The organism is Gluconobacter sp. (genome assembly GCF_047722525.1).
Lineage (GTDB): Bacteria > Pseudomonadota > Alphaproteobacteria > Acetobacterales > Acetobacteraceae > Gluconobacter.
The window spans coordinates 115344-230686 of sequence record NZ_JBDNYY010000005.1 but is presented as its reverse complement, the minus strand read 5'-3'; the positions used below and the strand labels follow the sequence as shown (position 1 = coordinate 230686).

95 protein-coding genes, 1 tRNA gene, 1 other RNA gene and 1 pseudogene (2 of these 98 cut by a window edge) are annotated in these 115343 nt (G+C 62.4%); 65 read left to right on the top strand and 33 right to left on the bottom strand.

What is annotated here, in order from left to right; all coding sequences use genetic code 11:
- Window positions 1-249: the 3' portion of a heavy metal translocating P-type ATPase gene (locus tag ABF859_RS07105; protein ID WP_415527074.1), read on the top strand. 2127 nt of this gene lie to the left of the window's left edge; the window shows 249 of its 2376 coding nt (coding positions 2128-2376); its start codon lies off the left edge, out of view; the stop codon is at window positions 247-249.
- Between the two features lie 21 nt (window positions 250-270).
- Here the strand turns inward: ABF859_RS07105 and ABF859_RS07100 are convergent, their stop codons facing one another.
- Window positions 271-939 (bottom strand): RBBP9/YdeN family alpha/beta hydrolase, encoded by a 669-nt coding sequence (locus ABF859_RS07100; protein ID WP_415527073.1) that lies wholly within the window; start codon window positions 937-939, stop codon window positions 271-273.
- 122 nt (window positions 940-1061) lie between these two features.
- Window positions 1062-2057, bottom strand: a complete 996-nt coding sequence (gene cysK, locus ABF859_RS07095; protein ID WP_415527072.1) for a cysteine synthase A — start codon at window positions 2055-2057, stop codon at window positions 1062-1064.
- Window positions 2058-2379: 322 nt separating this feature from the next.
- On the opposite strand from cysK, the gene ABF859_RS07090 reads away from it, so the two are divergent.
- The 10 genes from ABF859_RS07090 to ABF859_RS07045 all read left to right on the top strand — a co-directional run bounded on the left by ABF859_RS07090 (window position 2380) and on the right by ABF859_RS07045 (window position 13221).
- On the top strand, window positions 2380-2589 hold the full coding sequence (locus tag ABF859_RS07090) for a hypothetical protein (RefSeq protein ID WP_415527071.1): 210 nt from the start codon (window positions 2380-2382) through the stop codon (window positions 2587-2589).
- Between the two features lie 71 nt (window positions 2590-2660).
- Window positions 2661-3641, top strand: coding sequence for an ABC transporter permease (locus tag ABF859_RS07085; RefSeq protein WP_415527070.1), 981 nt, complete (start codon window positions 2661-2663; stop codon window positions 3639-3641).
- Entirely contained in the window at window positions 3641-4624 is a 984-nt protein-coding gene (locus tag ABF859_RS07080; RefSeq protein ID WP_415527069.1) for an ABC transporter permease, read from the top strand. The genes ABF859_RS07085 and ABF859_RS07080 overlap by 1 nt, the downstream gene beginning before the upstream one ends.
- On the top strand, window positions 4614-5567 hold the full coding sequence (locus ABF859_RS07075) for an ABC transporter ATP-binding protein (protein WP_415527068.1): 954 nt from the start codon (window positions 4614-4616) through the stop codon (window positions 5565-5567). The genes ABF859_RS07080 and ABF859_RS07075 overlap by 11 nt, the downstream gene beginning before the upstream one ends.
- Window positions 5564-6496, top strand: a complete 933-nt coding sequence (locus tag ABF859_RS07070; RefSeq protein ID WP_415527067.1) for an ABC transporter ATP-binding protein — start codon at window positions 5564-5566, stop codon at window positions 6494-6496. Before ABF859_RS07075 ends, ABF859_RS07070 begins: the two co-directional genes overlap by 4 nt.
- A gap of 103 nt (window positions 6497-6599) precedes the next feature.
- Window positions 6600-8060, top strand: a complete 1461-nt coding sequence (gene xdhA / locus ABF859_RS07065) for a xanthine dehydrogenase small subunit (RefSeq protein WP_415527066.1) — start codon at window positions 6600-6602, stop codon at window positions 8058-8060.
- Window positions 8053-10368, top strand: coding sequence for a xanthine dehydrogenase molybdopterin binding subunit (gene xdhB, locus ABF859_RS07060; RefSeq protein ID WP_415527065.1), 2316 nt, complete (start codon window positions 8053-8055; stop codon window positions 10366-10368). Before xdhA ends, xdhB begins: the two co-directional genes overlap by 8 nt.
- 2 nt (window positions 10369-10370) lie before the next feature.
- The gene (gene xdhC / locus ABF859_RS07055; RefSeq protein ID WP_415527064.1) at window positions 10371-11171 is read left to right on the top strand and encodes a xanthine dehydrogenase accessory protein XdhC; all 801 of its coding nucleotides are present in this window, start codon (window positions 10371-10373) and stop codon (window positions 11169-11171) included.
- Window positions 11172-11348: 177 nt separating this feature from the next.
- Entirely contained in the window at window positions 11349-12896 is a 1548-nt protein-coding gene (locus ABF859_RS07050; protein WP_415527095.1) for a glucoamylase family protein, read from the top strand.
- 142 nt (window positions 12897-13038) lie between these two features.
- A complete protein-coding gene (locus ABF859_RS07045) occupies window positions 13039-13221 on the top strand; it encodes a YqaE/Pmp3 family membrane protein (RefSeq protein WP_415527063.1) in 183 nt (60 codons plus the stop codon).
- Between the two features lie 69 nt (window positions 13222-13290).
- Here the strand turns inward: ABF859_RS07045 and ABF859_RS07040 are convergent, their stop codons facing one another.
- Window positions 13291-14721 (bottom strand): sugar porter family MFS transporter, encoded by a 1431-nt coding sequence (locus tag ABF859_RS07040; protein WP_415527062.1) that lies wholly within the window; start codon window positions 14719-14721, stop codon window positions 13291-13293.
- A gap of 323 nt (window positions 14722-15044) precedes the next feature.
- Between ABF859_RS07040 and ABF859_RS07035 the strand changes: the two genes are divergently transcribed.
- Together ABF859_RS07035 and ABF859_RS07030 are read left to right on the top strand one after the other, a co-directional pair.
- Window positions 15045-15950 carry a LysR substrate-binding domain-containing protein gene (locus ABF859_RS07035; protein ID WP_415527061.1) on the top strand — a complete coding sequence of 302 codons (906 nt, stop codon included), beginning with the start codon at window positions 15045-15047 and terminating at the stop codon, window positions 15948-15950.
- A gap of 95 nt (window positions 15951-16045) precedes the next feature.
- A complete protein-coding gene (locus tag ABF859_RS07030; protein WP_415527060.1) occupies window positions 16046-17887 on the top strand; it encodes an FUSC family protein in 1842 nt (613 codons plus the stop codon).
- A gap of 12 nt (window positions 17888-17899) precedes the next feature.
- On the opposite strand, the gene ABF859_RS07025 is transcribed toward ABF859_RS07030, so the two are convergent.
- Window positions 17900-18694, bottom strand: a complete 795-nt coding sequence (locus ABF859_RS07025) for an SDR family NAD(P)-dependent oxidoreductase (RefSeq protein ID WP_415527059.1) — start codon at window positions 18692-18694, stop codon at window positions 17900-17902.
- Window positions 18695-18851: 157 nt separating this feature from the next.
- Here ABF859_RS07025 and ABF859_RS07020 point away from each other — a divergent pair, with 157 nt between their 5' ends.
- From ABF859_RS07020 to ABF859_RS07000, 5 genes are all read left to right on the top strand, one after another.
- Entirely contained in the window at window positions 18852-22499 is a 3648-nt protein-coding gene (locus ABF859_RS07020; protein WP_415527058.1) for a PAS domain-containing protein, read from the top strand.
- An 82-nt stretch (window positions 22500-22581) separates the two neighbouring features.
- Window positions 22582-23421, top strand: coding sequence for an aldo/keto reductase (locus tag ABF859_RS07015; protein ID WP_415527057.1), 840 nt, complete (start codon window positions 22582-22584; stop codon window positions 23419-23421).
- A gap of 82 nt (window positions 23422-23503) precedes the next feature.
- Entirely contained in the window at window positions 23504-24790 is a 1287-nt protein-coding gene (locus ABF859_RS07010; protein ID WP_415527056.1) for an outer membrane beta-barrel protein, read from the top strand.
- 108 nt (window positions 24791-24898) lie between these two features.
- Window positions 24899-25375, top strand: coding sequence for a flavin reductase family protein (locus ABF859_RS07005; protein ID WP_415527055.1), 477 nt, complete (start codon window positions 24899-24901; stop codon window positions 25373-25375).
- 202 nt (window positions 25376-25577) lie between these two features.
- Window positions 25578-27932, top strand: coding sequence for a TonB-dependent receptor (locus ABF859_RS07000; RefSeq protein WP_415527054.1), 2355 nt, complete (start codon window positions 25578-25580; stop codon window positions 27930-27932).
- Window positions 27933-27987: 55 nt separating this feature from the next.
- Here the strand turns inward: ABF859_RS07000 and ABF859_RS06995 are convergent, their stop codons facing one another.
- Window positions 27988-28794 carry an aminoglycoside N(3)-acetyltransferase gene (locus ABF859_RS06995; protein ID WP_415527053.1) on the bottom strand — a complete coding sequence of 269 codons (807 nt, stop codon included), beginning with the start codon at window positions 28792-28794 and terminating at the stop codon, window positions 27988-27990.
- 8 nt (window positions 28795-28802) lie between these two features.
- A complete protein-coding gene (queF, locus tag ABF859_RS06990; RefSeq protein ID WP_011252213.1) occupies window positions 28803-29291 on the bottom strand; it encodes a preQ(1) synthase in 489 nt (162 codons plus the stop codon).
- Window positions 29292-29461: 170 nt separating this feature from the next.
- Here queF and typA point away from each other — a divergent pair, with 170 nt between their 5' ends.
- From typA to ABF859_RS06975, 3 genes are all read left to right on the top strand, one after another.
- On the top strand, window positions 29462-31282 hold the full coding sequence (typA, locus tag ABF859_RS06985) for a translational GTPase TypA (protein WP_415527052.1): 1821 nt from the start codon (window positions 29462-29464) through the stop codon (window positions 31280-31282).
- 209 nt (window positions 31283-31491) lie between these two features.
- Window positions 31492-31842 carry a hypothetical protein gene (locus ABF859_RS06980; protein WP_415527051.1) on the top strand — a complete coding sequence of 117 codons (351 nt, stop codon included), beginning with the start codon at window positions 31492-31494 and terminating at the stop codon, window positions 31840-31842.
- A gap of 119 nt (window positions 31843-31961) precedes the next feature.
- Complete coding sequence (locus ABF859_RS06975; RefSeq protein ID WP_415527050.1) at window positions 31962-34121, top strand: hypothetical protein; 2160 nt, start codon at window positions 31962-31964, stop codon at window positions 34119-34121.
- A 23-nt stretch (window positions 34122-34144) separates the two neighbouring features.
- Here the strand turns inward: ABF859_RS06975 and ABF859_RS06970 are convergent, their stop codons facing one another.
- Both ABF859_RS06970 and ABF859_RS06965 read right to left on the bottom strand, forming a co-directional pair.
- Window positions 34145-35401, bottom strand: coding sequence for a D-amino acid dehydrogenase (locus tag ABF859_RS06970; protein ID WP_415527049.1), 1257 nt, complete (start codon window positions 35399-35401; stop codon window positions 34145-34147).
- Window positions 35402-35491: 90 nt separating this feature from the next.
- Complete coding sequence (locus ABF859_RS06965; RefSeq protein ID WP_415527048.1) at window positions 35492-36514, bottom strand: NAD(P)/FAD-dependent oxidoreductase; 1023 nt, start codon at window positions 36512-36514, stop codon at window positions 35492-35494.
- A 41-nt stretch (window positions 36515-36555) separates the two neighbouring features.
- On the opposite strand from ABF859_RS06965, the gene ABF859_RS06960 reads away from it, so the two are divergent.
- The 7 genes from ABF859_RS06960 to ABF859_RS06930 all read left to right on the top strand — a co-directional run bounded on the left by ABF859_RS06960 (window position 36556) and on the right by ABF859_RS06930 (window position 47272).
- On the top strand, window positions 36556-37635 hold the full coding sequence (locus ABF859_RS06960) for a glycosyltransferase family 4 protein (protein WP_415527047.1): 1080 nt from the start codon (window positions 36556-36558) through the stop codon (window positions 37633-37635).
- A 63-nt stretch (window positions 37636-37698) separates the two neighbouring features.
- Complete coding sequence (gene tsaE / locus ABF859_RS06955; RefSeq protein WP_415527046.1) at window positions 37699-38148, top strand: tRNA (adenosine(37)-N6)-threonylcarbamoyltransferase complex ATPase subunit type 1 TsaE; 450 nt, start codon at window positions 37699-37701, stop codon at window positions 38146-38148.
- Window positions 38145-41195: a double-strand break repair protein AddB gene (addB, locus tag ABF859_RS06950; protein ID WP_415527045.1), complete on the top strand. Its 3051-nt coding sequence runs from the start codon at window positions 38145-38147 to the stop codon at window positions 41193-41195. The genes tsaE and addB overlap by 4 nt, the downstream gene beginning before the upstream one ends.
- Window positions 41192-44767, top strand: a complete 3576-nt coding sequence (gene addA, locus ABF859_RS06945) for a double-strand break repair helicase AddA (protein ID WP_415527044.1) — start codon at window positions 41192-41194, stop codon at window positions 44765-44767. The genes addB and addA overlap by 4 nt, the downstream gene beginning before the upstream one ends.
- A gap of 84 nt (window positions 44768-44851) precedes the next feature.
- On the top strand, window positions 44852-45178 hold the full coding sequence (gene trxA / locus ABF859_RS06940) for a thioredoxin TrxA (protein ID WP_062029874.1): 327 nt from the start codon (window positions 44852-44854) through the stop codon (window positions 45176-45178).
- A 76-nt stretch (window positions 45179-45254) separates the two neighbouring features.
- Window positions 45255-46445, top strand: a complete 1191-nt coding sequence (gene rnd / locus ABF859_RS06935) for a ribonuclease D (protein WP_415527043.1) — start codon at window positions 45255-45257, stop codon at window positions 46443-46445.
- A 134-nt stretch (window positions 46446-46579) separates the two neighbouring features.
- A complete protein-coding gene (locus ABF859_RS06930) occupies window positions 46580-47272 on the top strand; it encodes a GcrA family cell cycle regulator (RefSeq protein WP_415527042.1) in 693 nt (230 codons plus the stop codon).
- Between the two features lie 141 nt (window positions 47273-47413).
- Here the strand turns inward: ABF859_RS06930 and ABF859_RS06925 are convergent.
- From ABF859_RS06925 to dksA, 3 genes and pseudogenes are all read right to left on the bottom strand, one after another.
- Window positions 47414-47938, bottom strand: a pseudogene (locus ABF859_RS06925) (glycoside hydrolase family 68 protein).
- Window positions 47939-47973: 35 nt separating this feature from the next.
- Window positions 47974-48048, bottom strand: a tRNA-Thr gene (locus tag ABF859_RS06920).
- Window positions 48049-48100: 52 nt separating this feature from the next.
- Window positions 48101-48514 carry an RNA polymerase-binding protein DksA gene (gene dksA, locus ABF859_RS06915; protein WP_041112617.1) on the bottom strand — a complete coding sequence of 138 codons (414 nt, stop codon included), beginning with the start codon at window positions 48512-48514 and terminating at the stop codon, window positions 48101-48103.
- A 276-nt stretch (window positions 48515-48790) separates the two neighbouring features.
- Here dksA and ABF859_RS06910 point away from each other — a divergent pair, with 276 nt between their 5' ends.
- The 3 genes from ABF859_RS06910 to ABF859_RS06900 are packed head-to-tail and all read left to right on the top strand — an operon-like array spanning window position 48791 to window position 50624.
- A complete protein-coding gene (locus ABF859_RS06910; protein WP_415527094.1) occupies window positions 48791-49891 on the top strand; it encodes a flagellar basal body P-ring protein FlgI in 1101 nt (366 codons plus the stop codon).
- On the top strand, window positions 49891-50193 hold the full coding sequence (locus tag ABF859_RS06905) for a rod-binding protein (RefSeq protein ID WP_415527093.1): 303 nt from the start codon (window positions 49891-49893) through the stop codon (window positions 50191-50193). Before ABF859_RS06910 ends, ABF859_RS06905 begins: the two co-directional genes overlap by 1 nt.
- Window positions 50190-50624 (top strand): flagellar protein FlgN, encoded by a 435-nt coding sequence (locus ABF859_RS06900; RefSeq protein WP_415527041.1) that lies wholly within the window; start codon window positions 50190-50192, stop codon window positions 50622-50624. Before ABF859_RS06905 ends, ABF859_RS06900 begins: the two co-directional genes overlap by 4 nt.
- A 10-nt stretch (window positions 50625-50634) precedes the next feature.
- On the opposite strand, the gene ABF859_RS06895 is transcribed toward ABF859_RS06900, so the two are convergent.
- Window positions 50635-51927: a hemolysin family protein gene (locus ABF859_RS06895; protein WP_415527040.1), complete on the bottom strand. Its 1293-nt coding sequence runs from the start codon at window positions 51925-51927 to the stop codon at window positions 50635-50637.
- Window positions 51928-52086: 159 nt separating this feature from the next.
- Window positions 52087-53283: an adenosyl-hopene transferase HpnH gene (hpnH, locus tag ABF859_RS06890; RefSeq protein WP_415527039.1), complete on the bottom strand. Its 1197-nt coding sequence runs from the start codon at window positions 53281-53283 to the stop codon at window positions 52087-52089.
- A gap of 323 nt (window positions 53284-53606) precedes the next feature.
- On the opposite strand from hpnH, the gene ABF859_RS06885 reads away from it, so the two are divergent.
- From ABF859_RS06885 to hpnK, 4 genes are all read left to right on the top strand, one after another.
- Window positions 53607-54263, top strand: a complete 657-nt coding sequence (locus ABF859_RS06885; RefSeq protein WP_415527038.1) for an ABC transporter substrate-binding protein — start codon at window positions 53607-53609, stop codon at window positions 54261-54263.
- Between the two features lie 58 nt (window positions 54264-54321).
- Window positions 54322-55533: a bacteriohopanetetrol glucosamine biosynthesis glycosyltransferase HpnI gene (hpnI, locus tag ABF859_RS06880; protein ID WP_415527037.1), complete on the top strand. Its 1212-nt coding sequence runs from the start codon at window positions 54322-54324 to the stop codon at window positions 55531-55533.
- On the top strand, window positions 55530-56954 hold the full coding sequence (gene hpnJ, locus ABF859_RS06875) for a hopanoid biosynthesis associated radical SAM protein HpnJ (RefSeq protein ID WP_415527036.1): 1425 nt from the start codon (window positions 55530-55532) through the stop codon (window positions 56952-56954). The genes hpnI and hpnJ overlap by 4 nt, the downstream gene beginning before the upstream one ends.
- A 73-nt stretch (window positions 56955-57027) precedes the next feature.
- Entirely contained in the window at window positions 57028-57864 is an 837-nt protein-coding gene (gene hpnK, locus ABF859_RS06870) for a hopanoid biosynthesis-associated protein HpnK (RefSeq protein ID WP_415527035.1), read from the top strand.
- 46 nt (window positions 57865-57910) lie between these two features.
- Here the strand turns inward: hpnK and ABF859_RS06865 are convergent, their stop codons facing one another.
- Window positions 57911-58891: an adenosine kinase gene (locus tag ABF859_RS06865; RefSeq protein ID WP_415527034.1), complete on the bottom strand. Its 981-nt coding sequence runs from the start codon at window positions 58889-58891 to the stop codon at window positions 57911-57913.
- A 473-nt stretch (window positions 58892-59364) separates the two neighbouring features.
- Between ABF859_RS06865 and ABF859_RS06860 the strand changes: the two genes are divergently transcribed.
- Window positions 59365-59883, top strand: coding sequence for a bactofilin family protein (locus ABF859_RS06860; RefSeq protein ID WP_415527033.1), 519 nt, complete (start codon window positions 59365-59367; stop codon window positions 59881-59883).
- A gap of 121 nt (window positions 59884-60004) precedes the next feature.
- On the top strand, window positions 60005-60499 hold the full coding sequence (locus ABF859_RS06855; protein ID WP_415527032.1) for a hypothetical protein: 495 nt from the start codon (window positions 60005-60007) through the stop codon (window positions 60497-60499).
- Between the two features lie 54 nt (window positions 60500-60553).
- Here ABF859_RS06855 and clpA read toward each other — a convergent pair whose 3' ends face one another.
- Together clpA and clpS are read right to left on the bottom strand one after the other, a co-directional pair.
- Entirely contained in the window at window positions 60554-62869 is a 2316-nt protein-coding gene (gene clpA / locus ABF859_RS06850) for an ATP-dependent Clp protease ATP-binding subunit ClpA (RefSeq protein ID WP_415527031.1), read from the bottom strand.
- A 129-nt stretch (window positions 62870-62998) separates the two neighbouring features.
- Window positions 62999-63430, bottom strand: a complete 432-nt coding sequence (gene clpS, locus ABF859_RS06845; protein ID WP_415527030.1) for an ATP-dependent Clp protease adapter ClpS — start codon at window positions 63428-63430, stop codon at window positions 62999-63001.
- A gap of 242 nt (window positions 63431-63672) precedes the next feature.
- On the opposite strand from clpS, the gene ABF859_RS06840 reads away from it, so the two are divergent.
- The 8 genes from ABF859_RS06840 to ABF859_RS06805 all read left to right on the top strand — a co-directional run bounded on the left by ABF859_RS06840 (window position 63673) and on the right by ABF859_RS06805 (window position 71378).
- A complete protein-coding gene (locus tag ABF859_RS06840) occupies window positions 63673-64719 on the top strand; it encodes a D-alanyl-D-alanine carboxypeptidase family protein (protein ID WP_415527029.1) in 1047 nt (348 codons plus the stop codon).
- 91 nt (window positions 64720-64810) lie between these two features.
- On the top strand, window positions 64811-65611 hold the full coding sequence (gene map, locus ABF859_RS06835; protein WP_415527028.1) for a type I methionyl aminopeptidase: 801 nt from the start codon (window positions 64811-64813) through the stop codon (window positions 65609-65611).
- A complete protein-coding gene (gene ggt, locus ABF859_RS06830) occupies window positions 65608-67407 on the top strand; it encodes a gamma-glutamyltransferase (RefSeq protein WP_415527027.1) in 1800 nt (599 codons plus the stop codon). Before map ends, ggt begins: the two co-directional genes overlap by 4 nt.
- 74 nt (window positions 67408-67481) lie before the next feature.
- Window positions 67482-67578: signal recognition particle sRNA small type (gene ffs, locus ABF859_RS06825), an RNA gene on the top strand.
- Between the two features lie 95 nt (window positions 67579-67673).
- Window positions 67674-69629 (top strand): DNA polymerase III subunit gamma/tau, encoded by a 1956-nt coding sequence (locus ABF859_RS06820; protein WP_415527026.1) that lies wholly within the window; start codon window positions 67674-67676, stop codon window positions 69627-69629.
- A gap of 13 nt (window positions 69630-69642) precedes the next feature.
- Window positions 69643-69966 carry a YbaB/EbfC family nucleoid-associated protein gene (locus ABF859_RS06815; RefSeq protein ID WP_415527025.1) on the top strand — a complete coding sequence of 108 codons (324 nt, stop codon included), beginning with the start codon at window positions 69643-69645 and terminating at the stop codon, window positions 69964-69966.
- A 54-nt stretch (window positions 69967-70020) separates the two neighbouring features.
- On the top strand, window positions 70021-70617 hold the full coding sequence (gene recR, locus ABF859_RS06810; RefSeq protein ID WP_415527024.1) for a recombination mediator RecR: 597 nt from the start codon (window positions 70021-70023) through the stop codon (window positions 70615-70617).
- Between the two features lie 2 nt (window positions 70618-70619).
- Entirely contained in the window at window positions 70620-71378 is a 759-nt protein-coding gene (locus ABF859_RS06805; protein WP_415527023.1) for an SDR family oxidoreductase, read from the top strand.
- Window positions 71379-71382: 4 nt separating this feature from the next.
- Here the strand turns inward: ABF859_RS06805 and ABF859_RS06800 are convergent, their stop codons facing one another.
- Window positions 71383-71886 carry a chorismate--pyruvate lyase family protein gene (locus ABF859_RS06800; RefSeq protein WP_415527022.1) on the bottom strand — a complete coding sequence of 168 codons (504 nt, stop codon included), beginning with the start codon at window positions 71884-71886 and terminating at the stop codon, window positions 71383-71385.
- A gap of 31 nt (window positions 71887-71917) precedes the next feature.
- On the bottom strand, window positions 71918-72244 hold the full coding sequence (locus tag ABF859_RS06795; RefSeq protein ID WP_415527021.1) for a TIGR02300 family protein: 327 nt from the start codon (window positions 72242-72244) through the stop codon (window positions 71918-71920).
- A gap of 172 nt (window positions 72245-72416) precedes the next feature.
- Here ABF859_RS06795 and aroA point away from each other — a divergent pair, with 172 nt between their 5' ends.
- From aroA to ABF859_RS06765, 6 genes are all read left to right on the top strand, one after another.
- Window positions 72417-73745, top strand: coding sequence for a 3-phosphoshikimate 1-carboxyvinyltransferase (gene aroA, locus ABF859_RS06790; RefSeq protein WP_415527020.1), 1329 nt, complete (start codon window positions 72417-72419; stop codon window positions 73743-73745).
- The gene (gene cmk, locus ABF859_RS06785; RefSeq protein WP_415527092.1) at window positions 73745-74383 is read left to right on the top strand and encodes a (d)CMP kinase; all 639 of its coding nucleotides are present in this window, start codon (window positions 73745-73747) and stop codon (window positions 74381-74383) included. The genes aroA and cmk overlap by 1 nt, the downstream gene beginning before the upstream one ends.
- 255 nt (window positions 74384-74638) lie before the next feature.
- Window positions 74639-76351, top strand: a complete 1713-nt coding sequence (rpsA, locus tag ABF859_RS06780; RefSeq protein WP_415527019.1) for a 30S ribosomal protein S1 — start codon at window positions 74639-74641, stop codon at window positions 76349-76351.
- A 244-nt stretch (window positions 76352-76595) separates the two neighbouring features.
- Window positions 76596-79943, top strand: coding sequence for a glycosyltransferase (locus tag ABF859_RS06775; RefSeq protein WP_415527018.1), 3348 nt, complete (start codon window positions 76596-76598; stop codon window positions 79941-79943).
- Window positions 79944-79967: 24 nt separating this feature from the next.
- The gene (locus ABF859_RS06770) at window positions 79968-82958 is read left to right on the top strand and encodes a glycosyltransferase (RefSeq protein WP_415527017.1); all 2991 of its coding nucleotides are present in this window, start codon (window positions 79968-79970) and stop codon (window positions 82956-82958) included.
- 107 nt (window positions 82959-83065) lie between these two features.
- Window positions 83066-84046, top strand: coding sequence for a CgeB family protein (locus tag ABF859_RS06765; RefSeq protein ID WP_415527091.1), 981 nt, complete (start codon window positions 83066-83068; stop codon window positions 84044-84046).
- A 153-nt stretch (window positions 84047-84199) separates the two neighbouring features.
- Here the strand turns inward: ABF859_RS06765 and ABF859_RS06760 are convergent, their stop codons facing one another.
- Complete coding sequence (locus ABF859_RS06760) at window positions 84200-86899, bottom strand: M16 family metallopeptidase (protein WP_415527016.1); 2700 nt, start codon at window positions 86897-86899, stop codon at window positions 84200-84202.
- Between the two features lie 165 nt (window positions 86900-87064).
- Here ABF859_RS06760 and ABF859_RS06755 point away from each other — a divergent pair, with 165 nt between their 5' ends.
- Together ABF859_RS06755 and ABF859_RS06750 are read left to right on the top strand one after the other, a co-directional pair.
- Window positions 87065-87601, top strand: a complete 537-nt coding sequence (locus tag ABF859_RS06755) for a hypothetical protein (RefSeq protein WP_415527015.1) — start codon at window positions 87065-87067, stop codon at window positions 87599-87601.
- A gap of 39 nt (window positions 87602-87640) precedes the next feature.
- Window positions 87641-88681 carry a glycosyltransferase gene (locus ABF859_RS06750; protein WP_415527014.1) on the top strand — a complete coding sequence of 347 codons (1041 nt, stop codon included), beginning with the start codon at window positions 87641-87643 and terminating at the stop codon, window positions 88679-88681.
- A 4-nt stretch (window positions 88682-88685) separates the two neighbouring features.
- Here ABF859_RS06750 and ABF859_RS06745 read toward each other — a convergent pair whose 3' ends face one another.
- From ABF859_RS06745 to ABF859_RS06730, 4 genes are all read right to left on the bottom strand, one after another.
- Window positions 88686-89279: a DUF4339 domain-containing protein gene (locus ABF859_RS06745; RefSeq protein ID WP_415527013.1), complete on the bottom strand. Its 594-nt coding sequence runs from the start codon at window positions 89277-89279 to the stop codon at window positions 88686-88688.
- A 195-nt stretch (window positions 89280-89474) separates the two neighbouring features.
- On the bottom strand, window positions 89475-91790 hold the full coding sequence (locus ABF859_RS06740) for a molybdopterin cofactor-binding domain-containing protein (RefSeq protein WP_415527012.1): 2316 nt from the start codon (window positions 91788-91790) through the stop codon (window positions 89475-89477).
- Complete coding sequence (locus ABF859_RS06735; protein ID WP_415527011.1) at window positions 91783-92259, bottom strand: (2Fe-2S)-binding protein; 477 nt, start codon at window positions 92257-92259, stop codon at window positions 91783-91785. Before ABF859_RS06735 ends, ABF859_RS06740 begins: the two co-directional genes overlap by 8 nt.
- Window positions 92260-92285: 26 nt before the next feature.
- Window positions 92286-93620, bottom strand: a complete 1335-nt coding sequence (locus ABF859_RS06730; RefSeq protein WP_415527010.1) for a c-type cytochrome — start codon at window positions 93618-93620, stop codon at window positions 92286-92288.
- 422 nt (window positions 93621-94042) lie between these two features.
- Between ABF859_RS06730 and ABF859_RS06725 the strand changes: the two genes are divergently transcribed.
- The 5 genes from ABF859_RS06725 to ABF859_RS06705 all read left to right on the top strand — a co-directional run bounded on the left by ABF859_RS06725 (window position 94043) and on the right by ABF859_RS06705 (window position 99782).
- Window positions 94043-95107 (top strand): FecCD family ABC transporter permease, encoded by a 1065-nt coding sequence (locus tag ABF859_RS06725; RefSeq protein ID WP_415527009.1) that lies wholly within the window; start codon window positions 94043-94045, stop codon window positions 95105-95107.
- A complete protein-coding gene (locus ABF859_RS06720) occupies window positions 95104-95886 on the top strand; it encodes an ABC transporter ATP-binding protein (RefSeq protein WP_415527008.1) in 783 nt (260 codons plus the stop codon). The genes ABF859_RS06725 and ABF859_RS06720 overlap by 4 nt, the downstream gene beginning before the upstream one ends.
- Entirely contained in the window at window positions 95883-96884 is a 1002-nt protein-coding gene (locus ABF859_RS06715) for an ABC transporter substrate-binding protein (RefSeq protein ID WP_415527007.1), read from the top strand. Before ABF859_RS06720 ends, ABF859_RS06715 begins: the two co-directional genes overlap by 4 nt.
- A 26-nt stretch (window positions 96885-96910) precedes the next feature.
- Entirely contained in the window at window positions 96911-99058 is a 2148-nt protein-coding gene (locus tag ABF859_RS06710; protein WP_415527006.1) for a family 20 glycosylhydrolase, read from the top strand.
- 61 nt (window positions 99059-99119) lie between these two features.
- A complete protein-coding gene (locus tag ABF859_RS06705; protein ID WP_415527005.1) occupies window positions 99120-99782 on the top strand; it encodes an HAD family hydrolase in 663 nt (220 codons plus the stop codon).
- Between the two features lie 15 nt (window positions 99783-99797).
- On the opposite strand, the gene ABF859_RS06700 is transcribed toward ABF859_RS06705, so the two are convergent.
- The 5 genes from ABF859_RS06700 to ABF859_RS06680 all read right to left on the bottom strand — a co-directional run bounded on the left by ABF859_RS06700 (window position 99798) and on the right by ABF859_RS06680 (window position 104074).
- Window positions 99798-101246, bottom strand: a complete 1449-nt coding sequence (locus ABF859_RS06700) for a glycosyltransferase (RefSeq protein ID WP_415527004.1) — start codon at window positions 101244-101246, stop codon at window positions 99798-99800.
- 113 nt (window positions 101247-101359) lie between these two features.
- Window positions 101360-102439 (bottom strand): LacI family DNA-binding transcriptional regulator, encoded by a 1080-nt coding sequence (locus ABF859_RS06695; protein WP_415527003.1) that lies wholly within the window; start codon window positions 102437-102439, stop codon window positions 101360-101362.
- A gap of 216 nt (window positions 102440-102655) precedes the next feature.
- A complete protein-coding gene (locus tag ABF859_RS06690; RefSeq protein ID WP_415527002.1) occupies window positions 102656-102913 on the bottom strand; it encodes a hypothetical protein in 258 nt (85 codons plus the stop codon).
- A 127-nt stretch (window positions 102914-103040) separates the two neighbouring features.
- Window positions 103041-103430: an ArsR/SmtB family transcription factor gene (locus tag ABF859_RS06685; protein ID WP_415527001.1), complete on the bottom strand. Its 390-nt coding sequence runs from the start codon at window positions 103428-103430 to the stop codon at window positions 103041-103043.
- A complete protein-coding gene (locus ABF859_RS06680; protein WP_415527000.1) occupies window positions 103427-104074 on the bottom strand; it encodes a peroxiredoxin in 648 nt (215 codons plus the stop codon). Before ABF859_RS06680 ends, ABF859_RS06685 begins: the two co-directional genes overlap by 4 nt.
- Before the next feature lie 109 nt (window positions 104075-104183).
- Here ABF859_RS06680 and ABF859_RS06675 point away from each other — a divergent pair, with 109 nt between their 5' ends.
- The 3 genes from ABF859_RS06675 to ABF859_RS06665 all read left to right on the top strand — a co-directional run bounded on the left by ABF859_RS06675 (window position 104184) and on the right by ABF859_RS06665 (window position 107638).
- Window positions 104184-105110, top strand: a complete 927-nt coding sequence (locus ABF859_RS06675; RefSeq protein ID WP_415526999.1) for an MBL fold metallo-hydrolase — start codon at window positions 104184-104186, stop codon at window positions 105108-105110.
- Window positions 105111-105174: 64 nt separating this feature from the next.
- Complete coding sequence (locus ABF859_RS06670) at window positions 105175-106863, top strand: TIGR01244 family sulfur transferase (RefSeq protein ID WP_415526998.1); 1689 nt, start codon at window positions 105175-105177, stop codon at window positions 106861-106863.
- Between the two features lie 7 nt (window positions 106864-106870).
- Complete coding sequence (locus tag ABF859_RS06665) at window positions 106871-107638, top strand: sulfite exporter TauE/SafE family protein (RefSeq protein ID WP_415526997.1); 768 nt, start codon at window positions 106871-106873, stop codon at window positions 107636-107638.
- 7 nt (window positions 107639-107645) lie between these two features.
- Here ABF859_RS06665 and ABF859_RS06660 read toward each other — a convergent pair whose 3' ends face one another.
- Window positions 107646-107996 (bottom strand): hypothetical protein, encoded by a 351-nt coding sequence (locus ABF859_RS06660; RefSeq protein ID WP_415526996.1) that lies wholly within the window; start codon window positions 107994-107996, stop codon window positions 107646-107648.
- A 292-nt stretch (window positions 107997-108288) separates the two neighbouring features.
- On the opposite strand from ABF859_RS06660, the gene ABF859_RS06655 reads away from it, so the two are divergent.
- Both ABF859_RS06655 and ABF859_RS06650 read left to right on the top strand, forming a co-directional pair.
- Window positions 108289-108831 carry a cupin domain-containing protein gene (locus ABF859_RS06655; RefSeq protein ID WP_415526995.1) on the top strand — a complete coding sequence of 181 codons (543 nt, stop codon included), beginning with the start codon at window positions 108289-108291 and terminating at the stop codon, window positions 108829-108831.
- Window positions 108832-109086: 255 nt separating this feature from the next.
- Window positions 109087-109440 carry an STN domain-containing protein gene (locus tag ABF859_RS06650; protein WP_415526994.1) on the top strand — a complete coding sequence of 118 codons (354 nt, stop codon included), beginning with the start codon at window positions 109087-109089 and terminating at the stop codon, window positions 109438-109440.
- A 1-nt stretch (window position 109441) separates the two neighbouring features.
- Here ABF859_RS06650 and ABF859_RS06645 read toward each other — a convergent pair whose 3' ends face one another.
- The 3 genes from ABF859_RS06645 to petA are packed head-to-tail and all read right to left on the bottom strand — an operon-like array spanning window position 109442 to window position 111942.
- The gene (locus ABF859_RS06645) at window positions 109442-110137 is read right to left on the bottom strand and encodes a cytochrome c1 (protein WP_415526993.1); all 696 of its coding nucleotides are present in this window, start codon (window positions 110135-110137) and stop codon (window positions 109442-109444) included.
- Window positions 110134-111297, bottom strand: a complete 1164-nt coding sequence (locus ABF859_RS06640) for a cytochrome b (RefSeq protein WP_415526992.1) — start codon at window positions 111295-111297, stop codon at window positions 110134-110136. Before ABF859_RS06640 ends, ABF859_RS06645 begins: the two co-directional genes overlap by 4 nt.
- A gap of 12 nt (window positions 111298-111309) precedes the next feature.
- Window positions 111310-111942: a ubiquinol-cytochrome c reductase iron-sulfur subunit gene (petA, locus tag ABF859_RS06635; RefSeq protein WP_415526991.1), complete on the bottom strand. Its 633-nt coding sequence runs from the start codon at window positions 111940-111942 to the stop codon at window positions 111310-111312.
- Window positions 111943-112105: 163 nt separating this feature from the next.
- Here petA and ABF859_RS06630 point away from each other — a divergent pair, with 163 nt between their 5' ends.
- Both ABF859_RS06630 and ABF859_RS06625 read left to right on the top strand, forming a co-directional pair.
- The gene (locus ABF859_RS06630; protein WP_415526990.1) at window positions 112106-112582 is read left to right on the top strand and encodes a c-type cytochrome; all 477 of its coding nucleotides are present in this window, start codon (window positions 112106-112108) and stop codon (window positions 112580-112582) included.
- A 128-nt stretch (window positions 112583-112710) separates the two neighbouring features.
- Window positions 112711-113364 (top strand): TetR/AcrR family transcriptional regulator, encoded by a 654-nt coding sequence (locus tag ABF859_RS06625; protein ID WP_415526989.1) that lies wholly within the window; start codon window positions 112711-112713, stop codon window positions 113362-113364.
- Between the two features lie 15 nt (window positions 113365-113379).
- Here ABF859_RS06625 and ABF859_RS06620 read toward each other — a convergent pair whose 3' ends face one another.
- Window positions 113380-115343: the 3' portion of a TonB-dependent receptor gene (locus tag ABF859_RS06620; protein ID WP_415526988.1), read on the bottom strand. 361 nt of this gene lie beyond the right edge of the window; 1964 of the gene's 2325 nt are visible here — the last part of the coding sequence; its start codon lies beyond the right edge, outside the window; its stop codon occupies window positions 113380-113382.

Genomic DNA, 115343 nt, shown 5'->3' with positions numbered 1-115343 from the left:
GATGTCGTGCTGATGAAGAGCGAGATGACAGGGGTTCTGGACGCGATTTCCCTGTCTCATGCCACGCTGTCCAAGATCCGGCAGAACCTGTTCTTCGCTTTCATCTACAACATCCTTGGTCTGCCGCTGGCGGCTTTCGGGATGCTGAACCCGATCGTGGCGGGCGCTGCCATGGCCATGAGTTCTGTCTCGGTGGTCAGCAATTCCCTGCTGCTCACCCGCTGGAAACCGCTCGCCAGCAAATCCTGAGGCAGACTGCTCCGGGTGCCTTTACTGCACCCGGAACGGGAGTTTCCTGCGGGCGAAATCGAGCATGGCTGTTGCGCCATGCTCCCACAGGCCCAGCGGTTCGCTGCTTCCGATATGGCCAACCGCGCCCGCTTCCAGAAAATCCGTCTGCCACTGACTGGCCAGATCCCGCGCGCGGGGCAGGGACAGCCAGGGGTCGTTGCTGCTCGCCATGATGGCTGTGGGGACTGGCAGGGGCATGTGGGGAAGCGGCCCGAAAGCGCGGATGCGTTCGACTTCCGGATGTGCTGTCTGGTCGATATCCGCAGGCGCCACCAGAAAAGCCCCGGCAACTTTCTGGCCACCATGACGGCTCAGCCACTTCGCACTCAGCACAGCGCCGAGACTATGAGCGATCAGAAACACCGGGCGTGATGAGGTCTCGACTGCCGCGGTGAGCGTTGCCTCCCAGTCGGCTGGGACAGGGTTTTCCCAGTCCGTCTGCTGAAGGCGCCTCAGGCCATAAGCCTGTTCCCAGTGCGACTGCCAGTGATCCGGGCCGGAGCCGAATAGCCCCGGCACCAGCAGGAGTTCGACCTGCTGGCCGAGACGTTGGAACCTGCCGGCGATCTGCTGTCGCGTTGTATCGGACAGGCCATGCGTTGCCCAGGCGGGATCGAAAGAGGTCGGACGGCCGGAAAACAGGTTCATGACGTTATCTCCTCTCAGCCGTGCCGACTCTTATGCAGAGGCCGGAACAGGACTTTGAATTAATAACGAACACATATGGATATTAAATAAAACAACTTTAATAAATAGTTATTACACGGTGGTCAGGCCAGCCCATCAAAAAGCTGTGTGGAGAGATAGCGTTCCGCAAAAGAAGGGACGATGGCCACGATCGTCTTGCCGCGACTGGAGGGCTTGCGGGCCAGCTCCATCCCGGCAAACAGCGCAGCGCCCGAAGAAATGCCGATGGGAATCCCTTCGACCGCCGCACACAGACGCGCAGTTGCCACGGCCTCCTGCTCGGAGACCTCGAACACGCCGTCGAGAGCCTTGAGATCCAGCGTGTCGGGCTCAAAGCCCGGTCCGATGCCCTGAATGCCATGCGGGCCCGGTTCATCGCCATGCAGGACCGCGCTTTCCCGTGGTTCCACGCCATAGATCTTGATGGATTTGCGATGTTTCTTCAGGCCGTGCGCAATGCCCGAAGCCGTACCGCCTGTTCCCAGACCGGCCACGACCATATCGACCTTGCCTGCCGTATCTTCCCAGATTTCCTGGGCCGTCGTGGCTTCATGCACCGCTGGATTCGCATCGTTTTCGAACTGGCTCGGCATCCAGGCGTCGGGCAGGGTGCGGTTGAGCTGTTCGGCGCGCTCGATGGCGCCGGCCATGCCACGGGAGGCGGGGGTCAGTTCGGTGTCCGCGCCCATCAGGCGCAGCATCTTGCGGCGCTCGGTCGAAGCGTTCTCCGGCATGGTGACGATCAGCCGATACCCCAGCGCCACGGCCGCGAAAGCCAGCGAAATACCGGTATTGCCGGAAGTCGGCTCGATCAGAACCGTCCGCCCCGGCGTGATGAGGCCGCGCGCTTCGGCGTCCAGCAGCATGGCCACGCCGATCCGGTCCTTGACGGAGCCGAGGGGATTGAAGAACTCAAGTTTGAGCAGAAGACGGCCGTGGAGGCGCTCACGCTGGGTCAGGTGGGGGAGTGCTACCAGCGGCGTGCCTCCCACCGTTTCCAGAAAGGAGTTGAAAACGCGGCCCCGGGGGGCGGCATAACCCTCGAACGGGGCAGGGGACAGCGAAACCTTCTTGCTCATGGCCTCACTTAACACGGGAAATGGGGAAAAGGGCAGACGGTAAATGACGACTTTCTTTATAACCAATAAAAAAAGTTATTACGTTAAGTCTGTCGCTATCACATCATGTTCATGCGTTATATGTTGACGTCGTGTCCCGTTTCATCGTATCTGACCCCTTCCAGTGGCATCCACAACAACAGGACCAGCCGGTCAATGATGTGTCGAATGTGTAGCTCGCAGCGCAAACGCTGCCCCGCTTCAGGTCCGGAGGCCGTGGCCTCCGGCGTGTCATAACGCCCGACAACTGGACTGTCGGGCTCTTTCTTCAGGGTCCGGCATCATGCTTGGTTCAACCATTATCGAAATCAACGGCGTCTTTCTCGGCGCGGCCATTCTGGTCAGCGAGAGTGGCACGAGACGCTTCTACGCCGCGCATGACAGCGTGCGCGCCCTTCACAATGAAATGCTTCCCGATCTGGGTGCGCTTCAGCAGCGTATCCGTCTGCATGTCCGCCGACCGGCCCTGACGACCCACCAATATCCGGTCTGATCGACGAAGAGCCCCCTTCTGTCCGGACGCCTCCGTGCTGTAGAACAGGACAGGATCGCGGACCGTAACGGATGGGAGCAGGCGTGGAGGGAAGTTACCGGCAGATAATCCGTGCTGTTCTGACACGCCGTGATGGCGCTTTCGCGGCCCTGCTTCTGCTTTCCATCATCCTCGCCTGCCTGTCTGCCCCGCTTTACGCGACGCTTAACCGGATTGATCCGTTCTCCTCCGATATCGCAGGAACGACGATCCGCGATGGTCGTTCCGTTGACCTCATGCAGCCGAATGACAATCCGCTGCATCTGGGGCTGAGCCCGATCGGGCCGGACTGGCGGCCGGGACCCTATGCGCTGGGAGCAGATTCGCAGGGACGCGATGTCGCAGCGCGCGTTCTGTATGGCGGGCGCAATTCTCTCCTGATTGCGGCGGCTTCGGCCAGCCTCTGCCTGTGTCTCGCGGCCTGTATCGGGATCTGTGCCGGGTATTTCGGCGGCTGGATTGACCTGATCCTGTCGCGCATTCTGGATATGCTCTGGGCGATCCCGGTCTATCTGTTCGCCATTTCGCTGTCTGTCGTCACGGTGGGGCACGGTATCCGGCTTGGACCTGTGACGATCGGGGCGGATAATCTGCTGATTCCGATTGGGATTATTGCGCTGGTCTATGTGCCGTATGCGGCCCGGCCGTTGCGGGCGCGGGCGCTGAGCCTGTCGCAGGCGGGGTTCGTGATGGCAGCGCGGGGGATGGGGGCGTCAGATTGGCGTATCCTGTGGCGGGAAATCCTGCCGGGACTGACGCCGACCATGGCCGTGCTCGCGCCGCTGGTGATGGCGCTGTGCATGCTGGCGGAATCCGCATTATCCTTTCTCTCTCTCGGTGTGCAGGCTCCGGCAGCGTCCTGGGGGACGATCATTCAGGATGGCGAAGGGCTGCTCTATACGCGGCCCGTCGTGGCCATTGCGCCGGGCGTTGCGATTGTGCTGACCGTTCTGGCGCTGAATGTTCTGGGCAATGCGCTGCGGGATCAGCTTGATCCGAAAGGCGGGGCCTGATGATCCGCAGTTTTGCGTCCAGAACCGGGCAGATGCTGCTGGTTATTTTCGGGATTTCCGTCCTCGTTTTCGGGATTTTTTTCGCCACCCCGGGGGCGGACCCTACGGCGCGCATTGCAGGCCGTGGGGCCAGTCCGCAGGTCGTGGAACGGATCCGCGCGGAATACGGATTCGATCAGCCACTGCCCGTTCAGTACGTGAAGATGATGGAAAAGCTGTTCATCAGCCGGGACCTGACGTCTTTCGTCAATCACGGGCAGCGCGTCGTGCCGGAAGTGTTGCAGGCGGCGCCTGTGACGCTCTCGCTCGTGTTGTGGGCGGCGTTTTTCTGGGGCAGCGGGTCGCTGGTGTTCGGGATTGCTGCGGCCGTGTTGCGCGATAGCTGGGTGGACAGGCTGCTGATGGTTCTGGGGCTGATCGGCCTGTCCATGCCGGTGTTCTGGCTCGGTGAGGTCGTCAATCTCGTCACGCAGAGCCGCTGGCATGACACGTTTCTGTTCCGCTGGGTGCCGCCGCTGGGATATGTGCCGTTTTCGCAGAGCCCGTGGGGCTGGGCAAAGGCGTTGTTCCTGCCGTCCCTGACCCTCGCTGTCTCGTTCATTGGTCTGTATGCGCGGGTTCTACGCTCCGAACTTCTGACCGCCATGGGCGAAGATTCCATCCGCACGGCGCGCGCCAAGGGGGCGGGACCGGTGCGCGTCTGGCTGTGGCACGGTCTGCGGCTGTCCTGGCTGAGCTATATTTCGCTGTTCGGGCTGGATTTCGCGCAGCTTCTGGGTGGGGGCGCGCTTCTGACGGAAGTCGTGTTCGCCATGCCGGGCGTGGGGCGGCTGACCTATCAGGCGCTGGCGACGCTCGATCTGCCGCTCATCATGGCGACGGTCATGTATGCCGCTGTGTTCGTCGTCATCGCCAATGCGCTTGTGGACGGGCTCTATGCCCTGCTGGACCCACGGATCATGGAGGGACGGCATGGGCGCTGACGCACTTTTAAAGCTGCATCACCTGCATCTGGAACTGCCGAACGGAACAGCACTGCTGGAAGACGTGTCCCTGAGCGTGCGGCGCGGGGATGCGCTGGGCGTGGTGGGGGAATCCGGGTCGGGGAAGAGCCTGACGGCCATGAGCGTGATGGGACTGCTGCCGGGGCTGAAGGCTTCGGGCTCCATCCGCTTTGAGGGGCGCGAACTGCTGGGGATGAAGGATCGGGACTGGCGGCGTTTGCGTGGTGCGGGCATGGCCATGATCTTTCAGGACCCGATGACGGCGTTTCTGCCCGTCCGCTCCATCGGGGCGCAGATTGATGAACAGATCCGCCTGCATGAGCCCGTCAGTCGCCGTGAAGCGCGAGCGCGGACCGTGGCTTTGCTCGGGCGGATGGGTGTCCCCGATCCGGAAGCTGCGGCGAAGCGCTATCCGCACCAGCTTTCCGGTGGCCTGCGTCAGCGCGCCATGATTGCGATGGCGCTGTCCTGTGGTCCTGCACTTCTGATCGCGGATGAGCCGACCACGGCGCTCGATGTCACGGTGCAGGCGCAGATCCTGACGCTGCTGTGCGAAATCCGCGACAGTGGGGCGGGGGTTATGCTGATTACGCATGACATGGGCGTCGTGGCGCAGACCTGCACGCATGTGGCGGTTGTCTATTCGGGACTTGTCGTGGAACAGGGGCCGGTTGCGGTGGTTATGGCGCGGCCGTTGCATCCTTATACGCAGGCTTTGCTGGAGGCGATCCCGCCGCTGGATGGGCCGAGGCCAGATGCGCTGCCGACCATTCCGGGGCGTCCGCCGGCCCCGGATGCGCGGCCGGAGGGCTGTGTTTTCGCGCCGCGCTGCCGGTACGTGCGACCAGATTGTGCCGTGCGTCCTGCGTTGCGGGAACCGGAAGAAGGGCGGCGCGTGGCCTGCGTGCTGTACGACGCATGACCATCCTGCTTGAAGCGAAAAACCTCAGCAAACACTACCGCCTGTCGCACGGGCAGACACTGCGGGCCGTGAGCGATGTGTCACTGCTCGTGCATCGCGGGGAGGCTCTGGCGCTGGTCGGGGAGTCCGGCTGTGGCAAGTCCACGCTGGGCCGGACACTGATCGGGCTGGGGGCGCCGAGTTCGGGCGAGGTGTTTTTTGAGGGGGAGCGGATTTCCGGCCTGTCGGACCAGGCGCTTCGGCGCTGGCGGCCGCGGATGCAGATGGTGTTTCAGGACTCGTCCTCGACGTTCAATCCGCGCCGGACCATTGGCGACACGCTGGCGGAGCCAATGCGGATCCATGGACGGACCGGCATTGCGGAGCGGATCGGGACGCTGCTGGAGCAGGTTGGCCTGTCGTCGTCCGTTCTGTCCCGATATCCCCATGAGTTCTCTGGCGGTCAGCGGCAGCGTCTGAACATTGCGCGGGCCCTGATGCTGGGGCCGGATCTTCTGGTCGGGGATGAGCCGACATCCGCGCTCGATGTGTCGGTGCAGGCGCAGATCGTGAATCTGCTGCGGGATCTGCGCAATTCGCTGGATGTGGCGTGCGTGTTCATCTCCCATGACCTGGCGGTCGTGCGCCAGATGGCAGACCGGATTGCCGTCATGTATCTGGGGCGGATCGTGGAGGAAGGGGACGTTCTGGCGGTTCTGCAAGCCCCGGCCCATCCCTATACGCGGGCGTTGCTGAATGCGGTGCCCCGTCCGGATCGGCCGTTGCCGCCGCCGCTTAAAGGGGATGTGCCGAGCCCGGTCCATCCGCCGCAGGGCTGTGCGTTTCACACGCGCTGTCCGCTGGCCCAGCCGCGATGCGCGCAGGAACGGCCGGAACTCCACAGGATCGCGGAAGGGCGTACGGTCGCCTGTCACTATCCGATGCTCTAAAAAAGGCAACGGTTTGTTCCGTTCTTGGATATAGACGGCAACGCCTGCGATGGGGCACAGAGGTCTATACCTGTGCCGAAGCCCTTGCCGGAGATCCCGCCCGATGCGCCAGACCATCCGCTTTTATATGGGAGAAGACCTCTGCACGCTCAGGGATCTGTCTCCGACGCTGACCCTGTTGGACTGGCTGCGTGACCGTGGCCGGACCGGCACCAAGGAAGGCTGCAATGAAGGCGATTGCGGGGCCTGTACGGTGCTGGTCGTCCGGCTTGAGGACGGGCGGCTGAACTGGCGGGCGGTCAATGCCTGCATCCAGTTCGTCAGCATGCTGGATGGCGCACAGGTCTTTACGATCGAAGACTTGGGAACGGCTGATGCACCGCATCCCGTGCAGAGTGCCATGGTCGAGCAGCAGGGCTCGCAATGCGGGTTCTGCACGCCGGGTTTTGTCATGTCGATGGCCGCCTATCGCAAGACCGAAGGGGCCTCGGCGGATGATCAGGCCATTGATGACGCGCTGGCCGGCAATCTGTGCCGCTGCACCGGCTATGCGCCGATCGTGCGGGCCATGAAACAGGCGATGGCGGCGGGGCCGGACCGTTTCGATGCGCAGGTGGAGGCTATTGTCGGGCGTCTGACGGCGTTGCAGGACGGCGAGAGCGTGCGGCTTGGAGGGCCTGAGGGCACGCTCAGTATTCCGGCGTCTGCGGACGATCTGGCGGAGATTCTGCTGGCCGATCCGGAGGCGATCATTGTTGCGGGCGCTACGGACGTGGGGCTATGGGTGACGAAGGGGATGCGTCGCCTGAAGCATGTTGTTCCCATTGGGCGCGTTCCGGAACTGCGGGTTTTGAGCAGAACGGCCGAGGGGCTTCGGATCGGGGCAGCGGTGACGTATCAGGACGCGCGCCTAGCCATTGCGGAACTGCTGCCGGATGCGGGGGAAATGATCCGCCGCCTGGGTTCCACGCAGGTGCGGAACAGCGCGACGGTCTGCGGGAATATTGCCAATGGCTCCCCGATCGGGGACGGGCCGCCGATGTTCATTGCGGCCAATGCGACGCTGCATCTGCGGCGCGGGGCAGAGCGTCGGTCCATTGCGCTGGAAGACTATTTCATCGCTTACGGAAAGCAGGACCGGCAGCCTGGCGAGTTCGTGGAGGCGCTAACCATTCCAGCACCGGCACAGAACGCGCAGTTCCGCGCCTACAAGATTTCCAAGCGCTTCGATCAGGATATTTCCGCCGTTCTTGGGGCTTTCATGATCGAGACGGACGATCAGGGGCGGATCACTGCGGTCCGGCTGGCCTATGGTGGTATGGCAGCCACGCCGAAGCGGGCGGCGGGAGCGGAAGCGGCGCTGATTGGGCGCGTCTGGGATGAGGATGCGCTGGAGGCTGCACGGTCAGCCGTCATGAAGGATTTCACGCCGCTGACCGATATGCGGGCGAGTGCCTGGTACCGGCAGACCGTGGCCGCCAATCTGCTGACGCGGTTTTTTGAGGAAACGACGGGATCGGGGCAGGCGCGTCTCGTCCGGACGGGAGGGCTTGCGCATGTCTGATCTCGTTCCGGGGGCCGCTTCGACCAGCATGAAGCATGAAAGCGCGCTGCTGCATGTGACAGGGCGGGCGGCGTATATTGATGATCTGCCTGAACCGCGTGGCACGCTGCATCTCGTTCCGGGATTGAGCACGAAGGCCCATGCGCGGATCATGTCGATGGATCTGGACGCCGTCCGCGCCGCGCCGGGTGTCGTGTGTGTGCTGACGGCGGATGATGTGCCGGGCGAGAACCAGATCAGCCCGGTTCATCGGGAAGATGAGCCGCTTCTGGCGATGGATCATGTCCATTTCTGGGGGCAGACGATGTTCGCCGTAGTGGCGACCTCGCGTCAGGCCGCGCGTCAGGCCGTGCGTCTGGCGAAGATCGAATACGAGGAAAAGCCCGCGATCCTGAACATCGCGCAGGCACGGGAAAATGGCAGCCCGATGGTCTGGCGGTCCCTCACCATGCAACGCGGGGATGTCGAACGTGGTCTGAAGGCCGCTCCGCGTCGTCTGTCGGGGCAGATCGAGATTGGCGGGCAGGAGCATTTCTATCTGGAAGGGCAGGCCGCGCTCGCCCAGCCCGGAGAGGCCGGGGAAATGCGCGTCTGGTCGTCCACGCAGCACCCGTCCGAGACGCAGCATCTGGTCGCTTCCGTGCTCGGGCGGCCGCATCATCTGGTCACGACGGAAGTGCGGCGGATGGGCGGCGCGTTCGGCGGCAAGGAGACGCAGGCCAATGCCTGGGCCTGTCTGGCCGCCATCGCCGCTGACCGGACCGGGCAGGCCGTCAAGGCGCGTCTGGACCGCGATGATGACATGATGGCGACCGGAAAGCGGCATGACTTCCTGATCGACTATGACGTCGGCTTCACGGATGAGGGCGATATTCTCGCCGTGGATATGGTTCTGGCCGCGCGGTGCGGCTGGGCGGCGGATCTGTCCGGGCCGGTCACGGACCGTGCGCTGTTTCATGCCGATAATGCCTATTTTTATCCCGATGTACGGCTGAAATCCGAGCCTTTGCGGACCAATACCCAGTCCAACACGGCCTATCGCGGATTTGGCGGCCCGCAGGGGATTGTCGCGGCCGAGCGGGTAATCGAGGAAGTCGCGTTTGCGACGGGTCTTGATCCCGTGGCGGTCCGGCTGCGCAATGTCTACGGCACCGGGACGCGCAATCTCACGCCATATCACATGACGGTCGAGGACTCGATTACGGCCGAGATCCTGACAAAGCTGGTCGAGCGCTGTGATTATCAGGCGCGCAAGGCCGAGATCCGGGCGTTCAACCGCACCAGTCGAATCATCCGTCGCGGGATTGCGCTGACGCCGGTGAAGTTCGGGATTTCCTTCACGGCCACGCATTACAATCAGGCCGGCGCGCTGGTGCATGTCTACACAGACGGCTCGGTTCAGGTGAACCATGGCGGGACGGAAATGGGGCAGGGGCTGCACACCAAGATGGTGCAGATCGTCCTGCGCGAGTTTGGCCTGACAGCGGATCGCGTTCGCATCACGGCCACCACGACCGGGAAGGTGCCGAATACGTCCGCCACGGCGGCGTCCTCGGGGGCGGATCTGAACGGCATGGCGGTGCTGGACGCGGTGCGGAAGATCAAGGGCCGGATGATCGCTTTTGCAGCCGAAAAATGGGCTGCGTCTGCGGAAGAGATCCATTTCCGGCCTGATGGCGTGCATGTCGGTGCGGAGATCATGACCTTCCAGCAGCTCGCCTGGCAGGCCTATTTCGCGCGGGTGTCGCTGTCCTCGAACGGCTTTTACAAAACGCCAAAAATCTCCTGGAATCCCGAGACCGGGCGCGGGCGGCCGTTCTTTTACTTCGCTTACGGCGCGGCCTGTGCCGAAGTGTCGGTTGATCTGCTGACGGGTGAGCACAGCATCGATCGTGTGGATATCCTGCATGACGCCGGGCAGTCCCTGAATCCGGACATCGATATCGGGCAGATCGAAGGCGGGTTCGTGCAGGGTGCGGGCTGGCTGACGACGGAGGAACTGGTCTGGGATCCGGCCGGGCGTCTGCGGACTCATGCGCCCAGCACTTACAAGATCCCGGCCTGTTCCGACCGGCCACGGATATTCAATGTGGAACTGCTGGAAAACGCGCCGAACCGGGAGGAAACGATTTTCCGCTCCAAGGCCGTGGGAGAGCCGCCCTTTGTGCATGGGGTCGCGGTTCTGCAGGCCATTTCGGATGCGATCGCCAGTCTGGACGACTATCGCACCTGTCCGAAACTGGATGCGCCGGCCACGCCTGAGCGGGTTTTGAAAACCCTCATGGCACTGCGGCAACAGGCGGACTGACCATGCTCGCGGATGTTCTGCGGTGGCGGCAGGAGGGGCAGGAGATCGTGCGCCTGACTGTCATCCGCGCCAGGGGCTCGACGCCCCGGGAAGAGGGTGCGTTCATGCTCCTGACCCGCACTGAGCAGACCGGCACGATCGGCGGGGGGCGTCTGGAATGGGACTGCATGGCGGAGGGGCGTGCGCTTCTGGCTTCGGGAGACGCTCCCATTGAGCGCCATATCCCGCTCGGGCCTGCCATCAACCAGTGCTGCGGCGGGGCAGTGACAATTCGCATCGAGCGGGTGGACAGTCCTGACGCTCTTGAAGCTGAAATCCGGGCCGAATGGGAGCGGCTGCCGCAACTGCTGCTGTTCGGAGCGGGGCATGTGGGGCGCGCTCTGGCGCGGTCTCTGGCGCTCCTGCCGCTCCGGCTGGTCTGGGTCGATGCGCGTGAGGAGGAATTCGGGGTCGTTCCGCTGGGGGTCGAGACGCATGTTACGGAGCGATGGGAAGGTCTTCTGAACGCGGCTCCGGCCGGATCAGGCGTGCTGGTCCTGACCCAGAGTCACACGCTGGATGCGCTCATTACGGGCGCAGCGCTGGAGCGGGGGGACCTGCGGTATGTCGGGATGATCGGGTCGCGTACGAAACGCAAACGGTTCGAGAGTGCGTTCCGTCAGATCGACATTCCGCAGGAGAAGATCGACCGTCTGGTCTGCCCGATCGGGGATTTTGGAGTGCGGGACAAGCGCCCTGAAATGATCGCTGCTTTCGTGACGGCGGAAGTGGCGGCTCGGTTGCTGTCCGGGACGGACTCGTAAGGCTGCGTTCTGATTGTGGAACGCCCCGTTTCAGATATCTGGGTTGTTACATTCGCCACGCTCCTGTCACAAAGTTTTCCGTGACAAGGGCAGAGTTCCTTCACTTTTCAGGCGTCACGGAAAGTTGATGTAACGGTGGGTGCGTCGCGCGCAGTCCTTCTGCTTATCCTGTCTTCTATGAGCATGCAGCACCGGACGCAGCGGACTTCCGAAGTCCCGTTTTTCTCTCCAGGGATTGGTACAGGGCAGAGGTGGAAAACCCGGATTTCCCGTTTCTGTCAGGCTGGCCTTGCACTGACGACGCTGGCTCTGGTGCAGCCCTCTGCAAAGGCCGCACCGACGAACAGCACGGCGCTCACGCCAGCCCTTCAGCCCGCGAGCCTGCCTGCGGCTGATGCGGCTTTCGTTGACGATCTTGAAAAGCGCACGTTCAACTGGTTCTGGGAGACGTCCAATCCGAAAAACGGTCTGGTGCCGGATCGTGCGCCGCTGCCCAATGGGGCCGCCAGCATTGCCAGCGTCGGCTTCGGGCTGACAGCTTACGGGATTGGCGTGGAGCGGCATTACATTACCCGTCAGCAGGCCGTGGACCGGACGCTGACGACGCTGCGTTTCCTCGCCAGCCTGCCGCAGAACGATCATGTTTCGGGTTCGGCAGGTTATAAGGGTTTCTTCTACCATTTCCTTGATCCCAATACCGGGCTGCGCGTTGCCGACTGGTCCGAGCTGTCCAGCATCGACACGGCGCTCCTGATGGGGGGCGTGCTGTTCTCACAGTCCTATTTCGATCACGACACGCCGCAGGAGAAGGAAATCCGCGACATTGCGGATCATCTGTATCGCCGGATCGACTGGACGTGGATGAAAGCCCACGGCCCTTGGCTCAGCATGGGGTGGATGCCGCCCCATACGTTCCTGCCAAGCGACTGGAAGGGCTATAACGAGGGTCTGATCATCTATCTTCAGGCCCTGGGTTCACCGACACATCCCCTTCCAGCCGAGACCTGGAAGACATGGACCGCGACCTATGAAGGGCAGTGGGGCGATTTCCAGGGCCACAAGCTGCTGAACTTCGCGCCGATGTTCGGGCATCAGTACAGTGAATCCTGGATTGATTTCCGTGGTGTGCAGGATGCGTGGGACCGGGCCCATAACGTCGATTATTTCCAGAATGGCCGTGAAGCCGCCTATGCCCAGCAGGCCTATGCACGGGCCAATCCGGGCGACTGGAAGGATTATGGCCCCAATATCTGGGGACTGACGGCCTGTGACGGACCCGGGGATGCACAGCAGGTCTATCACGGCAAGCAGCGCCATTATCTGGCCTATAGTGCGCGTGGGGCAGGGCGGGACTACATTCTGGATGACGGCACCATCGCGCCGACGGCCGTGGGTGGTTCCATCGCTTTTGCACCGGAAATCGCTCTGCCGGCCCTCAAGGAAATGCGCGCGCGCTACGGCGACCGGATCTACAACAAATACGGCTTTCTCGACGCTTTCAATCCGACCTTTGCCGATCAGAAATCCTACTGGGTCGATGGTCAGCAACTGGGCATCGATCAGGGGCCGATCCTGCTGATGCTGGAAAACTGGCGCAGTGGTCTGGTCTGGAACACGATGAAGAAGAACCCCTATCTGCGCACCGGGCTGGAGCGGGCAGGGTTCGAAGGCGGATGGCTGCGGACCAAGACAGCCGCGTCTGCGGGGAATGGAAAGTCTCTCTGAAATTCTGAAGGGTGCGCTTTTCTTCTGCGGAACCGGATCGGGTGTGACCCGCTTTCACGGGTGATCCCGGGATGCGGAGTTGCATCCGGGGCGTTTCTCACCGATCACTGACGACAGAGCATCTTTGTGAAAGGAGAGCACCATGCGTCTCATTCTTGCCCTGCTTCTGCCCTGGCTGCAGTTCTTCACCATCGGCCGTCCGTTTGCCGGTCTGGTGTGCCTGTTCCTTCAGGTCACGGTCATCGGCTGGATCCCGGCCGCCATCTGGTCGGTCTACGCGCTGAGCCAGTACAATACCGATCGCAAGATCGCCGGTCGCGGCTGAGACTGCGGATATCAAAAAGCCCCCGTTCCAGTCGGAACGGGGGCTTTTTTCATGCCGGAAGCGCGGGGCTCAGCGGCCGATATTGCGTAGCGTCACGCCCTGGTTGAGCCTGGTCTCGATGGATTCGAGGGACACGCCCTTCGTCTCAGGGACGAAGAACAGCACCACGAAGATGAACAGCGCATTCAGCCCGGCATAGAGCCAGAAGGTGTGCGAGGCGCCCAGTGTGGTGAGCAGGCCGAGGAACGTGGCGCCCACCACCATGTTCGTGATCCAGTTGGTGACGGTCGAGCAGGTGATGCCGAAATCGCGTCCCTGCAGCGGCATGACTTCCGAGCACAGCACCCAGACCAGCGGACCTGCCGAGAAGGCGAAACCTGCGATGAAGCACAGCAGGACCGAGATCGCGAGGTAATGCGACAGGTCCGTATTGCCCACAGCGCCAGACATGATGGCTGCCAGAACGGCAAGACCCGTCGCCATGATCGCAAATCCCGTCACCAGCATCGGACGACGGCCCCAGCTATCCGCAAAGGCGATGGCGATGAAGGTGGCGAGCCAGTTGACCACGCCGACGATTGCCGTGCCCCACATCTGCCCGCTGGACCCGAAGCCGACTTCCTGAAAGATGCGCGGCGCGTAGTACATGACGACATTAATGCCGGTGAGCTGCTGCATGACCTGAAGCACGATGCCGAGCATGACGGCGCGGCGGAAGTTCCGGTTTTCAAGGAACATCGCCAGACCGCGCTGACGGTCGTGGATCTGCCCCTGAATGTCACGGATTTCCTGATGGGCATGTTCGGGGTCGTGACGCAGTTCCTTCATGATGGACAGGGCTTCCTCATGACGGCCGCGGAGCATCAGCCAGCGCGGACTGTCGGGCAGGAAGAATGAGCCGATCAGGAAGAAGGTGCCGGGAATGGCCATGATCCCCAGCATCCAGCGCCATGATCCGCTGTAGGACAGGATGGCGTTGGACACGAAGGCCAGCAGGATGCCCAGTGTGATCATCAACTGGTACATCGAGACCAGACTGCCGCGCCGCGAGATGTCCGAGACTTCGGAAATGTAGAGCGGTGCCACGAAGCTGCCGATCCCGATCGCCAGACCCAGCATGGTCCGTCCGATGATCAGTTCCGAAACAGAGGAGGCCAGCGCGCAGACGAGCCCTCCCGCTACGAACAGGAACGCACTGAAGATCAGGGAACGCCGACGTCCAAAGGCGTAGGACATTCGACCCGCACCGACGGCACCGACGGCGGCGCCGAACATCATGGACGACACGATCCAGGACTGCTCGAAATCGGAGGCGTGGAACTCGTCGCGGATGAAGCCGAGCGCCCCAGAGATAACGCCCACGTCTAGCCCGAACATCAGACCGGCAATCGCGGCCAGAACGACGGCGAACATCATGCGCCCGACCATGGGCGTTCTGACTGCGGCGCCAGAGGGAGCGTCAGAGGGGACGGGGGAGGGGTTGAGCACTGTGTCGCTCATGACGGGAAAACTCCGGCGACCCGCAGGGCAGACCTGTCAGGGAAAGGCAGAAAGGAAAACCGGGCAGGCAGCCTGCGCCGGGGACCGAGGGAGAGGGCTATTCTGTGACAGGCACGATGATTCGCCATCTTGAGCCCTAAAGTATAACGCACAATTGGGAAAATATTCAAAATCATATGTGATAATGAGCTGGATTTTCTCTCCTGATGCAATCGGGATACAGATGTGCCGGCCCCGCGGCCAGCCCTGACCCCCGGATGGATTGCCAGTGACGGGTCACGGCGACACACTTCCTGCCCTTTCGGTGTTCATGGACAAGTCCGGTGTTCCTGCGTCAACTGACCTATCTTATCGCTCTGGACCAGTATCGGCACTTTTCCCGTGCGGCCGAGCATTGCGGCGTGTCGCAGCCCGCGCTGTCGATGGCGATCCGCCAGCTCGAGCATGAACTCGGTGTGCCGATCGTCCGGCGCAACCGGCGCGTTCTGGGCCTGACACCCGAAGGTGAGCGCGTTCTGGCTTGGGCGCGGCAGTCGGTCGCGGCGCTCGACGGTCTGCGTCAGGAAGCCGACTTCGCCCATGAAATCGCAGGGGGCACGCTTTCGATCGGCACAATCCCGCCCGCCATTCAGGTCATGCCGCTCCTGATGGAAAGCCTGCGGGCGGCGGTACCGGCCTTGCAGATCGAACTGACCGTCTCTCCCAACAAGGACATCCTGCACGACCTGACCGAGCAGCGGATCCAGATGGGGCTGATCTATCTGGATCAGGTTCCGCAAGACGGCAGTTTCGAGACGCATCCGCTTTACTCGGAGCAGTATGTTTTCGTGGCTGGCTCCAGAATGGAGCTTCCGTCCCGCAGAACTGTCAGTTGGGCGGATGCGGCCGGTTATCCCCTTGGCCTGCTGGGGCCCGCCATGCGGACCCGGCAGATCGTGGATGAGTGTTTCGCCAGAGCCGGGGTCAAGCCCGGCGTCCTGCTCCAGACCAATGCGCTCGAACTGCTCTATGCGGAACTGTTTTCCGGGCGTCTGGCTACGATCCTTCCGGTTGCGGCCCTGCCGGACCGGCACGATCCTGCCAATCCGCTCCAGATCCGCCGTCTTGCTGCGTGCCCTTCTCCCCGGGTCGGTCTGGTCCGGCTCCGGCAGCCGGTCCAGACGGCCCTGATGTCCCGAAGCTGGGAAGTGGCGACGCAGCTTGTTCTGGAGGACACCCTGACGGTCTGAGGCAATTTCATAAGCGTAACTTATGATGCGATCATGACAATGTCTTGGACAGAACACCATTGCGTCCGGAGAATTGCGGTTTTTCGGACGGAAGAGTGTCAGGTTTGGGCGGCAGGGCAGCCGGTCTCGCGGTGTCGGGATCAACATTCGGATCGGACCTGCGGGACATTCTGATCCAGCGCTGGGGCTGGCTGTTTGCACCGTCCGCGAAGGATCTGGGCTTTGCGGTCCGCACCTCGGCTGCGGCGATCCTCTCCCTGCTGATCGCCATGTGGATGGAGCTGGACAGCCCGCAATGGGCGCCGCTGACCGTCTGGGTCGTGGCGACGGCCTCGCGCGGGGAAAGCCTGTCCAAGGCGCGGTGGCGGTTCGCGGGCACGATCATCGGGGGCTGCATGGGGGTGGCCCTGATCGCGGCCTTTCCCCAGCAGGCGGGACTGTTCTTCATCGCGCTCGCGGTCTGGATCGGGCTGTGTTGTGGCTGGGCGACGTTTCTGGACGGGTATCGCCGGTACGGTTTTCTGGTCATCAGCTTCACGTCCGCCATCGTGGCGACGGGCGCGATCAGCCAGCCCGATGACGTGTTCAACGTGGCTATGGCGCGCGGCACCTACATCATGCTCGGCACCGTCTGCGAAGCCGGACTGGCGGTCCTGTTCCTGCCGAATGTGCAGAAAGAAGCCCGCGCACGGCTGCTTGGAAAGCTTCAGCAGATCACGGCAAAGGTGGCGTCCCATGCGGATGTCCTGCGGGCAGGGCGGTTCGATCCGGAAACCGAAGGCCGCCTGCTGACCGAACTGGTGGACGCCAATACCCGCATCGAGTTCGACGTTCTCGAAATGGGGTCCGGCAGCCGGCGCAGCGCGGATCATGCGCGGGCGGTTCTGGCGCGTCTGCTCGCTGTTCTGGCCCGGGCGCAGGGCGGGGCGACCGGCAGTGACGTGGACCGCGACCTCGAGGCCGCAGGAAATCATATCCAGGCCATCATCGTGCCTCCGCGCCATGACCGCTTCACGTTCCGCACGCGCTCCCCGCGCCATAGGCTCGAAGCGGTTCTTAACGGGCTGCGGGCCGCGACCGGCATCATGGGGGCGTGGCTTTTATGGGAAGTGACGGCCTGGCCGTCCGGTCCGGCTTTCGTGTCCTTCGTGGCGCTGGTTTACGGGCTGCTGGCGACCCGCGAGATCCCCGCGCTGGCGTCGTCCGGCTTCTACCGCGGGGCGGTCTGGTGTGCGGGTGTCGCCGGGCTCTATGCATTTTTCGTCGTGCCAGCGGTCACAGCGCCCGAATATCTGGCGCTGCTTCTGCTGATCCCGATGGTGATCGGGGGGTTGGCTGCGCGCGCGCCGAAGCTCGTGAACCATGCGTTTTCGTTCAACATGTTCCTGCCCGTCCTGATCGGCCCGTCCAATCTCATGCGTTATGACGAGGTGTCATTCCTCAACGGTGCCAGTGCTTTTCTGGGGGCGGTGATCTTCACGCGTGTTACGTTTGGCGTGGTGTTTCCGTTCCGCGCTGACAGCCATCTCCGGCGCACTTCGGCCTGGGTCGAGCAGCAGCTTCGTTTTATTGCGCGCGGTGGCGGCCAGACGGTTCACCAGTGGCTGGCGATCAACGCCGCCAGCATGGTGCGCGCCGTGCGCAACTGTCAGGGCGTTCCACGTGACGTGATGCTCGCTTATATGGCGCGGCACCTGAACGCGATGGCGATGGGAGTGTGGGTGATCGAGCTGCGCGATGTCGCTGCGGTGGAGACCACGCCCGTGCCGGTCCGCAGACGGTTGCAGGTTTTTCTGCGGGCGTGGTTCCGCAAGGGCGATGGCGCGGGCCCCCTTGCGCGGACGGTTGCCCGCTCCCTGCAGAACGACCCGGCTGTCGAACCCGACGTCCGGACCGCCTTGCAGCGACTGGCGGGGAATGTGCCCCCGCCTGCCTGATCGACTTTACGATCAGATGGTATCGACGGTGCCCCCATCCACGCGCAGGGCCGCACCGGTCGTGGCGGAAGCCAGCGGCGAAGCGGCATAGACGACGAGATTGGCGACTTCATCGACCGTGGCCATACGGCGCAGAATGTTGCTTGGGCGGTGCTTCTGCACGAATTCCGCTGCCAGCTCCGTGACCGGACGGGTGCTGTCGGGGTTCTGGGCCTTGAGCATGTCCTCGACGCCTTCGGACAGGGTGGGGCCGGGCAGGACCGAATTGACCGTTACGTTCGTGCCGGCCATCAGCTTCGCCAGTCCGCGGGCCAGACCCAGCATGGCGGTTTTGCTGACACCGTAATCCACCATTTCGACCGGGATGTTCAGCGCGGATTCCGATGCGATGAACAGCACGCGCCCCCAGTTGCGTTCCTTCATGCCCGGCAGATAGGCACGGGACAGACGGACGCCGGAGAACAGGTTGACCTCGAACAGGTGCTCCCAGCTCTCGTCCGTCGTCTGGAAGAAATCGTTCGGTGCGAAGATCCCGGCGTTGTTGATGAGAACATCCACGCTGTTTTCGGCCTCGAAGAGCGTCTTGCAGCCTTCGGCCGTTCCGACGTCCGCGACGACACTGCGGAAGGCGCCGCCCGGGACGGCCTTGGCCAGTTTTTCAAGGGCGCTGTCGACGCCTTCCTGTTTGCGGCCGTTGATGATGACGGTGGCGCCCGCCTCTCCCAGTTTCCGGGCGATGGCAAGACCGATCCCGCCGGTCGAACCGGTGACGAGGGCGGTGCGGCCGCTCAGATCGAGGTTCAGCATGGCAAACTCCTGAAAATGTGATCGCGTTCAGACACAAACGTAAGGAACGCGAAAAAGTGGCACATCCTATTGTAGGGCTTTCGTGACAGGATGCGAGAAACGCCGGATCTGTTATGAGTGATGCCCTCCCGGGGTGCGATCTCCCGGGAGGGCATATTTGGATGACCAGACGGAAGGAGACGTGATGGATCGCGGGGAGGGCACTGAAAGCGGCTCCGGAGCGGTGATGCTGCATCCGGCTTCATCCGGTGGCCGTGCATCCGTTCTCTGTGTCCATCTTCTGGCTCTGGCGGCCGCCGAAGGCGGGGGGGAAGCGGCCCTTCTGGTGCGCGACACGGAGGGCGTCCGCATTCTGGGCGGCGAGGGGAGCACGATCGCCTATGAAGGCGCGGCGTGCCTCATGGATGGACAGTCCGTCGATGCCTGCACCGTGCGGCTCCTGCCCGTGCGTTCCGGTGCTGTGGAGGTCTGGCTGTGTGTCCGGCATGATGCGCCGGCGCTCGATCACGTCCGTGCCCTGTGTGCCTTGCAGGTGGATGATCTCCTGCGCGAACACGCGGCATCCCCGCCATCCGGGGAGCACGAGATCGTCGAGCGTATGCAGCTCCGGATGCAGCGTGTGGCCGACACGGCGGATGTTGCCTTCTATCGCTGTGATTTCGCGACGCGGATGGTGACGGGAGATGCGCGGTTCGCCCGTATCTGGGGTCTGCCGCCCGAGCGGCTGGCCGTGGGTGTTCCCGTTGATGAACTGATGCTGTTCCTCCATCCCGAGGACCGCCGCATCTATGATGGAAGCGTCGAGAGCGAACTGCGCGAAGAGGGATGCTACGAGCTGCGGTTCCGCATCCTTGTTCACGCCCCTTCCGCGCTTTCGCGCGCGGAGGCTTCCCGTCGTCGGCCGATGCTGCGGCATGTGCTGCTTCGCGGGTGGCGGGAGGATGAAAGCCGCCCGGACGGACGCCGCAGTGTCGGGCTGGCGATGGACGTCTCCTCCGCGTCCATGACGGCGGAAGCCCTGCGCTCCAGCGAATCCTTCACGCGGCTGCTTCTGTCGAGCCTGCCGGACTGCATTCATATCCTCGACTGTGACGGCTGTATCCGCTTCGTCAACGAGGGCGGGATCCAGTCCATGGAGATGGACAGTCCGATCATCATGCATGGGCTGCCCTGGGTTGATCTGTGGCGCGGACAGCCGCGGCGCCGGGCCGCTCTGGCCGTGCAGACGGCTCTGGAAGGCGAGACGGCCCGCTTCCAGGGCTATGCCATGACCATGCGGGGGCAGCGCCGCTTCTGGGACGTGGCCGTTACCCCGGTTTTCGGCGAGGATGGAGACGTCCAGCGCCTGCTGGCGATCGGGCGCGACCTGACGGAAGCCAACCAGTCCGCCGAAAGGCTTCAGCTCGCGCTCGATGCCGGTGCGATCGCCGGAACATGGATGTGGGACGACAGCGCTACCCGCATAACGGGCGATGCCAGGATGGCGATGACCCTCGGCCTGGAGCCGGCCCGGCTGCGTGAAGGCGTCATGCCGAACGTCATCTATGACGCCGTGGACCCACGGGATCGTTTTGCGGTGGTGCAGGCCGTCACGGCGGCGACCCGACAGGGCGGAAAATGCCGTTTCGAGTTCCGGGTGGAGACGCCGGAGGGGCAGCGCTGGTTCGAGGGCAACGGGCGCTGCGATCTGGGAGACGAGGGACGTGTGGCGCGTTTTCCCGGTATCGTCTTCGATATCGACCGGAGCAAGCGTCAGGCCCTGCGACAGGCGGCGCTCGTCGAACTGGGAGACCAGCTTCGGGCCCTTGATGACACGGCCATGATGGAAGAGGTCGCCGCCCGGATCATCTGCCGTGAACTGGATGCCAGTGGCGCGGGCTATGGCGTCGTCAACGATGACTGGACCGGCATGACCGTGGGCGGGGAGGCCGAAGAGGGACGTCCCCTGCTGGGGGTGCGGATGTTCGGGGATTACGGTGACTTCAGGCCGGTTCTGGGGCGCGGAGAGGCCGTGGCCATTGCGGATGTCCGCACCGATCCTCTGACGGTGGGATATGATGCGCGCTACGAAGCCGAGAATATCGTGGCGTTCCTCAGTATTCCGATCTTCAAGTTCGGGCGCTTCGTGGGGCTGATGTTCGTCTGCCATGATGCGCCGCATGTCTGGACGGAGGAGGAAATCGTCTTCACCCGCGCCGTTGCGGACCGCACCCATGCCTCCATGCGTCAGGCCCGCACCCAGCAGCAGATCCGCGACCTCAACGTCATGTTGGAAGAACGGATCCTGCAGCGGACCCGTGAGCGCGACCGGCTGTGGAACATTGCGCGGGATCTGTTTCTCATCATCGATCGTCGTGGTTATTACGTCGCGGTCAGTCCGAGCTGGGAAGAGACACAGGGCTACCGGATGGATGAGCTTGCCGGACTGCGGCTGGATGCGCTGTGCCATCCTGACGACAAGCAGATGGTGTGGGACGCCTTTGACCGTATGCTGGCTGGCATGCCGTGGCCGACGGCGGGGCTGGATGTGCGGATGCGGCGCTCGGACGGAACGTGGCGGACCTACAACTGGAGCTGCAACGACGAAGGCGATGCGATTTATGCGGTCGGGCGTGATCTGACCGAACGCAACGAACTGGAAGAACAGCTCCGTCAGGCGCAGAAAATGGAGGCTGTCGGCCAGCTCACGGGTGGTCTGGCCCATGATTTCAACAATCTGCTTGCCGGGATCGGGGGCGGACTGGAACTGCTGGGCCTGCGTCTGGCGCAGGGGCGGACGGACGGACTGGAGCGTTATATCGCAGCCTCGCAGGATGCGGTCCGCCGGGCCGCGTCCCTGACCCATCGGCTTCTGGCCTTCTCGCGCCGGCAGACCCTCGATCCCACGCCCACGGACATGAACGTGCTGGTCCGTGGTCTGGAAAGCCTGCTGCGGGGGACGGTCGGGCCGGGAATAGATCTGGTCTTTGACCTCGCGGCGGGTCTGTGGCTGACCCGTGTGGATGCCAACCAGCTCGAGAATGCGGTCCTGAACCTGTGCATCAATGCGCGGGATGCCATGCACGATCATGGAACGACGCTGCGGCTGATGAGTGCAAACCGTGTCCTGATGGCTGAAGAAGCCTCCGACATGTCCATCCAGTCGGGCGATTATGTCGTCCTGACGGTGGAGGACGAAGGCTGCGGCATGGCGCCTGAAATCGTCAAACGCGCTTTCGATCCGTTCTTTACAACCAAACCGCTGGGTGAAGGCACCGGGCTGGGTCTGAGCATGATCTACGGGTTTGCCCGGCAGTCGGGCGGACAGGTGGAGATCCGGTCTGTCCCCGGGCAGGGAACGGTCGTGTCCCTCTGGCTGCCGCGTTATCAGGGAGAGGAGGCAATACGCCCCGAGCCGCATCCGTTGCCCATGGCGCTGCGCTCACGCCTTCTGGAAGGGCAGCGTGTTCTCGTCGTGGATGACGAGGAGGCCGTGCGGATGATCGTGACGGACATGGTGACGGATCTGGGGGCAACCGTGCTGACCGCATCCGACGGCCCGTCGGCGCAGGCGCTGGTTGCGGAGGGCGAACCGCCGGAGGTTCTCATCAGCGACATCGGCATGCCGGGGGGCATGAACGGCCGGGAACTCGGTGAGCAGATGCTGAAACGCTGGCCCGCGCTGAAGGTGCTGTTCATTACGGGCTATGCCGAGCAGAGTATTCTGGGCGATCAGCCTCTGGCGCCCGGCTGTGCGCTGCTGGTGAAGCCGTTCACGGTCGAGACGTTCAGCCGAAAGCTGTCCGTTCTGCTGAACGGGAACTGAACCCCCCGTTCGGGCCATGCGTTGGGCAGTCAGCAGGCCCTGCGCCCGTGGTTCATCCTTTTACCCCTTCAGGGAGACAGACATGTCGTCACAGGTTCCTTCCGCCGATGCCCAGACGGTGATTTCCTTTCATGATGGTCACACCATGCCCCAGATCGGACTGGGGGTGTGGCAGACGCCACCGGATGAGACGGCCGAGGTCGTGAAGGAAGCCGTGAAACTCGGTTACCGGTCTGTTGATACAGCCCGTCTGTACAAGAATGAGGAAGGTGTCGGCAAAGGTCTGGAAGATCATCCGGACGTCTTTCTGACAACCAAGCTGTGGAATGACGAGCAGGGCTATGACAGCACCCTGCGCGCTTATGAGGAAAGTGCCCGCCTGCTGCGTCGTCCGGTTCTGGACCTGTATCTGATCCACTGGCCAATGCCGGATCAGGGTCAGTATGTCGAGACATGGAAGGCGCTGGTCGAACTGAAGAAGTCCGGGCGCGTGAAGTCCATTGGCGTGTCCAATTTCGAGCCCGAACATCTGGAGCGGATCATGGATGCGACAGGCGTCGTGCCGGTCGTCAACCAGATCGAACTGCATCCGGACTTCCAGCAGTGTGCGCTGCGGGCGTTTCACGAAAAGCACAATATCCGGACCGAGTCCTGGCGTCCGCTGGGCAAGGGGCGCGTCCTGAGCGATGAGCGGATCGGAAAGATCGCTGAAAAGCACAGCCGCACGCCCGCACAGGTGGTGATCCGGTGGCATCTGCAGAACGGTCTGGTCGTCATCCCCAAATCCGTCAATCCGAAGCGCCTGGCCGAAAATCTGGACGTGTTCGGCTTCGTGCTGGACGCGGACGACATGCAGGCCATCGGGGGGATGGACCGTAAGGATGGCCGGATGGGGGCGGACCCGAATACCGCCAGGTTCTGAGAAATATTCCTTCTTAGCAACATTCTGTAAAAAATCTGGCCTGTGCTATGGCAATGCCTCATGCAACCGGAAGGTGGATGGCATGAGGCAGCGTTTTCTCGCGATACTGGCGGCCCTGACAGGGTTCATTGCCGGATCGGGAGCCGGGATTTCCAGCGCGGAAGCGCAGGCGGCGGAGGGGCAGGCCCCCTCCGCGCAGGTTACGTCCGGACAGGAAAAAGCCTGGACGGATCAGTGGTTCTCCGACGTGTCTTTCGGAGCGCAGATCGAAGGCGGCGTGATGGGGAGTTCCAGCCATCCCGCCAGCAACCTTAATTTTGGTCAGCTTCTCTCCCCCTATGCCGATCAGGCGACGCTGAATCAGTTGACCTTTACGTTCACCAAACCCGTTGATCCGATTGGTGGAGGGTATGGGCTGGGGATGAACCTGCGGATGCTCTATGGCTCCGATGCCCGCAGTTACACGATTGCCGGTGTCTCGGATCGCTGGATCAATGGCCGCTATCAGGCCATGCCGGTCTTCGCCAATGTCGCGATCCATATGCCCTGGTTCACGAACAAAGGACTGGACGGGCAGATCGGTATCCTCACATCCCCCATGGGGGTGGAGACGCTCGATCCTTCGACACGCGCTTTCTACACGCTGGCCTACACGACCGAATATTCCACACCGTTCGAGCATGTAGGCGGCATGTTCCAGCTTCATCTGGACGACCATTTCGATCTTCAGTTCGGCGCGGATACCGGCAACCAGACGTCTTTCGGACGCGGGGATAACAATGGCCGTCCCGCCGGCTATATCGGCGTCACGGGAAATAATCTGGCGGACGGGCATCTGTCCTTCACCTATCTGCTGCGGGTCGGGCCGGAAAATGCCGTACGGTCCCTGGGGCCGCGGGCCAATGGGGCCATGCGGTACTGGAACGATCTGAACGGGACGTGGACCTTCTCGAAGAAATGGAGCGTCACGGCGGAGCTGAACCAGCTTCACGACGAGGGGCTGCGCGCGGATACGTGGAGCGCGGTCGTGTGGGGCGGATGGCACATCCAGCCGAACCTGACGGTCAATGCGCGGGCGGAGCTGTATCGGGACAACACCGGCAGTTTCGTGGCGAGTTTTGCGGAGAACGAGGGCTATGCGCAGGCCATGCTCGGCAATCCGACGCGCTCGGAATCCGCTCCCGCCACGACCTATGGTGCGCTGACGCTCAACACGGTCTGGCGGCCGGATGTGGGGCATCATGTCAAGCTGCTCCAGTTCCGGCCGGAACTGCGCTTTGACCGCTCGCTCAACAGTACGCGCCCGTTCGATGACCAGCATCATATGGGGCGGATCCTGTTCGGGGCGGACATGACTCTGGGGTTCTGACGAAGCGATCCGGGCACTGCCCGGACGCGGCAGGGATCTCCATCCCCGCACCCTGTTCGTTTTTGAGGGGAGGTGCGCTGGCCGTCGAATTATGGCAAGGACGTTGTCATGACGACTCCGAACGAAACCGATTTCCGCAAAGCCATGTCCCATTTCGCCACGGGTGTTGCCGTGGTGACGGCCAAAGGCAGCGAAGGCGAGCAGGGCGCGACCATCAGCGCCCTGACGTCCGTGTCCCTCGATCCGCTTCTGCTGCTGATCTGTCTCAACCGGGCCAGCGCGACCTATCGCGCGATTGCGGAAGCTGGCGTTTTCGGCCTCAGCATCCTGGGCAACGACCACAAGGATGTGGCGATGCTGTTCGCCAGCCGCACGGGCGACAAGTTCGGGTCGGACGTGATCGAGCGTGCGGCGGATGGCACGGCCTTCGTTCGCGACTCACTGGTGAAGATGCGTTGCGAACTGGTCGAGACGTTCCAGGGCGGCACGCATGCCCTGTTCATGGCGCGTCCCGTTGCGCTGGAACTCGATGAAAGCCGTGCGCCTCTGCTGTATTTCCAGGGACAGCTCGGCATTACACTTTAAGGCCCGGTAGCCTTACGAAAGATCAGGATATGAACCCGCTCCGCAGGGAGCGGAAGACGCTGACGGATCTCTGAGGCGCTGACAGGCGCCTCGTGGTCTTCGGGTGCGCGACTATCTTCAGAAACTTGTTGCGAATGATTCTTATTTCTACTATTCGGATCTGCAACCCAGACGGGTTGATCCGTAAGTATAGAGGCATTCGATGACCGGTTCGCTGCGTGCGCACATCACTTCGCTTTCAGTTGCGGGAACGCTCCTGATGTCTTCCCAGGGCCATGCGGCAGATCTCCCCAAAGAGGACAGCAAACCGGACCCCAAGGCCAATCATGCCCGCAAGCCTGTGGATGAGGCCAGAAGCGTCGAGGGAGCCGATACCGAATACCTGACGGTGCAGGGACATGGCTTCAACACCATGCACCAGTCCATCGGCCTGTCGCGCATGCCCCAGGATGTGATGCATACGCCGCAGAACATCAACGTGGTGCCACAGGCGCTGATGCAGCAGCAGAATGTGAAATCTCTGGATGAAGCCCTGCGGAACGTTCCGGGTGTGACTACCTCCATCGGAGAGGGGGCTGGCGGCATGAATGGCGATCAGTTTCTGATCCGCGGTTTTCAGGCCCAGAACGACATTTACGAAGATGGTCTGCGCGATTTCGGCGTCTATTCGCGCGATGCCTTCAATTTCGAGACCGTTTCGGTCATCAAGGGGCCGTCTTCCGAAGTGTTCGGAAACGGCACGACGGGCGGCGCCATCAACATGGTGACCAAGACACCCGGCCTCAAAAACCATTATAATGCCGAGTTTTCCGGCGGTTCCGGCAGCTATTATCGCGGAACGCTGGACGTTAACCAGAAGATTAATGACTCAACCGCTTTCCGTATTACGGGCATGGGCGACGAGCACAATATCGTTGGGCGCGACAACCTCTACTCCCATCGCTGGGGCATTGCGCCGTCGCTGGCTTTCGGTATCGGCAAGAGAACCACGCTGGTTCTGCAATATATGCATCAGCAGGAAAATTCCGTTCCGGATTTCGGTGTGCCGGTCGTCACGAAGCCTGGCGCGAAATACGGTCAGCCCATCACCGAATACGGCATTCGTCGCACGAACTGGTACGGGACCGACAATGACCAGAACGCAACGAACGCCAACATGGAAACAGCCCGTTTCAGCTTCAAGCTGAACCGGCACATCACGTTCTATGATGATCTGCGGGGCGGTGAATATTACCGGACCTTCGCGGCATCCAAGGCGACCTGCGACACGACCTGCGTGAACAACTATTTCAATGGCGATCCGTCAAAGGCGCTTGTGGCCCGTTCCGGGCCGGTCGGCGCAGGTGCGGGCACGGGAGCTGGCACCTATATGGCACCGCTGCCTTACCAGCAGACGAGCTGGTCCGTGCAGAACGTGGGCTCGATGGTCGCGGATTTCCATACGGGTTTCCTGCGACATCAGGTGGTTGCAGGCTTTGATGTCGAACGCGTCAATGACGTCCGCTCGCAGTCGACCTATCTCAAGCCAAAGCCTTATGCCAATCTGGTCAATCCGAACCCGCATGTCGGAAATCTCGATCTGGTTCCGGGGGACATGAATCCGGGAGGGCTCGTCACGCTGGGCACTCTGGGGGCCAAGCCACACAGCAACGGATACGGGTTTGATACGGGCCTGTTCCTGTTCGACCAGATCTGGTTCACGAAGTGGTTGTCCCTCAAGGGCGGTTTCCGCTGGGACCGCTGGCAGACGAGCTACAACCTGACGGGCGGAGATGTCGCGAAGAACCCGGACAAGCATTTCCACGATGTCAGCGGGGTGTTCAATCCCAATGCCAGCCTCGTGGTTACGCCGGACTCCCATCAGACCTATTACTTCACATGGGCGAATTCCACGACGCCGATGGGCATGTACGTGACCAATGGCTCCGTTCCCATCCGTCCCGGAACCAATTCCTTTGCCAGCCCTGAAAAGGCCCAGCTCTATGAACTGGGAGCCAAGTACAGCATTCTGCATGACCGGCTCGGTCTTACGGCGTCCCTGTTCCGTCTGGACAAGGGAAATGCCCTGAATGCGGACCCGGTGACCGGAGAAATGCTCGGATCTACCGATCGGCAGCGCAATCAGGGGCTGGAACTCTCCGTGGGCGGGATCATCCTTCCCGGATGGAATGTCTCCGCCACCTATGCCCTGTATGACAGCAGCACCACGTCTTCTGCGACGAAGGCCAATCGCGGCAAGAACGTGCAGTATGTCCCCCATAATCAGGCGACGCTGTGGTCAGCGTATAACGCCTTCGCCAGCAGGCCTTACAATGTGACCTTCGGTGGTGGACTGACCTGGCGCGAGCATGTCTGGCTGAATGCGGCCAATACGCTCCGGGCTCCGGCGAATCTGGATTTCAGCGCCATGATCTCCCATCGCTTCAACCAGCACTGGAAGGTTTCCATGAATGGCTACAATCTTGCGAACCGCCTGAACTACCAGAGCCTGTTCTCCAACCGCGCCACCCCTTCTGCGGGACGCATGTTCCTCGGGGAAATCAGCGCGTCTTACTAGGAAACTGGCGCTTCCTGACGGGACAGGCTGCCATGTGGCCGTCTGTCCCGTCAGGTCATGACGGCCGGGCCCACGCCTCAGTCGCCATGTGAACGGCTGGCGCGAGTGGAAAGAGGCGTGACGGGGCCGAGCCCACATGCCCGTGCCGCAGCAGGGCATTGCCATCCAGCCGGGCGCCAAACGGCGGAAAGCGGCTGTTATCCGTGACGGGAAGCCGCAGGCGGACCCAGCGGCGTTCCCCTTCCACGGTAATGCAGGTTCCGTCCTGAAAGGTCGGTCCGTCAGGATCGGCCAGTCGTTCGGCCAGATGCAGCCCCGTGCAGGTCTCCCATCCCGTTCCGACCATCAGGACCTGCGCCTCCCTGTCCGACAGAACAGCGAGCGGAGACTGTCTCCCGAACGGATCTTCCAGAGGCTGATGAGCCAGAATATCCGCCGCCAGCGGCCCGAGCGCTGTAAACGAGACCTGTGGATGGGCAGTGCGCTGCACGCCGGGCCAGGTCCTGAAGATTTCCGCGATCTGTCCCATGCCGCGTGTCGGTGTCAGGCGCGGGTCATAGGGCGGCATGGTGGCGCGGATCGTCTCCCACCAGCTTTCCGGCACCGGCGGATCGCACCAGCCTGACGGATCGCTCAGTTCGGAGGACTGGGCGGGCATGACGATCGTACCCTCCGGTCCGACGACCTGAAGCAGGGCCGAAATCACCGCCCGTGCGCCTCCACACACCCAGCCGATCCGGCTCAGGGACGTATGGACCAGCAGCGTCATGCCGGGCGTAATCCCGAGACGCTGGAAGTCCACCACAAGCCGTGCCTGCGTGACCGGCCCGCTGGAACGGGCGATGGCGGCTGCTTCGGTCATGGGCTGGCTCAGCCGCGACCCCGATAGCCCGGCACATCCTGCGCGGGAATCCACACGCCTTTCGGCGGCTCCCCCGTCTGCCAGAATACGTCAATCGGAATGCCGCCGCGCGGATACCAGTAAGCGCCGATGCGCAGCCACTGCGGGTCGAGGAGGGCCACCAGACGCTCGGCAATGGCGATGGAGCAGTCCTCGTGGAAGGCGCCATGATTGCGGAAGCTGGTCAGGAAGAGCTTGAGGGACTTGCTCTCCACGATCCATTCGCCGGGGATGTAGTCAATGACGATATGCGCGAAATCCGGCTGTCCCGTGACCGGGCAGAGCGACGTGAACTCCGGGGCCGTGAAGCGCACGACATACTGCCGCCCCTGATGCGGGGAAGGAACGCGCTCCAGAACGGCTTCTTCGGGACTCTGCGGCGTGGTGGTGGCGCGGCCGAGCTGGCTGAGGGCGTCGGTTCCGGGCGCGGAGGGACCGGTCGGGTGGTGGTCGGACATGGGGCTGAACTCCTCAAAGGGGCCGTGTTTTGTGAGATGTGGCCCAGCTTTCCCGCAGGCTCAAGGCATCTTCAGGACGAAAAGACAGTCACAGAGTTTGCATATTGGCGGGATTCGGTGCAGAAGACGGCGCAAATCCTCTCTTCGATGCCTCCCGTCTGGAAGACCACATGGAACTCCGTAATATCGCCATCATCGCGCACGTCGATCATGGCAAAACCACGCTGGTTGACGCGCTTCTCAAACAGTCCGGCTCTTTCCGTGACAATCAGCATGTTGCTGATCGCGCCATGGACAGCAACGACCTCGAGCGCGAGCGTGGCATCACCATTCTCGCCAAGTGCACGTCCGTTGTGTGGAAAGAAACCCGCATCAACATCATTGATACCCCGGGCCACGCCGATTTCGGTGGTGAGGTCGAGCGTATCCTGAGCATGGTGGATGGCGCGATCATCCTCGTCGATGCCGCTGAAGGCGCGCTGCCGCAGACCAAGTTCGTTCTTGGCAAGGCGCTGGCCCGTGGCATCCGCCCGATCGTCGTCGTCAACAAGATCGACCGTTCCGACGCCCGCCCGGACGAAGTGCACGAAGAGATCTTCGATCTGTTCGCCTCCCTCGGCGCAGACGAGCACCAGCTCGACTTCCCGATGCTCTACGCTTCGGGCCGTCAGGGCTGGGCCGACCTCGAGCTGGACGGACCGAAGAAGGATCTGGCCCCGCTGTTCGATCTGGTGCTGCGCCATGTGCCGACGCCGAACGTGGACAAGGACGCACCTTTCGGAATGGTTGCCACCATTCTTGAGAGCGACAACTTCCTGGGCCGCATCCTGACGGGTCGTATCGACCAGGGCCGTGCGAAGGTGAACATGCCGGTGCGCGTGCTGCGTCCGGACGGCACCATCGTCGAGACCGGCCGTCTGACGAAGCTGCTGTCGTTCCGTGGCCTCGATCGCGTGCCTGTGGAAGAAGCCGAAGCCGGTGACATCGTGGCCGTGGCCGGTCTGTCCGACGCGACGATTCCCGACACGATCGCCGATCCGTCCATTGACGTGCCGCTGCCGTCGCGCCCGGTCGATCCGCCGACCCTGTCCATGACCTTCCGCATCAACGATGGCCCGCTCGGCGGTCGTGAAGGCAAGAAGGTGACGTCGCGCCAGATCCGTGACCGTCTCTTCAAGGAAACCGAAGGCAACGTGGCCATCAAGGTCACCGAAAGCCCGGAGAGCGAAGCCTTCGAAGTCGCCGGTCGTGGTGAACTTCAGCTTGGCGTTCTCATCGAGACGATGCGTCGCGAAGGCTTCGAACTGACGATCGGTCGTCCGCGCGTTCTCTTCCGTGAAAACGAAGAGACCGGTGAGCGCGAAGAGCCCTTCGAAGAAGTTCTGGTGGACGTGGACGAGCCGTATTCGGGCGTTGTCGTCGAGAAGATGTCCCTGCGTAAGGGCGTGATGCAGGATATGCGTCCGTCCGGTGGCGGAAAGGTCCGTCTGACGTTCCTGATCCCGTCGCGCGGCCTGATCGGCTATCACGGCGAGTTCCTGACCGACACGCGCGGCACAGGCCTCATGAACCGTCTGTTCCATGGCTATCTGCCGTATGTCGGCCAGATCGAAGGCCGTCGTAACGGCTCGCTGATCTCGTCCGAAGACGGCCAGACGACGCAGTACGCGCTGTTCGCCCTTCAGGATCGTGGCACGATGTTCGTCGATGCCGGCGAGAAGATCTACACGGGCATGATCCTGGGTGAGCATTCCCGCGAGAACGACCTCGACATCAATGCGGTCCGTGAAAAGAAGCTGACCAACATGCGTGCTTCCGGCAAGGATGAAGCCCTGCTTCTGACGCCACCGCGCCGCATGAGCCTTGAGCAGGCCATCGCCTACATCGAAGACGATGAGCTGGTCGAAGTGACGCCGTCTGCCATCCGGATCCGCAAGCTGCATCTGGATCCGCATGACCGCAAGCGCGCCACCAAGTCCCGCACAAGCTGAACCGTTCTTTTCAGGACAGGTTTCAAGGAAAAGGCGTGTTCCGGATCTCCGGAACACGCCTTTTTTCATGGCGGTACAATAGAGTTTGTCTGAATTGAGGCGCATTTGCGTAAGACACGGGCATGCGACTGAAATTTCATAAAGTTAATGCGCGACCCCGCAAAGCAGGGGTGATATCTTCAGTAGCAAGGTCACTTCAGGATAACTGAATGTTGGCTCGTCTTTATTCTGTTGTGGAGCTTCGTTTCCAGATGCGTCTTTTCAACCGTTCCCTGATCGCTGCCGTTTCCGCCCTGGCCCTGACGGCTGCTCCGGCATTCGCCGATCCCGCCACCACGGCTGCTCCCGCTGCGCCGGCCGCTGAAGCTCCCGCCGCTCCTGCGCCCGCAGCAACGGCTCCTGCCGAAGCTGCCCCGGCTGCTCCTTCTGCCGAGTCCGACGCTACGGCCACGAGCAAGAAGAAGCACCACAGCAAGAAGCACCACCACAAGCACAAGCACCACAAGAAGACGTCCGCTCCGACGGATGCCACGACGTCCGACGCCGCTCCTTCCAACTGAGGAATGGCCCGCGGCTCTCCTGAAGGGCTACGGAATACAGAAACGGGGTCTGCTCACGCAGGCCCCGTTTTTTTTGTGCAACATGCGCAGTTTGCGGGTTCTGCCCGGTTTCTGATGTCATGCTGCAATCATTTGCATGCATCGGCGACGCTCACTACGCTGCCCGGATGACCTCCTGCCTTCTGAGCTGGCACGGCTCCATTGTCGCACGGCGCGGATTGGCGCTGTATCTGGCGTCCCTGTCCGATGTGATCGCAGGGATGGCGGATCCTGTCTCGGCGTCCGCGGCTGATGGTCTGTTCGATATCGTGCCGGTCGGGTCTTTGCCTGACCTGGCCGTCTGTGCGTTGCGTGCTGGCGCTCTTTTTCTGACTGCATCGCCGAGCGGCGAACTTGGAACGGCATCCCGGATTCAGGGGTGGGAGCAGTTTGTTGCCTGGCCGATTGGCCGCCTGCCTGAACTGCAACGGCTGATATCGCGTCGGTGGCATATCGCCGGACAGGCTTCTGAAGTCGTGCGACCCACGATACAGGATCTTCAGTGCCGGGTCGGGGATCGGGCGATCCCTCTCGAAATCCTCAGTCTTCAGCTGCAGGAAGACGGCTCTGTTCGTCTATCAGACGGGCAGGAGTTTTCTCTGAAACTTGAACCGTGCCCGTCCCGGGAGTTGCAGGCCCTTCTGGAAGATGTGCGGAGTACGGTGCGGCGCGGAGACCCCGAGCCTGCACTCCGCATCCGGGATTCCTATGCCGGGCTTCAGTCCGAAGCCTTCAAGGTTGCGCTCTATCCGGAAGATCTGTCCCGCCTTCGTTATCTGGCGCTGATCTGCGTGGATTGCGGTGAACTCGTGCTTGCAGAGCGTGCGCTGGATCTGGCGCGGATGGCGGATGATGGCGCGGAGATACTGTATTTTTCCGCCATTCTGGCAATGCGCTGCGGTCATCACCTGCGTGCGGCCGATCTGCTGCGGGATGCCCTGCTCAGGCGTTTCCCCGACAGCACCGTCCTGCAAGGGATACAGGCTCTCGACGCCCGGCTGAGGTATGGTGAGAACGCCCTTTTCCTGCTGCCGGACCGCCTGCGCCAACTCCATCTTGCCCCTTTCGACGCGCTGTTCGACCGGGTGCTGATGCCCATGCCGCTTTCGGAACGGGACGGTCAGGATATCCGGCAGGTTTACGGTCATCGCTTCGAGGATACGTCCCTGCGTCTGGCGATGGATGCCAGAGAAGCTCTGCTGCTGCTGGACCAGCGTTTCAATGGTGACTGCTACTGGAATGCGTTGTGCAGGGGGCATCAGTTCTGGCTCGCAGGCGATGCCGAGAGCGCCGATATTCACTATGCGGCAGCCAGAACGCTCGCCATCCGGACCGGTCTGATGCCGATCCACTACAACTGCGGCGTGCTGTCATGGCTCGGCGGTGCTGCGCGTCATGGCGTGCCGGCCCCCGTTTCGGACCGTCTGGGAATGGGAGCGTGGCAGTGGGAGGCCAGTACCGCTCCAGACAGTCGGCCTCCTGCGCTCTGTCTCGTTTTGGGCTGCGACGCCAGATATTTCCGTTTCCTGCCAAAGCTGCTGCTGTCGCTGCTGAAACTTTGTGCCGCCCGTCCGGACCCGTCCTTTCGGATCCGGCTGTGTCTGGGGATTGACAGTCCCACAGAGGTGCAGCTTGCGTTCATGCGGGATCTGATTGGCGCGGTCTCGGAAAAGGATTTTGGTCTCGATATCACGCTGGCCTATGGCCGCCTCACATGGCGTGATGCTGCAACCTATACGGCGATCCGATATCTGATGCTGCCCGAAGTGGTGCGGCGACATGCCTGTCCGGTCATCACCGCCGACTGTGACGGCTATTTTCCGGAAGATTTCCTGGCGCTGTTCGATGACCTCAGGAACACTGCCGATTATGGCTTCCGGCTGTATGCCTACGATCATGAAGGGTGCCAGACCTTTGGCGAACCCTGGGGCTTTGGTGCCGGGATTTCATGGTTCGGTGAAACGGACAGGCTGCCGGAGATCGCGGCGTTCCTGCATGATTATCTTCAGGTCGCGTATGACCCGGCCAATCCAACGAACTGGTGCATTGACCAGTGCGCGCTCGTCCAGTCTTTCCGGCGGTTCGTGGCGCCGCGCTGGAACGATCTGCGGATCCGCTTCATGGACGAGGGCACGCCGCTGATGGTCATGCCACATCATGTAGGCGGCAAGGACGAACTCCTGCGCCGGGACGGAACCGTCTCAATGCAGGATGTCCGGGCGTTCGTCTCCCGTCCGTAAGAGCGGACGGACGGGAGCGGACTTCAGACGCCGTAGCGGTCGAGCGACAGGTCGAGCGACGGAATGGCGGTCTGGCGGTCCGAGATCTGGTCCGCGACGATCTGGCCGGAGCCCGCCGCCATCGTCCAGCCCAGCGTGCCGTGACCGGTGTTGAGCCACAGATTGCCATAGCGCGGGGAGGGGCCGACGATCGGCGTGCCATCCGGCGTGCAGGGACGCAGACCCGTCCAGTATTTCGCAGACGACAGATCGCCGCCGCCATACATTTCGCTGAAGGACAGCTCCAGCGTCTCGCGACGGTCCGGGCTGAGGCGCAGGTTGAAGCCGTTCAGCTCCGCCGTCCCGCCGATGCGGATGCGGTCGCCAAGGCGCGTGATGGCGACTTTGTAGGTCTCGTCATTGACGGTGGAGACAGGGGCGCGGCTTTCGTCCGTGATCGGCATGGTCAGGGAGTAGCCCTTGACCGGGTAGATCGGCAGACGCAGTTCCAGCGGCTTGAGGAAGCGCGGGGAGTAGCTACCGAGCGCCAGAACGTAGCGGTCGGCGGTCATGCGGCCGGCGCTGGTGCGGATGCTGACAATGGCATCGCTGGCGGCTTCCAGAGCCTCGATATTGACGCCGAGATGGAACTTCACGCCCTTGTCCTCGGCCATCTTGGCCAGACGGCGCGTGAAGAGATGCGCATCGCCCGTCTGGTCACCCGGCAGGAGCAGGCCGCCCTTGAGCAGGTGCCGCGCATGGGCGAGGCCGGGCTCGCGGGCCAGGATCTCGTCCACGGTCAGTAGCTTGTGCTCGATGCCGCTTTCGGACAGCAGGCGCATGTCCTCGGCCGCGTGTTCGATCTGGCTGTCTGTCCGGAAAAGCTGGATCAGGCCCTTCTGGCCACCATCATAGGTGATGCCGGTTTCCGCGCGCAGGGCATCCAGACGGTCGCGGGCATATTCCGCGATCCGCAGCATCCGGCCCTTGTTGATATCATAGGCCTTTTCCGTGCAGTTCATGAGCAGTTCGCCCATGAAGCGGAACATGTCCGTATCGAGGCGCGGACGGATCACGAGCGGGCTGTGCTTCTCGAACATCCATTTCGCGGCCTTGAACGGCAGTCCCGGCATGGCCCAGGGGGTCGAATAGCCCGGAGAGACCTGACCCGCATTGGCAAAGGACGTTTCCAGACCCACACCCGGCTGGCGGTCGATGACTTCGACCTCGTGGCCTTCCTGAGCGAGATACCAGGCCGTTGTCACGCCGATGACGCCGGCGCCCATAACGATGACTTTCATATCTGTCCTGCTGTGTTGTCGTTCGTGAAACCGCCCTGAAGCCATGAAAGCCAGCTCAGCGCTGCGAAAAAACCTGTCCGTCCTGCTCCGTCAGCCCGGCACGCCCTTGCTGGTCGAGTACTCGAAATGCAGGGCCGTGTCGGGATGGACGATGGCATGGATGGCATGGGCCGCCATGGCGCCTTCGGAGAAGCCCTGAAGGATCAGCTTCAGCTTGCCCGGATAGGTCGCCACGTCCCCGATCGCGAAAATGCCCGGCGTGCTGCTCTCAAGCGTGGCCGGGGTGACGGGGACGGTATTGCGATGCGTGTCCAGCCCCCAGAGCGCGATCGGCCCCAGATCGGTGGACAGACCGTAGAACGGCAGAAGCGTATCGGCCTCGATATGCCGGGACGTGCCTTCCAGCGTCGTGACTTCCACGGTCGAGAGCACACCATCCGTGCCGTGCAGGGCATGAAGCTGATAGGGCACGACCTTCTCGATCTTGCCAGCCGCAATCTGCTGTTCGATGCGCGAAAGCGTCTCGGGCGCGCCACGGAAGCGGTCCCGGCGATGCAGGAGATAGACCTGCGCCGCCACTTCGGAGAGCGACAGCGCCCAGTCCAGCGCGGAATCACCACCGCCTGCGACCACGACGCGCTTGCCCGCAAAATCAGCGCGTTTCTTGACGTAATACTGCACGGCCCCCGTGCGCTCATAGGCTTCAAGCCCGTCCAGCGGCGGACGGTTCGGCCCGAATGCACCGGCCCCGGCCGCAATGATGACGGCCTTGGCGTTGAGGACGTCGCCCCGTGCGGTCTTCAGCGTGAACGCCCCGCGCTGGCCTTCCAGAGTCTCGACCCGCGAGCCCAGCAGGCGCGGCACATCGAACGGTGCGATCTGCTGCTCAAGCGCCTCGATCAGCGCGCCGCCTTCGATGGCGGGATGCGCCGGGATGTCGTAGATCGGTTTTTCGGGGTAGAGCGCCGCACATTGTCCGCCTACGCTGTCGAGTGCGTCGATCAGGACGCAGGACAGTTTGAGCATGCCACATTCGAATGCGGCGAAGAGGGCGGTCGGACCGGCGCCGACAATCGCGACATCGGTGGTCAGGGTTTGAGGTGCAGTCGTCATGACCTGTTTCATAATCGGTTTGAATGGGTTGGGGTAGGGCATTGAAGGCACGATATGCGTTTGTAATTCAGGACCTGAAGGGCCTTGGTGGGACCGAACGCTCGGCCTGTGCCGTCATGAACGGACTGGTGCGTCAGGGCTGTGACGTGCGGCTGGTGGAACTGGTCGGGGCGGGTGCGCCGGCCTTTCCGCTGTCGCCTGAAATCGCCGTCTCGTCCCTGTTCGACGGGCCGGTAAAGATCTTCAATTCCTGGTTCCGCATCGTCTGGCGGCTGTCCCGCCTGCTGAAACGGGAGAAGATCGACACGCTGGTGGTGGTGGAGTCCACCCATGCGCTCTACGGCGTGGCGGCCGCACGGCTTGCGGGCGTGCGCTGTGTCGTGTGGGAGCATTTCAATTTCAACGTGACGCTGAACCGTCGCAAACGCGTCTGGGGACGGCAGATCGCCGCGCGCTGGGCCGATGATGTCGTTGTCCTGACCCAGCGGGACACGGCGCTGTGGCGTGAAGGCACGACGGTCCGGGCGCATCTGACCGCCATTCCGAACATGGCGCCGCCCGTGACGGACAGGCCGTATCCTCAAGCGTCCCGTCTGCTTCTGGCCGCGGGTCGTCTGACCGAACAGAAGGGCTATGACCTGCTGCTCCAAGCCTGGCGGATCGTGGAGCAGGATCCGCGGAGCACGGGCTGGGAGCTTCTGATCCGTGGCGACGGCCCCGATCGTGATTCCCTGCTTCAGCAGGCGCAGGGACTGCATCATGTGACGATCGCGCCCGCAACCGGGGGCATCGATGCCGATTACGCCCGCGCGGCGCTGTTCGTGGCGTCATCGCGTTATGAGGGGCTGCCGATGGTTCTGCTCGAAGCCATGGCGGCCGGAGTGCCGGTCGTGGCGTTCGACTGCGTGACCGGTCCGGCGGAAATTGTCCGCGATGGCGAGACCGGGTTTCTTGTTCCGCCCGAAGAGCCCGAGGCTCTGGCTGTTGCTCTGCTGGAACTGATGGGTACTCCTGAGCAACGCCTAAGCATGTCGGACAAGGCGCGGCAGCGGGCGGCGGAGTTTCAGGAAGGCCCTGTCATGGCGCGGTGGAAGATGCTCCTTCGGCACATATCCGGCTGAATGGACGGAGATGTTCCCCAAACGTGCTTGCTGGCTCCGGGCAGTCGGGCCACATTGGGCTCCATGCAGATACGCCTCGATGACCAGCTTGCAACCGAAACTCTGGCGGCCCTGATCGCCGATCACTGCGCACCCGGAGACTGCCTCGCGCTTACGGGTGGTCTGGGAGCCGGGAAAAGCACGTTCGCCCGGGCCTTCCTGCGTCATCTGGCACAGGACCCGCAGATGGAAGTGCCTAGCCCCAGCTTCGCGCTCGTGCAGCCTTACGAGACGCCGAAAGGGGCGGTCCATCATTATGATCTGTGGCGTCTGGACGGGCCGGATGCGCTGTATGAACTGGCCTGGGACGAGGCATGCGAAGGCATCATGCTGGTCGAATGGCCGGAACGGGCCGGGGACCTGCTGCCGCAAGGCGCGCTGCACCTTACATTCGCCCCCGGAGACAGCGAGGGCTCCCGCCTCGTGCAACTGACGGGCTGGCCTGAAGAGCGCCTGACGGGACTGAAGTCATGAGTGGCGTCGTCACCATTGCGGGCACGGAGCCGTTTCTGGACCGTGTGGCGCAGGAATGGCTTGAGCGGGACCCGGCAGCCGGAACAGACGGTCCGGGTCTGATCCTCGTTCCCAGCCGTCGTGCAGGCCGTGCGCTGATGGAAGCCTTCCTGCGGGTTCTGGACACGCAGGCTGCACTCCTGCCGCGCATCGTCGCGATTAATGACGTGGACGAGGATGCGCTGGCGTCCATCGGGATCGACGTTGTTCTGCCGCCAGCCGTGGAGCCGCAGCGCCGTCTGGCCGTGCTCTCGATGCTGATTCTCCAGACGCCACTCGTAAGTGTGGGCGTGGACAGCACCAAGGGCATCGACCGCGCCTGGCCGCTGGCCAAGGCGCTGGCGGACCTGATGGACGAGGCCGAGCGCAGCGGTGTTGATCTGGCTGAACGTCTGCCGGATGCGGTGGAAGAGCGCTTCTCCGATCACTGGCAGCAGACGCTGAAATTTCTGGAGATTGTGACCGCCGTCTGGCCGAAATGGCTGGAAGAGGAAGGCCTGTCCAACCCCGTCGCGCGGCAGATCGCGCGCCTGAAAGCGCAGGCGCAGGCCTGGGCGGAAAAACCGCCGCTGACGCCGGTCTGGGGCGTGGGTTTCGCGGATGGGTCTGCGGCAGTGTCGGATGTGCTGGCCGTGGTGGCGCGGCTTCCTGCCGGGCTTGTGATTTTGCCGGGTGTGGATCTGGGCATGGCGGACGAGATCTGGGCCGATCTGCCACCGTCGCATCCGCAGGCTGGCCTGAAGGAAATCCTGACGGATCTGGGCCTGTCGCGAGAGGAACTGACGGATTGGGATGGTGGTCGGGATCGCGGGCGTGAGCTGATGCTGCGCGAAGTGCTGTTGCCGGAGCAGGGGATTGCCCATTGGGGGCAGGACAGCCGCCCGCGCGATATCGCAGGTCTTTCCATTCTGCCTGCGCAGGACCAGCAGCAGGAAGCGCAGGCCATCGCCCTGATCCTGCGTGATGCCGTGTCTGAAACCGGGAAAACCTGCGCGCTCGTCACGCCGGACCGGGCCTTGGCGCAGCGTGTGGGCACGGAGCTTTTGCGCTTCGGTATCCATGCCGATGACAGTGCGGGTGAATCCCTGTCCCAGACCCCGGCCGCCGTATTTCTGCGTCTGATCGCGACCGCTGCCGAAGCGCAGCTTTCTCCCGTCGCGCTGTTGTCCGTTCTGAAACATCCGCTCGCCGCTCTGGGCCGCACGCCGGGGGACTGCCACGCTTCCGCCCGGCGTCTGGAACGACTTCTGCTGCGCGGCCCCGCGCCTGCGCCTGGGATCGCCGGGCTGAAAGCCGCGCTACGCGAATACACCGACAAGAAACATGCCCCAGATAATGGGGCTAGCGCGGATGCTCCGGATGAGCCGGAAGGCCCCGCTGCCTTCATCGCGCGGATCGAGCGGGCCTTTGATCCACTTCTGTCCATCGAGGGGGCCATTCCCCTTCCAGAACTGCTCGAACGCCTGATCCATACCGCAGAGGCTCTGGCGGCTACGGCGGAAGAGCTGGATGCGCCGGAAGACGAACCGCGCCATCCGGGCGCGCGCCTGTGGCTCGGTGAGGATGGTGAGGCGCTGTCGCGGCATCTGGCGGCGCTGATCGTCAATACGGGCATTCTTCCGCCGCAGCGCCTGACGCATCTGGACTCGTTCCTCAACACGTCGATGGCCGGGCAGATGCTGACCGGTCTGCGCGCGCATCGCGGGGGCGTGGAACTGGCGCATCCGCGCGTCTCGATCCTTGGTGTGCTGGAAGCGCGGCTTCTGGCGTTTGATGTCGTGGTGCTGGGCGGCCTGAACGAAGGCGTCTGGCCACCTGCGACCGATCCGGGCCCCTGGCTGAGCCGCCCGATGCGCGTGCGCGTCGGTCTGCCTTCTCCGGAGCGGCAGACGGGTGTGAGCGCGCATGATTTCGTCTCGACCATTCTGGCGTCGAAGGAAGCCGTATTCGCCAGTTCGGCCCGGCGTGAGGGTGCGCCCGGTGTTCCGGCGCGATGGATGGTGCGGATGGATGCGTTTCTCGGTGGCCGCTCCCAGAGCCTGCCGGTGCATCAGGCGCTGGACTGGCAGCGCTGTCTGGATCAGCCGCTCGCGGGCGCCGAGGCCGTTGCACCTCCTGAACCGCGTCCTCCCGTTGCTCTGCGTCCGCGCGGTCTCAGCATCACCGAGATCGAAACCTGGATGCACGATCCCTATGCGATCTATGCCAAGCATGTCCTGAAGCTCCGGGCGCTCAAGCCGCTGGAGGAAGGCGCGGAACACGCCGATTTCGGCATGATCGTGCACGATGCGATGGAACGCGTCCTGCGGGACTTCCCTGAGCGCTGGCCCGCCAATGCGAGCGCCATCCTGCGTCGCGTTTTTGCTGAGGAACTGGCGAAGGCCAATATGCGCCCGGCTCTCGTGAACTGGTGGGGGCCGCGTCTGGCCCGGATTGCGGACTGGGTGGCGGAAAAGGAAGCTGCCTACCGTTTGGACATGGAAGAGAGCGGTCCGGCGCAGGGGCGGTTCGTGGAGGTCACGGCGTCTTTCCGTCTTCAGGCGGCTTTTGCGCCGTTCGAACTGCGCGGCCGTGCGGACCGGATTGATATCGGTGCAGATGGTCTGGCGACGGTCTTCGATTACAAGACCGGGCAGCCGCCCAGCGGGAAGAACGTTGCGGAAGGCTGGTCCGTCCAGCTCGTGCTCGAAGGCGCTCTGCTGGCAAAAGGGGCCTTCAAGGACGTTCCGGCCGTGGAGACGAAGAAGCTCCTCTACTGGCATCTGACCGGCGGTGACGATCCGGGCAAGGAAAGCGAAGTGCCGGGTTCACGCTCCGGCACGGATGCGCCCACTCTGATCGGTGAGGCCATGGAAAAACTCCGGACCCTCGTGGACGAATACGACATGCCCGATCAGCCTTACCGTTCCCAGCCCTGGGCCGGGCATGTCCCGCGCTACACCGATTATGCACAGCTGGCCCGCGTGGACGAATGGCGCGCGGCCTATGCGGAAGGAGAGGGCGAATGAGCGACATGCCGCCTGTGACGCGCCCCGTTACCCGTGACGAAGTCATCGCAGCCGCCGATCGCACGCAGCGTCAGGCCTCCGATCCGCGCGCTTCGGTGTTCGTCTCGGCCTCGGCGGGTTCGGGCAAGACCAAGCTGCTGATCGACCGTCTGCTGCGGCTCATGCTGCCGCTTTACGTCCAGACCGAGGACGGCGACACCATTCTGGCCGATGGCGCGCATCCCTCGCGCATCCTGTGCCTGACCTACACCAAGGCCGCCGCCGCCGAGATGGCCAACCGTCTTCAGCAGAAGCTGGGAAGCTGGGTCTCACTGCCGGACGAGACGCTGGGGGCGGAGCTTGAAGGCCTCGACGTTCCCAACACGGACGAAACCCGCCGTCGTGCCCGCGCCCTGTTTCTGTGCGTGCTTGATCTGCCGGGTGGCCTGCGGATCGAGACGATCCACGCCTTCTGCCAGTCCCTGCTGCGGCGTTTTCCGCTGGAAGCCTCGGTCGATCCGCATTTCACACTGATGGAAGACACCGACACCACGTTGGCGCTACGCGAAGCGATGGAAGACGGGCTGGCCCGTTCGCCGGAGCTTGCGGCCGATGTGGCCGGAACGGTCGGACTGGATCGCTTCTTCCAGCGTATCCGTACGCTGAACATGGAGGAAAGCCGCGCCCGTCCGCTGCTGGAACGCTGGGCCACCCTGCCGGATAGCGTGGTCAGTGCCTATCGCAAGGCCCTGAAAGCCGGGCAGCAAAGCCTGGAAGATCTTGAAAGCCTCGCCTGCCGTCCCCCGAAGGAAGATGACCTGCGGGCCGGATTGCGGGATGCGCTTGATGTTGTGACGGATGCTGGAAGGGTCATCGTCGAGCAGATGCTGGGCTGGCTCGGGACGAACCCGGCCGAGCGCGCCCCGGCGATCTGGGCGAAATGTCTGCTGACGAAAGATGGCAAGCCGCGCAAGATGAACGGCATCGTCAGCAAGAAAGCGCAGGAGAAGGTCGGATATCTTGTCCCTGTGCTGGAAGATGAGGCTCAACGGCTCGTAGATCTTCAGGCCAGCCTCAAGAGTGCGCGCCTTGTCCTGCTGAACCGCGCCCTGCTTGGTCTGGCCGCACCGATGCTGACGGCGTTTCAGGACGGCAAGTCTGCCCGTGGTCTGGTCGATTACAACGACCTCATTCAGGAAACCCGTAATCTTCTGCGCGATCCGGGCGCAGCATGGGTGCTGTACAAGCTTGATGGTGGCATCGATCATCTGCTGCTGGATGAAGTGCAGGACAATTCCGGCCTGCAATGGGAAATCGCCGGCGCGCTCACATCCGAGTTCTTTGCAGGTGAGGGTGCGTGGGATATGGGGCCGCGTCCGCGTACCATCTTTGCGGTCGGGGATTACAAGCAGTCGATCTACGGCTTCCAGGGCGCCCAGCCGGAAGAGTTTCACCGCTGGCGTCACGAATTTGCCAGCCGGGTCCGCAATGCCGGTCTGCTGTGGCGCGATCCGGAACTGAACGTCTCCTTCCGTTCGGTCCCGCCCGTCCTGTCTTTCGTGGATGCGGTGTTTTCCCAGCCTCTCGCGGCGCATGGCCTGCTTCAGGATGACGAAAAGACGCTCCGCCCTCATGTGTCGGCCCGTCCGGGGCAGGGAGGGCGCGTGGAACTGTGGCCGCTCGTCCCCGTCGTTCAGGGCGAGGACGATGACGAAGGCCTGACGCCCTGGCGCGCGCCTTCCGCCAATACGGGACAGCGCAGCGCGCCGCAGCGTCTCGCCGAAGCGCTTGCGGAATGGATCGACCAGCAGATCGGGCGTCCGCCCCAGCCGGGGCAGGCGCCTCTGACCGCAGGCGATGTGCTGATCCTCGTCCCCCGGCGCTCGCCGTTCCTGCGTTCGCTGATCCGGGCCCTGAAATCGCGTAACGTGCCGGTCGCGACACTGGTCCGGGTCGGGCTGACGCAGCAGGTCGCGGTGCGCGATCTCATGACGCTCTGCGCGGCCCTGCTTCTGCCGCAGGATGATCTGACGCTTGCTTCCGTCCTGACATCCCCGCTCGGCGGTCTGATGGACGACTCGCTGATGGCGCTCGCCACCCGCAATGGCACGGCCCACGCCCTCGGTCCGAAAGGCCAGCCGCTCTGGACTGTTTTGCGCGAACGGCATCGGGAGCGCGAGGACTGGCGGGCGGCCTGGGAGATGCTGTCCACACTCTATGCGCGCGTCGATTATGCGTCTCCGTACCGCCTTCTGGCCGAAACGCTGGGTCAGCATGGTGGCCGGACGCGACTTCTGCAGCGTCTGGGACCGGAAGCCGCAGAACCCGTGGACGAGCTGCTGACGGCGGCGCTGCGCTATGAAGGCCTGCATCCGCCGTCGCTTCAGGGCTTCCTGCACTGGCTCGAAGCCAGCGAGATCACCAGCAAGCGCGAGGCCGAAAGTGAACTCGGTGCCGTCCGCGTCATGACCGTGCATGGCTCCAAGGGGCTTCAGGCGCGCCTGGTCGTGATGCCGGACACGACATCAAAGCCTCCGCCCGGCAGCGATTTCCTGTGGGAAGAGGCGGCCGCGCTCGAACTTCCGCTCTGGGTTCCGAAAAAGGACATGGGGACGGACGTCACCACGGCCCTGTCTGAACGGGACGCCGAAAAATCCCGCGCCGAGAGCAATCGCCTGCTTTACGTCGCCCTGACCCGCGCCAGTGACTGGCTTGTGATCTGTGGGGCTGGGGCCAAGCGCGAGCCTGCGGATACAAGCTGGTATCGACAGTGCGAGGCCGGGTTCCGGCAACTGGCCAATGCCCGTTCCGAACCCATGGATCTCGGCTGGGAAGGCGAACGGCTCGTGCTGGAAGAAGCGCGCACACTTGCTCCCGTTGCTTTCCAGCCCGGATCGGCCGAACCGCCCTGCGCGACCCTGCCGAACTGGATGGGCCATGCGCCGGACTGGAAGCCCGTCATCACGCCGCATGAAGATGCCATGACGCGTCCGCTCGCGCCCAGCCGTCCGGATGGAGCGGAGTTCGGCGAACTCCCGGCCGCACGTTCACCGCTGGAGCTTCTGGCCGGTCGGCCCACGCCGGTCCGGGAACAGGCCATGCGGCGCGGCACGATGATCCATCGTCTGCTCCAGCTTCTGCCCGAAACGTCGCCTGCCGAGCGTGAGGCCGTGGCCCTGCGCTGGCTGTCCCGCCGGGCTCTGGGCCTGACGGAAGCGGAAATCGATCGTCTGGCGCAGCAGGTTCTGGGCGTTCTGTCCCATCCGGACCTCGCGCCACTTTTTGCGCCCGGAAGCCGCGCGGAGCAGCCGATTTCCGGTGTCAGCGCAGGGCGTGTGGTGCTGGGGCAGGTGGACCGTCTGCAAATCGGGGACGGGCAGATCTGGGTCTGCGACTACAAGACGAATCGCAATCCGCATCTGCGGGCGGAGCGCACTCCCGTCGCCTATCTGCGGCAGATGGCGGCCTATCGTGCCGTGCTGGAGCAACTTCATCCCGGCTATGACATTCACTGTTCTCTGGTCTGGACGGAAGGACCGGTCGTTGTCACACTTCCGTCTTCGCTGCTGGATCAGGTCCGGCCCGGAGCTTGATGCAGATCAAAAGCCCCTTGCAGTGAGGGGCAGGGCAGCCGATATCCGTTTTCAGAAACTTCATTCGCCACAAGGAACACACCCATGAGCGCAAACACCGTTGCCGTCAGCGACAGCAGCTTCGACGCAGACGTCCTGAAGTCCGAAGGTCCGGTTCTGGTCGATTTCTGGGCGGAATGGTGCGGCCCGTGCAAGATGATCGCACCGGCGCTTGAGGAAATCGGCGCCGAGTATCAGGGCCGTCTGAAGGTTGCCAAGGTCAACATCGACTCCAATCCGGAAGCCCCGACCAAGTATGGCGTTCGCAGCATCCCGACGCTGATCGTCTTCAAGGACGGCAAGCCGGTTGCCCAGCAGATGGGGGCCCTGCCGAAGAGCCAGCTCAAGGCCTGGATCGATCAGTCCCTCTGATCGACCCGGAAAACGGCTGAGGGAAGGACGCTCAGGGGGCGTGGTCACGATCCAGCGCTTTGTGTAGGATCATGGCATGCGCTCGAAAGCTCCGTCCTTCCCGACCCCCGTTCTCCTGACCTCCAGCGAGGAGGTGGCCCGTATCTGCGAAAAACTGCAGAGCGAGCCTTTCGTGACCATCGACACGGAATTTGTCCGGGAACGGACCTACTGGCCGGAGCTCTGTCTCGTCCAGCTCGCGGGAGCCGAAGACGTTGTCCTGATCGACACGCTGGCTCCCGGTATCGATCTCGCCCCCCTCGATGCGCTGCTGGCCAAGCCGGACTGCACCAAGGTCTTCCATGCCGCCCGGCAGGATCTTGAAATCTTCCTCCATATTTTCGATCGCCTCCCGGTTTCGGTCTTCGATACGCAGGTCGCCGCCATGGTGGCCGGATTCGGCGATCAGGTCGGCTATGACAGCCTGGTCGGCGCGATCACGGGCCGTAGCATCGACAAGGCGCACCGTTTCAGCGACTGGTCGGCCCGTCCGCTGACCAAGGCGCAGATCGCCTATGCCGCCGCCGACGTCACGCATCTGCGCACGGTCTATGATGCCCTGCGCAAACAGCTTGCCGATCAGGGGCGTCTGCACTGGGCCGACGCTGAACAGGCCGTTCTGACTGAAGAAAAGACCTTCCGCCCCGATCCCCGCCGTCTGTGGGAAAAGCTCAAGGCCCGGACCAGCAACCGTCGGATGCTCGGGATTCTGCGTGAAGTCACGGCATGGCGCGAGCAGGAAGCCCAGAACGCCGACATTCCCCGCCAGCGTGTCATCCGTGACGAAAGCCTGCTGGAAATCGCGGCCGTCCATCCCGATACGGTCGAGGCCCTTTCCCGCATCCGCGGCGTGACCCGGGGTTTTGCCGAGGGAAAAATGGGCCGGGGCCTGCTCGAAGCCATCCGCATCGCTCAGGAGCTTCCGGAAACCGAGCTTCCGAAAGCCCCCTCCAAATCCGATCGCCCCCGGCCGTCCGCAGCCCTCGTTGCCCTCCTGCGCGTTCTGCTGGCCGCCAAATGCGAAGAGCACAAGGTGGCCCCCCGTCTGGTGGCGTCTTCGGACGATCTGGATCTGATTGCGCTCGGGGAAACCGATGTCGGTGCCCTGAAGGGCTGGCGCCGGGAGCTCTTCGGTCTGGATGCCCAGGCGCTGGTCCGTGGCGAGATTGCACTGGCCGTTGTGAACGGTCTTGTGGAGCTTCAGCGCGTCGCCGAACCGGTCGCATAAGACCGCCTTCGACGCGGCGGGGAGTTTCTGGTAAGAAACCTCCCGAAGATGTTCCGGTTCCGGTGGGCCGGGACTGGAAACCAACAGCATATCGGGCCAGGCCAGGCACCGATGCGGGACAGGGAAACGAACATATGGAGTGGACGGACGAGACGATCGCCAGACTTCGCGATCTGTGGAGTCAGGGACTTTCGACCGCCGAAATCGGCCGCCAGCTCTCCATCACCAAAAATGCCGTCGTCGGCAAGGCCCATCGTCTGGGCCTGCCGCCGCGCCCGTCTCCCATCCGCAACCGCAAGGCCAAGGACGGAGAAGCAGCCACGACCGAGGCAGCCCCCCGTCGTAAAAGCCCTTCCCGCGCCAAAACCGCAGAAACCGCCGCGTCTGACCTGTTCGCGGACAAGGACGCGGTTCCTGCAAAACCGGCTGCCGGCATCGCGGAAAAAGCACCGGAAAAACCTGCGGCACCTGTTCGGAAGGCGCCTCCTGTGCCTCCTGTCGCGGCAAAGCCGGCGCCCCAGCCTGTCGCTGCGGCCCGTCCTGCCGCCGCTGCTTCCAGGGAGTCTGTAGCAGCCCGTCGGGAACCCGCCGCGGCCGCCAAGCCGGAGCCACGCGTTGCTCCTGCCCCCCGTCCGGCCCTGCCTCCCCGCTTTTCGACTGCCGGCATCGACCGTCCCACCCGTCGTGGTCCGTCCTGCTGCTGGCCGATCGGTGACCCTGGCACGCCGGGATTCCATTTCTGTGGCGCGACACCGCTCCCCGGAAAACCCTATTGCGCCGAGCATGCGGCTATCGCCTATGTGAAGATCCGCGACCGCCGCGACTGATCCTGAGCCTGCGAGCCATGAAAAAAGCCGCCCTCCGAAAGGAAGAGGCGGCTTTTTTATGGCTGCGACTCAAGATATTTTTCTTAAAACGAAAAAAGAGGGGAGCAGCCGAAGCCACTCCCCTTTTCCTGATCGACGGTTTCAGCCAGTAGCCGTAGCCGGCCATGCACGCTGTGCAAAGATCTCGCCGTAGTTATGAACCTCCGTGAGGTAGGACCCATCATTGTCCAGAACGAGGCGCACGGTTGGTGCCAGCGTGGCGCCAATACGGACAGCGTTCGGATCAGCCGTGGTCGGGGTGGGAACGTGGTCGATGAAGGGCTGCACATAGCCCTGTGCATTCACAAAATACGAATATGTCGAATACGGCTGGCTTGCGGGTCCATTGTCCGACACGAAGCCATAAACACCATCCGGCCCCTACAGATTGCCGGAATATGTGGAATGATGGCTGATCGTGAACAGATACAGCTTTCCATTCTGGAACACGACATGAGAGCGTTCCGTCTGGTCATTCACCCCCAGTGCCGCCACGACCGGTCCAAGCTGGGTCCAGCGCGCCCGTGAGAAGTCACCTGCCGCATAGGCACCCTCGTCCAGAACGGCCAGAGCGATGGAAGCCGCGCCATAACCCGCTCCAGGATCAACCGTGTAGCTCGGCGGAATGGGGCCCGTTTCAATTTTCTGAAAACAAGGAAAAATGGTGCTGCTGGACAGGATTGAACTGTCGACCTCTCCCTTACCAAGGGAGTGCTCTACCACTGAGCTACAGCAGCATACCGTTGCCTTGGCGCGCTTCGTAACGGGTCAGCGCGCCAAGCGCAAGCCTTAATCGTCGCGGTGGACCTTTTCCATCCGCTCATGACGCTCCTGCGCGTCAATCGAGAGGGTTGCGATCGGTCGGGCTTCAAGCCGCTTCAGACCGATCGGTTCCCCCGTCTCCTCGCAGAATCCGTAGCTGCCATCGTCGATGCGCTCGAGAGCCATGTTGATCTTGGTGATCAGCTTGCGGGCCCGGTCGCGGGTTCGAAGCTCGAAAGCCCGGTCCGTTTCGACGCTGGCGCGGTCCGTGATGTCGGATTCATGGATTCCACCTTCCGAGAGGCTGGCAAGGGTTCCATCCGCTTCTTTCAGCAGATCCAGACGCCAGCGCAGAAGCTTCTGCCTGAAGTACTCGACCTGAAGCGGGTTCATGAACTCTTCGTTGTCGGAGGGCCTATAATCCGGCGGCAGCGTAATCATGCGCATCCAATCCCTGGCTGATCTGCCAGCGTCCGCTTTCAACAGCCGCAGGCGATAACGCGCGGCTTATAGCTACCCCAGCCGCATCCGCCAACCCCGAACATGCTTTGCCTCTTCGTCGGAAAGCGCGGAAATCTGCGTCTCTGTTAGGGGTTTCTTTACCCTGTGCGGCCATCCTCAACACCTGAGACCCCCAGACCTGTCTTGCAGGCATCAGGATACCCCCCGCCGCTCATGCGCCTTATTACGCGATCTCCGTCCTCCTTCCGCACTCTGATGCAGCGATTGACTGTATTCGTCTGCGTCGGACTGCTCCTTCTGCCAGGCTTCACCCTGGCTGCCAGTGTCCGCATCAAGGACATCACGGATATGGAAGGCGTGCGGAGCAACCAGTTGATCGGATACGGTCTGGTGGTTGGTCTGAACGGCACCGGAGACCGGCTGACCAATACGATTTTCACCCGCGAAACGCTGATTTCCATGCTGAACCGCCTGGGCGTGAACATCCGCGATCAGGAAACACAGCTCCAGACGCATGATGTCGCCGCGGTTATGGTTACGGCCGATCTCCCGGCTTTTGCGCATGGGGGCAACCGGATCGACGTTACGGTTTCTGCTGCGGGGGATGCCTCGTCCCTGACGGGCGGTACGCTTCTGGTGACACCCCTGATGGCGGCTGACGGGGAAGTCTATGCCGTTGCCCAAGGGTCTCTGGCGACGAATGCCTTCTCCGCCCGGGGGGCTGCTGCGTCCATAACCCGAAACGTGCCTACCAGTGGCCATATTGCGAATGGTGGTATTGTCGAGCGGGAAGTTCCTTTCGATCTCAGCCATCGTGCGAATCTGCATCTGAGCCTGCGAAACCCCGATTTTACGACAGCGAGTCGGATCGCGGCCATTATCAACCGGACTTTCGGACCGATTGCGATTGTTCAGGATCCACGTACGGTTCTGCTGGATCTGAGCAATCATGATCCTGTCTCCACGCTTTCGCGGATCGGTGACCTGCTGGTGACGCCTGATACACCCGCCAAGGTGGTGGTGGACGAGGCCAGTGGAACCATCATCATGGGGGCGGACGTCCGGATCAGTACGGTCGCGGTGGCGCAGGGAAACCTGACGGTTCAGGTGACGGAAACGCCCGAAGTCTCGCAGCCGGGTCCGTTCTCCGGTGGCCAGACGGCCGTTGTGCCGCGGACGAACGTCAAGGTGGATACGGGCAAGACCCATCATCTTGCCGTCGTACCGGGTGGGACAACGCTCAGGGAGCTTGTTTCCGGGCTGAATGCCCTGGGGGTGGGGCCAAGAGACATGATCAGCATTCTGCAGGCCATCAAGGCTGATGGTGCCCTGCAGGCAGAACTGGAGATGCGTTGATGACAGTATCCTCGACCACCGCCACGGTATCCCAGGGATTGCCGTTGCACGGACACAAAGCAGATCCCGCCAAGACATTGAAGTCGGCCCAGAGTTTCGAGTCGATGGCCATCAACCAGATGCTTCAGCCCATGTTCGCCACGGACGACAACAGCGACAACATGTTCAGTGGTGGGGCAGGGGAAAAACAGTTCCGGCCCATGCTGGTGGAACAGATCGCCAAGCAGATGGAAAACAACGGTGGAATAGGTCTGACTGACGCAATTAATCGTCAGATGCTGGCCATGCAGGAGCAGAAATGAGCGCTTCCATTATTCCGGCCATGCAGCGACTAATCGCGATTCTCGAAGCGGAAAATTCTGCGCTGGAAGAAGCCCGGATTCCGGAAGCTCTGGCTCTTCTTGCCGACAAGCAGGATGCAGCCAGAACGCTGGAACAGGAAGTTTCCGCTGCCAATGATCGCAAGGAGTCTCTCTGTCCCTGCTGCCCGGATGATGACGAGGACGAGGAACGTGTAGCTTCCCCGGCTTTCCCTTATCGCGAACTGCTGGAACAGATGACGGAACTGGGCAATCGCAATGGCGAACTGCTGCAAAGGGCCATCACGGCCCAGAAGCGCGTGATCGAACTGCTGACCTCAACACCGGCGACGGCTGTGCCACAGAACTATGGCAATCAGGGCGGATATGCTCCTGTTACAGACAGGCAGGCCCTGTTCGTAAGCAAGGCCTGAGGGACCAGGGTCAGTCCTCGGCAAGAACCTGATGACTGACCTTGACCCTGCCGACCCGTCGCCGGTCCATTTCCAGCACTTCGAATAGCCAGCCGCCAAACGCCACCTTGTCTCCCCGAGCCGGGACACGCCGCAGGAGGGCGAGCATCACGCCCCCCAGTGTATGATACCCACCTGCACCGGGAAGTTCCGGCAGATCAAGGCGGGAGCGCAGTTCATCAGCTGGCATGAAGCCGTCGAACACATATTCATCCTCACCTTCAGCCGCCTGAAGTTCCGAAGATGACGATTCTGTCTTTTCCTCGCCGACAATGGCTTCGAAAACGTCTGATGGCGTCACGATGCCTTCGAAAGAGCCATATTCGTCCAGAACGAAAGTAATGCCGAGATTGACCCCGCGCATGCGCTCGATCATGTCCTGGGCACTGAGGCTGTCCGGGATGACCGGCGGTTCACGCAGCACGGCATCGACGGAGACCGGGAGTTTCAAGAGCAGCCTGTCCATGATGTCCTTGGCCAGGATAACGCCAACGGGATGATCGACATCCCCTTCGCAAACGACAATCCGCGCATAGGAAGACTGGCGCAGCTTGCGGACCAGCGTTTCCTGATCTGCATGCCTGTCGATCCAGAAAAGCTCGTTGCGTGGCGTCATGATGGCCCGCACGGGGCGATCCGCCAGACGCAGCAGACGCTCGATCATGGCCTGTTCATCGGTTTCGAGAACGCCTGCACGGGCACCTTCAGCCAGAACGGCCTTCAGTTCCTCTTCTGTCACCGCAGCGCGCGTCAGCGGACCGACCCGAAGCAGTCGCAGTACCAGCGAGGACGTGCCGCTGAGCAGCCAGACAATCGGTTGTGCCACCCGTGCCACGCCGACCAGAAGCCAAGCCAGACGTGAGGCGATGGCTTCCGGTTGCTGCAGGGCAATCTGTTTGGGGATGAGTTCACCGAACACCAGCATGGCGAACGTGATCATTGCCACCACGAGCACGATTGAGATCTCGCTGGCGATCGGGCGCAGGGAAGGAATGTCTGCGATCCATGCCGTGACGGTACTTTCCATCTGACTGCCGCCAAACGTACCTTCAAGGATGGAGACCAGCGTCATGCCGACCTGAACGGTTGGCAGAAAGCTGTGCGGATCTTCCGCCAGCCGGATTGCAGTCGTGGCGCCCCGGACTCCCTGCTTGGCCAGAACCTCCAGCCGTGGTCGCTTTGCCGAAATGAGAGCCATCTCTCCCATGGCAAATACGGCATTGAGGAAAATGAGCAGACAGATAACAAGGATAGGGGTCAGCATGATCCGGCCAGAATAATGAAGACACAATCATAACAGGACGATTGGCCGATGCCATGCCCTTCATTCCGTTCCAGAAGCAGAAAGGCTTTCTTCATAAAAAAAACCGGCTCACGAGGAGCCGGTTTTTTTATGTTTCCACACGGGGAGGAGGAGGTGCGCTCAGTCTGCGGCGTCAGCGGCTTCCGAAACCGTGTTGGCGGCCGGGCGGCCATTCACGCGGACGCGCGGTCCACGGGCCGGCTTGCCGCCCGTGGAGATGCGCTCCATCTGCTGCTGAACCTGCGCCTCATAGCCGTATTCGGCCGGACGCTGGTTGGCGAGCGAGATTTCCGGAACCATCGGCTTCTCGGTCTCGGGTCCGAACAGGGCAACCTTGGCGATGTGCCAGGGACGCGCAACGGCATCCATGACAGCCGTGGACTCGTAACCGGAATGCACCATGCAATCCGCGCATTTCTCATATGCGCCGGTGCCGTACTGCTCCCAGGCCGTGTCATCCATCAGTTCCCGGAACGTCTTGGCATAGCCTTCGCCGAGCAGATAGCACGGACGCTGCCAGCCGAAGACCGTACGAAGCGGCTTGCCCCACGGCGTGCAGTGGTAGTTCTCGTTGCCGGCCAGGAAGTTCAGGAACAGCGGAGACTGCGTGAAACGCCACTTCTTGCCCTTGCCAAGACGGAAGATGTCGCGGAACAGCTGCTTCGTCTTCTGGCGGTTCAGGAAGTGGGCCTGATCGGGCGCGCGCTCATAGGCATAGCCCGGAGCCGTCATGATGCCATCAACACCCATGGCCATGACTTCATCGAAGAATGCCGCCACGCGCTCGGGAACCGCGCCGTCGAACAGGGTGCAGTTGATGGACACGCGGAAACCACGGGACTTCGCCAGACGGATCGCCGCGGTCGCACGTTCGAAAACGCCTTCCTGACAGACCGACGAGTCATGCATGAGCTGATCGCCATCCAGATGCACGTCCCAGGAGAAGAACGGGGAGGGCTCGTAATCGTCGAGCTTCTTCTCAAGGAGAAGGCCGTTCGTGCACAGGTAGACGTATTTTTTGCGCCCGATCAAACCTTTGACGATCTGGGGCATTTCCTTGTGCAGGAGGGGCTCGCCACCGGCGATTGCAATGACAGGGGCACCGGCTTCCGTGTCGGCATCCAGGCATTCCTGAAGGCTGAGACGCTGGTTCAGGATTTGCGCAGGATAGTCGATCTTGCCGCAACCGGCACACGCCAGATTGCAGCGGAACAGCGGTTCGAGCATCAGGACCAGCGGATATCGCTTGCGGCCCGTGAGGTGCTGCTTGACAACGTACCGTCCGACTCGGACAGCCTGCATCAAAGGAACGGCCATTATAATCCTCTGGTTCTAGCCTCCGGAAGGTGCACCCATAGGGCGCCCGGGGCCTTGCACATCGTGGATGGCCCGTGGCTGTCTTCCCTGTCCCGGCTTCTGGAAGTCGGGAAACATGAAGGACCATCGAGCGTGAGATTGACTGCCTATAGACCCATTGTCGTGTTCGCCTCAATGTCAGGCAGCATAATTCGCATCAGGCCTGTGGCTAATCGAGCACAGATGGATCTATGGAAGCCAGAACTTGATCTCCGGAACTTGATACAGTGTGTCATGAACCTGATCTCTATGCACAGAACTGTCTACAGGACGAAAGCACGATCATGATTTGCCGTTTTCCCCCGAAAGTGACTCTGTCCCTTCTTTCCGCCTGCCTCCTGACCGGGACCGTAGCCATGCCGGCGCTTTCCCCGGCGGCTCTGGCTCAAAGCGCTCCCGCAGAAGCGGCTTCGGCGGTAACCCCCATCTCGGCCCTGTATGATGCCCTGAACGCGGCACAGAAAACCGGGAAAACGGCCCAGCAGCGCGCAACGATGATCGCGCCGGCCGTGGATCGCGCCTTTGATCTGGAAGCGATTCTCCGTCGCTCGGTCGGCGTTCGTTATAACAGCCTGAGCCCTTCCGATCGCACCCGTCTGCTGGGCTCGTTCCGCCAGTTCACGATCGCCCGCTATGCCTCGTCGTTCAAACCGGAAGCCCAGGCCGTTTTCACGGTCGTGCCGCAGACGCGCCCCAACCCGACCGGTGGCCAGATCGTCGATACGACGATTGGTGGAACGGATGGTGGTGATGTCACGCCGATCGACTACATCATGACGAACGGCCCGTCTGGATGGCGGATTACGGACGTTCTGCTCAATGCCCATATCAGCCAGGTCGCTGCCCAGCGAGCCGATTTTGGCGGGGCCCTGAGCCAGGGCGGCGCCAGTGGTCTGGCCGATCATCTGGACAGCAAGACTGCGCATTTCCTGCATGACTGATCATGCTGCGACGGTAGCACCCTTTCCCAAAAGCGTTCGGGAAGGATAGAAGACCGTCGTGTCCTTACCTCTTACGATCGCGGCCGGCTTCTGCGCCTTGGTTTCCGCCGCCGGTAATCTTCAGGCGCTGGCCGGTGCGACTCTGCTCGCCCGGTTCCGCCGGACGGAACGCAGCGCCGATGAAGCGCTGCGCCTGTCAGACCGGGCATGGCCTGCGGTCACGGTCCTCAAGCCGCTGCACGGGAACGAGCCGCTGCTGGAGGACGCGCTGGAAAGCGTGTTCACGCAGGATTATCCGGATTTCCAGATCGTCTTCGGCGTTCAGGACGCGGCAGATACGGCTCTGCCGGTCATTGCTAGGCTCAGGGCGCGTTATCCGCAGATCCCTGTCAGCGTGGTGATCGACCCGCAGGAATATGGTCCGAACCGGAAGGTCGGAAACCTGATGAACATGTACGGGGAAGCCCGACATGACATTATCGTGATCTCCGACTCGGACATCCATGCCAGTCCCAACTACCTGCGTCACGTCGTGACGAGTCTGGAAGAGCAGGGGACCGGTCTGGTTACGACGCTTTATGCAGGTCGGCCGGCTGCGGGCACCATTGTGCAGCAGCTTGGCGCCTGTCAGATCAATCACAACTTCCTTCCCGGCGTCATGATGTCCCGTTTTCTGGGCCGTCAGGACTGTCTGGGCGCCACGATGGCCCTGCGGCGTCAGACCCTTGAAGACATTGGCGGCCTTGCGGCGCTGGTGGATCATGTGGCGGACGATGCCGAGCTGGGCCAGCTTATCCGGGCGCGGGGTGAAGCCATCACCATCGCGCCGACCCTGACCCATACGACCGTGGGCGAACATTCGCTCAGTGAGCTTCTGGCCCACGAACTGCGCTGGGGGCGGACCGTCAAGAACGTCGCCCCCGTCGGTTATGGGCTGTCCGCCATCCAGCTTCCTCTTTTCTGGGCCATTACGGCCGTTCTGTTCCGCCCGAACGTCTGGTGGACCTGGTGCCTTCTATGTCTGACATGGATGGTGCGCGCCATTGGAAGCCGGATCATGGACCGTGCCACGGAGTGCCCGCTTCCGGCCGCAATCCCGCTTCTGATCCTCCGTGACTGGCTGTCTGCCGCCATTATGGTGGGCAGTGCACGCGGATCACGCGTTGCATGGCGGGGCAGAACGGTCCATATCGCCCGAAGAAAACGTAATTCCGCGTCCTGCGCCCCCTCGCTCCAGGCCGGCGCCACCCACAGGAGTGTCCGATCATGATGAGAACCCTTTTTCTCCAGCCTCCTTCCTTCGACGGCTTCGATGGTGGCGCTGGCTCCCGCTACCAGGCGAAGCGTGAGATCAAGTCCTTCTGGTATCCGACATGGCTGGCGCAGCCTGCCGCGCTCGTGCCCGGATCGCGCCTGATCGATGCTCCGCCGGCCAAGATGGGCATGGACCCCATCCTCGAAGACGTGAAGAACCGTGACCTCGTCGTCATGCACACCTCCACGCCGTCTTTCGCCTCCGACGTGCGCGTCGCCCAGATGCTCAAGGACGCCAACCCCAAGCTGATGATCGGCATGGTGGGCGCGAAAGTGGCCGTCCAGCCGAACGAGAGCATGGAGAAGGGCGGTCCGATCGACTTCGTGGCCCGCAACGAATTCGACTTCACCATCAAGGAAATCGCCGAAGGCAAACCGCTCGCCGAAGTGGACGGCATTACCTGGCGTAACGAGAAGGGCGAGATCATCGCGAACAAGGATCGCGCGATGATCGAGGACATGGACAGCCTGCCGTTCGTGACCGAGGTCTACAAGCGTGACCTCAACATCAACGACTACTTCATCGGTTACCTGAAGCACCCCTACATCTCGATCTATACGGGACGGGGCTGCAAGTCGCGCTGCACGTTCTGCCTGTGGCCGCAGACGGTCGGTGGCCATCGCTACCGCACCCGCAGCCCCGAGCATGTGGCCGCCGAAGTGCGCCTGGCCAAGCAGTACTTCCCCGAAGTGCAGGAATTCATGTTCGATGATGACACCTTCACGGACGACCTGCCGCGCGCCGAAGCCATCGCCCGCGAAATGGGCAAGCTCGGCGTCACCTGGTCCTGCAACGCCAAGGCGAACGTCCCTTACGAGACCCTGAAGATTCTCAAGGAAAACGGCCTGCGCCTGCTTCTGGTCGGTTACGAGAGCGGCAACCAGCAGATCCTGCACAACATCAAGAAGGGCATGCGCGTCGAGACCGCCAAGGAATTCACGCGCAACTGCCACAAGCTGGGCATCAAGATCCACGGAACCTTCATCGTCGGCCTGCCGGGCGAGACGAAGGAGACCATCCAGGAGACGATCCAGTTTGCCAAGGAAATCAACCCGCATACCCTGCAGGTTTCTCTGGCGGCTCCGTATCCGGGTACGTTCCTGCACAAGCAGGCTACGGAAAACGGCTGGCTGAACGAGGCGGAAGCCGAGCTGATCGATGAGAGCGGCGTGCAGATCGCACCGCTGCATTATCCGCATCTGTCGCATACGGAAATCTTCGAGAGCGTTGAGGAATTCTATCGCAAGTTCTACTTCCGTGGTTCCAAGATCGCCTCGATCGTCAACGAGATGATCCGCAGCCCGCAGATGATGAAGCGCCGTCTGCGCGAGGGTGTGGAGTTCTTCCAGTTCCTCAAGGACCGTCACGCCGCCTGAACGGTGCGCGTCTGACCAGATACTACCCAGGGGCCATGGCAGATGTCATGGCCCCTTTTTTGTGAGACCTGCCATGACATCCAGCGCCCTTCGCCGCGCCATCGTATCTGCCGACGATTTCGGCATGAGCCTCGAAGTCAACGAGGCCATCGAACAGGCCCATCGCAACGGCATCCTGTCCACGACCAGCCTGATGGTTGCAGGTGATGCTGCCGAGGACGCCATCCGGCGGGCAAAGACCATGCCGGATCTGAAAGTGGGGCTGCATGTGGTGGCCATCGAGGGCAAGTCCGTCCTCGATCTTCCGGCCATCACGGATGAGCAGGGCTGGTTCGGCCGTAACCAGCTTCGTCTGGGTGTGGAATATTTCTTCTGCCCGCCCGCGCGCCATGCCTTGCGCCGCGAGATTGCTGCCCAGTTCCGGGCCTTTGCCGCGACCGGCCTGACGCTCGATCATGCCAACGCCCACAAGCACATGCACCTGCACCCGACAGTAGGCCGCTTCCTGATCGAAACCGGGCTGGAGCATGGATTACAGGCTGTCCGCTCGCCCTTCGAGCCGCCGGAGCCCGTTGAGGCCAACGACACGCTGGGCGACCGCGCCCTGCGTCACTGGATCGGCGTCCTGCGCCACCAGATCCGCAAAGCGGGGCTGAAAACCAATGACTGGTGTTTCGGTCTGCGCTGGTCCGGGCACATGACGCCCGACCATATCCGCGGCCTCATTCCGCGCCTGCCGAAGGGCACGAGCGAAATCTACTTCCATCCCTCTATAGCCCAGAATGCCATGATGAAGCGTTTCATGCCGGGCTACGAACAGGAAGGCGAACTTGCCGCCCTTCTGGACCCGGACGTCAGGGCTTCTTTCGACCGGTATGGCGTCACCCGGATCGGATGGTCCGATCTGTAAGGGAACGCGGGGCCGCAGCCCCCGCAGTCCGTCTGACCCTAAAGTCTCAGGCCTTCAGGGTGAAATCTTCGGTCGGGCGTGCGCCATAGCGCGTGATGATCTCGCCAGCAGCCTGATTGCCAAGCTTCGCGCAGGTCACGAGATCATGCTTTTTGCTCAGCCCCGCCAGGAAGCCCGCAGCGAACGCATCGCCCGCGCCCGTGGTGTCCACGACCTTCACTTCCGACGTCGGGACATCATGGCGCTCTCCGTCGCCGATCACGACTGCACCTTTCTCACCGCGCGTCACCACGGCCAGCTTCGTCTCGGCGGACACCTGCGTGATGGCCTCCTCGAAATCCGTGACTTCATACAGCGCCAGCAGCTCGGCTTCGTTGGCGAACAGGATGTCCACATGACCGGCCACAAGCTCACGGAAGGCCGCACGGTGCCGTTCGACGCAGAACGTGTCGGACAGCGTCAGTGCCACTTGGCGCCCGGCCTTGCGGGCCAGTCGTGCGGCGTGCTCGAACGCTTCCTGGGCATGCGGCTTGTCGTACAGATAGCCTTCCAGATAGGTGATCGCCGCATCGGCCACGACGGACTCATGGACGTCCTCGGGCGTGAACTCCGTGCAGGCGCCGAGATAGGTGAACATCGTGCGCTGGCCTTCCGGCGTCACCAGAACGATGCAGCGCGCCGTCGGCATGGCGTCAGCAGCCGGCAGCGGCTCGGACGGGAAGGTGATGCCCTGTTCACGGATGTCGCGTGCAAAATGGTCGCCGGCCTCGTCAGCCGCCACCTTGCCGAGATAGGCAACCTTCGTGCCCATGCGGGCCGCCACAACGGCCGTATTCGCACCAGATCCGCCACCGGTCACGTTTTCGATATCGACGCGGCTTTCGATGGCATGCGCCGTCGAAGCGTCGATCAGGGTCATGCTCCCGGCAGCCGCGCCAAGACCATCGATCAGATCCTGGCCCACGGGGGCGAGAACGTCGACGATGGCATTGCCGATACACAGAAGGTCATGCTGGGGTGCAGACATTGGAACTCCGGTCAGGTCACTGGAAACTTCAGAAAAAAACATTTAACGGGCAGACTGCGCCATTAAATCAACACGATCATAGGTCCCCTCTGGGTCCACGCCAACTCCCGGTCGGTCCGGCGCCGTTTTCCCGTGTGACCTTTGGGCACATTTATGGAAATGCGCGTCTTGTCCCGCCGGGTCATGAGCGTGTAGCGTTGTCGAAAGGCCCGCCCTGACTGCTCCGTCGCCTGCGATGAAGCATCCGGGAGACGTCCTAGACAGAGAGTGTTCTTTTCCAGATCCGCAGCGGGGTTTCCTTGTTCAGAAGACGCAAACCGGAAGATGACTCCAAACCTGTCGAGAACAGCAAACTCGCAGGTCAGCCCATTTTCCCCAACCGGCCGGACGCTCCCAGCCAGACAGCTCCCGCGTCAGGATCCGGATCGCCCACCAGTCCCCAGCAGCCCAACCAGCAGAAGGACCCCGCTCCCATGGGTCGTACCCCTTTCCCGGCGCCGCCGTCTTCCAACTCTCCGACGGGCGCAATGCCGGCAGGGGCACCGCGTCCCGGTGTGGCCGCCGTTCCCGGCGCACCGCGTCAGACCGGTCCGGAGCGCCGCACGCTCGTCGTGGGCCGCGGCATCAGCGTGCAGGGTTCGGTGCAGGACGCAGAGCGCCTCGTCGTCGAGGGCACCGTCGAGTCCAGCATGATTCAGGCCACGGAGCTTCAGGTCACGCATGGCGGCGTCTTCCGCGGTGGGGTTGAGGTCGAGGATGCTGAACTGGCCGGCACGATCGACGGCACCCTGACTGTCAACGGCAGCCTGACGATCCGCTCCACCGGCCGTCTCATCGGCAAGGTCAAGTGCCGTCGTCTTCAGGTCGAGGATGGTGGCCAGATCACCGGACAGCTCGAAATGATCACGGATGGCGTCGCTGCCCGTCCGCTTTCTGGCGAAGCTCCCAAGGCTGAGCCGGTTGCCGGTGAAGGCGCCAGCGAAGCCCCCTGATTCGTTTGTCGGACCAGCAGAAAGGCCCGTTCCCGTTGCGGAGCGGGCTTTTTTGTGTCCGGTCCGTTTCCCCAGGCGGCAGGGCATAGGACCAGGGCCGCCCCGACAGGAGAAAACCTCTATGACATCCCGTCTGCTTCCCACCCTCGCCGCAGCATTTCTATGCGTTCCGCTGGCAGCTTCCGCCCAGGGTTTCTGGGGCCGGAGTTCCACCAGCCAGAACACGCACGACATGCCTGCGTCCTGCGACAATGCCCGCTTCCTCGCCGACCAGCAGGGACTGGAACAGTCCGGCCCTACCCGTATCGACCTGCCGGAGCATCTGTGCGGACAGGTTCTCGCCATTGCTCCAAGGGCCAAACGGACCCGTAGTGGCTGGCATGGCTATTTCTATGTTTCGGTCGGGCAGGGGGTCTCCATCCGGATCGTCTCCGATCTGGATCAGATGAATGCCCCGCAATGGCCCTGGGTGAACAAGGGCGATCAGGTCGAGGTACAGGGGCGCTACTATTACGACAGTCTGCGCCGTCAGGGCGTGGACTGGACGCATCATGGCACGAGCCGCAAATGGCGCTGGCCCGGCTATGTCGTCGTGAACGGTACCCGCTACCAGTAAGAAAAAGGCCCGGAAGACAGAGTCTTCCGGGCCTTTCCTTTTGCCGAAGAGGCTTCAGCTTGTCGCTTCGTCTTTCTTCGAAGCGCCATCCTCGCCCTTGGGCTCGTCGCGGCCCTCGATGATATCGAAGTCGAGCGCCCCGTTCTTCATGCCGATCCGCACGGCGCCACCCTGAGCCAGCCGTCCAAAGAGCAGCTCTTCCGCCAGTGGCTTCTTGATGTGTTCCTGAATGACACGCCCCAGAGGACGGGCGCCATACAGGCGGTCATACCCGCGCTCTGCCAGCCATTCCTTAGCGCCCGACGAGATTTCGATCGTGACATGACGGTCGGCAAGCTGGGCCTCAAGCTGAAGCACGAACTTCTCGACCACTCGGCCCACCGTCTCCGGCGTGAGGTTGGCGAACGGAATGATCGCATCCAGACGGTTGCGGAACTCAGGAGTGAACAGGCGCTTGATGGCCTCTTCATCCTCACCGCTGCGCACGGTCCGGCCAAACCCGATCGTCTCCTTGGACAGGTCCGCCGCGCCCGCATTCGTGGTCATGATCAGGATCACGTTGCGGAAATCAACGACCTTGCCGTTGTGATCCGTCAGGCGACCATGATCCATGACCTGAAGCAGGACGTTGAACAGGTCCGGATGGGCCTTTTCGATCTCGTCCAGCAGCAGGACCGCATGCGGATGCTGGTCGATCGCATCTGTCAGCAGACCACCCTGATCGAAGCCGACATAACCCGGAGGCGCGCCGATCAGACGGGAGATCGAATGACGTTCCATGTATTCGGACATGTCGAAGCGGATCAGTTCGATCCCGAGCGAGTTGGAAAGCTGCTTGGCGACTTCCGTCTTGCCGACGCCGGTAGGGCCGGAGAACAGGTAGTTACCGATCGGCTTTTCCGCATCACGCAGTCCGGCGCGGGACAGTTTGATCGCCGCGGCCAGCGCGTCGATCGCCTTGTCCTGTCCGAAGACCATGTTCCGCAGATCCCGCTCCAGATGGCGCAGGGTCTCACGGTCATCGGCCGAGACGCTCTTGGGCGGGATGCGGGCGATCTTGGCGATGGCCTCTTCCACGTCTTTCAGCGTCACTGTCTTGCGGCGCTTGTTCTCGGGTACGAGCATCCGCGCGGCACCGACTTCGTCGATTACGTCGATCGCCTTGTCCGGCAGCTTGCGGTCATGGACATACTTGGCCGCCAGTTCGACCGCGCCCCGCAGGGCCTCGTCGGTGTAGCGGACCTTGTGATGCTTCTCGTAGCTGCCTTTCAGACCACGCAGGATCTTGACCGCATCCTCGATCGAAGGCTCCGGCACGTCGATCTTCTGGAACCGGCGGACAAGCGCTCGATCCTTCTCGAAATGCTGGCGGAACTCTTTGTAGGTCGTGGACCCGATGCAGCGCAGCGTTCCCGCAGCAAGCGCAGGCTTGAGCAGGTTGGACGCATCCATCGCCCCGCCCGACGTCGCGCCGGCACCGATCACGGTATGGATCTCGTCGATGAACAGGATGGCGCCAGGGGTCTGGTCCATTTCCGTCACGACAGCCTTCAGTCGCTCTTCGAAATCGCCGCGATATCGCGTGCCAGCCAGAAGCGAGCCCATGTCCAGCGAATAGATCGTGCTGTTCAGCAAGACTTCCGGCACGTCGCCTTCCACGATCCGCTTGGCCAGACCTTCGGCAATAGCGGTCTTGCCCACGCCCGGATCACCCACATAGAGCGGGTTGTTCTTGGTGCGGCGGCACAGGATCTGGATGGTGCGTTCGATTTCCTGATCGCGGCCGATCAGCGGATCGATCCGTCCCTCGCGCGCACGCTCGTTCAGATCGACGCAGTAGGTCGCCAGCGCGCCTTCCTTGGCACTCTCCTTGCGTTCTTCACGCTCGGACGTGTCCTTGGACGCTGCGGTCGCGCGCCGTCCCGTCCCACGGTCCGGAGCCTTGGCAATGCCATGCGAGATAAAGTTGACCGCATCGAGTCGCGTCATGTCCTGCAACTGCAGGAAATAGACGGCATGGCTCTCGCGCTCGGCGAACAGCGCCACGAGCACGTTCGCCCCCGTAACTTCGTCGCGGCCCGTGCTCTGCACATGGATTGCCGCGCGCTGGATCACGCGCTGGAACGCTGCGGTGGGTTTGGGCTCGGTCGGACGTTCCGCGGCAAGCCCCGCCAGATCCTTGTCCAGGAAATCGGTGAGGTCGGAGCGCAGCTTGTCGAGATCGATGCCGCAGGCCCGGAAGACCGTCAGTGCATCGTCATCCTCTGTCAGCGCGAGCAGAAGGTGTTCGAGGGTTGCATATTCATGACGCCGGTCACCTGCGAATGTCAGGGCGCGGTGGAGCGTCTGTTCGAGCGTACGGGACAGCATGGGATGGCGCTCCTCTCGACCTCTCGTTGGAAAGGTATCTTGTCGCGGAGTAACGTATAACGCCAGTCAGAAACGCAGCGGGAAACAAGAATTTATCCCGCATCCGTGCTTTTCTGCCTGTCAGACGGATCAGTCTTTCTCGATCGTGCACTGAAGGGGATGCTGGTTCTGGCGTGCCAGATCCATCACCTGGGTCACCTTGCTTTCGGCCACTTCATACGTGAACACCCCACAGACCCCGACGCCGCGCTGATGAACCTGGAGCATGATGGCCGTCGCTTCGTCCCGGGTCTTGGCAAAGAAACGCTCCAGCACATGCACCACGAACTCCATCGGCGTGTAGTCGTCGTTGAGCATCAGCACCTTGTACATGGAAGGTTTGCGCGTCCGGGTCCGGGGGCGCACCACCACGCTGATTTCAAGATCCTGATCCCCGTTCCCCCCGGCAGGTCCCTGCGGGGGAATGGAGTCGGGAGACTCCGGCCCCATATGGGATGCAAGCCGCGGAACAGCGGTACCGGACAGGGGGTTCGGACAGGAGAGAAGATCATAAGAAGACATGACTGGTATGATATGGTGCGAATTTCCTTCTTGAGAAGGGCTTCAGGTCGCTGAAATGAGGTTTTTGTGCGCCTTCTGCCATGATGCTGCCTCCTTTCCGCCCTGCTTACGAAAAATTAAGGAAAGTCCTTCAAAGCTGGTGGACGGGAAGTTTTCAATGCGCCTAGACTGACTGTAATGCAGGTGGCTCCAGAGCCCGAAACCTTCCCGTGACGACGTTCCGTTCAGAGGCTGTCAGACAAATGCGTTTCCCGTTCCAGAAAGCTTTTCTGTTGTGCGCCATGACAGCCATGGGTCTGGGGTCGGCCAGGGCACAGTATGCGGGCCACGTCTCCAGCTATGTAATGGACGCGAAAACCGGCGCCGTCCTCTCCCAGACGGACGCGGATCTGCAACGCTATCCGGCGTCCCTGACCAAGCTCATGACGCTGTATCTGACATTCCGTGCCCTTGAGGCGCATCAGATCACACTCGACGAACAGGTGCCCGTATCCATTCATGCGTCCATTCAGGCGCCGTCCAAGCTCGGGCTGGTACCGGGGACGCGGCTGACGGTGGAGCAGGGGATTCTGGGACTCGTCACCAAGTCCGCCAATGATGCCGCCTGTGCCCTTGGCGAGTTTCTTGGTGGGGGAGATGAAGTCCGCTTCGCCCAGCTCATGACGCAGCAGGCCCGTGCGCTCGGTATGTCCAACACCACCTTCCGCAATGCTTCCGGCCTGCCGGACCCTGACCAGGTCACGACGGCTCACGACCTTGCCCTGCTCTCACAGCACCTGATCGCCGATTTCCCGCAGTATTATCACTATTTCAACGTCCCCTCCTTCTACTTCCACCGGCGCATGGTTCCGAACCATGATCCGATGCTGAAGATCTATGCCGGGGCAGACGGCCTCAAGACAGGCTATACCGATCTTGCAGGTCACAACCTCATCACCTCTGCCCAGCGCGGCAATGTCCGTCTGATCGGCGTGGTCATGGGCTCTCCGAGCAATACGCGCCGTTCGATGGAAATGGTGGCGCTGCTCGACAGGGGATTTGCGGATGAGGGCATCGCGCCGCAGCCGCTTCTGCACCCGGCAGCACCCTCTGGCGTCCTGATGGCCTCCGCCCGTCGTCGCGGCCACTTCCGCCATGGTATCCTGCTCGCGGCATCGCGTCCCATGGAAGTCGCGGATGCTCCGACGGCTCCGCGTCGCTATGGCCGGATTTCCCACCATGGGGCTGCCGTGCGAATGGTCAGCGCGCGCCATGTCGTCACCCACAAAAAGCGTTCCCGGCATAGCTGATACTGAAAATCTGACCTCCCTCCTTGCGATCCAGCCCGGACAGACGCATTTTGTCCGGGCTTTTTGAAGATTGAAGGATCGGGCAGCAGATATGGACAAGGCACGGGGTATCGTTCTCTACGATCAGGACGATTTCAAACATCTGCATCGCGTCGGTCGTCTGACGGCAGAAGCGCTGGACATGATCACGCCCCATGTGCAGCCCGGCGTGACAACGGAAGAGCTGAACCAGCTCATCCATGATTTTACGATCGCCCATGGCGCCACGCCCGCCCCGCTGAACTATCGCGGCTATCCGAAATCCTGCTGCATCTCGATCAACCATGTTGTCTGTCACGGCATCCCGGGAAGCAAGAAGCTGTCCAACGGCGACATCGTCAATATCGACGTCACTTCCATTCTGGATGGGTGGTACGGGGACAGTTCGCGCATGTATGTCGTCGGCAAGGCTCCCAAAAAAGCTGAAAAGCTGATTGACGTGACGTATGACGCCATGATGCACGGCATCGCGCAGGTCCGTCCCGGCAATACGCTCGGTGATATCGGTCACGCCATCCAGGAATACGCTGAAGCCAACAGGTTCTCCATCGTGCGTGACTTCTGCGGCCATGGTATCGGCCGTGACTTCCATGCCGAGCCGAATGTCCTGCATTACGGCACACCCGGTCAGGGCGTGAAGCTCGTGGAGGGCATGGTCTTCACGATCGAGCCCATGCTGAACATCGGTCGCCCCGACGTGAAGATCCTCGATGATGGCTGGACAGCCGTCACCCGTGACCGCACCCTGTCCGCCCAGTTCGAGCATCAGGTCGGCGTCACGGCTGATGGCTGCGAAATCTTCACCCTGTCCCCCAAAGGCTATACCAAGCCACCCTATGGAGAGACTTCGTGAGAGCGTTTACTTTCCTTCTCGCCACGGCCCTGATCGGCAGTTCCGCGCTCGCTGAAGCCGCGCCTCAGACGCTCAGCGCGGCCCATGATCCGCTGGCTTTCGGTCCGGACCGTATGAGCGCGGGGATTCTGGCCTCGGGGCGTCACGGCATGGTGGTTTCGGCCCAGCACCTCGCTTCCGAGGCCGGTGCCCGGATTCTCGCGCAGGGCGGCAATGCCGTGGATGCGGCCGTTGCGGTCGGATATGCGCTGGCCGTGGTCTATCCCGCAGCCGGCAATATCGGCGGGGGCGGTTTCATGACCCTGCGCCTGAAAACCGGCCAGACAGTCTTCATCGACTTCCGCGAGCATGCCCCCGTTGCCGCCACGGCCACGATGTATCAGGATGCGTCCGGCAAGGTCATTCCCGGTCTGTCCACTGAAGGGTGGAAAGCCGTCGCCGTACCGGGCACGGTCGCCGGTCTGGATTCGATCCTGCAGAAATGGGGCCACCTGTCGCGCGACAAGGTCATGGCGCCCGCCATTGCACTGGCCCGCGAAGGCTTTGTCCTGAACGAGGGAGACGCCGATCTCCTGCATACGTCCACGCGTTATTTCCAGCAGGATCCGTATGCGCGCGCCTTCTACCTGCGTCCCGATGGCACTCCGCTTCAGGCTGGTGACCGTCTGGTACAGAAGGATCTGGCGAACTCCCTCGAACTGATTGCGAAAGACGGTCCCAGGGCTTTCTATGAAGGCCCGATCGCAAAGGAGATCGTCCGTGCCAGCACCGAGGGCGGCGGCCTTCTCCAGCTTTCAGACTTCGCCGCGTATCGCATCCGCCAGCTCGAACCGATCCGCTGCACCTATCGCGGTTATACGATCGACACCGCCCCGCCGCCGAGTGGTGGTGGCGTCGCACTCTGCGAGATCCTGAACATCCTGTCGGGCTACGACATGCATGCTCTCGGCCTGCACACGGCCCCCGCCGTGCAGCGTGAAGTCGAAGCCATGCGGCACGCCTATTCCGACCGGCGTGATCTCGGGGATCCGGCTTTCGTGCACAATCCTGTCGAACACCTGATTGACCCGGCCTATGCCTACCAGATCCGTCAGGGAATCCCGACCGATCACGCGCTGTCCTCCAGCACGCTGAGGGCAGGGGAGCCACTTCCCGCCCCCGTGGCGCAGGCTGCGCCCGACACGCAGGAAAAGCACGAGACGACCCAGTTTTCCGTGCTGGATCACACGGGCATGGCCGTTTCCGCGACCTACACCCTCAATGGCTGGTTCGGCGCAGGCGTGATGGGCGGGCATACCGGCATCTGGATGAACGACGAAATGGACGATTTCTCGTCCAAGCCGGGCGCGCCCAACATGTTCGGCATCGTCGGTTCGGAGGCGAACGCCATTGCGCCGGGCAAGACGCCCTTGTCCTCGATGTCACCGTCCATCGTCTCGCGTGATGGAAAGACCGTCATGGTGATCGGCAGCCCTGGTGGCTCCCGCATCCCGACCATCACGCTCTCGGCCATTCTTGGCGTTCTGGATTACGGTCTCGACATCCGTCAGGCGATCGACCTGCCGCGAATCCACGAACAGTGGGAGCCCTCGGCCGTTGAACTGGAACCCGGCGCCCTGTCCGATGAGGCCATGCAGACTCTCAAGGCCGAAGGCTATGCCCTCTCGCCGCATCGTCCCTGGGGCGTCGCCGAAGGAATCCTGGCCGACCGTCCGAGCCTCTCCGCTCCAAAAACGGGTCTGATCTATGGCGCGGCCGATCCGCGGCACATGGGTGGGGCGGCTGTCGGAGAATAAGACGGGACAATGAGGGCGCACTCTGATGATTGGGGGTTGTCAGACACCCCTCCCTCCGTGTTAGGAGAGCGCCGGGAGGTCGGCTTTGGACGGATACCTTGCCAACCCGGTCAGGTCCGGAAGGAAGCAGCCGCAGTGAGTTTTATCCGGGTTGAATGTCCGGCCTCCTACCTCACACAGATCACCGGACGCGCCGGTTCGTTCCACGCAGCGTCCCGACCGTTCCATGACGGTCCCATCCTCCGTGCTGAGGGTTCGACATCTCCATGACTGATGAAAATAACGATCTCCCCCTGCCGCCCGAAAATGGCGGTGGTTTCTTTGGAGACGCGCCGGCAGCGGCCAGTCCTGCGCTCCCCGCTGCCGAGGCCACGCCCTATCGCGTTCTGGCCCGCAAATACCGCCCGCAGACTTTCGATGACCTGATCGGTCAGGATTCCCTCGTCCGCATCCTGCGCCGCGCCTTTGAACTCAAGCGTGTAGCCCACGCCTTCATGCTGACCGGCGTGCGCGGTGTCGGTAAGACGACGACCGCCCGGATCATCGCCCGCGCCCTGAACTGCGTCGGCCCGGACGGCAAGGGCGGCCCGACCGCCGACCCCTGTGGTGTCTGCCCCAACTGCACCGCCATTCTTGCCGACCGCCACCCCGACGTGCTGGAAATGGACGCCGCTTCCCGCACCGGTGTGGATGATGTGCGTGAAATCATCGAGGCCACGCGCTTTCGCCCGATGCAGGCCCGCATGAAGGTCTTCATCATCGATGAAGTCCACATGCTCTCACGCAACGCCTTCAACGCGCTGCTCAAGACGCTCGAAGAGCCGCCGCCGCAGGTTACGTTCATTTTCGCCACGACCGAGCTGCGCAAAGTTCCGGTCACGGTCCTGTCCCGTTGCCAGCGTTTCGATCTGCGCCGCGTTCCGCAGTCCCTTCTGGCCGGGCATTTCCACAATATTGCGCTCAAGGAAGGGGCAAGCCTTTCTGAAGACGCGCTTGCCCTCATCGCTCGCGCGGCTGATGGCTCCGTACGTGACGGACTTTCGCTGCTCGATCAGGTCATCGCGCAGGGGGCCAGTGACGCCGATGCCGTGGGCGACATGCTCGGTCTGGCGGATCGTGGGCTGGTCTTTGATCTGCTGGATGCCCTGATGGCTGGCAAGCCCGCCGAGGCACTGGAACTGACCGATCAGGCTTATGCCCGGGGCGCTGATCTCGGTGTCCTTCTGGCGGATCTGCTCGATCTGCTGCACCTGATTTCGCGTCTCAAGGCCATTCCGTCGCTGCGGGAAGGCCGGGATCTGCCGGAAGCCGAGCGTACACGCGGCGGGGTTCTGGCGGATCGGCTGTCCAATGCCGTTCTGGGGCGCGCCTGGCAGATCCTGCTCAAAGGAGTGCAGGAAGTCGAAACCGCTCCGGATCGCCGTCAGGCCGCCGAAATGGTGCTGATCCGCCTGTGTCACGCCAGCCTGCTGCCCACGCCAGATCGCCTGATCCGCCAGTTGACCGAAGGGGGGCAGGACCTGTCGCTTCCGGCTGGTGCATCAGGCCCGACGGGTGGCATGTCTTCCGCAGCGCCATCCGGGCCGGTCAGCGGCATCGCGTCCAGCAGTGTCCGTGAGACCTCTGGCGGCCCCGCGCCCCGGGCCCATGTCCGGCTTGTCGCCAATGGTGGCGAGATCATCGAGCCCGGTATCGGTTACGCCGAACCTCTCCCGGAGCCAGAGCCCGAACCCGAGCTTCCGCCCCCGCCACGGACCTGGCGCGAAATGGTGGCGATGGTGGCGCGTGAGCGCGAACCCGTGCTGCATGGCCTACTGCGCAATGCCGTGCATCTCGTGCGCTTTTCCCCGCCGGATGTGCAGATCCGTGCCGAAGAGCCTCAGGCCCGCATCGAACGCCAGCTTCAGAAACTGCTGGACCGCGTCTATCCGGGGCAGTGGCGCGTCAGTGCCTCGACGGCTCCGGGCGAGCCGACGCTCGACGAGCAGGGCGCGGAAGTCGTAGCCATCAATCAGGCTGCGGTGGAGCAGCATCCGCTGGTGCAGGCCATTCTGAAGGCTTTTCCCGGCGCGAAAATCGGGGACGTGCAGGATCATTCCCTTGATGAATACGGTCTGCCGCCGGAAATCACCGTGCCACTGACCGATGACGAACCGCCCGATCTGGAATTCGCGCCCCTGGATGCCGATTTCCTTGATGAAGACGACCTGAACCTGAACTGAATAGGACAACACGATGAAGAACCTTGCCGGACTGATGAAGCAGGCCAGCCAGATGCAGGCCAAGATGGAAGCCGCACAGAGCAATCTGGCCTCCCTTGTTGTCGATGGCTCTGCTGGCGCTGGTCTCGTGACGGTCAAGCTGACGGGGAAGGGCGAAATGCGCGACCTGAAGATTGACCCGCAGCTCGCTGACCCGAGCGATATCGAAACGCTTCAGGACCTGATCGTCGCGGCCTATACGGACGCCAAGACCAAGGCTGAAGCCGCAAGCTCCGAAGCCATGCGCGACGTGACCGGTGGTCTCGACCTTCCGGCAGGCCTGAAGCTGCCGTTCTGATCCGGCCTTTCTGCTCCCGGTTTTTCTGACCCGGTTGACGGAGACACCCCGCCCATGACGGGTCACGGCGATATTGACCAGCTGATTACCATGCTCGCGCGCCTGCCGGGGCTGGGGCCACGCTCCGCCCGTCGGGCCGCGCTGGCCCTTCTGCGTCAGCCGGAGAGCCGGATGCTGCCGCTCGCCCATCTGATGGAACGGGCGGCCACGAGCGTGAAGACCTGCACCCTGTGCGGCAATCTCGATACGGTTGATCCATGCCATATCTGCACGGATGCAGGGCGTGACCGGGGCCTGATCTGCGTGGTCGAGACCGTGGGCGATCTCTGGGCGCTGGAACGCGCAGGCGTCCATCGTGGCGTCTATCAGGTTCTGGGTGGCACCCTGTCTGCACTGGCAGGGTTGGGTCCGGATGACCTGAATGTCCGTCCCCTGTTCGAGCGGATCGAGGAAGGCGGGGTGAGGGAGGTCATCCTTGCCCTCAGCGCCACGGTCGAAGGTGCCACCACTGCGCACTGGCTTCAGGAACGTCTGCTGCCCACGGGTGTGACCGTCACACGCGTGGGGCATGGCGTCCCTATGGGCGGTGCGCTGGATGTGCTGGATGACGGCACACTGGCGGCGGCTCTTACGGCCCGCCGGTCTCTCTAACCATGGTTTCGCCCTTCCGGATTCCGTCGCGTGTTCCACGTGTGGCCCTCGTTACAGGAGGTGCGCGACGCATTGGCGCGGCTCTTGTGGAGATGCTAGGGGAACAGGGGTTTGCGGTCGCCATTCATTGCCGGGACAGCACGAGTGAGGCCGAAGCCCTGCTGGAGCGGATTGGCGGGAAAGGCTGTGTTCTGCAGGCCAATCTGCAATGCGAGCAGGATGTCGAGGCCCTGATGCCGCGTGTTGAGGCGGCTCTTGGCCCGGTCGGCATCCTCATCAACAACGCATCCGCCTTTGTCCGCGACGAGATCGGCAGCGTGACCCGCGAAAGCTGGGACCTACATCTCGAAACCAATCTCCGCGCGCCCTTCGTTCTGTCACAGGCCATGGCGCAGGCGCTTCCTGAAGGCGCTGAAGGCCTGATCCTGAACATGCTGGACCAGCGTGTCTGGAACCTGACGCCACATTTCGTCAGCTACACCCTGTCCCGAACGGGATTATGGACCCTGACGCAGACGATGGCCCTCGCGCTTGCGCCCCGGGTGCGGGTGAATGCGATCGGTCCCGGTCCGGTCCTTCCGGCCGTGCGTCAGACGCAGGAGCATTTCGACAGCATGTGTGCGCGAACCCCGCTGCAACACGGATCCTCGCCCGAGGAAATCGCTCAGGCCGCGCTCGCGCTTTTCGCGCTTCCGTCCGTGACGGGCCAGATGCTTGCGCTCGACGGCGGGCAGCACCTGAACTGGTCGCCCGCGTCCTGAACTCTCAGGGTCGGATAGCGGCCGGAAGATAATCTTCCACAACAAGAGAAATCGGTGCGCCGTCCGCACCACGCAGCAGAAGCGCGCGGTTTTCCAGAACGATGCCGGAAGCTGCACCCGGAAAGCGGGTCTCGAGTCTCTGTCGCCGGAAAGCCGTCTGCTGCACGACGCGCCCGAACGGGGTGTCGGTCTGTTCCAGCAGCGTGTTCATGGCGGGGGAGAGCCGCTCGGGCACATACCAGTTCCACGCATCCGACAGCACGGTCTCGCCACAGAGCAGCCGGACATGCCGCGTAGTGACCTGATGGGTCCCGCTCACCTGCAGAAGGGTCAGGATTTCTTCCGTCACCGGCCGGTCCACGCTCAGGCGGAGTACCCGGATCGGAGAGGGACAGCGGGCCTGAAGCACCGCAGTGGCACTGGGCTGGCTGTCGAGCCGGGTCCTGAATGCGCGAACGGCTGCGCTGTCCGGGGTGAAAACACCTTCCGGATCAGAACAGCCGCTCATCAGTGCCGCCAGAAGAACAGCGCAAACAACCTTAGTTGTCGTCGCGATCATCCTTGTCATTCGGCACTTCGATGTCATTGCTGAGATCGTCGTCATCGTCCAGATCGTCGTCCGGAGCGATCACATCATCGTCGTCCTCGTCTTCGGCGACTTCCAGATCCACATCATCCTCAAGCTCGGCGGCCTTGGGCTTCGGATCCTTCTCTTCCGGCAGCGGAACTTCGCTGCGCTTGAGACGGGAATCGTCCGGCTGCGTCGTGCCGCATTTCGGGCACACCGCAGGGATGCGGTTCAGGTCATAGAAGCGGGCGCTGCATTCAACGCATGTCCGTTTCAGACCAAGTTCGGGTTTTGCCATTGTGCGGAGCCTGCTAATGCCTCGAATAAGGAACGCGGCCATGCCAGCTTGTGCGCGCCCTGTCAAATCCCGAAGCGTGATTCCTGACAGCTTTCAGGCGCATGACTGCACCGCCCCAGGGCGATTCACGAGGTGATTGACAGGCGAGGGGAGCCCCAGCAAGAACATTGCCATGCAAGTCTCGCGCCCCCTGACCGTCTCCGCGTCCCCCAAGGGACTTTCCGGCCGCACCCGTGTCCCGGGTGACAAATCCATCAGTCACCGCTCGCTGATGTTCGCCGCCCTCGCCTCCGGCCGCACCTATGTGACCGGCCTGCTCGAAGGCGAGGACGTGCTGCGGACGGCCGATGCCATGCGCGCACTTGGCGCGACCATCACGCGCGATGGTGCGGACTGGGTGATCGAAGGCCGCGGTGTTGGGGCCCTGACCGAGCCGGCGGATGTGCTGGATATGGGCAATTCCGGCACGGCAGCCCGCCTCCTCGCCGGAATCCTGTCCTCCCACGCTTTCAACAGCATCATGACGGGCGACGCCTCCCTGCGCTCGCGTCCCATGCGCCGCGTGACGGTCCCGCTGGCCACCAACGGCTCCGAGTTCCTGACCCGCGAAGGCGGTCGCCTGCCAATGGCCGTCCGCGGCACGGGCGAAGCAAAGCCGATCGAATACCGCCTCCCGGTCGCCTCCGCGCAGGTCAAGTCCGCCATCCTGCTGGCCGGTCTGAATGCCCATGGCACCACGGTCGTGGAAGAGCCTGTCGCGACCCGCGACCATACTGAAAACATGCTCCGCCACTTTGGTGTCGAGGTGGATGTTTCCCGCTTCGGTGCCGGCGGCCGCCGAATCGCCCTGACGGGTCCGGTGCGCATGACCGCCCGTGACGTGACCGTCCCCGGCGATCCGTCCTCCGCGGCCTTCCCGATCGTCGCGGCCCTGCTGGTGCCGGGTTCCGATATCTGGATCGAAGGCGTTGGTCTCAACCCGCTGCGGACAGGCCTGTTCACGACACTGATCGAGATGGGCGCCAGCCTCTCCATTGAAAACGAGCGCGTCGAAGGCGGTGAGCCGGTCGGTGATCTGCATGTGCGCTACAGTGCGCTCAAGGGCGTGGATGTTCCGCCCGAGCGTGCGCCGTCCATGATCGATGAATATCCGGTTCTGGCCGTCGCCTGCGCCTTTGCTGAGGGCGCGTCCCGTCTGCGCGGTCTGGAAGAACTGCGCGTGAAGGAAAGCGACCGTCTGGCCTCCACGGTCGCCCTGCTGAACGTGAACGGGGCCGAAACTGAAGTGATCGGCGATGATCTCATCGTGAAGGGCCATCACGGTCCCCTCGGCGGCGGCACGGTCCAGACTCATATGGATCATCGTCTCGCCATGAGTGCCGTCGTGCTCGGTCTCGCGGCCCAGAAGCCCGTGAACGTGGACGATACTGCTTTCATCGAAACCAGCTTCCCCGGTTTCGTGGACCTGATGAACGCTCTCGGCGCAGGGCTGACCCCGTGATAACTCGCCCGCTTGTCATTGCCGTTGACGGACCCGCTGCGGCCGGGAAGGGCACGCTCGCCAAGGCGCTCGCTGCAAAGCTGGGGCTGCCCTATCTCGATACTGGTCTGCTGTATCGCGCCGTCGCACGCCGGATGGTGAATGCCGGACTTGATCCGGCCGGCGATGCGTCGGCTGAGGCTCAGGCCCTGCAGCAGGCGGATCTGGCTCGCACGGATCTGCGTGTCCCCGAGATCGACCGCGGGGCCTCCCTCGTGGCAGCGCAGCCCGCAGTCCGTGCTGCGCTTCTCGAACGCCAGCGCGTCTTCGCGTCCGAAACGGGCGCGGTCGTCGATGGCCGCGACATCGGCACCGTCGTCTTTCCGGATGCGGACGTGAAGTTCTTCATCACGGCGTCTCCCCGGACCCGCGCCCTGCGCCGTCATCATCAGGTTCATGGCGGGACTCCGCTGGACGAGGCCGCGCTTGAGGCTGCTGTAGCCGAAATCGTGGCGCGGGACGAACGCGACTCATCGCGCGAAACCGCTCCGCTGGTTCAGGCTCCGGACGCCATCCTGATCGAGACCGATGCGCTCTCTGCCGCAGAGGTCCTTGAAAAGGCATGTGAAACCGTGGCCCGCCAGAAAGCGCGGAACTGACCTGCCGCAATAGCGCCCCAAAAACGGCTTTTTTTATTGACACCGCGCCCTCGCAGGGTGTTGGTGCACCGTATCACCCGGCCCGCAAGGGGCAGGGTGTGGTTCGTCCTGCGTCTGGCAGGCGGATCCAACAGCCAATAACCCGGTCTGACCGTATTATCGGCAGCGGGGAGTCGTCCGGCCCATCATGGACCAGGCGCAGACGTGGACATCCGCTCCGTTAGTGGAAAGGACGTCCGGGAATATAGTATCTACATGGCTTCAGCCACTCAGACCCCCACGGCCGATCACGGTACCGAGGATTTTGCAGCCCTTCTCGAAGAGACCTTGGGCCGCGACACCGGCTTTGACGGCTCCGTCGTCACGGGCCGCGTTGTCCGCCTGACCGACGAATTCGCAATCGTCGATGTCGGCCTCAAGAGCGAAGGCCGCGTGTCCCTCAAGGAATTCGGTCCGGCCGGCGTTGCCCCGGACGTGAAGCCGGGCGACGTCGTCGAGCTTTATGTCGAGCGTTACGAAGACCGTGACGGCTCCATCGTCCTGTCGCGCGAGAAGGCTCGCCGCGAAGAGGCATGGACCGCTCTGGAGCGTGCGTTCGCCAACAACCAGCGCGTCAACGGCACGATCTACGGTCGCGTCAAGGGCGGCTTCACGGTTGATCTCGGCGGCGCCATGGCGTTCCTTCCGGGCAGCCAGGTCGACATCCGTCCGGTTCGTGACGTCGGGCCGCTGATGGGCCAGCCGCAGCCGTTCCAGATCCTGAAGATGGACCGCGCCCGTGGCAACATCGTTGTCTCGCGTCGTGCCGTTCTCGAAGAGACCCGTGCGGAACAGCGCTCCGAGCTGATCCAGGGCCTGAAGGAAGGCATGATCCTTGACGGCGTCGTCAAGAACATCACCGACTACGGTGCGTTCGTTGACCTCGGCGGCGTTGACGGCCTCCTGCATGTCACCGACATCGCCTGGAAGCGCATCAACCACCCGTCCGAAGCTCTGCAGATCGGTCAGCCGGTTCGTGTGCAGGTCATCCGCTTCAACCCGGACACGCAGCGTATCTCCCTCGGCATGAAGCAGCTTGAAGCTGATCCGTGGGAAAACGTCGCCATCAAGTATCCGGCCGGAGCACGCTTCACGGGCCGCGTCACGAACATCACCGACTACGGTGCATTCGTGGAGCTGGAGCCGGGCGTCGAAGGTCTGGTGCACGTTTCCGAGATGTCCTGGACGAAGAAGAACGTCCATCCGGGCAAGATCGTCGCCACTTCGCAGGAAGTCGACGTCATGGTTCTGGATGTGGACAGCGCAAAGCGCCGCATCTCCCTCGGCCTCAAGCAGGTTCAGCGCAACCCGTGGGAGCAGTTCGAGGAAGAGCACAAGGTCGGTTCGATCATCGAAGGCGAGATCCGCAACATCACCGAATTCGGTCTGTTCGTTGGTCTTTCCGCAGACATCGACGGCATGGTTCACATGTCCGACCTGTCCTGGGACGAGCCGGGCGAAACCGCCATGTCGCACTACGAGAAGGGCCAGGTCGTCAAGGCCAAGGTTCTCGACGTGGATCCCGAGAAGGAGCGTATCTCCCTGGGCATCAAGCAGCTTCAGGAAGATCCGGCGGCTGACACCCTGTCCCGCGTCCAGAAGGGTGCTGTCGTCACCTGCGTCGTGACGGCTGTCCAGAGCAACGGTATCGAAGTGAAGGTCGACGACGTTCTGACCGGCTTCATCCGTCGCGCCGAGCTGGCCCGTGACAAGGCCGAGCAGCGTCCGGAGCGTTTCGCAGTCGGTGAGAAGGTTGACGCCAAGGTCGTCTCCGTCGACCGCGCGTCGCGCAAGCTGGCCCTGACGATCCGCGGCCGTGAGGTCGAGGAAGACAAGCAGGCCATCAACGAGTACGGGTCTTCTGACTCGGGCGCATCCCTGGGTGATATCCTGGGTGCCGCCATCCGCCGCCGCAACACGGACGCCTGAGCTTCTGCTCCGGTGGGCCGGGAGAAGTTCTCTTCTTCCGGTCGGTAAAAAAAGGGTCACTTCGGTGGCCCTTTTTTTATTGAAAATTCATTCTTTCGTGGTGGGCTTTTTCTTACCCGCGCCATCCGCTACACAAGAAAGTGCATTGAGACAAAAATGCCGTAAGCGGAGGGCATGCCCTGCGGAAATCCGGACGACGGGCCAATATTAAACATGGGGGTGGGCCTCAGCGCCCAAGAGATTGATGGCGGTCATTTACAACACAAATTACACCCACAATCCCAATTCCTACCTGACGCTGGCTGTGCAGCGGGCAGCCGAGGCACTCTTTGGCAAAGAGCAGGTCGTCGTCGCAGACAACATGAGCCTGGCAGGTATCGCAGCTTCCGGCGAACATGACGTCCTGATCTGCCTGGACGCCCAGCGCATCAATCTTCCCCTGATCCGCCGTGTCCGCCCGGCGTTCAGCACCATGATCCTGTGGACCTTCGAAGACCCCTTCATGCGGGACTTCAACGTCGAAAACGCCGAACTCTTCGACTACGTCTTTACGAATGACCCGTCCTGTGCCGAGTATTATCATGGCAAGGGGCACTATCTTCCGCTGGCCGCCAGTCCGTCGATTCACGAACGCAGCGTTCTTCCCGCCGCTGAACTGGAATATGACATCTTCTTTGCCGGGACGATGTGGCCCAATCGCGTCCATACCCTGCGCAAGGTCATTGCCGCGTTCCCCCATGCGCGGCTCAAGCTCGTCTGCCCGACGAACGAATTCCTTCCGCCCCTGCCGGCCGATCTGGCCGCGCTGGCCATCCAGCGCCCCATCAGCCATGAAGCCTTCATCGATTTCGCGAATGTCAGCGCCGTCACCCTGACCATGTTCCGCGATTATGCCAGCCATGGCGATGTCAGCCAGGCCACGGCTCCCGGCCCACGCTTCTTCGAACTCGCTCTGGCGGGCGCCGCCCAGGTGGTGGAAGCACCGGAAAGCATGAGTGCCGAGCATTTCGAGACCGTAAATGGCATTTCCCTCGCCCGGGATGCCAATCAGGTCGTCGATGCCATTGCCAGACTGCTCCAGCAGAAGGGCGCGCGTCGCAATGCCGCCCTGGCCGCGCAGAAATCCGTCGTGTCGCGGCATCTTTACGAACATCGTCTCGAGAAGATGCGCGATATCACCGGCGCCGATTTCGGACGTCGCACCAAGGCTCTCGCTCCCCTGCCTCGTCGCCGGCGTCTGCGCGTGCTGATGTGCACCCATTCCACGATCCACGAGCAGGCATGGGGGGGCGTCGAGGTCTATCAGCAGGGGCTCTGCACCCTCCTGTCGCGGGACGTCGAGTATTTCTACTGGCTGCGTCGTGGAAGTTTCTGCCGCCTGACCACCGCCAACGGAAAGGAACTGGAGCGCTTCGACGTGCCGGAAGTGGCCTGGCAGGACGCGCTGTGCGATTCACCGGAAGAAATGGCGTTCTCCAGCGTCATCAGCCAGTACAATATCGACATCGTTCATTTCCAGCATCTGGGGCATCATGCCCTGTCGCTGCCGATCATCGCGAAGGCCAATGGTGCGGGCGTGATTTTCTCCGCCCATGATTTCTGGCTGCTTTCCGCCCGTTACAACCTTCTCAATCACGAACTGCGCTACGTCGAGGATGAGGTCCGTTCCGTCCTTGCCGCCGATATCACGCTCAAGGCGTCGGAAAACGTGGATCATGGCGGCGAGCAGACCCGCCGTGCCTTCGTGGCCAAGATGCTGCATTCTGTCGATGCCATCCTGTTCGGGACGGTCCATTCACGCAACCTGACGCACGAGATCTATCCGGTTCTCGACACCAAGCGCAGCCTCGTGATGGGGATCCCCAGCCCCGACAATACCGTTCCTGTCCTGATGAAGCCCTACGAGCCTCTCGAAGATCGTCCCCTTGGCGTGGCCATTGTCGGAAACTTCCTGCGGACCAAGGGCGCCGATACGATCCTCAACCTGATCGACATCGCCCACCCGGATCATTTCGTCTTCCACATTTTCGGATATGTGCATCCGGAATACGAAGCGGTCCTGACCGGAACCCCCCGTCCGAACGTGAAGATCTACGGCCGTTACGACATGGGCGATATCGAGGCCCTGAAGGTCGCGGATGTTGCGCTGAACCTGTCGATCTGGCCCGAGACATACTGCATCTCCCTCTCCGAGGCTTGGCAGAATGGCCTCATTCCCATCGTGACGGACGTCGGTGCCCTGGGAGATCGCGTCGAAGATGGCGTCAACGGCTTCAAGGTTCCCATCAGCCGCCCCAGCATGGTGCTCGAACGTCTGGAACTGCTGCGTTCGTCCGAACCCCTGCGCCGCCAGATCATGCAGAACATCACGCCAGCACTCTGGGCCCATGCGCGCGAATACGCCGATTCGCTTCTGGCGCTCTATCACGAGACGGCTCCCCGTCGCGAAATGGGCGTATCGGAACTGCGTCTGGATGCTGGCCAGGTTCATCTCCTGCCGCATGCCTCCTGGCGTCATCAGGCGCCCCCGCGCCATATCTTCGATCCTCCGACCATGCGGGATCTCTCCGTGGAAATGCCGGTCCCGGTCTGGGACTGGTTCTCGGTCCAGGGCGCCGAATGCTACATTGACGACATCTGTCATCATGTCTTTTCCGACATGGAAGAGAAGCCCTTCGAGGGTGCCCCCGAGTTCCATATCCGCGGATGGATGATTCTCCCCGGTATCAGCTCGGCCGGTCAGATGTTCACGGTCCTGCTGGGCGAAGACCCCGACAGCGCCATGATCTTTCTGGAATGCCAGCGCGAGATCCGGGCCGATATCGCGGAGCTTTTCGTCAATGCGCCCCGACGCGCCGGTTTTTCGGGCAAGGTTGCCCTGCGTGGAAAATGGTGTGAGGGACGTTTCCGGGTGGGTCTGATCAACGTGATCAACGGTCAGGGCGCATTCCAGCTCACCCCCATCCAGATCGAGGTCGAAGGCGGCCAGGTCAGGAAGATCATCCGTTCGGCTCCGTCCAACGATCTCGTCCTGTCCGATTTCCGCCGCGTTTCCCACAGTGATGGTCTGATGCGGGGTGTGAAGCTGTCCGGAATCGGCCAGCACCAGATGCACCCCTGCACGACTGGAGCTCTGGATTATTACATTGATGATTTCAGCGGACTGATCGGCAACCCTCCGGCCGAGCTGGATCCGGCAGGTCCGCTGACAGTCCGGGGCTGGGTTTTCTTCCGCAACCTGTCCCGTGCAGGTCAGGTCTATGGCGGATTGGTCTCGGAAAGCCGGGACGAGATCGTGTTCTTTGCCACGGAGCGGGTGGCCCGGGCTGATGTCGGTACGGTACATCGCGACGCCCCCCTCTGTGTCGGCTTCAGGGGCGTGTTCATGCCGCGCGAAGGCTATGCCCGCCCGCTTGATGGGGTCTATCGTTTCATGCTGGTGAATGTCGTCGGAGATGTCTTCGGGTCGAGAATGACCGATATTTCCGTGACATTCGACGATGGCGCGATCCTGTCCGTGGAGCGTCTTGACGTCCAGCCCCCCAATGTCGAACGTGCCGAGCGCCTTCTCGCGGAAAAAGTCGTTTCCTGACCTGCGAGCGGGAGGCTTGCCCTGATGTCCGAAAGTGTTTCACCTCCGTTCTCAGAGACGCGGGAACCCCGCTGGTCCCGCTTTGATACACAATGGTATCTCCTGCGGTATCCCGAGGTGCGGGACTGGATGCAGGAGGAAGGGCAGGAGGATCCGTATGCATTCTACCTGCAGACGGGTCAGCGTTACGGACATTCTCCCAACCGCTATTTTGACGAAATGTGGTATCGGGACGCCTATAAGGATGTGCGTCAGGGCCTGATCCGGGAAGAGTGGGCTTCGGGTTTCGAGCACTACACCGCGATCGGATACAGGACCCATTCCCCGCACTGGCTGTTCGACGAACCCGGCTATCGCCGCCGGTACCCGGAACTGACGCAGCGCTTCCTGAATGAAAACGGGTTTCGCAACGGTTACGATCATTATCTCGAAATCGGAGAAAGCCATTATTACGGGGGTCATCATTTCTTCGATGATGAACTCTGCCGGGAACTCGCGCTGACATTCCCCGATCATTTCGACAGCCGGATCGGTCTGTTCGGATCATGGCTTGGTCTGCCGGCCCACGTTGCCGATGCGGGGCGTGTCTCGTGGTATTTCGATCCGGTCTGGTACCTGACCCGCTATCCCGAAGTCCGTAAGGAAATCGCCGCGGGTCATTATTCGAGCGCCCTGCACCATTATCTTACCAACGAGACACCGCGCCTCTTCGACCCGCAGGAGTTTTTCTCCGAAGAGTTCTACAGGCAGGCCCACCCGGATATGGTGCCCTCGCTGGAGCATGGATATTTCCGCAACGGCTACGATCATTTCGTCCGTTACGGCGCGCATGAAGGTCGTACCCCGCAGGAAAACGTGGATCTGGCCGCCCATATGGCGCAGGCACAGGTGTGCAATGACGTGCGCAACCGTCTGTATGACAGCGCGTTTGCCCATCTTGTCGCCGGTCGGACAGGGCTGGGTGAAGGGCGTATGGCAGCCCTTGCGGCTGTTCCCGAGATCCCCGAGGAACAGTCCAGACTCCTGTTTGAACGCGAAGCGGAAGCCATCCTTCCGTCGCTGGTCCGGCATCCGCTGGACTTCACCGTTCATGGCATTCCCGAAATCAGTGTCCTGATGGTCGTCTATGACCGGGTCGCCCTGACGGCACAGGCCCTGGCTTCGCTGCGCGCCAACTATGCCGGTGCCATACAGCTCGTGCTCGTGGATTCCGGCTCCCATGACCAGACACGTCATATCGGCCGGATGGTGCGCGGAGCCACGATCCTGCGTTACCGGCACAATATCGGCTATCTTCAGGGCTGCAATCTTGCGCTGGAAAAGGCGGAAGCGCCGTTTGTCCTCTATCTGAACAATGATGTCCGCCTTTACCCGGACGCCATCGTTCATGCCCTGAAACGTCTGCGCTCCGAGGCTGATATCGGGGCCGTCGGCGGCAAGCTGATCCGCACGAACATGCGTCTTCAGGAGGCCGGTTCGATCATCTGGCGGGACGGTGCGACCTATGGCTATCTGCGCGAGGACGACCCGAACCTGACGAATGCCAATTTCGTCCGGGATGTGGATTACTGCTCCGCCGCCTTCCTCATGGTCCGCACCGCGCTGCTGCGCCGTCTCGGAGGATATGATCCCCGTTACATGCCGGCCTATTTCGAAGATGCGGATCTGTGCGTGCGTATTCTCAAGGCCGGGATGCGGATCGTCTATGATCCGAGTGTTGTCATCGAGCATCTGGAGTTCGGAAGTTCAGGTGCGGCAGGCTCCCATGCCCTGATCCGTGGCAACCTGAAAACCTTCGCCAGACTGCAGCAGGATTTTCTGCGTCATCAGCAGCCGGCCCATATCCGCAACGCTGTTCTGGGCCGGGAACACCGGGTCAGTCCGCGCAGGAGGATCCTCTTCATCGAGGACCGTCTTCCCCTGCGGCGTCTGGGATCAGGTTACGTCCGCTCCAACGACATCATCCGCGAGATGACGGCGCTCGGATATCAGGTCACGGTTTTCCCTGTCCTGCGCCGGGACCAGACGGCCATCGACCTGTTCGGAGATTTCCCTGAAACGGTGGAACTGATCGTCAATCAGGACCTTTCCAGCTTTGCTGATTTCATTCAGGAACGGGTCGGATATTACGATCTGGTCTGGATCGGGCGTACGCACAACATGGCGCGCCTCCTGCCGCTGCTCAATGAATCGAACCGCTACCTTCCCTCCGCCGGTCCCATTCTGGATACGGAAGTGATCGCCACTCCACGCACCATGGAGCGCATCCGCGTTCTGGGCCTGCCAGTACCCGACATCAGCTTCGACGAGATGCTCCAGCAGGAACTGGAATGTGCCCGGTTCTGCCAGCAGATCATCACGGTGACCTCTCACGACGCTGACCTCGTGCGGCGTGCGGGCTTCGAGAACGTCTCCGTTCTCGGGCATGAACTGTACCCCCAGCCAACCCCCGCATCCTTCGAAGACCGTCACAACATTCTCTTCTTCGGCGCGATCCATGACGAAGGTGCGCCCAACCACGACAGTCTTGTCTGGTTCGTGGACCGTGTCCTGCCGATACTCGACAGGGTTCTGCCGCCGGAAGTCCATTTCACGATCGCGGGATTTGTGGGGGCGGATGTGGATATGACGGTGTTTTCAACCAGCAGTCGGGTAGAGATCGTGGGGCCGGTGGGAGATCCACGGGAGCTGTTTGACCGGCACCGGGTATTCGTGGCGCCGACACGGTTTGCGGGAGGGATTCCCTTCAAGGTTCATGAGGCGGCGTCCTATGGGCTGCCGCAGGTTGTGACGACGCTGCTTCAGGAAGAGGTGGGCTGGACGGACGGCCATGAGGTTCTGGCCGCGCCTGCGAATGACGCGGAGGCGTTTGCGGCGGCGGTAACACGCCTTTATCAGGACGGAGAGCTGTGGGAAAACCTGCGGCAGGCCGCGCTCGCGGCTGTCGAGCGGGACTGTTCTCCGGTCCGGTTCCGGCAGGCGCTGTCAGACATTGTTCAGAGCTGCATTGCATGACATGACCGGAGGGATCCGGTTCAGGAAGGTTTGGGGAGAGCAGGAAGGTTATGGACGCAGTGAATGAAGTGATCGTGGAGTCCACGGACGCGGGCGAGAGCAGCGGGATGGACACTGGCCTGACCGGACGTGTTCTCGTCTGTAGTGGCGGGCGGTATGAAAGCCAGGCCAATGCCCAGATCCGTGAGTCCATCATGGATGGCTGGGCGGACTGTTTTGGCGAGGATAATGTCACGGCGGTTCATATCTCGGCCGCAGCCAGCTCCATCCGGATCCTGAAGCCGACGATCGTGTTTGCGATCGGCTCCTATCTTCCGGAAAGCACGTATTTCGGCGAGGTCTGCCGCGAGGCGAAGAAGATCGGCGCTGTGACGGTCTTCTGGGCAACGGAAGATCCCTACGAGCAGGACGCGAATTACCGCATTGCCGATGATTTCGACGTGATCTTCTCCTGCGACCGCTGGGGGCATAATTTCTATCAGCGCGACCGGGTGTTCCATCTGCCGCTCGCGGCCAGTCCCAAGCTGCATTATGGTGAGATCGAAGCGAATTCCGAAAAGACGATCGACGTCCTGTTCTGTGGTGTGGCGTTTACCAACCGCAAGGACATCGTCCGCAACCTGCTGCCGGTCCTGCGGGATCTGAACATCAAGATCGTCGGGCCGGGATGGGGTGAACTGGGGATCGGCTTCTCCGATGCGCGGATCGAGAAGTCCCAGCTCGTGGAGCTTTATCGCCGCTCCAAGCTGGTGCTGAACCTCGGCCGTTCACTGAGCTTTGAAAACAAGCGCTTCGTCATCGCACCGTCCACGCCGGGGCCGCGTACGTTCGAAGCAGCTCTGGCCGGGGCGTTCCAGGTGTTCCATGAGGATACGCATGAGATCCGCCGCTATTACTCGGCAGACGAGATCCCGGTGTTCTCCAACCGCGTGGATTTCGAGCGGCTGGTGAAGACCTATCTCGATGACAACGACCTGCGTGTGAAAATGGCGCGCAAGGCCCAGGCACGGACCCAAGCCGAGCATCTTTACAGGCACCGTATCGAATATGCGCTGCGTGTGCTCAAGGATGAAGGGCTGATCGGCTGAAGATCGGTCAGACCTGATGCTCTTTCCTGTCTGAACCTGAAAAAAGCCGGAGCATGTCTCCGGCTTTTTTTGTGTCCGAAGCTCAGGCGTTGGGTATGAAAAAAGGCCGCAGAGTATTCCGCGGCCTTTTTGTGTTTTCCCGGAAGGGAAAGGTCAGTTCGGCTGGGGACCCATGACGATCTGGGCCAGATCGGTCGGGCGGACCCATTTGCGGAAGGCGGCCTGAACCTGCTGCGGCTTCATGTCGTAGATCGCCTGCGCGGCTTTCGCCGGGCTGTCGAGCGGGAGGTCCAGCGCGATCAGGGACAGATAGCTTCCGGCCAGCGCGCTGAAGCTGGCGCGGGACATGGGCTGGCTGCGCAGCAGCGACGCCTTGGCGAGATCAAGGCTCTCCTGCGAGACGGGGGCGTTACGCATGTCCTCCACGTCCTTGACGGCCAGTGCGCGGGCTTTGCTGACCTTGTCCGGATCGGCGCCGAAGGTGATGCCAAAGCCGCTGCGGGTGCGGGAATAGGTGAAGCCGCTTCCGGCACCGTAGACATAGCCCGTCTTGACGCGCAGGTCCTGCATCAGGCGCGAGGAGAAGCCGTCCCCGAGGATCGTGTTGCCGACGGCCAGCGCATGGCGGTCGGGGTCGGTCACTTTCATGCCGATGGTCTCGACGAGCTTGACCTCATCCTGCGAGCGGCCCGGATCCGCGACCACGGCCTGCGAGGCGCGGCTGAGCGGAATGGTGGGCAGATCGACAGCGGGCTTCGGGCCTGTGGCCTTCCAGACGCCGAAAGCCTTTTCCACTTCGGCTCTGGCGGCTTCGGGAGTGATGTCGCCAACAATGACGATAGTCGTCAGATCCGGACGGTAGGCATGGGCGTAATAGGCCTGCACGTCAGCAAGGGTCAGCTTGCCGATCGTGGCGGGCGTGGCTTCACGCAGGGTGGGGTCCTGTGCGGGCACCAGTGCCTTGCGGGCTGCCCGGCCGAAACGGTAGCCCGGGGACTGGAGTTCGCCAGCCTGTGCCTGCGCGGTCTGCATCTGGGTGACACGGAAGGCTTTCTCCGGGAAGGCCGGGTTCAACTCATGATCGGCCAGCAGCGCCAGGCCCTTCTCGAAGTTCGGCGTCAGGGTGCTGAGGGAGAAGGACGGGCCGGCCTGCTCGTCTGCCGAGAGGTCATCGAGGGCACGGGCAAGCGCCAGACGGTCATGCGTTTTGCTGCCGTAGAGGAACATCTGCTCGGTGACGGCGGCGACGCCTTCCTGACCAGCAGGCTGTTCGAGGTCTGCGTTCTGGCGGATGGAGCCGATCAGTTCGACCGTATGGCTGACATGCTCGGGCTGAACGAGAAGATGCAGGCCGTTCGGCAGCGTATAGGCAGCGGGCAGCGGAGCCGCGGCCGGGATCGTCAGGCGGGCGAGGGCCTGTTGCGCCCAGTCCGGCAGGGCGACCTTGCCCGCAGGGGGCGTATTGAAGGATTCCGCGCCGCCAAAGCCCTTCTGACCGAGCGGCTTGCCCGAGGGGCTTGGCGTCAGGGTTGCGGTGATGGCATGCGCGGGATCGAGAAGCTTCTTCGCCAGCGCATCGACCTGTTCCTTGGTGACGTTGCGGAAGGCGGCCAGCATGTCCTGCGGGTCGTTCAGGTGCTGGATAGCAACGGCCTGGGACCAGCTTTCGGCGAGGCCGGAAATGCTGTTGGCGTTGAACTCGAGTGCGGCGATTTCCTTGCGGCGGGCAGCTTCGATCAGGTCAGCCGGGATACCGTGGGTACGGAAATTCTCCATAATCGTGGCGACACTGGTCCGCAGCGCGTCCGGGTTGGCCCCTTTGGGGAAGCCGGCATAGACGACGCCCAGACCGGCCTGCGCATCGGGGTCATACATGAAGCCGGTGTCGAGCGCCTTACCAGACGGCACGAGGTCGAACAGGGCGGCGCGCTGGCTGCTGATGGCATCGGCGAGCAGGGTGGTCGCAGCATAGTCGGGGTCACGCTGGCCGGGCATGCGCCATGCCATGGTCACGAGGCCGATTGGCAGGTCAGTGTCGAGCGCGATGCTCTGCGCCTTGGCCGGGGTGGGGGAAACGGTGCCACGAGCCGGTAGAGTGGAGGCCGGGATGCTGCCGAAAGCGGCTTCGACCTTTTTCAGCGTGTCCTGCGGGTCTACGTCGCCGGTAATGACCAGCACGGCATTGTTGGGCGCGTACCAGGAGTCATAGAATTTCTTCAGCAGGGGCGCGGTCGTCGCATCGAAGGACGGGCGGGTGCCAAGGGCATCCTGCTCGTACGGCGTGCCGGCATAGAGGGCGGCACGGATCTGCGAGAGGTAGCGATAGATCGGGCTGGAGAGGTCGCGGGAGACTTCCTGCTCGATCGCGCCTTTCTCATGCGCCCATTCGGCTTCGGTGATGTTCAGGCCACGCATCCGCCCGGCTTCGATCCGCAGCAGGACGTCGAGGTCGCTGGCGGGAGCCTTGAAGTAATACTGCGTGACGTCGGATGTGGTGTCGGCATTGTCGTTATTGCCGAGCTGCGCGCTGATGGTGGAAAGCTGGTCGCGCGAGAGGGTCTGCGAGCCGTTGAACATCATGTGTTCAAGGGCGTGGGCCGTGCCGGGAAAGCCCTTGGGCGCGTTCACCGAGCCCGTCTCGTAGTTCAGCATGGTCTGCACGACGGGGGCGAGGGTGTCGCGCACCACGATAACCCGCAGGCCGTTGGAGAGCGTAGCCCGCGTCACCGTTGCCGGGGCCGCACTGGTCGCGGGTGCGACGGCGGGTGCGGCATGGGCCCCCGCCAGCACCGGGGGCGCCAGCATGGAGGCTGCCAGCAGTGACAGGCGGGACAGACGGGAGAGTGCGGACATATGTTCAGAACTTTCCAGGGTGGAAACGTATTTTCACAAAAGAGTAAACCGGTTGTTCCGGTCGCTGTCCAGCAGGTGTAGCGCAGGTGGGACTGGCCGTATCTCACCGCTGTATGAAGAAAAAATCATGTGCAGAGGGCTGCCGGGCCGGGTAAAGTCGCTGTGATGTCTTTATCTGAACGCATTGTCCGTGTTGATGACTGGCTGATTGACCGGCTGTTCCAGCCTGTGGCGGACCGTCTTCCCGAGCGTCTGACGGCGCTTCATCTGGGGCTGAGCTGTCAGCTTGGCGCCCTGATGCTGGATGGCCTGTCCCTTCTGCTGCCAATGCTGCTCTTTGGCGCCACGCTGGGCGACATGATCGACAGTGCACTGATCTGGTGCATCAGCCTGGCGTTCTTCCTCGGCATGAAGCGTTCGGCGCCTCTGGTGCGACCAGGAATGCTCAATCCGCTGCGGCCGCTGCTGCGGGCCATGCGGCTGCTGTCGCTGGCGTTTCTGGTCTACCAGTTCTTCCGGGGCATGGGCGCGCCGGGCATCATCTGGCTCGTCACACAGCTGACTACGATTTCGCAGGTCCTGTTCACGGTCGGCCTCTACCTTGTGGCCTGCCAGCCACGACCGCCCTATCAGCGCATGTCCACCCGCAGCGGCCCGATCATCGAAGGCGTGTGGAGTGCGGGTGGCCGACTGAATTCCTGACGTCCGGTTCCCTCGCCACGCTCCGAAGGAAAGCAGTGCGTGACTTCCCGATTGAGAATCCTGCACTGCCTCTCAACCCGGGAATTTGCGGGGACAGAGCGTCATCTCGCCGAACTGTCCGCCATTCAGGCGCGGGACCATGACGTCACGCTGCTCCTCAACCGCAGGACGGCCGATCCGCTGACAGGCGGGGATATCAGCGGATTTCTCTGTCCGGATGTGAAGGTCGTGCGGACGGGAGCGGTCGGCTATCTGCCGGCTCTGGCTACCGAACTCCGTAGCGGACGTTACGACATCGTGCATACCCATCTGGGCCGTGCCTCCGCCCGGGTTGGCTGGCTGCGGCGGGCGGGGCTTGCGGGAGCCGTGCCCGTCGTGGCCACGCTGCATACGTCCTATCGCGGTCGCAGCTATGGCGCTCATGACGGTCTTGTCTGCGTCGCCTCCTGGCAGCAGGACGCGCTGCCGGAAAAGCAGCGTGAGATCTCCACCCTGATCCCGAACTGGACCATACCGCCGCGTTCGACGGCCGAACAGCGTGCCGGACTGCGGGAGCGGATGCGGCGGGACTGGAACATTCCGCCCGGGGGCGTCGTGATCGGAGCGGCGGGGCGGATGGTGGAGGAAAAGAACTTCGAACTTCTCATCCAGGCATGGAAACAGGCGGGACTGCGGCCGGGAACGCGGCTTGTGCTGATCGGAGATGGTCCGGAACGGGCAGAGCTGGAGCGGGCGGCGCAGGGATGCCCGGAAATCCTCTTCACCGGCTACCGGACAGACATGCCGGATCTGCTAGCGGCGTTCGATGCATTTGTGGTGCCCTCGCGTCGTGAAGCGTTCGGGCTGGTACTGGTCGAGGCCATGGAGGCCGGACTGCCGGTCTGTGCCACGGCGGCCGGAGGGATGACGGATATTCTGGCGGAAGCGCCGGAGTGTCTGGTGGCGCCGGGGTGTCTTGCGTCACTGATGGCAGGGCTGCGGCGTCTGGAAGAGGCGGGGCCCCGCCTGTGGGACATGTCACGTTACCGGATCGACGCGGCAGCCCGTCAGGTCGAGGCGTTCTATCGCCGGTACTGCTGAGCGCTCACAACTCGTAGTAGCGGCGCGAGACGTAGTTTGAGAGGCCTTCGTCGGGCATGATGTGCCAGCCATTCGTGACGGCGGGGATGAACTCGCACAGGAAGACCAGAATCGACAGGAAGAAGAGCAGCATACCGTGGCCCACGATCTGGATGCGACGCCAGAAATAGAGCGGCGGCAGCAGGATCCAAAGGATCGTGCCGGGACGGAAGCCTGCGGCGAGCAGGCTGCGACGGTCCATGATCAGGGCGCAGTAGAAAATGCCGACACTCACGACCATGGAGCCAAGATTGTTGAGAACATCCGGGATCAGGCCAAAGCCCTGAAGGATTCCCACAGCCATGCTGCCGAAGAACGGCCCGACCAGACTGAGCCAGAGCCAGCGGTTTGAAATCAGGCTGGCGGGGAGAGCCGGGGGAACGCCTTCAGGCTGTGGGGGCCAGAATACGCAGCTTCCGGCAGGGTGCCATTCGCCGCCGAAACTCTCGGTCCAGCACAGGGTGGAGTGTCCGATGATCCCCTCCGTGACGAGGGCCTTCATGCCGTCCGCGGACACCGGCCCCTTGCGGGTGCCATGTTCTTCGTAAAACCAGCTCACAGTTCGTCCTTTTTCCGGCGGCGCATCGTCGTTCCGGCTTCTGCTGCCTGCTGAACGGGTCAGTCTCTCACGACTTTTGGGGTTTTTGGCAAGACCCATCCTGTCCGTATCGCCTGTTCGGGGTCTGGAGCAGGGGACAAAAAAGGCCGCAGACCCGGAGGAATCTGCGGCCTTTTTCAGGATGTGCGGGCTTGATCAGCTTGTATGCTGCTTCAGTTCGCGGCGGATGTCGGCCGGACGCATCGGCATGTGACGCAGGCGCACGCCAACGGCGTTGAAGATTGCGTTACCGATGGCGGGAGCAACAACCGTCACACCCGGCTCACCGAGGCCCGTGGGCTTTTCGGTGTTCTCGATGAACTCGATGTCGATGTCCGGAACGTCGGGGATACGCAGCGGGGTATAGGTGTTGAGGTTGCGGTCCTTGATCGTGCCGTTGACGATCTCGGTGCCCTCGAACATGGCCATGCTGAAGCCCCACAGCGCGGCACCTTCGGTCTGGGCGAGCGCGCCGCCCGGATCGACGATGGTGCCGGCGTCGAGGACGAGCCAGAGCTTTTGGCAGGTCACAACGCCTGTCTTGCGATCGACATGGACCTGCGCCGCACCGGCCGTCCAGGTCGGCATGCCGCGTTCCTGACCGAAGCTGGTGGCGATGCCAATGCCGGTATCGGCCGGGAGCTGCTTGTTGGCGTAACCGATCTTGTCGGCCAGACGCTGAAGCACGGCAGCCTGACGCTTGGCGCCGCCCACGGAGTTCGGAGCCTGCCCGGCGTTACGGCCTTCAGCCGTGAACATGGACAGACGGAACGCCAGCGGGTCCTGCTTGGTGGAATGGGCCAGCTCGTCGAGGAAGCATTCCAGCGCCCAGGGCGTCCAGCCTGCGCTGACCGAACGCAGCCAGCCGGGACGGAAGGTGGCGTTGGCCAGATCGTTGCTGACGGCGCGGACGCGGGTCGGGCCGGTTTCGTACCAGTGATCCGCGCCGGCGATGGCGAACGGGTCGTACTTCTTGCCGTCTTCACCTGTGGCGAGGAACGCCGGAGCCATGACCTGCGTCGGCCAGCCGGCGACCGCCACATAGTCCATGCCCACGATCTTCTTGCGGTCGTTGTCGAGCGCGACCTTGATCGTCTGGATGGACGGCGAGCGGATGGAGTCCAGTTCCATGTCGTCGGAGCGGGTCAGGATCAGCTTGACCGGTGCGCCGCCGATGGCCTTGGAGGCCAGCGCTGCCGGAATGCAGTAGTCACCGTTCAGACGACGTCCGAAGCCGCCGCCGAGCATGTAGGTGCGCATGACCACCTGCTCTTCAGGGACCTGAAGCGCCTTGGCAAGCTGCGGCAGGATCAGGGACTGCCACTGGTTGCCGGTGTGGATTTCCCACATGCCGTCAATGTGACGGGCGACGGCGTTTACCGGCTCGAGCTGGTAATGCGCGACCGAGGCACAGGTGTAGCTGCGCTCGAAGACCTGACCCGGATGAATGGTCAGGGCTTCATCGACGCCCTTGTCGTTGAAGACGCGGGTGCCGTTCTTCGTGTCGGCGGCCAGCTTGCGGCCGTGCTCGATGATGTCCGCCTCGGAGACGTTGATGGTCGGGCCGGGATTCCACTGGACCTTCAGGGCATCGGCAGCGCGGATGGCGGCCGGATAGGTCTTCGCCAGAGCCACAACCCAGCCCGGGACGATGCCTGAGGGATCGTCGAGCACGACGTAACGCACATAGCCGGGGATCTTCTTCGCGGCACTGTCGTCCACGGAGATGACCTTGGCGGCGTAGCGGGTCGGCGGCATTTTCGGACGGCCATAGACCATGCCGTCGAGCTTGACGTCGATGCCGTAGATCGCCTTGCCGGTCGTCTTGTCCGGAATGTCGAGAGCCGGGACCTGCTTGCTGATGAGGCGGCGGTTGGTCGTCGGCTTGAGCGGCAGCTTGGCCATCTCTTCGGGCGTGAAGCTGCGGGTCGGCTTGGCGCGGGCGACGATGTCACCGAAGGAGACGCTCCTGCCGCCAGCGGAGACGACGCTCTCACTGACCGTGCAGCGCTCCGGCGTGGTGCCGAGGAGCTTTGCGCCCTCCGAGACCATCACGCTGCGTGCTGCGGCGCCAGCCTGACGGAAGGTGTCCCAGGTGTCCCAGACAGACCAGGAACCACCGGTGACGTACTTGCCGGCCCATTTCGGGGCGGTGTCCACCTGCGTGATCCTGATCTTGTCCCAGTCGGCATCCATCTCGTCTGCGATGATGCGGGCGAGGGCGGTGCCGACATGCTGACCCATTTCGGCGCGGACGATGTTGACGTTGATCGACCCGTCGGGGGCGATGGCGCACCAGATGTTGGGCTCGAACGCGGCTTCCGGCGGCATGGCGGAGGGCAGGGTCGTGGCGGCGCCGGCCTTGCGGGCGAAACCGAACATCAGCCCGGTGCCGGCCGCCGTCATCAGGAAGTTGCGGCGGGAGAGGCGCGTGGCGTCGCTCTTTTTCGCAATCTGTTCGATTTTAGCCATTGTTGGCGCCTTCCTGCTGCCTTGAGGCAGCTTCCTTGATGGCCTTGCGGATGCGGATATAGGTCATGCAGCGACAAAGGCTGCCACCCATCACACCGTCAATCTCATCGTCCGTCGGGTTCGGATAGTCCTTCAGGAGGCTTGCGGCCTGCATGATCTGACCGGACTGGCAGTAGCCGCACTGCGGCACCTGCTGGTCACGCCAGGCGACCTGCACGACGTGGTTGCCTTCCGGGTCCAGTCCTTCGATCGTCGTGACCGAAGCACCTTCCACGGCGGAAAGCGGTGTGATGCAGGAGCGTGTGGCGCGGCCGCCGACATGGACGGTGCAGGCGCCGCACTCGCCGATGCCGCAGCCGAACTTGGTGCCGGTCAGGTTCAGGTCGTCACGGATGGCCCAGAGCAGGGGGGTGTCTCCCGGGGCGTCGACCGTAACGGGCTGTCCGTTGAGTTCAAATTTCGTGGTCATGTCCTGTTTTCCCAGTCCTGCCCGGATCAGTGCGAAGCGTTGACGGGCGGAGCTTCGAGCGTGGCGCGCGCGCTCGCGGCCTTCTTCTCCAGATCCGTCCAGGGGGGCAGCGTGGTGCGTGTGCGACGCAGATACGCGGCGATGCGGGCCATGTCATGATCGGACAGGCCGGAATAGAAGCTCGGCATCGAGATGTGGTCCTGACCTTCTCCCGCGGTAATGCCGTGCAGCATGACCTGGTAGAGGTTGTTCGGCTCATCCAGCCACAGCGCGTTGTTCAGGGCCAGTTCCGGGCGACCCAGAACGGGGTTCGGGCCGGAATTGTAATGGCAGGCGCCACAGGCACCCTGATAGAGGCGCGCATCTTCGTCGAGCGGCTGCGGACCCGTCAGGTCACGGCCGGACATCTGCATGGCGCGGCCAATCGCGGCCTGGTCGCCAGCACTGCGCTGGGCCGCCTTGTCCACGTCAGCATAATAATGCGCGATGGCGTGCACGTCTTCCTCTGGGATCTTGGAGAGGAAGCGGTGCGGGACGGGCGACATCGGGCCAGCGGCCGAACCATGCAGCGGGGCCACGCCGAAGCGCAGGTACTGGAACAGTTCGTCCTCGGTCCAGACGACCGGCGTCGGGTTGTGCTCGTTCAGCGGCGGAGCGATCCAGCCGTCGATAACCGCGCCGTCATAGGCGTTGCTGGCCTTCTCGGCGCCGAGAAGGTTACGCGGCGTATGGCAGGCGCCACAATGCGCGTTGCCTTCGGCGAGATAGGCACCGCGGTTCCACTGTGCATCATGCTTCGGGTCATTCTGGTAGCGGCCCGGCGTGAAGAACAGCAGTTTCCAGAAGCCCTGACCGGTCAGACGGATGTTGATCGGGAAGGGGACCGTGTTGTCACGCGGCTTCAGATGCACGGCCGGCTGCGTCATCAGATAGGCGTACAGGTCCGATACGTCCTGATCGTTGACCTTCGTGAAGTGGTCGAACGGGAACGCCGGGTAGAGCTGCGAGCCATCGCGGGCGATGCCCTTGTTCATGGCGCGCTTGAACGCGGCGAGGGACCAGTTGCCGATTCCCCACTGTTCGTCCGGCGTGATGTTGGAGGAGAAGATGTCACCGAAGGGGGTGGCCATCTTGAAGTCGCCGGCCAGTTCGGGGCCGGGGGTGCCATCCACGCGGGTATGACATTCCGCACAGTATCCACCGGCCGCCACGATGGCGCCCCGGCGAATGGCATCGGCGGAGAATGACGATGCGGCTGGCCGCGGAATTGGAGCGATGGCAGGGTACCAGGCATAGGCAAGAAAGCCGATGCCTCCCACTGCGCCAAGGCCAATGACGGCGGCAGCTATCCGTTTGAGCATGCTTGAACTGTCCCGGCAGTATAGAAATCATTTGCCACAAAAGAGCGGCTGTTGCGTGCAACCTAGGGCACGGAGGCCGGAAAGGAAAGATTGCGTTATCTCAAAACCGTGTGTTTCTTAAAATAAATGCAATGACCGTCATGAAAATATCACAGTTTTCCGGATATCGGGCCGTAAAATAGGGAACAATCCAGTCCGGATTTCAGTATTTCGGGCCCTGGACTTTGTACGGTTATGAAAAGGATATTAATGCCGCGGCCCGGGACGCTGTTACATTCCTGCGAAGGCCAAGTATGTTCCAGATGAATATCATGGCACCGGGTGCCAAAAATAACCTATGCTTGTAACGGACTTCCAGCGCCGCTTCTGAACCTGGGGCTGCTTCGTCCGTGGCAGGCGGGGTTCTGGCGGGGGCGATGGGCATGGCTTATGGTTCCCTCGTGGCGGCTTCTGCTGCCGTACTGCCGAGAGGAACCATCATTTCTGCCCGTCCTGCCCTGATCTGGTTCCTTGCATTGGCGGGCGTTGTTCTGAGCGTCCTGTGCGCGCTCTGTCTAGGGCGGTATCCGCTGTCTCCACTGCGTGTGATGGCCGTGTTCGGGTCTCTGCTGCATCTGTCCTCCGTCAATGATCCCGTGGCGCAGGTTGTCGTCATGCAGGCGCGTCTGCCCCGGATCGTGGCGGCCCTTCTGGTCGGGAGTGCGCTGTCCTGCGGGGGCGCGACCTATCAGGCGGTATTCCGCAATCCGCTGGTCTCGCCCGATCTGCTGGGAGTTCTGAGCGGGGCGGCATTCGGGGCGGCGCTCAATATTGTCAGTGGCGGATCGGCAGTCGTGGTGCAGCTTGGTGCTTTCGGAGGGGGCCTGCTGGCGGTCGGCTTTGGTCTGCTCGTGGGAAGGACGGTGCCGGGGGGCGGGATCCTGCCGCTGCTGCTGGGGGGCCTGATCGGCAATGCGGTTTTTACGGCGCTGCTGTCCCTGGTGAAATATCTGGCGGATCCGATGGACCAGCTTCCGGCCATCGTGAACTGGCTTCTGGGCAGTCTGGCCCCCAGCGGATGGCAGGAACTGGGCTGGATGTCGGGGCCGCTGATCCTCCTGACGGTGGCGCTTGTTCTGTGCGCGCCGGTTCTGGATGTGCTGTCGCTCGGGGATGACGAGGCGCGCAGTCTGGGGGTTTCGGTGCGGGTCATGCGGCCCATGCTGATCGTGCTCGCGACGCTGGCCTGCGCGATGACGATCTCCATGGCGGGGATCATCGGCTGGATCGGGCTTCTGGTGCCGCATGTGGCGCGGCTTCTGGTCGGGGCGGAGCATCGGAACATGATGCCGGTCTGTGCACTTCTGGGGGCCGGGGGGCTGGTGCTGGCCGATACCTGTGCGCGCAGTCTGACGACGGGGGAAGTTCCGCTGGGGATCGTCACGCAGCTTTTCGGGGCGCTGGCGTTTGTGCTGTTGCTGCGGCGTCTGTGGAGGGGGGTGGGATGACATTCCTGTGCTGCAGGGGGCTGACCTTCTGCCGGCCCGGACGGGCGCAGCCGGTTCTGGACGGTATCGACCTTTCGCTGGAACAGGGGGAACTTGTCGGTCTGCTCGGGCTGAACGGGGCGGGTAAGAGCACGCTGCTGCGGCTTCTGATGGGGTTTGTGGCCCCGACGGATGGGGCGGTCTTTCTGGACGGGCACCCCCTGCGGGAGTGGTCGGCTCCGGCGATTGCGCGGCGTTTGGCCTATGTGCCGCAGAGTCATGTGACGGCTTTTCCCTATAGCGTGCGTCGGATGGTGGAGCTTGGGCGTGTGCCTTATGCGGGGCTGACGGGACGCCTTGGGGCGGAGGATCGGAAGGCCGTGGCGGCGGCGCTGGAGCGGATGGGGCTGGAAGGGCTGGCGGAGCGGCCGGTCACGGAACTCTCTGGCGGGGAGCGCCAGCGTGTGGTGCTGGCACGGGCGATTGCACAGGATGCGCGGGGACTGCTGCTGGACGAACCGATGGGCGGGCTGGATTACGGACATCAGATCCGGCTCGTTGCGCTGCTGGATGATCTTGCGCGGGAAGGGCGGCTTGTTATGCTCACCTCGCACCGGCCGGAGGAACTGTATGTCCGCGCCAGCCGGGTCCTGATCCTCGATCATGGGCGGATTGAAGCGGACGGGCCGCCGCAGGACGTTGTGACGGCGCAACGGATGTCAGCGCTTTACGGGGTGCCTCTGCGACAGATGGACCATGCCGGAAACCGCTTTTTCCATCACGGGAGGGACGAGGAATGAAACAGTCACGGATCTTGAAGCGGCTTCCGGCTCTGACCCGTCTGGCGCTGCTGGGGACAGCTCTGGCCGTGGCGCTTCCGGGGAATGCTGTGCATGCGGCCCCTCCCGAGCGGATCGTGGAAGGGTGGTACGCGCATAATGCGACGCTCATCATGCTGGGCGCGCAGGACCGGATCGTGGGAACGGTCGCACGGGCGGCCATGCTGCCCTGGATGTTCCGGCTGGTGCCGTCACTGGCGAAGGCGGAGACGCTGGATCCGGGAAACCTCAATACCGAAGAGCTTCTGGCGCTGCATCCGGATCTGGTGTTCGTAACGGAGTCGGGCCATGCCGCCGACGCGCTGACACGGGCAGGGCTGAATGTCGCACCGGAAGGATTCAACCGTTTCGACGCGATGCTCGACTGTGTGGACGGGACCGCGACGCTGCTTCAGACGTCGCTGGCTGCAAAGCGTGCGCAGGCTTACCGGACAACGTTCCTTCAGGTGATCTCGCAGGTCCCGACCAATCCGCAGGGGCCGCGTGTGCTGCATGTCGAATCCCTCAAACCCCTGCGCGTCGATGGCGATGACACCATCATCGACCAGTGGATCCGCAGTGCGGGCGGTCAGAACGCGGCGAAGGGCATCCATGGCAACAAGCAGCCAGTGTCCATCGAGCAGGTTCTGGCGTGGAACCCGGATATTCTCATCATTGGTGCCAATGCGGGCGATCCGGCGACGCTGGGGAAGGACTCCCTCTGGTCGAAGATCAGGGCCGTGCAGACGGGGCGGGTCTATCGCAATCCGACGGGACTGTTCCCGTGGGACCGGTACGGACCGGAGCTTCTGCTTCAGGTGATCTGGGCGCGGCAGATCGTTCAGACCGGTCAGGTGGATGTCCCGGCGATGATCCGGTCGATCCGCTCTTTCTATCATGATTTCTATGGGATCGCGCTGTCTGCCGGGGATGCCCAGCGGATGCTCGATGCCCTGCCTCCTGCTTCCGACACGCCCTGAAATCCGGACAAGGATCGTTTTTTCGTATGATGCAGACAGCCCCGTATCGGCGCCTGAGTGCCTTTCGTCGTGTTCTCGTGGTGGGGGCGGTCCTTGTGTCGGGCAGTGTCTGCCCCGCCTGGGCTGAGGAAAGCCTGCTGCCGGTACCGCAGAGCGTGTCGGTGTCCAATGGCGTGGCGCCCGTCGGGGGCGGCATTCAGATCGTGTGGGATACACGGCCGTCGCCTCTGCTGTTGCGGGCAGCGGCACGGTTTACGACACGTCTGACCGCCATTGCCGGGTCCGCGGGGCAGGGAGCGCCTTATGTGCTGCATGTCTCCGCAGGGCAGGACCGCGCGTATCTGAGCGTGGATGAAAAGGAGCATTACGCCCTGACGACCGCCGCCACGGGCGGGCGTCTTGAGGCGGACGGCCCCGCCGGTGTGATCCATGGTCTGGCAACGCTGCTTCAGCTTGTCCGTGCTGCTCCGGAAGGGGCTGTGGTCGAGCGGATCCATATCGACGATGCGCCGCGTTTTGCCTGGCGTGGGCTGCTGCTGGACGTGTCGCGGCATTTCGATACGGTCGAGACGGTGGAGCGGCAGCTTGATGCGATGGAACTGGTCAAGCTCAATGTCCTGCACTGGCATCTGAGTGATGGCACGGGGTTCCGCGTCGAGAGCCGGATGTTCCCGAAGCTTCAGGACGTGGGGTCGCACGGCCAGTATTACACGCAGGCACAGATCCGCGAGGTCGTGGCCTATGCGGCGGACCGGGGTATCCGGATCGTACCGGAAATCGATGTGCCGGGTCATGCGCTGGCGATCGTGCGGGCCTATCCGGAACTGGCGGCCCAGCCTGTGCCGGATGCGGGAATCAAAGGGGAGAACCTCAACAACGCCGCGCTGGACCCGACCAACCCACAGACGCTGCGGTTGGTGCGGGTGCTGTACGGGGAAATGGGCGGCCTGTTTCCGGACCGGTATGTTCATACCGGGGGCGATGAGGTCGTGGCCTCCCAGTGGACGAAAAATCCGGCCATCGCGGCTTATATGAAAGCGCATGGCTTCGAGACGGCGGCTGCGCTTCAGGCGGCCTTTACGGGAGAGGTCGCGAAGATCCTTGCTGCGCAGGGGCATGTCATGATGGGGTGGGATGAGGTCAGCGAGGCGCCGATCCCGAAGAATGTCGTTGTCGAACCCTGGCGTGCGTCGAAATGGACCGGTTCCGCAACGCGGGCCGGGCATCCGGTTGTGGTGTCTGCGGGGTATTATCTGGATCTGCTGCGTCCGTCCGCCACGCATTATGCGGTCGATCCGTTCGATACCAAGGCTGATGGCCTGACGGCGGACCAGCTTGCGAAATATCCGCCGAAAAATCCTGATTTTTTCGTGCCTTTTACCCTGGATGAGCATGCCGCCCCCCTCGATGAGGGGCAGAAGGCGCTGGTCATGGGGGCAGAAGGGGCGCTCTGGGCGGAAATGGTGTCAGAGCCGATGCTGGAGGCGCGTCTGTGGCCCCGGATGGCGGCACTGGCCGAGCGGTTCTGGTCCGCGCAGTCCGTCCGGGACGTACCTGATCTGGAGCGGCGTCTGCCGGGCGTGATGACCGAACTTGAGGCGACGGGACTGCAGGCGTCACAGCATCAGGAGGCCATGCGCGAGGCGATGGCGCCAGGACGTTCGGGGCCTCTGAAGATTCTGACGGAGGTGACGGTTCCGGTCCGCAATTATGCGCTCAATCATCTTGCGGTATCGAAGGGTGAGGCGATGCTGTCTGCGCCCGTCGCGGTAGCCGATCCGGATGCGTTCGCGGCCATGCGGTTCAATGCAATGGCCCGGCGCTATGTGCAGGGCGAAGCCGGGTTGGCGGCTCCCCTGCGGCAGATGCTCCAGCGCTGGGCCGGGAATGACGCGGCGTTCGTGGCCAGTGCGAAGGGGGTGCCTGTTCTTGAGGACGTCGTCCCCGTGTCCCATGCGGTGGGGCTGCTGTCGCGGGCGGGGCTGAATGCCCTCGACGGGCGGGAGGGTTCGGCCTGGCGGCTGGATGCGAACCGGCTGCTTCAGGATCAGGAACAGGCTTTTGAAAACTCCGTCAGCATGCTGGCGGCCCGGCACAGCGCGCAGCCGCCGGGGGGACTGCTGATTGCGATCCTGCCAGGGGTCCGGGCGCTTCTGACGGCTCCCCGGCCGTAAGAGACGCGGTTATTGCGGGCAGAGGGGTGGATTTCCGGGTCAGGGCGGGGGAGAAGAAGGCATGACACGCTTTCCGATCCTTCTTCTCGATTATGACGGCACGCTGGCGGAAACGCAGCCGGCCATTCTGCGCAGCCTGAAAGAGGCTTTCGGCGCCAGCGGGATTGCCGCCCCGTCTGCGGAGGTTCTCAGGCAGGAACTTACCCGTGGCGGGACGCTCCAGACCCTGTTCCAGGCCATCGTTCCTGACAGCGATGCCCATGATGCTGCGACTTTCGTGCGTCATTACCGTGCGTTCTATCCGGCGGCCGACGTGGAAGAGACCGTCCTGTTCGACGGCGTCGTGGAGACCCTTGCCGCGCTGAAGGAACAGGGAAAAACCCTTGCCATTCTCAGCAATAAACACGCACCCACGGTCTGTGCGAGCATTGCGCGGTTTGGCCTGACATCCTTTTTCACTGGCGTCATCGCCTCGGAGCCGGACTTTCCGCACAAACCGGATCCGCGTGTCATGGAAGAGCGTGTCCTGCCGCTTTTCCCGAAACAGCCGCGCTCGGATTTCCTGATGGTCGGTGATACGGCCGCAGATCTCCAGTTCGCCCGCAATGCCGGGATTGCCTCGTGCTGGGCCAGTTACGGTCACGGGTCCGCAAGCCAGTGCAAGGTGCTGCGGCCTGATATGCAGATCGACGTCTTCAGGAATATTCTGGCTCAGGCCACCTGACAATGGAAGTTCCGGTCAGTCGGTCTTTTCCGGATCATTTGGGGACCATCCCTCAAATGGTGTCTGGTCACGTATCGACTGCATATAAGCCAACATGGCAGATGTTCGATCACCCGTACCCCAGAAATGGACGAACCCCGTGTACTGCATCTGCGGTCGTTCTGACATGTGGAGGTCATTCATTCTGATGGCATGGTTCCAGTAGTAGGAAATCTTTTCTGTCAGAAATGTCAGGTCAACTGAGTGTGTGAGTATGCCGACATAATTGGCAATGCTCTGATCAAAATGGCTGAGGCTTCTTCTGTCCTGCATTTTTTCTGAAAAACGATAGATGCATGAGTGAATGATTTTCAAAATGAAATCGAAGTCTTCAATGCGGGGAATCGAGATTATCCCGGAATTAAATCCGGGGCTATCAAGGTCATATGCTTTGCTCCGGGGGTCCATTTCGAATAATTCGGCCCCAACAGAGGGGCTTTCCTGTAATTTGGAGAAAGCTTCCATTTGTGCTGAAATGGATTTGCTTTTAAATATCGTCTCGAAAGTTTTGTTGATTTCATTGTCTACGACGATATCAGTATCCATGTAGAGCAAAGGGCTGAACTGGTAGAGTGGTTTCCATTCCGTAATTCGGAAGCGGGCCGCGTAAAAGTCCAGATTGGCTTGTCCATGAAGATTCCAGACGTGACATGTGAAAAGCTCTGTCGAAGGACATTGTGTTCGCAGAACCTGTTCTTCCAGATCAGTAACGATCAGGATATCTCCGCTGTATTTCCCGAATTCGGCAAGTGACGCCAGGCTTACTTCCAGGGTGTCCAGGCAGAACTTCCCGAAAGCGCAGAAATAGACCAACGGACGGTAAAGCTTGAAGCGGTGGGGCATCCATAGATCACCCCATAGAACAATCTCGGCGAGATAGCCTTCCCGTGTTCTGCTAACAGGATTTCCACAATGCGAAGTAAAGTTTTCAGAAATACTGAAAATATTGTCACCGACCTGGATCTGGAAGTCTTCCAGAATTTTCATGTCAGACGGTCTGATTTTTCTGCCGGTTTCGTCAATCCATTCGTGTGTCACAAAAAAATGAAGTTTTTCGACTTCACTCTGCGTCAGTAGAAGGAGCCGTTCCCAAGGATTTCGGTGTTCCTGAAAAACGCGGACAGTGCCATCGATATGGGCAGTCAGATAGCCATCCCTGGCCTTGAGGAATGAATATCCGGCTTCATTTAACGGAACGAACGGCCCAAAACCTTCAACTCCCGTGTGGATCTGGAGAAGGTTCGTGTAAAAAGGGTGGCAGTTATCAGTTTCGGCTAATGTCTCCAGTCTGACATGCTGCATGATTCCAGGAATGGAACCTCTGACAACGACAGTTCCCCATCTCGTAAGAAGGCCGCAATACTCCGGTTGATCCTGCATGATTCCGTCTCGTCTTGGTTGTCCGAATGGATGATATTCAGCCATTTTCAGGAATTATCAGACTGGCGGAATAATGTCGATATTCGGCGTCCGTAGCAGGAAGTGCCGACGGCCCTACTTCTGGAAAAGATCAATATATACCCGGAACTACCGGTGATTTATTGTGATGGCGCGGTATTGATGCTGCCGCGCAGCACGAGTTCGGTGTCCAGGATGACATTTTCGCTGCCTGTGGTGGCGGCGCCCAGCAGGCGGACGGCTTCCGTACCCTTGCGTTCGTGGGGCTGGCGGATCGTGCTCAGATCGGCTCTTTCGGCTTCGGGAATATCGTCGAAACCAAAGATCGACACATCCTGCGGGATGTTCAGCCCGAGGGCCCGGATGGTCTGCATGGCCCCGATGGCCACGCGGTCGCTCATCGCGAGGATGGCAGTCGGGCGTTGGGCGCGGTTGAGCAGGTGGCGCACGCCTTCGGCGCCCATGTCTTCGGAATTGATGGGGATTTCCCATGCAGGGACGTCCTCGGGGGCGATTTTCGCTTCACGCAGGGCCAGCATGTACCCCTCAAGCCGCATGGCGATGGTACTGTGAGCGATATTCGCGCGGCGCTTGGCCGTCAGGGGGCCGAAATATCCGTCATGGGCCGTCTTGAGCGACAGGATGCCGAAATGACGATGACCGAGATCGAGCAGGGTTTTTGCTGCCCGGTAAGCTGATCCTCGGTCATCGATTCCGACATAGGGCACACCGTTGAGGCGGGGCTGATCCACGACCACGAGAGGGACGTTGCGCTGCTGGGCCATCAGGACGCAGCGGCTGTCGGGAGCGACGGAATAGAGAATATAGCCGTCCACGGCGGCGTTGCCGAGCGAGACGGGGGCGGCACGGTTGCGGAGGTTGCTGCCGGCGGAGATCAGGGCGAGATCGGTTTCAAGCTCATCACAGGATCTGGCAACACCGTTGAGTACACTCAGGATCGCGGGATCAGAAAAGGCATAGGGCAGGTCTTCGCTGAAAAGAAAACCCAAAGCGCCAGCGCGGCCGGTGGCAAGCTGTTTGGCGGCGGGATCAGGGCCGGTGTAACCGAGCTCCTGGGCGGCGGCGAGGATCTTCTCGCGCAGGGCCGCGGAGAGTTGTCCGGGACGGATATAGGCGTTGGAGACTGTTGTGTGGGAGACGCCGACCTGCGCCGCCACGTCCTTGAGGGTCACTTTGCGGCGGTCGTGGTGTCGGGTCATTGTTCCGGTCTGTCCAGTAACGACACCAGACCCGTCATGTCAGATCCTGACGCTCGCAGTATGGTGTCAGTGCTTTTTTGAAAATCACTGGAAACACCATACCCATTCCCTCCGCCATAGACCAGTCACGGGCGCGGGAGGATTTGCGAAAATGTGTAGTTTTATATCCGCGTCCCTGCCCACCGCACTGGGAAGGGCTATCGGTCCGTCGTGAGGTCAGCCCTGTTTCGGCTTCGGCGCGGGGGCCTTCTTTCCTTGTGGCAGGGGGGTGAACATTGCACGGCATTTGGGGGAAAGCTGATCGATCTTCTTCTTCATGCAGGCGGTGATCTTGGCCTCGTTGGGAATGGCCAGCGTACACAGACGGATGGCGTCGCCCTGACAGGCCTGTTTCTGCTGTTCGCGGGTGGCGGCTGAAGCGCCCTGTGTCAGTGCAAATGTCAGTCCGGTCAGGGCGATGAAATAACGGATCATATGGTCTCTCCTTACCTTCAGGTAAGCGTATGGGAGGTTTCACAGTTTCAGCCCCGAAGCACTTTATCGCAACTGTGACTCCGCTCCGTTCTTCAATAAGGACCGGGCAATTCCGGATTGGGGACTGTCAGGGGTGAAGAATACGGGCAAATCGTGCTGAGGCCGCCGGGCCGGGCGCGGGTTCACTGATGTTGGCGGGGCCTGGCAGTTCTGGGGGTATGGCGCCGGGTTGCAGGCTCATCAGCAGGGCGCGGGCGCGACGGGCGTCCGGTGTGTCGGTCCAGCAGTAGTGGATGGCGCGGGATTCGCGCTGGGATTCGATCAGACCGGCGCGTCTGAGTGCGCCGAGATGCTGGCTCAGCGTGGGTTGGCCGATGCCGGTCATGGTTTCGAGTTCGCTCACGGCGTGGGTGCTGTCGAGCAGGGCCGAGAGGAGCATCAGGCGCTGGGGCTGCGCAAGGATGCGGAGCCATTCAGCCAGTTCGCGGCTTTTCTCGAGGGGAAGCAGGACGGTCATGAACGCTCCCGGGCCATGGGCTGGAAGAACCATTTCGCGCCAGCCTTTTCCACGGCGGCCTGCGTCTGGAGCGGGGGCGCGACCGTGCGCTGCCCTGGCTGCCAGCCCTCCGGCGTGAGAGCACCTGCGCGGTCCACTTCCTGAAGGGCACAGAGCAGGCGCAGCAACTCGGGGATGGAGCGTCCGACGGTGGCCGGATAGTTCAGGATCGCCCGGATCGTGCCGCTGGGGTCGATCACGAAGACCGAGCGCACTGTGGCGCTGTCCTGTGCCGCGCAGTCGAGCATACCGTACGCGCGGGCAACGGCGAGGGACGGGTCCTCGATGATGGGGAAAGGGATCTGGACCCCGAACTGCGTGTTGATGGCCTCGACCCATGCCAGATGGGCCGGCAGGCTGTCGGCCGAGATGCCGAGCAGGGCGCAGTCCCGCTGCTGGAATTCGTCCGCGCTGCGGGCGAGGGCGATGAACTCGCTGGTGCAGACCGGCGTGAAATCGGCCGGATGGGCAAAGAGCAGCACCCAGTGCCCCCTCAGGGCGCTCATGATGAATTCGCCATGGGTCGTGCGGGCGCTGAAATCCGGAGCGCGGTCGCCGATGCGTAGGGTCGGGAGTGAGGACTCAACGGGGAAAGATGCGGTCATGATCCGGTTCCAAAAGCATCGGGGCGCTTGACATGCAACACTTACAATATTAACTTAACAGTTAATGAAAGTGTCGTAAAGACATTCCACAGCCAGCAAGGTAAGCGCCATGCATGACGCAGCAGTCCAGGCCGCGACCGCGCAGATCCGCCGAACCGAGCAAGGCTCTGCGCCTGCGCCGGTTGTCTGCACCTTCTTTGATGAAGCCACCAATACCGCGAGCCATGTCGTTCACTGCCCCGTCACGAAACATGCGGCGGTGATCGACTCTGTGCTCGATTATGACGCGGCTGCCGGGCGGACGTCGCATGGGTCGGCGCAGGCGATTGTCGATTACGTGGTGCGTGAAGGTCTGACCGTGGACTGGCAGCTTGAGACGCATGCCCATGCCGATCATCTTTCCGCTGCCCCCTGGTTACAGGAAAAGATGGGCGGAAAGCTTGGGATTGGTGCGGATATCATCCGGGTCCAGGCAGTGTTCGGCAAGATTTTCAATGCCGGGACGCGGTTTGCGCGGGACGGGTCGCAGTTCGACCATCTGTTCACCGATGGCGAGACCTTCCGGATCGGAGAGCTTCCCGTGACGGTGCTGCATGTCCCAGGGCATACGCCGGCCGACATGGCGTTCGTGATCGGCAATGCGGCCTTTGTGGGCGATACGATCTTCATGCCGGATTTCGGGACGGCGCGGGCGGATTTCCCGGGGGGCGATCCGCGGCAGCTTTTCCGCTCCATCCGCCGTCTGCTGTCGCTTCCGGTCGAGACGCGGCTGTTCCTGTGCCATGATTACAAGGCCCCGGGGCGGGACGAGTATGCCTGGCTGACGACGGTCGGGCATGAGCGGGCTTACAACATCCATGTCCATGACGGGGTGAGCGAGGACGCGTTCGTGGATATGCGGACGGCCCGGGATGCCACTCTGGACATGCCGCGTCTGCTGATGCCGTCCGTACAGGTCAACATGCGCGGGGGGCATCTGCCTGAGCCCGAGGCTGATGGCGTGAGCTACATCAAGATTCCCGTCAACCGTCTCTGATGTCGCACCCCGGCGCGGACTGCGTGCCGGTTTTTTGATCTTTTTTTCCGTTTCTGGAGTTCCCATGCCGACCCGCCATCTGACCGAAAGCTATGCCGTTTCTCCCCAGATTGCCGTGAAGGAAGTTGCGGACCTGAAGGCGGAGGGGTTTCGGACGATCCTCTGCTTCCGTCCCGACGGGGAGGCGCCTGACCAGCCGGACATGAACATGATCGAGGAGGCCGCGAAGGAGGCCGGGCTGGCTTTTGCCGCGATCCCGATCAAGGCCGGGACGGTGCCGAATGAGGCGCAGGTCGCGCAGACGCGGCAGGCTCTGGCCACGCTTCCCGCGCCGGTTGTCGGCTATTGCCGGTCAGGCGCGCGGGCGGGACAGATCTGGGCTCTGGCCGAGGTGGGCAAACGTCCGGCTGCGGAAATCTTTACGGCGGCGAACAAGGCCGGGGTGGATGTCAGCGGCCTGCGGACGCGGATTGAGAGTGTCGCGGCGCCCTCCGTGGCTCCCCGCAAGGATGCGGCCCATTTTCAGGTGCTGATTATTGGCGGCGGCGCGGGTGGCCTGTCGGTTGCAGGGAGTCTGCTCAAGCGCAACAGCCATCTGTCCATCGGTGTGGTCGAGCCGTCGAACGAGCATTTCTACCAGCCGGGCTGGACGCTTGTGGGCGGAGGCGTCTTTCAGGCGGCCCGGACGCGCCGCAAGGAAGCGGACGTCATGCCGAAAGACGTCGTCTGGGTACGGCAGGCGGCCAAACTGTTCCGGCCGGATGTGCGGGAAGTGGTTCTGGGGGACGGTTCGGTCGTCTCCTATGATGCGCTGATCGTGGCGACGGGCATTACGCTGAACTGGGATGCCATTCCGGGTCTGGCGGAGACGCTGGGCAGGAACGGCGTGACGTCGAACTATCGCTTCGATCTGGCGCCCTATACCTGGCAGCTCGTGCAGCAGCTCAAGGGCGGGACGGCGATCTTCACGCAGCCGCCCATGCCGATCAAATGTGCCGGTGCGCCGCAGAAGGCCGTCTATCTGTCCTGTGATGCCTGGAAGCGCCGGGGCGTGCTGGACAGCATTTCGGTCGAGTTCGATACCACCACGCCGGGGCTGTTTGGCGTGAAAGAATTCGTGCCGCCGCTGATGGAATACATCCACCGCTATCATGTCGGGTTGCACACCGGATCGAAGCTTGTGGAAGTGGATGGTCCGAACCGCACGGCGACCTTCGAGCGCAAGGCTGGCGAGGGTGTGGAGCGCGTCGAGCGCAAGTTCGACATGCTGCATGTGGTGCCGCCGCAGAGCGCGCCGCAGGTGATCCGTGAGAGTGCGCTCGCAGGGTCGGACGGGTTCGTTGAGGTCAATCCGGCGACGTTGCAGCATGTGCGTTTCCCGGATGTGTTCGCCATTGGTGACGTGATCGGGACATCTTCGGCCAAGACGGCTGCGGCGGTCCGGGTGCAGGCGCCGGTTGTGGCGACCAATGTGCTGGCGTTCCTGAAACATCAGGCGCCGGTTTCGGAATATGACGGCTATGGCGCCTGTCCGCTGACGGTGGAGAACGGCCGTATCGTGCTGGCCGAGTTCCGTTATGGCGGCAAACTGGCACCGACGCTGCCGAAATGGCTGCTCAACGGTCAGAAGCCAACGCGGCTGGCCTGGTGGCTCAAGAAATATGTCATGCCACTGATGTACTGGGATGGGATGCTCAAGGGACGCGAGCTTATGGTCGCGCCCAAGCCCCTGAACGCGAAGAAGGGCGGCTGAACCGGCCGTGCAGATTGCGCTCGAACTGGTCTGCGGCATCCTTGTGGGGTTTACGCTGGGCCTGATCGGGGGTGGCGGCTCCATTTTGGCCGTGCCCCTGATGGTCTATGTGGTGGGAGTGAAGAACCTCCATGTCGCGATCGGGACGAGTGCGATGGCTGTGGCGGTCAATGCGCTGGCCGGGCTGGTCAGTCATGCCCGGGCCGGGACGGTCAAATGGAAATGTGCGGCCATTTTCGCGCCTTGTGGTGTGGTGGGTGCGCTCATCGGGGCGGCGTTTGGCAAGGCGGTGAACGGGCAGAAGCTGCTGCTCTGTTTTGCGCTGCTCATGGTTGTTGTGGGCGTGCTCATGCTGCGGGGGCGGTGCAACAGGGGTGAGGTCGGGGCGGCGTGCAACCGCCAGAACATGCCGCGCGTCATGATGGCCGGAGCCGGGACGGGCGTGCTGTCCGGATTTTTCGGGATCGGGGGCGGGTTTCTGATCGTGCCCGCGCTGATTGCCTGTACGCGGATGCCCATTCTCAATGCGGTGGGAACGTCGCTTGTGGCCGTGGCGGCGCTGGGGGCGAGTACGGCGCTGAGTTACATGCTGTCAGGCTATGTGGACTGGGTGATGGGCGCGCTGTTCGTCGCGGGCGGTGTGGTCGGCAGTTTTCTGGGCACCCGGGCCGCGAAACGCCTTTCGGGTTCCGGGCCTGCTCTGACGACTTTCTTTGCCTGCGTGATCTTCGCGGTTGCAGCTTACATGATCTGGAGGAGCCTTGCGGCCCTGTAAGGAAGGGTCAGTCGAGGCCGAAATTCGGGAAGATCGTGAAGCAGACCATCGAGAAATAGAACATCACGGCCAGCAGGATGTGACACATATAAAGCGGCGCGATCATGGCGCCGCGCCTGCGGAAGAAGGCCATCAGGACGCCGAAGGCCGCGATGGCGACGGCAAGGGCCACGTTCAGCATGAGGCGGCTGTCACCGTTGCTCAGTGCAATGATCAGGAAGACCGATCCGACCACGGCCGACCCGACATGAAGCGGAGTAAGAAAGCTGAAGGGGCGTTTGTAGCGGGCCGCGAAAATTGCGAGCCAGACACCCATCATCACCGTCAGAGTGAAACATCCCGTCGAAGCATACAGCATCTGTAATCCACCTTGCGCCTGATGTATCCGCACATACTCTCGGAGCCGTGACCGGAATATCCAGAAGTCACCATGTCTTTCAGATCTTGCGAGACAGGTCGCTCCGACTGAATCTCTACTCCAGAACGGTTTTTCGGGCCAGACGTTCCCCGCGTCAGGGCCGGGTGGAGGATGCGGTGGGGCCATATGTGAAAAAATAATACCGCCTCCCGGTATGCGGATTTTGCAGGTTTCCTTTCTGTTTCGATATGACATACTGGCGATACGGAACGGGACGGGAGGATACAGCGGGATGGATCTGGGAACACGCCTGCGCTTTGTCCGGACGGCCAGAAACCTCTCCCAGCGTGAACTGGCCAAACGGACCGGCGTAACCAATTCCACCATCTCGCTAATCGAGTCCGGGGACATGAACCCTTCCGTCGGGACACTCAAGCGTGTGCTGGACGGGATTCCCGTGACGCTCGGGGAGTTTTTCAGCATTGCTCCCGAGGGGAGCGAGAAGGTTTTCTATCACGCGGATGAACTGGTCACGTTCGAGCAGGGGGGCGTGATCTTCCGGCAGGTGGGGGCACCGCTGTTCGGCAGAAGCCTTCAGATCCTGCGCGAGACCTATGCCTCCGGCGCCGATACAGGGGCCGCGGTCTATGCCCATGAGGGTGAGGAAGGTGGATTCATCCTGCGGGGACAGGTGGAAATCACGGTCGGAGACAGGCGGGAACTTCTGGGGCCGGGGGACGCCTATCATTTCGACAGTCGCCAGCCCCACCGTTTCCGCTGTGTCAGCCCCGAGGGCTGCGAGATCATCAGCGCCTGTACACCCCCGACGTTCTAAAGCCTCCTGGGCTCGAGTCCTGCCCGCTGGCGGCGCCGTCCGGTCAAAAAAGCGGGAGGTGTGTGGCTTTCTGACGTCTGTAGCGTTCTGACCGCTGGCGGGCCTGACCGGGGTGTGGTCTGGGACAGACATGCGCAGCGGAGAGCCACGGACATGCCAGACCGTCCGTATTCTGAGAGTCATGACAGTCGCCGTCGGTCCAGATGCCGGCACAGATCCACCCCGATAGCCGGTTCTTTCAGGAAAGGGCTGGCCGTGGGGGCAATGTTCTGTGTCTTTCTGGCATGCGCGCCGGTTTCCGCGGAAACGGTGACGCGGACCCGGGATATCTGTCCGGCCCGGAAGACGACCTTACAGATCGGGACAAAAACGCTGGCGGCGGCGGTGGCGGAACTGTCCCGCAAGACGCAATGCCCCGTCCTGATGGATTCCGCGCTTTTGCAGGACGGGAACAGTATGGCGCTTCAGGGGTCTTACACACCGCGTGAAGCGCTGATCCGTCTGCTGGGGAATGCAGAACTCGATGTGATCGAAACGGTTCAGGGGCTGGCCGTCATGCCTCTGACCTATCGCGCCGCACATCGCATGGACCACGCCATGCGGATGTAGATCAGGGGCGGGATTTCCAGACCCGCCGCTGGAGCAGGAAGGTCAGGAGCGCCATCAGGACGAGATAGCCGAGGACGTAGACGCCGATCCGTCTGCGCTCTGACCGGTGCGGGTGGGCGACCTGATCGAGAAAGACGGAGACGTCGCTGGCCATCTGTCGGGAGGTGGCGGGGGTGCCGTCGGGATAGGTCAGCATACCGTCCTGAAGCGGCGGGGGCATACCGATATGCTTCCATTTCAGGGCGGTGTTGTAATAGCGGCCGTCGTCGAGTTTCACGCCCGCAGGCGTCGGGGCATAGGACAGCAGGATCTGTCTGATCCTGTCCGGACCGCCGGGGAGAGTCAGGGCCAGTCGCGAAAGATCCGGGGGAAGCAGACCGTGATTGGCGAGGCGCCCCAGCGCTTGGTTGGGATAGGGCGAGAGAATGGGATCGGAAGGTGTCGCGTGGCGGGTCTTCGGGTCCCCGTTGTCGTCCACGCCGTCTGGCAGTTCCTGATCCGCGGCCCATTTGCGGATGTCATCCGGGGAGAGACCCACAGCAGCCATGTCTCCGTAATCGACGTGTTCCATGCCATGGCAGGCGCTGCAGACCTGCTGGAAAACCATCAGGCCGCGCTGGGCCGGTGTGCTGGCTGAGGCTGTGCTGGCTGCGACAAGAGGCACGACGAGGAGAAGGGGGCTGATCCAGCGGTTCATGACGTCATCTCCCGTTCGGAGGCCAGCGGCATGACGAGGAGGAAATGGATGAACCACCATCCCATCGCCAGACGGCTGACGATCAGCCATGTCTCGGTGGGGGGGTGCATGCCTGCGATGCCCAGCAGGATGAAGGCGGCGAAGGCGAGGGGCAGCGAGAGCCGCACTGCCGGGCGGCGGGTCGCGGTTCGCGTTGGGGAACGATCCAGCCAGGGCAGGGTGAACAGGACGGCCAGACTGCCCACGGCCAGAACGAGTCCTCCAAGGCGGGAGGGCACCGCGCGGAGGATCGCGTAGAACGGGGCGAAATACCATTCGGGCCGGATGTCGCGGGGTGTGACGAGTGGATTGGCCTGAACGTAGTTGTCCGCGAGGGTCAGGAGGTCGGGCAGGAAGAAGACCAGTCCGGCATAGACCATCAGGAACAGGCAGAGCGCGAAGCCGTCCCGGCTGGTGTAATAGGGGTGGAACGGCAGGGTCTGGCTCGGGCTGACGGGCTCGACGCCCGAGGGGTTGTTCGATTTCACGACATGCAGCGCTGCGACATGCAGGGCGATGGCGCCGAGGATTGCGAAGGCCATCGTGAAATGCAGCACGAACAGGCGATGCAGGGCGATGTTCCCCAGTGTCTCCCCGCCGAGCAGAAGTTCGGAGAGCGGGCGGCCGATGAGGGGAATGGTACGCATGGCATTGAGCACCACCGTGGCCCCCCAGTAGGACATCTGGCCCCAGGGCAGGATGTAACCCGCGAAGGCCGTGACCATCAGCATCAGCATCAGGCCGAGGCCCGTCAGCCAGAGCAGTTCGCGCGGGGCCTTGTAGGAGCCGTACCACAGCCCGCGCCCGATATGGATGTAGAGGCAGGCGAACAGCATGGTTACGCCGCCCATGTGCAGGCTGCGCAGGAACCAGCCCGAGGGGATCTGCCGGTCGATGGCTTCGACGCTGGCGAAAGCCTGTGTGATGTCGGGCGTGTAGTTGATCGCAAGGAACAGGCCGCTGGCGATCATGAAGGCCATCGTGACGATCAGGAAAGCACCAAAGCTCCACAACGCGTTGAGGTTGCGCGGCATCGGGAAGGCGACATATTCGCGCCGAAGGAAGCCCGTGACCGGGAAGCGGCGTTCGAGCCAGCCGGGGGTTCTCTCAGGTGAGGGCATGTGGTCCGGTCCTCAGATCTGCTGGATGTCGGACATGCTGAAGCCCGGATCGCCCGCGCTGTGGCCGATGCGGATTTTCGTGTCGGAGAGAAAAGTCACGGGCGGGACGGGCAGATTGTAGGGGGCAGGCGCCCGTCGCAGGACGCGGCCAGCGGCGTCGAAATGCGAGCCATGGCAGGGGCAGAAATAGCCGCCCTTCGCGTCGGGGGTGGAGCCGGGTTTCTCGAAGGAGGGCACGCAGCCCAGATGCGTGCAGATCCCGATGAGGATGCCATAGTCCGGACGGACCGAACGATGCCAGTTCGTGGCATCCTTTGGCTGCTGGAGGACTTTCGAATCGACGTCCCGCAACGCGGCCATGTGTTCGGGGGCCTGAAGGGCGGCCAGCATCTGCGGGGTACGGCGCTGGATGAAGATGGGCCAGTCCTGCCACTGCACGGTCATGTCCTGCCCGGGGGCGAGGGCGGACAGGTCAACCTCCAGCGTATTGTCGGACAGGGTCGTGGCGGAGGGATTTCTCAGGCTGTTGAGAAACGGCGCGGTCAGCGCGCAGGCGCCTGCGCAGCCCAGAACGACGGTTCCGGTAGCCAGAAGATCGCGCCGTTTCGTGCCGTCCGGGGAAGGGGGCGTCTCGCTCTGGACCATGCGGAACCTCTGCCGACTGCGCCGGACATCCGGCAGGAAAGATGGCGGCAGGATAGGCGGCTTTGGTGTTTCGAGAAAGGCTGGGGGCGGTAGCTTTCGGACAACGCCGGGGCTAGTGTTTTTCAACTGCTACGGCGATGCAAACTCCGGAGGGCTTCGGGACATGAAAACGGGACACGGCTTCAGGATCATGCTGGCGGCCCTTCTGACAGTGGGGCCGGTGCTGGCGGCTTCAGGCCGGGCGGCGGATGGCGCAGCACTGTACCGGGGGAAATGCGCGATGTGTCACGGACCTTCGGGAGCCGGTCGTCCTGGGACGTTCCCACCGCTGGCGGGGCGCCTCGATCAGATCGCGGGCAGTCCTGAGGGGAAGGCCTATCTGGCGGCGGTTCTGGTGAACGGACTGCATGGCCCGATCACGGTGAACGGGCAGTCCTACAAGGGGTTCATGCCTTCCTTCCGGGCGCTGTCCGATGACGACATTGCGGCTGTTCTGACATATGGGGGCACTCTGGGGAGTGGCGGGACGTCCGCGGGGCTTTCCGCTCAGGATGTGGCATCCGTCCGGGCCACCCCGATGGATGCGGCTGCGGTTCAGGGGAAAAGGGCGGCGCTTCAGGCCAGTCATGTGATCCCCTGAGGAAAACTGGACATATTTTGTTGCCAAACAAACGCAAATGCGTCTTGTAACAGTCGATCCATATCTGAATAGCTGCGTTCAGTCAGGGATGATGCCAGCCGGTGAAATGGCCAGAGAGGGGAACGACCATGTCACAGTCCGTAGTGTCGCATACTTTACCGCTAAAGAGCATTCATGTCCCCGCACGGGACCGGACGACTGCCCGGGCACCGGGCCGTCCCGTCAATCTCAGGCTGAAGGACAATATTCTCGCCGCCATCGCCCAGGTTCTGGTCGAGGAAGGATATCAGGGCCTCACCATCAGCCGCGTGGCCAAGGCCGCAGGTGTCTCGACCGCCACGGTCTATCGGCGCTGGCCCACGAAACAGGCGATGTTCTTCGATGCGATCCGCCTGTGGCGTGACGATCTCACCCCCCAGATCGATACGGGCAGTTTTGCCGGGGATGTGGATGAACTGATCGCGGCGCGCGTCCGGTTCCTCGCCACACCGCTGGGCCGCACTTACGGGACCCTGCTGGGTGAGGCCGTGCATGACCCCCAGTTCGGTCAGGTCCTGTGGGAAACGAGCGTCGCACCTGCCCGCGCCCAGATGGCCCTGTTTCTTGAGCGCGCAAGCCGGCGTGGCGAGAAAGTTTTCTGCCAGGATCCGGATACAATCCTCGACATGCTGCTCAGCACGATCCACTTCCGCGCAATGAACATGCTGGGACGCGAGCCCATGAATACCGAGAAGAACCTTCAGGAAATCCAGTCGCTCGCGCACTGCCTGATTTCCTGCTGATCCGTCCCGGGGTTTTCAGAAGCCGTAAGAGACGCGGCCGCCGATGAAGCGCGGCGGCCCGGGGATGTAGAAATAGGTTGTCGTCGCCATACCGCCGCTCTCGAAAAAGCTGCGGTTAAGCAGGTTGGACGCATAGACCGTGGCCTCCCACTTCCCCGACGAGGGGCGCAGGGTCGCATGGGCGCCGAGCAGGAAATAGGGCGGCAGGCGATAGAAGCCGGTCCCGCCAACCGCGATCGCCTGACTGCCGCGATACGACCAGTCCGGCCCGATATCAAAGCCCAGCCCCGGCGTCAGCGCCTGTCGCCATTCCGCCTGACCGTTCAGGGTCAGCTTGGGCTGGCCATTATCCACGCCCGCGAAATTGTTGGTGATCGCGCGCCACACACCCGTTTTGGCATAGGCTGCATTGGTCGCGGCGCGGTTGACGTTCAGGAAGTCCTGATAATTGCCGCGCTGCCAGCCGATATTCTGCGTCACGAAAACATGGCGTACGGGGTGCAGTTCGATCGTGCCCTCAAAACCCCAGCTTTCGGATTTGGGAACGTTCGTGATCTCGCTCAGCGGTCCGTAATTCGGGATCAGCACCGTGCCCACGACCTGCTGGTTGTGGAAATCATTGTAGAACGCCGCCCCGTTCAGGCGCAGGACATTGGGGATCGGATCGCTCTTGAAGCCGAGTTCGTAAGTCAGCACCGTCTCGGGGCCGAACGGGTCGAGCTGGGCCTGGATCTGGGTATTGTTGGCGCTGAAGCCACCGGGTTTGAAGCCCTTGCTCATCTTGTAATAGACGAGCGTGCTCTTCGTGGCCTGCCATGACACGCCTACCTGCCCCGCAAACTGCGCCGAAGCCGTGCTTTCGCCATGGAACGCCGTCGTCTTGCCGCCGAAGATTTCTGACGTCAGGCCGGGCAGGCTGCGGTCGTCGATTTCATGCAGCAGACCCGCGAACAGCGTCACGTTATGCGGCAGGCGATAACTGATATGGCCGAATTCGGACGTGCTCTCCTGATTCATGGAGAAGGACGTGGCCATCATGTAACCGCGCGCCGCATAGTCGGTATAGTCGAAGAAGAAGCGCTGTTTCATGCGGCTGCGCTGGTAGAATGCACCGACCACCCATTGCAGACGGCTGTCGGGATTGCTGGACCCCAGACGAAGTTCCTGCGTGAAGGCATTGGCGCTGATGGTGCGGTAGGTATCGGCTTCAGAGCGCGACGTGCCGTCCTGATCGGTGTATTCGCCCTGCCGTTCGGTCTCGAAGGCCGTAACAGAGGTGAGTTTCGCGAACCCGAAATCATGATCCATATGCAGGTCCCAGCCCCAGAACTGGTTGTGCTCGCTGGGTTTGAGACCTTCCGGACGTCCGATCAGATTGGCGAACTGTGGCCGTGAGGACCATTCGGCCTGTGTCTGGCCGAGCCGGGGCAGGCCCGTCGTGCCGATCAGGCGATGGATGGCCTGACTGGTGACGACCTGGCTGTTGTCCTGCACGAAATGGCCGGAGAGCAGGATCGTGGTGCGGTTGTCGTCTGAGTGCCAGTGCAGTTTGCCGCGCAGGGCGTAGGAATCCGCGTCTCCGAGATGGGCGCCGTTCTGCGGGTCGGTCTGCCAGCCGCCGCCCTGCCGGATCTGCCCGGCCAGTCGGAAATCCAGCCCCCTGGCGATCGGGCCGGAAATATAGGCCTCGCTGCGGCTGCGGGCGTAAGACGCGATGTCCTGACTGGCGCCGTAATGCCAGGTGCTGGTTGGATCGGCGGTACGAAAGCGGACTTCGCCGCCCGTGTCGGACTGCCCGTGCATGGTGCCGACCGGTCCGGGGGTGACGGTCGCGTCCGCCAGATCGAACATCAGTCCGCTCGACATGGTCGAAAATGCGAAAGGCACGTCATCGAAATAGGTCATGACGGTGGGGATGTTGTTCTGGGTGAAATCGTTGAAGCCGACGCCGCGCAGATAGAAATTGGTTGAGGCCGTCC

What these genes read in the sequence shown, in the direction of transcription:
- ABF859_RS06640 (WP_415526992.1), bottom strand. Translation starts at nt 111,297, where the DNA reads ATGCCCTCACCTGAGAGAACCCCCGGCTGGCTCGAACGCCGCTTCCCG.
- ABF859_RS07005 (WP_415527055.1), top strand. Translation starts at nt 24,899, where the DNA reads ATGACGACTCCGAACGAAACCGATTTCCGCAAAGCCATGTCCCATTTC.
- ABF859_RS06625 (WP_415526989.1), top strand. Translation starts at nt 112,711, where the DNA reads ATGTCACAGTCCGTAGTGTCGCATACTTTACCGCTAAAGAGCATTCAT.
- ABF859_RS06720 (WP_415527008.1), top strand. Translation starts at nt 95,104, where the DNA reads ATGACATTCCTGTGCTGCAGGGGGCTGACCTTCTGCCGGCCCGGACGG.
- ABF859_RS06700 (WP_415527004.1), bottom strand. Translation starts at nt 101,246, where the DNA reads ATGGCTGAATATCATCCATTCGGACAACCAAGACGAGACGGAATCATG.
- ABF859_RS06860 (WP_415527033.1), top strand. Translation starts at nt 59,365, where the DNA reads ATGGGTCGTACCCCTTTCCCGGCGCCGCCGTCTTCCAACTCTCCGACG.
- ABF859_RS06975 (WP_415527050.1), top strand. Translation starts at nt 31,962, where the DNA reads ATGCTGCAATCATTTGCATGCATCGGCGACGCTCACTACGCTGCCCGG.
- ABF859_RS06800 (WP_415527022.1), bottom strand. Translation starts at nt 71,886, where the DNA reads ATGAGCGGCTGTTCTGATCCGGAAGGTGTTTTCACCCCGGACAGCGCA.
- ABF859_RS06645 (WP_415526993.1), bottom strand. Translation starts at nt 110,137, where the DNA reads ATGAACCGCTGGATCAGCCCCCTTCTCCTCGTCGTGCCTCTTGTCGCA.
- ABF859_RS06980 (WP_415527051.1), top strand. Translation starts at nt 31,492, where the DNA reads ATGTTGGCTCGTCTTTATTCTGTTGTGGAGCTTCGTTTCCAGATGCGT.
- ABF859_RS06995 (WP_415527053.1), bottom strand. Translation starts at nt 28,794, where the DNA reads ATGACCGAAGCAGCCGCCATCGCCCGTTCCAGCGGGCCGGTCACGCAG.
- ABF859_RS06630 (WP_415526990.1), top strand. Translation starts at nt 112,106, where the DNA reads ATGAAAACGGGACACGGCTTCAGGATCATGCTGGCGGCCCTTCTGACA.
- ABF859_RS06670 (WP_415526998.1), top strand. Translation starts at nt 105,175, where the DNA reads ATGCCGACCCGCCATCTGACCGAAAGCTATGCCGTTTCTCCCCAGATT.
- ABF859_RS06715 (WP_415527007.1), top strand. Translation starts at nt 95,883, where the DNA reads ATGAAACAGTCACGGATCTTGAAGCGGCTTCCGGCTCTGACCCGTCTG.
- ABF859_RS07075 (WP_415527068.1), top strand. Translation starts at nt 4,614, where the DNA reads ATGGGCGCTGACGCACTTTTAAAGCTGCATCACCTGCATCTGGAACTG.
- ABF859_RS06775 (WP_415527018.1), top strand. Translation starts at nt 76,596, where the DNA reads ATGGCGGTCATTTACAACACAAATTACACCCACAATCCCAATTCCTAC.
- ABF859_RS06895 (WP_415527040.1), bottom strand. Translation starts at nt 51,927, where the DNA reads ATGCTGACCCCTATCCTTGTTATCTGTCTGCTCATTTTCCTCAATGCC.
- xdhC (WP_415527064.1), top strand. Translation starts at nt 10,371, where the DNA reads ATGCTCGCGGATGTTCTGCGGTGGCGGCAGGAGGGGCAGGAGATCGTG.
- ABF859_RS06965 (WP_415527048.1), bottom strand. Translation starts at nt 36,514, where the DNA reads ATGACGACTGCACCTCAAACCCTGACCACCGATGTCGCGATTGTCGGC.
- ABF859_RS06885 (WP_415527038.1), top strand. Translation starts at nt 53,607, where the DNA reads ATGATTTGCCGTTTTCCCCCGAAAGTGACTCTGTCCCTTCTTTCCGCC.
- ABF859_RS06765 (WP_415527091.1), top strand. Translation starts at nt 83,066, where the DNA reads ATGGACACTGGCCTGACCGGACGTGTTCTCGTCTGTAGTGGCGGGCGG.
- tsaE (WP_415527046.1), top strand. Translation starts at nt 37,699, where the DNA reads ATGCAGATACGCCTCGATGACCAGCTTGCAACCGAAACTCTGGCGGCC.
- ABF859_RS06930 (WP_415527042.1), top strand. Translation starts at nt 46,580, where the DNA reads ATGGAGTGGACGGACGAGACGATCGCCAGACTTCGCGATCTGTGGAGT.
- ABF859_RS06710 (WP_415527006.1), top strand. Translation starts at nt 96,911, where the DNA reads ATGATGCAGACAGCCCCGTATCGGCGCCTGAGTGCCTTTCGTCGTGTT.
- ABF859_RS07040 (WP_415527062.1), bottom strand. Translation starts at nt 14,721, where the DNA reads ATGAGCGACACAGTGCTCAACCCCTCCCCCGTCCCCTCTGACGCTCCC.
- ABF859_RS07100 (WP_415527073.1), bottom strand. Translation starts at nt 939, where the DNA reads ATGAACCTGTTTTCCGGCCGTCCGACCTCTTTCGATCCCGCCTGGGCA.
- ABF859_RS07015 (WP_415527057.1), top strand. Translation starts at nt 22,582, where the DNA reads ATGTCGTCACAGGTTCCTTCCGCCGATGCCCAGACGGTGATTTCCTTT.
- rpsA (WP_415527019.1), top strand. Translation starts at nt 74,639, where the DNA reads ATGGCTTCAGCCACTCAGACCCCCACGGCCGATCACGGTACCGAGGAT.
- hpnK (WP_415527035.1), top strand. Translation starts at nt 57,028, where the DNA reads ATGACATCCAGCGCCCTTCGCCGCGCCATCGTATCTGCCGACGATTTC.
- ABF859_RS06910 (WP_415527094.1), top strand. Translation starts at nt 48,791, where the DNA reads ATGCAGCGATTGACTGTATTCGTCTGCGTCGGACTGCTCCTTCTGCCA.
- ABF859_RS06760 (WP_415527016.1), bottom strand. Translation starts at nt 86,899, where the DNA reads ATGTCCGCACTCTCCCGTCTGTCCCGCCTGTCACTGCTGGCAGCCTCC.
- cysK (WP_415527072.1), bottom strand. Translation starts at nt 2,057, where the DNA reads ATGAGCAAGAAGGTTTCGCTGTCCCCTGCCCCGTTCGAGGGTTATGCC.
- ABF859_RS06655 (WP_415526995.1), top strand. Translation starts at nt 108,289, where the DNA reads ATGGATCTGGGAACACGCCTGCGCTTTGTCCGGACGGCCAGAAACCTC.
- map (WP_415527028.1), top strand. Translation starts at nt 64,811, where the DNA reads ATGGACAAGGCACGGGGTATCGTTCTCTACGATCAGGACGATTTCAAA.
- ABF859_RS07010 (WP_415527056.1), top strand. Translation starts at nt 23,504, where the DNA reads ATGAGGCAGCGTTTTCTCGCGATACTGGCGGCCCTGACAGGGTTCATT.
- xdhB (WP_415527065.1), top strand. Translation starts at nt 8,053, where the DNA reads ATGTCTGATCTCGTTCCGGGGGCCGCTTCGACCAGCATGAAGCATGAA.
- addA (WP_415527044.1), top strand. Translation starts at nt 41,192, where the DNA reads ATGAGCGACATGCCGCCTGTGACGCGCCCCGTTACCCGTGACGAAGTC.
- ABF859_RS06740 (WP_415527012.1), bottom strand. Translation starts at nt 91,790, where the DNA reads ATGGCTAAAATCGAACAGATTGCGAAAAAGAGCGACGCCACGCGCCTC.
- ABF859_RS07070 (WP_415527067.1), top strand. Translation starts at nt 5,564, where the DNA reads ATGACCATCCTGCTTGAAGCGAAAAACCTCAGCAAACACTACCGCCTG.
- queF (WP_011252213.1), bottom strand. Translation starts at nt 29,291, where the DNA reads ATGTCCGACCACCACCCGACCGGTCCCTCCGCGCCCGGAACCGACGCC.
- ABF859_RS06660 (WP_415526996.1), bottom strand. Translation starts at nt 107,996, where the DNA reads ATGCTGTATGCTTCGACGGGATGTTTCACTCTGACGGTGATGATGGGT.
- ABF859_RS06755 (WP_415527015.1), top strand. Translation starts at nt 87,065, where the DNA reads ATGTCTTTATCTGAACGCATTGTCCGTGTTGATGACTGGCTGATTGAC.
- ABF859_RS07085 (WP_415527070.1), top strand. Translation starts at nt 2,661, where the DNA reads ATGGGAGCAGGCGTGGAGGGAAGTTACCGGCAGATAATCCGTGCTGTT.
- ABF859_RS06735 (WP_415527011.1), bottom strand. Translation starts at nt 92,259, where the DNA reads ATGACCACGAAATTTGAACTCAACGGACAGCCCGTTACGGTCGACGCC.
- ABF859_RS06685 (WP_415527001.1), bottom strand. Translation starts at nt 103,430, where the DNA reads ATGACCGTCCTGCTTCCCCTCGAGAAAAGCCGCGAACTGGCTGAATGG.
- ABF859_RS07000 (WP_415527054.1), top strand. Translation starts at nt 25,578, where the DNA reads ATGACCGGTTCGCTGCGTGCGCACATCACTTCGCTTTCAGTTGCGGGA.
- aroA (WP_415527020.1), top strand. Translation starts at nt 72,417, where the DNA reads ATGCAAGTCTCGCGCCCCCTGACCGTCTCCGCGTCCCCCAAGGGACTT.
- ABF859_RS06705 (WP_415527005.1), top strand. Translation starts at nt 99,120, where the DNA reads ATGACACGCTTTCCGATCCTTCTTCTCGATTATGACGGCACGCTGGCG.
- hpnJ (WP_415527036.1), top strand. Translation starts at nt 55,530, where the DNA reads ATGATGAGAACCCTTTTTCTCCAGCCTCCTTCCTTCGACGGCTTCGAT.
- ABF859_RS07050 (WP_415527095.1), top strand. Translation starts at nt 11,349, where the DNA reads ATGAGCATGCAGCACCGGACGCAGCGGACTTCCGAAGTCCCGTTTTTC.
- ABF859_RS07080 (WP_415527069.1), top strand. Translation starts at nt 3,641, where the DNA reads ATGATCCGCAGTTTTGCGTCCAGAACCGGGCAGATGCTGCTGGTTATT.
- ABF859_RS07045 (WP_415527063.1), top strand. Translation starts at nt 13,039, where the DNA reads ATGCGTCTCATTCTTGCCCTGCTTCTGCCCTGGCTGCAGTTCTTCACC.
- ABF859_RS06865 (WP_415527034.1), bottom strand. Translation starts at nt 58,891, where the DNA reads ATGTCTGCACCCCAGCATGACCTTCTGTGTATCGGCAATGCCATCGTC.
- ABF859_RS06820 (WP_415527026.1), top strand. Translation starts at nt 67,674, where the DNA reads ATGACTGATGAAAATAACGATCTCCCCCTGCCGCCCGAAAATGGCGGT.
- ABF859_RS06795 (WP_415527021.1), bottom strand. Translation starts at nt 72,244, where the DNA reads ATGGCAAAACCCGAACTTGGTCTGAAACGGACATGCGTTGAATGCAGC.
- rnd (WP_415527043.1), top strand. Translation starts at nt 45,255, where the DNA reads ATGCGCTCGAAAGCTCCGTCCTTCCCGACCCCCGTTCTCCTGACCTCC.
- ABF859_RS06770 (WP_415527017.1), top strand. Translation starts at nt 79,968, where the DNA reads ATGTCCGAAAGTGTTTCACCTCCGTTCTCAGAGACGCGGGAACCCCGC.
- ABF859_RS07025 (WP_415527059.1), bottom strand. Translation starts at nt 18,694, where the DNA reads ATGCTGAACCTCGATCTGAGCGGCCGCACCGCCCTCGTCACCGGTTCG.
- ABF859_RS06815 (WP_415527025.1), top strand. Translation starts at nt 69,643, where the DNA reads ATGAAGAACCTTGCCGGACTGATGAAGCAGGCCAGCCAGATGCAGGCC.
- ABF859_RS06680 (WP_415527000.1), bottom strand. Translation starts at nt 104,074, where the DNA reads ATGACCGCATCTTTCCCCGTTGAGTCCTCACTCCCGACCCTACGCATC.
- dksA (WP_041112617.1), bottom strand. Translation starts at nt 48,514, where the DNA reads ATGATTACGCTGCCGCCGGATTATAGGCCCTCCGACAACGAAGAGTTC.
- ABF859_RS06725 (WP_415527009.1), top strand. Translation starts at nt 94,043, where the DNA reads ATGGCTTATGGTTCCCTCGTGGCGGCTTCTGCTGCCGTACTGCCGAGA.
- petA (WP_415526991.1), bottom strand. Translation starts at nt 111,942, where the DNA reads ATGGTCCAGAGCGAGACGCCCCCTTCCCCGGACGGCACGAAACGGCGC.
- xdhA (WP_415527066.1), top strand. Translation starts at nt 6,600, where the DNA reads ATGCGCCAGACCATCCGCTTTTATATGGGAGAAGACCTCTGCACGCTC.
- ABF859_RS06855 (WP_415527032.1), top strand. Translation starts at nt 60,005, where the DNA reads ATGACATCCCGTCTGCTTCCCACCCTCGCCGCAGCATTTCTATGCGTT.
- ABF859_RS07090 (WP_415527071.1), top strand. Translation starts at nt 2,380, where the DNA reads ATGCTTGGTTCAACCATTATCGAAATCAACGGCGTCTTTCTCGGCGCG.
- ABF859_RS06900 (WP_415527041.1), top strand. Translation starts at nt 50,190, where the DNA reads ATGAGCGCTTCCATTATTCCGGCCATGCAGCGACTAATCGCGATTCTC.
- hpnH (WP_415527039.1), bottom strand. Translation starts at nt 53,283, where the DNA reads ATGGCCGTTCCTTTGATGCAGGCTGTCCGAGTCGGACGGTACGTTGTC.
- typA (WP_415527052.1), top strand. Translation starts at nt 29,462, where the DNA reads ATGGAACTCCGTAATATCGCCATCATCGCGCACGTCGATCATGGCAAA.
- recR (WP_415527024.1), top strand. Translation starts at nt 70,021, where the DNA reads ATGACGGGTCACGGCGATATTGACCAGCTGATTACCATGCTCGCGCGC.
- trxA (WP_062029874.1), top strand. Translation starts at nt 44,852, where the DNA reads ATGAGCGCAAACACCGTTGCCGTCAGCGACAGCAGCTTCGACGCAGAC.
- ABF859_RS06970 (WP_415527049.1), bottom strand. Translation starts at nt 35,401, where the DNA reads ATGAAAGTCATCGTTATGGGCGCCGGCGTCATCGGCGTGACAACGGCC.
- ABF859_RS06675 (WP_415526999.1), top strand. Translation starts at nt 104,184, where the DNA reads ATGCATGACGCAGCAGTCCAGGCCGCGACCGCGCAGATCCGCCGAACC.
- ABF859_RS06905 (WP_415527093.1), top strand. Translation starts at nt 49,891, where the DNA reads ATGACAGTATCCTCGACCACCGCCACGGTATCCCAGGGATTGCCGTTG.
- ABF859_RS06690 (WP_415527002.1), bottom strand. Translation starts at nt 102,913, where the DNA reads ATGATCCGTTATTTCATCGCCCTGACCGGACTGACATTTGCACTGACA.
- ABF859_RS06695 (WP_415527003.1), bottom strand. Translation starts at nt 102,439, where the DNA reads ATGACCCGACACCACGACCGCCGCAAAGTGACCCTCAAGGACGTGGCG.
- addB (WP_415527045.1), top strand. Translation starts at nt 38,145, where the DNA reads ATGAGTGGCGTCGTCACCATTGCGGGCACGGAGCCGTTTCTGGACCGT.
- ABF859_RS06730 (WP_415527010.1), bottom strand. Translation starts at nt 93,620, where the DNA reads ATGCTCAAACGGATAGCTGCCGCCGTCATTGGCCTTGGCGCAGTGGGA.
- clpS (WP_415527030.1), bottom strand. Translation starts at nt 63,430, where the DNA reads ATGTCTTCTTATGATCTTCTCTCCTGTCCGAACCCCCTGTCCGGTACC.
- ABF859_RS06840 (WP_415527029.1), top strand. Translation starts at nt 63,673, where the DNA reads ATGCGTTTCCCGTTCCAGAAAGCTTTTCTGTTGTGCGCCATGACAGCC.
- ABF859_RS06805 (WP_415527023.1), top strand. Translation starts at nt 70,620, where the DNA reads ATGGTTTCGCCCTTCCGGATTCCGTCGCGTGTTCCACGTGTGGCCCTC.
- clpA (WP_415527031.1), bottom strand. Translation starts at nt 62,869, where the DNA reads ATGCTGTCCCGTACGCTCGAACAGACGCTCCACCGCGCCCTGACATTC.